The 113,022-nt window shown below is 68.9% G+C and carries 102 protein-coding genes, 1 tRNA gene and 1 riboswitch (1 of these 104 only partly in view); of the genes, 63 read left to right on the plus strand and 40 right to left on the minus strand.

Going from position 1 to position 113,022, the window contains the following annotated elements; translation table 11 throughout:
- From AC2YHJ_RS12615 to serS, 9 genes are all read left to right on the plus strand, one after another.
- On the plus strand, positions 1–267 hold a 267-nt coding region (locus tag AC2YHJ_RS12615), incomplete at its 5' end, for an SPOR domain-containing protein (RefSeq protein WP_487396412.1).
- A gap of 1 nt (position 268) precedes the next feature.
- Entirely contained in the window at positions 269–1,309 is a 1,041-nt protein-coding gene (nagZ, locus tag AC2YHJ_RS12620) for a beta-N-acetylhexosaminidase (RefSeq protein WP_487396413.1), read from the plus strand.
- On the plus strand, positions 1,309–2,016 hold the full coding sequence (locus tag AC2YHJ_RS12625; RefSeq protein ID WP_487396414.1) for a site-2 protease family protein: 708 nt from the start codon (positions 1,309–1,311) through the stop codon (positions 2,014–2,016). The genes nagZ and AC2YHJ_RS12625 overlap by 1 nt, the downstream gene beginning before the upstream one ends.
- A complete protein-coding gene (locus AC2YHJ_RS12630; RefSeq protein WP_487396415.1) occupies positions 2,013–2,771 on the plus strand; it encodes a segregation and condensation protein A in 759 nt (252 codons plus the stop codon). Before AC2YHJ_RS12625 ends, AC2YHJ_RS12630 begins: the two co-directional genes overlap by 4 nt.
- The gene (gene scpB, locus AC2YHJ_RS12635; RefSeq protein ID WP_487396416.1) at positions 2,755–3,531 is read left to right on the plus strand and encodes an SMC-Scp complex subunit ScpB; all 777 of its coding nucleotides are present in this window, start codon (positions 2,755–2,757) and stop codon (positions 3,529–3,531) included. Before AC2YHJ_RS12630 ends, scpB begins: the two co-directional genes overlap by 17 nt.
- A gap of 115 nt (positions 3,532–3,646) precedes the next feature.
- Positions 3,647–4,726, plus strand: coding sequence for an ABC transporter ATP-binding protein (locus AC2YHJ_RS12640; protein WP_487396417.1), 1,080 nt, complete (start codon positions 3,647–3,649; stop codon positions 4,724–4,726).
- Positions 4,727–4,816: 90 nt separating this feature from the next.
- Positions 4,817–5,332: a Sec-independent protein translocase protein TatB gene (tatB, locus tag AC2YHJ_RS12645; protein WP_487396418.1), complete on the plus strand. Its 516-nt coding sequence runs from the start codon at positions 4,817–4,819 to the stop codon at positions 5,330–5,332.
- Positions 5,333–5,389: 57 nt separating this feature from the next.
- Positions 5,390–6,136 carry a twin-arginine translocase subunit TatC gene (gene tatC / locus AC2YHJ_RS12650; RefSeq protein ID WP_487396583.1) on the plus strand — a complete coding sequence of 249 codons (747 nt, stop codon included), beginning with the start codon at positions 5,390–5,392 and terminating at the stop codon, positions 6,134–6,136.
- Between the two features lie 13 nt (positions 6,137–6,149).
- Complete coding sequence (gene serS / locus AC2YHJ_RS12655) at positions 6,150–7,418, plus strand: serine--tRNA ligase (RefSeq protein ID WP_487396419.1); 1,269 nt, start codon at positions 6,150–6,152, stop codon at positions 7,416–7,418.
- A 12-nt stretch (positions 7,419–7,430) separates the two neighbouring features.
- Here the strand turns inward: serS and AC2YHJ_RS12660 are convergent, their stop codons facing one another.
- The 3 genes from AC2YHJ_RS12660 to AC2YHJ_RS12670 all read right to left on the minus strand — a co-directional run bounded on the left by AC2YHJ_RS12660 (position 7,431) and on the right by AC2YHJ_RS12670 (position 13,377).
- Positions 7,431–11,441: a clostripain-related cysteine peptidase gene (locus tag AC2YHJ_RS12660; RefSeq protein ID WP_487396420.1), complete on the minus strand. Its 4,011-nt coding sequence runs from the start codon at positions 11,439–11,441 to the stop codon at positions 7,431–7,433.
- A gap of 54 nt (positions 11,442–11,495) precedes the next feature.
- Positions 11,496–12,422, minus strand: a complete 927-nt coding sequence (locus AC2YHJ_RS12665; RefSeq protein ID WP_487396421.1) for an MBL fold metallo-hydrolase — start codon at positions 12,420–12,422, stop codon at positions 11,496–11,498.
- Positions 12,423–12,513: 91 nt separating this feature from the next.
- The gene (locus AC2YHJ_RS12670) at positions 12,514–13,377 is read right to left on the minus strand and encodes an ATP-binding protein (protein ID WP_487396422.1); all 864 of its coding nucleotides are present in this window, start codon (positions 13,375–13,377) and stop codon (positions 12,514–12,516) included.
- 206 nt (positions 13,378–13,583) lie between these two features.
- Between AC2YHJ_RS12670 and yajC the strand changes: the two genes are divergently transcribed.
- On the plus strand, positions 13,584–13,946 hold the full coding sequence (gene yajC, locus AC2YHJ_RS12675; RefSeq protein WP_487396423.1) for a preprotein translocase subunit YajC: 363 nt from the start codon (positions 13,584–13,586) through the stop codon (positions 13,944–13,946).
- Positions 13,947–14,029: 83 nt separating this feature from the next.
- Here yajC and AC2YHJ_RS12680 read toward each other — a convergent pair whose 3' ends face one another.
- Entirely contained in the window at positions 14,030–14,671 is a 642-nt protein-coding gene (locus AC2YHJ_RS12680) for a superoxide dismutase (protein ID WP_487396424.1), read from the minus strand.
- 124 nt (positions 14,672–14,795) lie between these two features.
- Between AC2YHJ_RS12680 and AC2YHJ_RS12685 the strand changes: the two genes are divergently transcribed.
- The 3 genes from AC2YHJ_RS12685 (at position 14,796) to AC2YHJ_RS12695 (ending at position 17,118) form a co-directional block, all read left to right on the plus strand.
- Complete coding sequence (locus AC2YHJ_RS12685) at positions 14,796–15,605, plus strand: phytoene/squalene synthase family protein (protein ID WP_487396425.1); 810 nt, start codon at positions 14,796–14,798, stop codon at positions 15,603–15,605.
- Positions 15,606–15,678: 73 nt separating this feature from the next.
- The gene (locus tag AC2YHJ_RS12690; protein ID WP_487396426.1) at positions 15,679–16,302 is read left to right on the plus strand and encodes a hypothetical protein; all 624 of its coding nucleotides are present in this window, start codon (positions 15,679–15,681) and stop codon (positions 16,300–16,302) included.
- Positions 16,303–16,317: 15 nt separating this feature from the next.
- Positions 16,318–17,118: a hypothetical protein gene (locus AC2YHJ_RS12695; RefSeq protein WP_487396427.1), complete on the plus strand. Its 801-nt coding sequence runs from the start codon at positions 16,318–16,320 to the stop codon at positions 17,116–17,118.
- Positions 17,119–17,123: 5 nt separating this feature from the next.
- Here AC2YHJ_RS12695 and uvrA read toward each other — a convergent pair whose 3' ends face one another.
- Complete coding sequence (gene uvrA / locus AC2YHJ_RS12700) at positions 17,124–19,988, minus strand: excinuclease ABC subunit UvrA (protein WP_487396428.1); 2,865 nt, start codon at positions 19,986–19,988, stop codon at positions 17,124–17,126.
- A gap of 231 nt (positions 19,989–20,219) precedes the next feature.
- Here uvrA and ssb point away from each other — a divergent pair, with 231 nt between their 5' ends.
- The 11 genes from ssb (at position 20,220) to AC2YHJ_RS12755 (ending at position 29,976) form a co-directional block, all read left to right on the plus strand.
- Positions 20,220–20,744: a single-stranded DNA-binding protein gene (gene ssb, locus AC2YHJ_RS12705; RefSeq protein WP_487396429.1), complete on the plus strand. Its 525-nt coding sequence runs from the start codon at positions 20,220–20,222 to the stop codon at positions 20,742–20,744.
- A 109-nt stretch (positions 20,745–20,853) separates the two neighbouring features.
- Positions 20,854–23,607 carry a DNA gyrase subunit A gene (gyrA, locus tag AC2YHJ_RS12710; protein WP_487396430.1) on the plus strand — a complete coding sequence of 918 codons (2,754 nt, stop codon included), beginning with the start codon at positions 20,854–20,856 and terminating at the stop codon, positions 23,605–23,607.
- The gene (coaD, locus tag AC2YHJ_RS12715) at positions 23,600–24,109 is read left to right on the plus strand and encodes a pantetheine-phosphate adenylyltransferase (protein WP_487396431.1); all 510 of its coding nucleotides are present in this window, start codon (positions 23,600–23,602) and stop codon (positions 24,107–24,109) included. The genes gyrA and coaD overlap by 8 nt, the downstream gene beginning before the upstream one ends.
- Before the next feature lie 14 nt (positions 24,110–24,123).
- Positions 24,124–24,714, plus strand: coding sequence for a peptidylprolyl isomerase (locus tag AC2YHJ_RS12720; RefSeq protein WP_487396432.1), 591 nt, complete (start codon positions 24,124–24,126; stop codon positions 24,712–24,714).
- 22 nt (positions 24,715–24,736) lie between these two features.
- Complete coding sequence (locus tag AC2YHJ_RS12725; RefSeq protein WP_487396433.1) at positions 24,737–25,240, plus strand: peptidylprolyl isomerase; 504 nt, start codon at positions 24,737–24,739, stop codon at positions 25,238–25,240.
- Between the two features lie 181 nt (positions 25,241–25,421).
- A tRNA-Lys gene (locus tag AC2YHJ_RS12730) sits at positions 25,422–25,494 on the plus strand.
- A gap of 347 nt (positions 25,495–25,841) precedes the next feature.
- Complete coding sequence (locus AC2YHJ_RS12735) at positions 25,842–26,111, plus strand: hypothetical protein (RefSeq protein ID WP_487396434.1); 270 nt, start codon at positions 25,842–25,844, stop codon at positions 26,109–26,111.
- Positions 26,112–26,360: 249 nt separating this feature from the next.
- Positions 26,361–27,095, plus strand: a complete 735-nt coding sequence (locus tag AC2YHJ_RS12740) for a CoA transferase subunit A (protein WP_487396435.1) — start codon at positions 26,361–26,363, stop codon at positions 27,093–27,095.
- A complete protein-coding gene (locus AC2YHJ_RS12745) occupies positions 27,095–27,724 on the plus strand; it encodes a CoA-transferase (protein ID WP_487396436.1) in 630 nt (209 codons plus the stop codon). The genes AC2YHJ_RS12740 and AC2YHJ_RS12745 overlap by 1 nt, the downstream gene beginning before the upstream one ends.
- 5 nt (positions 27,725–27,729) lie before the next feature.
- Positions 27,730–28,329, plus strand: coding sequence for a DsbA family protein (locus AC2YHJ_RS12750; protein WP_487396437.1), 600 nt, complete (start codon positions 27,730–27,732; stop codon positions 28,327–28,329).
- A gap of 45 nt (positions 28,330–28,374) precedes the next feature.
- The gene (locus AC2YHJ_RS12755; protein ID WP_487396438.1) at positions 28,375–29,976 is read left to right on the plus strand and encodes a zinc-binding metallopeptidase family protein; all 1,602 of its coding nucleotides are present in this window, start codon (positions 28,375–28,377) and stop codon (positions 29,974–29,976) included.
- Here the strand turns inward: AC2YHJ_RS12755 and AC2YHJ_RS12760 are convergent.
- The 10 genes from AC2YHJ_RS12760 to AC2YHJ_RS12805 are packed head-to-tail and all read right to left on the minus strand — an operon-like array spanning position 29,973 to position 39,653.
- On the minus strand, positions 29,973–31,154 hold the full coding sequence (locus AC2YHJ_RS12760) for a TIGR03862 family flavoprotein (protein WP_487396584.1): 1,182 nt from the start codon (positions 31,152–31,154) through the stop codon (positions 29,973–29,975). The two genes, AC2YHJ_RS12755 and AC2YHJ_RS12760, sit on opposite strands and share 4 nt — an antisense overlap.
- Before the next feature lie 38 nt (positions 31,155–31,192).
- Entirely contained in the window at positions 31,193–31,564 is a 372-nt protein-coding gene (locus AC2YHJ_RS12765; protein ID WP_487396439.1) for a VOC family protein, read from the minus strand.
- 18 nt (positions 31,565–31,582) lie between these two features.
- Positions 31,583–32,770, minus strand: coding sequence for a CaiB/BaiF CoA transferase family protein (locus AC2YHJ_RS12770; protein WP_487396440.1), 1,188 nt, complete (start codon positions 32,768–32,770; stop codon positions 31,583–31,585).
- The gene (locus AC2YHJ_RS12775) at positions 32,770–33,741 is read right to left on the minus strand and encodes a Bug family tripartite tricarboxylate transporter substrate binding protein (RefSeq protein WP_487396441.1); all 972 of its coding nucleotides are present in this window, start codon (positions 33,739–33,741) and stop codon (positions 32,770–32,772) included. The genes AC2YHJ_RS12770 and AC2YHJ_RS12775 overlap by 1 nt, the downstream gene beginning before the upstream one ends.
- Complete coding sequence (locus tag AC2YHJ_RS12780; RefSeq protein WP_487396442.1) at positions 33,738–34,940, minus strand: CaiB/BaiF CoA transferase family protein; 1,203 nt, start codon at positions 34,938–34,940, stop codon at positions 33,738–33,740. The genes AC2YHJ_RS12775 and AC2YHJ_RS12780 overlap by 4 nt, the downstream gene beginning before the upstream one ends.
- The gene (locus AC2YHJ_RS12785; RefSeq protein WP_487396443.1) at positions 34,937–35,782 is read right to left on the minus strand and encodes an HTD2 family dehydratase; all 846 of its coding nucleotides are present in this window, start codon (positions 35,780–35,782) and stop codon (positions 34,937–34,939) included. Before AC2YHJ_RS12785 ends, AC2YHJ_RS12780 begins: the two co-directional genes overlap by 4 nt.
- Positions 35,779–36,618 carry an amidohydrolase family protein gene (locus AC2YHJ_RS12790; protein WP_487396444.1) on the minus strand — a complete coding sequence of 280 codons (840 nt, stop codon included), beginning with the start codon at positions 36,616–36,618 and terminating at the stop codon, positions 35,779–35,781. Before AC2YHJ_RS12790 ends, AC2YHJ_RS12785 begins: the two co-directional genes overlap by 4 nt.
- A 4-nt stretch (positions 36,619–36,622) precedes the next feature.
- Complete coding sequence (locus AC2YHJ_RS12795; RefSeq protein WP_487396445.1) at positions 36,623–37,474, minus strand: amidohydrolase family protein; 852 nt, start codon at positions 37,472–37,474, stop codon at positions 36,623–36,625.
- On the minus strand, positions 37,471–38,454 hold the full coding sequence (locus AC2YHJ_RS12800; RefSeq protein WP_487396446.1) for a Bug family tripartite tricarboxylate transporter substrate binding protein: 984 nt from the start codon (positions 38,452–38,454) through the stop codon (positions 37,471–37,473). The genes AC2YHJ_RS12795 and AC2YHJ_RS12800 overlap by 4 nt, the downstream gene beginning before the upstream one ends.
- 59 nt (positions 38,455–38,513) lie before the next feature.
- On the minus strand, positions 38,514–39,653 hold the full coding sequence (locus tag AC2YHJ_RS12805; RefSeq protein WP_487396447.1) for a PrpF domain-containing protein: 1,140 nt from the start codon (positions 39,651–39,653) through the stop codon (positions 38,514–38,516).
- Positions 39,654–39,715: 62 nt separating this feature from the next.
- Between AC2YHJ_RS12805 and AC2YHJ_RS12810 the strand changes: the two genes are divergently transcribed.
- Entirely contained in the window at positions 39,716–40,639 is a 924-nt protein-coding gene (locus AC2YHJ_RS12810; RefSeq protein ID WP_487396448.1) for a dihydrodipicolinate synthase family protein, read from the plus strand.
- Positions 40,639–40,908, plus strand: a complete 270-nt coding sequence (locus AC2YHJ_RS12815) for a hypothetical protein (protein WP_487396449.1) — start codon at positions 40,639–40,641, stop codon at positions 40,906–40,908. Before AC2YHJ_RS12810 ends, AC2YHJ_RS12815 begins: the two co-directional genes overlap by 1 nt.
- Here AC2YHJ_RS12815 and AC2YHJ_RS12820 read toward each other — a convergent pair.
- Positions 40,905–41,357, minus strand: coding sequence for an Lrp/AsnC family transcriptional regulator (locus AC2YHJ_RS12820; RefSeq protein WP_487396450.1), 453 nt, complete (start codon positions 41,355–41,357; stop codon positions 40,905–40,907). The genes AC2YHJ_RS12815 and AC2YHJ_RS12820 overlap by 4 nt on opposite strands.
- Positions 41,358–41,494: 137 nt before the next feature.
- Here AC2YHJ_RS12820 and AC2YHJ_RS12825 point away from each other — a divergent pair, with 137 nt between their 5' ends.
- Positions 41,495–42,754, plus strand: coding sequence for a D-amino acid dehydrogenase (locus tag AC2YHJ_RS12825; protein WP_487396451.1), 1,260 nt, complete (start codon positions 41,495–41,497; stop codon positions 42,752–42,754).
- Between the two features lie 2 nt (positions 42,755–42,756).
- On the opposite strand, the gene add is transcribed toward AC2YHJ_RS12825, so the two are convergent.
- Both add and AC2YHJ_RS12835 read right to left on the minus strand, forming a co-directional pair.
- Positions 42,757–43,845 carry an adenosine deaminase gene (gene add / locus AC2YHJ_RS12830; RefSeq protein ID WP_487396452.1) on the minus strand — a complete coding sequence of 363 codons (1,089 nt, stop codon included), beginning with the start codon at positions 43,843–43,845 and terminating at the stop codon, positions 42,757–42,759.
- A 4-nt stretch (positions 43,846–43,849) separates the two neighbouring features.
- On the minus strand, positions 43,850–45,415 hold the full coding sequence (locus AC2YHJ_RS12835; protein WP_487396453.1) for an ABC transporter substrate-binding protein: 1,566 nt from the start codon (positions 45,413–45,415) through the stop codon (positions 43,850–43,852).
- A gap of 144 nt (positions 45,416–45,559) precedes the next feature.
- Between AC2YHJ_RS12835 and AC2YHJ_RS12840 the strand changes: the two genes are divergently transcribed.
- Positions 45,560–45,862: a putative quinol monooxygenase gene (locus AC2YHJ_RS12840; RefSeq protein WP_487396454.1), complete on the plus strand. Its 303-nt coding sequence runs from the start codon at positions 45,560–45,562 to the stop codon at positions 45,860–45,862.
- 34 nt (positions 45,863–45,896) lie between these two features.
- Here the strand turns inward: AC2YHJ_RS12840 and AC2YHJ_RS12845 are convergent, their stop codons facing one another.
- Entirely contained in the window at positions 45,897–46,562 is a 666-nt protein-coding gene (locus tag AC2YHJ_RS12845; RefSeq protein ID WP_487396455.1) for a cyclic nucleotide-binding domain-containing protein, read from the minus strand.
- Between the two features lie 224 nt (positions 46,563–46,786).
- On the opposite strand from AC2YHJ_RS12845, the gene AC2YHJ_RS12850 reads away from it, so the two are divergent.
- The 6 genes from AC2YHJ_RS12850 to AC2YHJ_RS12875 are packed head-to-tail and all read left to right on the plus strand — an operon-like array spanning position 46,787 to position 57,101.
- Positions 46,787–49,522: a nitrate/nitrite transporter gene (locus tag AC2YHJ_RS12850; RefSeq protein ID WP_487396456.1), complete on the plus strand. Its 2,736-nt coding sequence runs from the start codon at positions 46,787–46,789 to the stop codon at positions 49,520–49,522.
- A gap of 19 nt (positions 49,523–49,541) precedes the next feature.
- Positions 49,542–53,276 (plus strand): nitrate reductase subunit alpha, encoded by a 3,735-nt coding sequence (locus AC2YHJ_RS12855; protein WP_487396457.1) that lies wholly within the window; start codon positions 49,542–49,544, stop codon positions 53,274–53,276.
- 5 nt (positions 53,277–53,281) lie between these two features.
- Positions 53,282–54,844 (plus strand): nitrate reductase subunit beta, encoded by a 1,563-nt coding sequence (gene narH, locus AC2YHJ_RS12860; protein WP_487396458.1) that lies wholly within the window; start codon positions 53,282–53,284, stop codon positions 54,842–54,844.
- Complete coding sequence (narJ, locus tag AC2YHJ_RS12865) at positions 54,841–55,548, plus strand: nitrate reductase molybdenum cofactor assembly chaperone (protein ID WP_487396459.1); 708 nt, start codon at positions 54,841–54,843, stop codon at positions 55,546–55,548. The genes narH and narJ overlap by 4 nt, the downstream gene beginning before the upstream one ends.
- A gap of 12 nt (positions 55,549–55,560) precedes the next feature.
- Complete coding sequence (narI, locus tag AC2YHJ_RS12870; RefSeq protein WP_487396460.1) at positions 55,561–56,313, plus strand: respiratory nitrate reductase subunit gamma; 753 nt, start codon at positions 55,561–55,563, stop codon at positions 56,311–56,313.
- 2 nt (positions 56,314–56,315) lie between these two features.
- Entirely contained in the window at positions 56,316–57,101 is a 786-nt protein-coding gene (locus AC2YHJ_RS12875; protein WP_487396461.1) for a peptidylprolyl isomerase, read from the plus strand.
- 12 nt (positions 57,102–57,113) lie between these two features.
- Here the strand turns inward: AC2YHJ_RS12875 and AC2YHJ_RS12880 are convergent, their stop codons facing one another.
- The 3 genes from AC2YHJ_RS12880 to AC2YHJ_RS12890 are packed head-to-tail and all read right to left on the minus strand — an operon-like array spanning position 57,114 to position 59,696.
- The gene (locus AC2YHJ_RS12880) at positions 57,114–57,983 is read right to left on the minus strand and encodes an HpcH/HpaI aldolase/citrate lyase family protein (RefSeq protein WP_487396462.1); all 870 of its coding nucleotides are present in this window, start codon (positions 57,981–57,983) and stop codon (positions 57,114–57,116) included.
- The gene (locus AC2YHJ_RS12885) at positions 57,980–58,852 is read right to left on the minus strand and encodes an HTD2 family dehydratase (RefSeq protein WP_487396463.1); all 873 of its coding nucleotides are present in this window, start codon (positions 58,850–58,852) and stop codon (positions 57,980–57,982) included. The genes AC2YHJ_RS12880 and AC2YHJ_RS12885 overlap by 4 nt, the downstream gene beginning before the upstream one ends.
- Before the next feature lies 1 nt (position 58,853).
- A complete protein-coding gene (locus AC2YHJ_RS12890) occupies positions 58,854–59,696 on the minus strand; it encodes a serine hydrolase (RefSeq protein ID WP_487396464.1) in 843 nt (280 codons plus the stop codon).
- Positions 59,697–59,799: 103 nt separating this feature from the next.
- On the opposite strand from AC2YHJ_RS12890, the gene AC2YHJ_RS12895 reads away from it, so the two are divergent.
- Positions 59,800–60,753 carry a 3-hydroxyacyl-CoA dehydrogenase NAD-binding domain-containing protein gene (locus AC2YHJ_RS12895; protein WP_487396465.1) on the plus strand — a complete coding sequence of 318 codons (954 nt, stop codon included), beginning with the start codon at positions 59,800–59,802 and terminating at the stop codon, positions 60,751–60,753.
- On the opposite strand, the gene AC2YHJ_RS12900 is transcribed toward AC2YHJ_RS12895, so the two are convergent.
- The 4 genes from AC2YHJ_RS12900 to AC2YHJ_RS12915 form a co-directional block, all read right to left on the minus strand.
- The gene (locus AC2YHJ_RS12900) at positions 60,735–60,995 is read right to left on the minus strand and encodes a hypothetical protein (RefSeq protein ID WP_487396466.1); all 261 of its coding nucleotides are present in this window, start codon (positions 60,993–60,995) and stop codon (positions 60,735–60,737) included. The genes AC2YHJ_RS12895 and AC2YHJ_RS12900 overlap by 19 nt on opposite strands.
- A 142-nt stretch (positions 60,996–61,137) precedes the next feature.
- A complete protein-coding gene (locus AC2YHJ_RS12905) occupies positions 61,138–62,079 on the minus strand; it encodes a TAXI family TRAP transporter solute-binding subunit (RefSeq protein WP_487396467.1) in 942 nt (313 codons plus the stop codon).
- The gene (locus AC2YHJ_RS12910; protein ID WP_487396468.1) at positions 62,076–63,425 is read right to left on the minus strand and encodes a dicarboxylate/amino acid:cation symporter; all 1,350 of its coding nucleotides are present in this window, start codon (positions 63,423–63,425) and stop codon (positions 62,076–62,078) included. The genes AC2YHJ_RS12905 and AC2YHJ_RS12910 overlap by 4 nt, the downstream gene beginning before the upstream one ends.
- 164 nt (positions 63,426–63,589) lie before the next feature.
- Positions 63,590–65,296 carry an N-acyl-D-amino-acid deacylase family protein gene (locus AC2YHJ_RS12915; protein WP_487396469.1) on the minus strand — a complete coding sequence of 569 codons (1,707 nt, stop codon included), beginning with the start codon at positions 65,294–65,296 and terminating at the stop codon, positions 63,590–63,592.
- Positions 65,297–65,561: 265 nt separating this feature from the next.
- Between AC2YHJ_RS12915 and AC2YHJ_RS12920 the strand changes: the two genes are divergently transcribed.
- From AC2YHJ_RS12920 to AC2YHJ_RS12980, 13 genes are all read left to right on the plus strand, one after another.
- Complete coding sequence (locus AC2YHJ_RS12920; RefSeq protein ID WP_487396470.1) at positions 65,562–68,939, plus strand: transglutaminase family protein; 3,378 nt, start codon at positions 65,562–65,564, stop codon at positions 68,937–68,939.
- A complete protein-coding gene (locus AC2YHJ_RS12925; protein WP_487396471.1) occupies positions 68,932–71,403 on the plus strand; it encodes a circularly permuted type 2 ATP-grasp protein in 2,472 nt (823 codons plus the stop codon). Before AC2YHJ_RS12920 ends, AC2YHJ_RS12925 begins: the two co-directional genes overlap by 8 nt.
- Positions 71,400–72,275: a transglutaminase family protein gene (locus AC2YHJ_RS12930; protein ID WP_487396472.1), complete on the plus strand. Its 876-nt coding sequence runs from the start codon at positions 71,400–71,402 to the stop codon at positions 72,273–72,275. Before AC2YHJ_RS12925 ends, AC2YHJ_RS12930 begins: the two co-directional genes overlap by 4 nt.
- Before the next feature lie 137 nt (positions 72,276–72,412).
- Positions 72,413–73,189 (plus strand): class II aldolase/adducin family protein, encoded by a 777-nt coding sequence (locus tag AC2YHJ_RS12935; RefSeq protein WP_487396473.1) that lies wholly within the window; start codon positions 72,413–72,415, stop codon positions 73,187–73,189.
- Positions 73,186–74,823 (plus strand): amidohydrolase, encoded by a 1,638-nt coding sequence (locus tag AC2YHJ_RS12940; protein WP_487396474.1) that lies wholly within the window; start codon positions 73,186–73,188, stop codon positions 74,821–74,823. Before AC2YHJ_RS12935 ends, AC2YHJ_RS12940 begins: the two co-directional genes overlap by 4 nt.
- 7 nt (positions 74,824–74,830) lie before the next feature.
- On the plus strand, positions 74,831–75,772 hold the full coding sequence (locus AC2YHJ_RS12945; protein ID WP_487396475.1) for an ABC transporter permease: 942 nt from the start codon (positions 74,831–74,833) through the stop codon (positions 75,770–75,772).
- Entirely contained in the window at positions 75,769–76,644 is an 876-nt protein-coding gene (locus tag AC2YHJ_RS12950) for an ABC transporter permease (RefSeq protein WP_487396476.1), read from the plus strand. The genes AC2YHJ_RS12945 and AC2YHJ_RS12950 overlap by 4 nt, the downstream gene beginning before the upstream one ends.
- 17 nt (positions 76,645–76,661) lie before the next feature.
- The gene (locus tag AC2YHJ_RS12955; RefSeq protein WP_487396477.1) at positions 76,662–78,260 is read left to right on the plus strand and encodes an ABC transporter substrate-binding protein; all 1,599 of its coding nucleotides are present in this window, start codon (positions 76,662–76,664) and stop codon (positions 78,258–78,260) included.
- A 16-nt stretch (positions 78,261–78,276) separates the two neighbouring features.
- Complete coding sequence (locus tag AC2YHJ_RS12960; protein WP_487396478.1) at positions 78,277–79,710, plus strand: amidohydrolase family protein; 1,434 nt, start codon at positions 78,277–78,279, stop codon at positions 79,708–79,710.
- Complete coding sequence (locus AC2YHJ_RS12965) at positions 79,710–80,696, plus strand: ABC transporter ATP-binding protein (RefSeq protein ID WP_487396479.1); 987 nt, start codon at positions 79,710–79,712, stop codon at positions 80,694–80,696. Before AC2YHJ_RS12960 ends, AC2YHJ_RS12965 begins: the two co-directional genes overlap by 1 nt.
- The gene (locus AC2YHJ_RS12970; protein ID WP_487396480.1) at positions 80,693–81,754 is read left to right on the plus strand and encodes an ABC transporter ATP-binding protein; all 1,062 of its coding nucleotides are present in this window, start codon (positions 80,693–80,695) and stop codon (positions 81,752–81,754) included. Before AC2YHJ_RS12965 ends, AC2YHJ_RS12970 begins: the two co-directional genes overlap by 4 nt.
- A gap of 63 nt (positions 81,755–81,817) precedes the next feature.
- Positions 81,818–82,705 carry a 3-hydroxyisobutyrate dehydrogenase gene (gene mmsB, locus AC2YHJ_RS12975; protein ID WP_487396481.1) on the plus strand — a complete coding sequence of 296 codons (888 nt, stop codon included), beginning with the start codon at positions 81,818–81,820 and terminating at the stop codon, positions 82,703–82,705.
- Positions 82,702–83,871: an iron-containing alcohol dehydrogenase gene (locus AC2YHJ_RS12980; RefSeq protein ID WP_487396482.1), complete on the plus strand. Its 1,170-nt coding sequence runs from the start codon at positions 82,702–82,704 to the stop codon at positions 83,869–83,871. The genes mmsB and AC2YHJ_RS12980 overlap by 4 nt, the downstream gene beginning before the upstream one ends.
- Before the next feature lie 75 nt (positions 83,872–83,946).
- Here the strand turns inward: AC2YHJ_RS12980 and secD are convergent, their stop codons facing one another.
- On the minus strand, positions 83,947–86,514 hold the full coding sequence (gene secD / locus AC2YHJ_RS12985) for a protein translocase subunit SecD (protein ID WP_487396483.1): 2,568 nt from the start codon (positions 86,512–86,514) through the stop codon (positions 83,947–83,949).
- A gap of 268 nt (positions 86,515–86,782) precedes the next feature.
- Between secD and AC2YHJ_RS12990 the strand changes: the two genes are divergently transcribed.
- From AC2YHJ_RS12990 to AC2YHJ_RS13010, 5 genes are all read left to right on the plus strand, one after another.
- Positions 86,783–87,394, plus strand: coding sequence for a hypothetical protein (locus AC2YHJ_RS12990; protein WP_487396484.1), 612 nt, complete (start codon positions 86,783–86,785; stop codon positions 87,392–87,394).
- A 47-nt stretch (positions 87,395–87,441) separates the two neighbouring features.
- Positions 87,442–88,395: a Gfo/Idh/MocA family oxidoreductase gene (locus AC2YHJ_RS12995; RefSeq protein ID WP_487396485.1), complete on the plus strand. Its 954-nt coding sequence runs from the start codon at positions 87,442–87,444 to the stop codon at positions 88,393–88,395.
- Between the two features lie 15 nt (positions 88,396–88,410).
- Positions 88,411–89,478, plus strand: coding sequence for a ketopantoate reductase family protein (locus tag AC2YHJ_RS13000; RefSeq protein WP_487396486.1), 1,068 nt, complete (start codon positions 88,411–88,413; stop codon positions 89,476–89,478).
- A gap of 3 nt (positions 89,479–89,481) precedes the next feature.
- Positions 89,482–90,396, plus strand: coding sequence for a ketopantoate reductase family protein (locus tag AC2YHJ_RS13005; RefSeq protein WP_487396487.1), 915 nt, complete (start codon positions 89,482–89,484; stop codon positions 90,394–90,396).
- Positions 90,397–90,494: 98 nt separating this feature from the next.
- Positions 90,495–91,268, plus strand: a complete 774-nt coding sequence (locus AC2YHJ_RS13010; protein ID WP_487396488.1) for an SDR family NAD(P)-dependent oxidoreductase — start codon at positions 90,495–90,497, stop codon at positions 91,266–91,268.
- A gap of 83 nt (positions 91,269–91,351) precedes the next feature.
- Here AC2YHJ_RS13010 and AC2YHJ_RS13015 read toward each other — a convergent pair whose 3' ends face one another.
- A complete protein-coding gene (locus AC2YHJ_RS13015; protein ID WP_487396489.1) occupies positions 91,352–92,797 on the minus strand; it encodes a DUF1254 domain-containing protein in 1,446 nt (481 codons plus the stop codon).
- Between the two features lie 224 nt (positions 92,798–93,021).
- A riboswitch (cobalamin riboswitch) is annotated at positions 93,022–93,243 on the plus strand.
- Between the two features lie 66 nt (positions 93,244–93,309).
- Here AC2YHJ_RS13015 and metE point away from each other — a divergent pair.
- A complete protein-coding gene (gene metE / locus AC2YHJ_RS13020; protein ID WP_487396490.1) occupies positions 93,310–95,625 on the plus strand; it encodes a 5-methyltetrahydropteroyltriglutamate--homocysteine S-methyltransferase in 2,316 nt (771 codons plus the stop codon).
- A gap of 84 nt (positions 95,626–95,709) precedes the next feature.
- Here the strand turns inward: metE and lpxB are convergent, their stop codons facing one another.
- From lpxB to hisI, 6 genes are all read right to left on the minus strand, one after another.
- On the minus strand, positions 95,710–96,861 hold the full coding sequence (gene lpxB, locus AC2YHJ_RS13025) for a lipid-A-disaccharide synthase (protein WP_487396491.1): 1,152 nt from the start codon (positions 96,859–96,861) through the stop codon (positions 95,710–95,712).
- On the minus strand, positions 96,858–97,745 hold the full coding sequence (locus AC2YHJ_RS13030; protein WP_487396492.1) for a carbon-nitrogen hydrolase family protein: 888 nt from the start codon (positions 97,743–97,745) through the stop codon (positions 96,858–96,860). The genes lpxB and AC2YHJ_RS13030 overlap by 4 nt, the downstream gene beginning before the upstream one ends.
- Complete coding sequence (locus AC2YHJ_RS13035) at positions 97,742–98,341, minus strand: GNAT family N-acetyltransferase (protein WP_487396493.1); 600 nt, start codon at positions 98,339–98,341, stop codon at positions 97,742–97,744. Before AC2YHJ_RS13035 ends, AC2YHJ_RS13030 begins: the two co-directional genes overlap by 4 nt.
- A 40-nt stretch (positions 98,342–98,381) precedes the next feature.
- Complete coding sequence (locus AC2YHJ_RS13040; protein WP_487396494.1) at positions 98,382–99,329, minus strand: formylglycine-generating enzyme family protein; 948 nt, start codon at positions 99,327–99,329, stop codon at positions 98,382–98,384.
- A 66-nt stretch (positions 99,330–99,395) separates the two neighbouring features.
- Positions 99,396–100,439, minus strand: coding sequence for a CobW family GTP-binding protein (locus AC2YHJ_RS13045; protein ID WP_487396495.1), 1,044 nt, complete (start codon positions 100,437–100,439; stop codon positions 99,396–99,398).
- Entirely contained in the window at positions 100,436–100,843 is a 408-nt protein-coding gene (gene hisI, locus AC2YHJ_RS13050; RefSeq protein WP_487396496.1) for a phosphoribosyl-AMP cyclohydrolase, read from the minus strand. The genes AC2YHJ_RS13045 and hisI overlap by 4 nt, the downstream gene beginning before the upstream one ends.
- A 46-nt stretch (positions 100,844–100,889) precedes the next feature.
- Here hisI and AC2YHJ_RS13055 point away from each other — a divergent pair, with 46 nt between their 5' ends.
- From AC2YHJ_RS13055 to AC2YHJ_RS13075, 5 genes are all read left to right on the plus strand, one after another.
- On the plus strand, positions 100,890–101,357 hold the full coding sequence (locus AC2YHJ_RS13055) for a Fur family transcriptional regulator (protein WP_487396497.1): 468 nt from the start codon (positions 100,890–100,892) through the stop codon (positions 101,355–101,357).
- Between the two features lie 162 nt (positions 101,358–101,519).
- Entirely contained in the window at positions 101,520–101,960 is a 441-nt protein-coding gene (locus AC2YHJ_RS13060; protein ID WP_487396498.1) for a Rap1a/Tai family immunity protein, read from the plus strand.
- 16 nt (positions 101,961–101,976) lie between these two features.
- Positions 101,977–102,210 carry a YMGG-like glycine zipper-containing protein gene (locus AC2YHJ_RS13065; RefSeq protein WP_487396499.1) on the plus strand — a complete coding sequence of 78 codons (234 nt, stop codon included), beginning with the start codon at positions 101,977–101,979 and terminating at the stop codon, positions 102,208–102,210.
- A 225-nt stretch (positions 102,211–102,435) separates the two neighbouring features.
- Positions 102,436–102,849: a Rap1a/Tai family immunity protein gene (locus AC2YHJ_RS13070; RefSeq protein WP_487396500.1), complete on the plus strand. Its 414-nt coding sequence runs from the start codon at positions 102,436–102,438 to the stop codon at positions 102,847–102,849.
- Positions 102,850–102,873: 24 nt separating this feature from the next.
- A complete protein-coding gene (locus tag AC2YHJ_RS13075) occupies positions 102,874–103,185 on the plus strand; it encodes a glycine zipper domain-containing protein (RefSeq protein WP_487396501.1) in 312 nt (103 codons plus the stop codon).
- A 167-nt stretch (positions 103,186–103,352) separates the two neighbouring features.
- Here the strand turns inward: AC2YHJ_RS13075 and metC are convergent, their stop codons facing one another.
- Genes metC through AC2YHJ_RS13095 form a run of 4 tightly spaced genes read right to left on the minus strand, consistent with a single transcriptional unit; the run spans position 103,353 to position 106,770 of the window.
- On the minus strand, positions 103,353–104,555 hold the full coding sequence (gene metC, locus AC2YHJ_RS13080; protein WP_487396502.1) for a cystathionine beta-lyase: 1,203 nt from the start codon (positions 104,553–104,555) through the stop codon (positions 103,353–103,355).
- Positions 104,556–104,557: 2 nt separating this feature from the next.
- Positions 104,558–105,400: a sulfurtransferase gene (locus AC2YHJ_RS13085; protein ID WP_487396503.1), complete on the minus strand. Its 843-nt coding sequence runs from the start codon at positions 105,398–105,400 to the stop codon at positions 104,558–104,560.
- A 5-nt stretch (positions 105,401–105,405) separates the two neighbouring features.
- Entirely contained in the window at positions 105,406–106,128 is a 723-nt protein-coding gene (locus AC2YHJ_RS13090) for an alanyl-tRNA editing protein (RefSeq protein ID WP_487396504.1), read from the minus strand.
- Complete coding sequence (locus AC2YHJ_RS13095) at positions 106,129–106,770, minus strand: NUDIX domain-containing protein (protein ID WP_487396505.1); 642 nt, start codon at positions 106,768–106,770, stop codon at positions 106,129–106,131.
- 74 nt (positions 106,771–106,844) lie between these two features.
- Here AC2YHJ_RS13095 and AC2YHJ_RS13100 point away from each other — a divergent pair, with 74 nt between their 5' ends.
- Complete coding sequence (locus tag AC2YHJ_RS13100) at positions 106,845–107,789, plus strand: DMT family transporter (protein ID WP_487396506.1); 945 nt, start codon at positions 106,845–106,847, stop codon at positions 107,787–107,789.
- A 12-nt stretch (positions 107,790–107,801) separates the two neighbouring features.
- On the opposite strand, the gene AC2YHJ_RS13105 is transcribed toward AC2YHJ_RS13100, so the two are convergent.
- Positions 107,802–108,239, minus strand: a complete 438-nt coding sequence (locus AC2YHJ_RS13105; RefSeq protein ID WP_487396507.1) for a GNAT family N-acetyltransferase — start codon at positions 108,237–108,239, stop codon at positions 107,802–107,804.
- 299 nt (positions 108,240–108,538) lie between these two features.
- Complete coding sequence (gene parA / locus AC2YHJ_RS13110) at positions 108,539–109,171, minus strand: ParA family partition ATPase (RefSeq protein ID WP_487396508.1); 633 nt, start codon at positions 109,169–109,171, stop codon at positions 108,539–108,541.
- A 98-nt stretch (positions 109,172–109,269) separates the two neighbouring features.
- Here parA and AC2YHJ_RS13115 point away from each other — a divergent pair, with 98 nt between their 5' ends.
- From AC2YHJ_RS13115 to AC2YHJ_RS13125, 3 genes are all read left to right on the plus strand, one after another.
- Entirely contained in the window at positions 109,270–110,718 is a 1,449-nt protein-coding gene (locus AC2YHJ_RS13115) for an NAD(P)H-hydrate dehydratase (protein WP_487396509.1), read from the plus strand.
- A 211-nt stretch (positions 110,719–110,929) separates the two neighbouring features.
- A complete protein-coding gene (locus AC2YHJ_RS13120) occupies positions 110,930–111,436 on the plus strand; it encodes a hypothetical protein (RefSeq protein WP_487396510.1) in 507 nt (168 codons plus the stop codon).
- Positions 111,437–111,607: 171 nt separating this feature from the next.
- Positions 111,608–113,022, plus strand: the 5' portion of a protein-coding gene (locus AC2YHJ_RS13125) for a malonyl-CoA decarboxylase (protein ID WP_487396511.1). It continues 1 nt past the right edge of the window; only the first 1,415 of its 1,416 coding nucleotides appear in the window; it begins with the start codon at positions 111,608–111,610; the stop codon is cut by the window's right edge — 2 of its three bases fall inside, at positions 113,021–113,022.

A 113,022-nucleotide genomic window follows, 5' to 3' on the forward strand; every position in this document is an offset into this window, starting at 1 on the left:
CGGCTCGCGCCGGCGCCGAATGGCCGGATCCGCGTTCAGCTCGGCGCCCTGACGTCCGAGGAGGCGGCGACGCAGGAATGGGACCGGCTGGCCCGGCGCAATGCCGACCTGCTCGGCGCCTTCCGCCCGCAGGTCGTGAAGTTCGAGCGGGACGGGCAGGCAACGCTGTACCGGCTGCGGACCGGTGGCTTCGCCGATGTCGCCGCCGCCCAGTCCTTCTGCGAGCAGGCCCGCGCCAAGCAGATGCCCTGCGCCGTCATCCGCTGACGTGACCCCGCTTGCTGCGATCATCGGCCTGTCGGGGCCACGCCTGACGGCCGAGGAGGCCGCGCTTTTGCGCGACCGGCGCCCGGCCGGCATCATCCTGTTCGCCCGCAACGTCGCCGACCCGGAGCAGCTGCGCGCCCTGACGGCCGACATCCGCGACATCCTCGGTGCCGAGGCACCGATCCTGGTCGACCAGGAAGGCGGCCGCGTCGCGCGGCTGCGGCCCCCGCATTGGGAGGCGTTCCCGCGCGCCGCAGCCTTCCAGCACCTGCCCGAACCGGCATTGCGGGCCAATGCGGCGCTGCTCGGCCAGACCTGCGTCGCCGTGGGGCTCGACGTGGTCTGCGCGCCGGTGCTCGATCTCCGGCTGCCCGGGGCCCATGGCGTGATCGGTGACCGGGCCTTCGCCGAGGACCCGGCCGAGGTCGCGCGCCTCGGCACCGCTTTCGTCGCGGGCCTCCAGGCGGCGGGCGCCATTCCCGTGATCAAGCATATTCCGGGGCATGGACGGGCGACCGCCGACAGCCATGTCGAACTGCCACGCGTCACCGCGCCGAAATCGGTCATGGCGGCCGATATCGAACCATTCCGGGCGCTCGCGGGGTCCGGGGCCTGGGCAATGACCGCCCACGTGCTCTACGAAGCCTGGGACAGCGTGCGGCCGGCGACGCTTTCGCCCACCATCGTGGGCCAGGTCATCCGCAGCGCGATCGGATTCGATGGAGTGCTGGTGACGGACGACCTGGCCATGGGTGCCCTCAAGGGGACGTCGAACGACCTCGCGGCGGCATCGCTGGACGCCGGCTGCGACCTTGTCCTGCATTGCACCGGGCGGATCGAGGAAAGCGCCGCGTTGCTCGCGAGCTGTTCGGCGCTGAGCGACCGTGGGGCGGAACGCATGGCGGCGGCGCGCGCCACCCGCGACGCGTTCCGCGACCGCAGCCCGGCGGCGCTGCGCACCCTGCGCGACGGGATCATGGGCAGCTACGCCGCAGCCGCGGCCGCCGCCTCCGGCGACGACCCGACCGCGCGGCCGACCTGATGCCCGCTTGGCTGCCGGAAGTGGCGGCGGCGGTGCTCGCCGCCGTCCTCGCCATCACCTTGCACGAAGCCGCGCATGGCTATGCCGCGCTGTGGCTGGGCGACGACACCGCCAAGCGCGCCGGGCGGATCAGCATCAATCCGCTGCGCCACGTCGATCCTGTCGGCACGCTGATCCTGCCGGGCGTCATGGTCGTGGGGCAGTTGCTCACGATCGGGCAGGTGCAGGGCGTCTTCGGCTGGGCGAAGCCGGTGCCGGTGAACATCTGGCAACTGCGCAACCCGCGCTGGGGGATGGTGCTGGTTGCCGCGGCCGGGCCGGCGATCAATGCGGTGCTGGCCTTCACGGCCGCGCTGCTGGCCCATGCCGTGATCGCGGGACAGGAGATGCTGGGGCCGGATGCGACGCAGTTCCTGCTGCGCTTCGCCGTGCTGTCGATCCTGTCCAACCTGGTGCTCGGCCTGTTCAACCTGCTGCCGCTGCCGCCGCTTGATGGCGGGCGGATCATGGTGGGCATCCTGCCGCGCGGCCCGGCCATCGCGCTGTCGCGCGTCGAGCCTTATGGCATCATGATCGTGCTGCTGTTCCTGTTCATCCTGCCGATGGCGATGCCGTCCTGGGACCCGATGGCGCTATTCATCCGCAACATCGTGGCACCGGCCTTCGATTTCGTGCTCTGGCTCGCCGGGCATGGGAGCGGACGATGAGCGAATCGCTGCATCTGCGCCTGGAGGGCTTCGAGGGGCCGCTCGACCTGCTGCTGGAATTGGCGCGGTCGCAGAAGGTGGACATTGCGCGGATCTCGATCGTCGCGCTGGTGGACCAGTACCTCGCGGTGATCGAGGGCGCGCGCCGCGTGCGGCTGGAACTCGCCGCCGACTGGCTGGTGATGGCGGCCTGGCTCGCCTGGCTGAAATCCCGCCTGCTGATCCCGCCCGAGGAGGCCGAGGGCGAGGACGCCGAGGCGCTGGCCGAGCAACTCGCCGACCGGCTGGTGGAACTGGAACGCATGCGCGCGGCAGCCCTCTGGCTGAACCGGCGACCCTGGCTCGGCCATGACGTCTTCGCCCGCGGCGCGCCGGAGAGCCTGCGGGTCGAGGACCGGTCGGGGCTGCATGCCGACCTGCCTTCGCTGCTGCAGGCCTACGTCGCGGCGCGGCGCCGGGCTCTGGCGCGGCGGCCCTATCGGCCCAAGCCGCGCAAATTGTTCTCGGTGCAGGAGGCGCTGGAGCGGCTGACCCGGCTGGTCGGCGCGCTGCCGTCCTGGTCGGTGCTGCAGGGGTTCCTGCCCGATACCATCCTCGACCCGCTGGAACGCCGCGCGGCCCTTGCCAGCACGCTCGTGGCAGGGTTGGAGATGGCGCGCGGCGGCGGGATCGAGATCCGCCAGGAGGAGGCCTTTGGCCCAATCCTGGTGCGCCGCCGGACCGAGGAGGGTGCCGCGGATGACCAACCAGGCTGAGGAGCCACGGCCGGAGGCGCCCCAGGACCCCGCGCCGTCCGAGGACACCATGGCGGCCGCTCCGACGGCGGAGACAGACGGGTCGGCGCCCCTCGACGCCGCTGCGGAGGACGCCCCGCCCGACCCCGGCCTGCTGGCCGCTGCCGTGCGGCTGGCCGAGGCGCTGGTCTATGCCTCCGACCGGCCTGTCACCCCTGCCATGCTGGGCGCGATTCTGCCGGAGGGACTGACCGCCGGCATCGTCATGGCTGCGCTCGCCGAGGCCTGTGAGGGCCGCGGCGTCGTGTTGACCGAGGTCGCTGGCGGCTGGGCCTTCCGCACCGCGCCGGACCTGGCCCAGCGCCTGACGAAAGTGGTCCAGGCGCCGCGCCGCCTGCCGCGCGCAGCGATGGAGGCACTGTCCATCATCGCCTATCACCAGCCCTGCACGCGTGGGGAGATCGAGGAAATCCGTGGCGCCGCGCTGGCGCAGACGACGCTGGAGGCACTGCTGGAACTCGGCCTGGTGGCCCCGCGCGGGCGGCGGGAGGTCCCCGGCCGCCCGACCCTGTGGGGCACCACGCCGAAATTCCTGGAGCAGTTCGGCCTCAGGGCGCTGTCGGACCTGCCGCGCAAGGAAGAACTGGTGACCGCCGAGACCGGCCCGGCCCTGCCGCTGCCGGGCGTGACGACGGAGGAGGAGCCGCCACCGCCGGCAACCGCGTCGGACGATGGCGCGCCACCGGATGTGGAAGCCAACGATACGCCGCCCGCAGCATGAGCGACCCATTCACCATGGCCGGCAGAAAGTTGACTGCGAGCGTACAGCGCGACCGCGCCCATCCCGCCCGCCGCCCTCGGCACACCAGCGCTGGGTCCGAAGGCAAGCGGGCCGGATGGCCCGCGCCCGCCGTCTGAGGGCCAAGCAAATTTCCCTCATCTTTCACGACATCCACCACGCCTATGGCGCCCGCGAGGTGCTGCGCGGCATCGACCTGACCGTCGCGCCGGGCGAGATCGTCTGCCTGCTCGGCGCGTCGGGTTGCGGCAAGACCACGCTGTTGCGCCTCGCGGCCGGGTTGGAGCCGCTGCAATCCGGACGGATCGAACTCGGCGGGCAGGTAATCGCCGAGCCGGGGCGGGACGTGCCGCCGGAACGCCGCGGCGTCGGCTTCGTCTTCCAGGACTACGCGCTGTTCCCGCATCTGACGGTGGCGGAGAACGTCGCTTTCGGCCTGCGCTTTGCCCCGCGGGGCGAACGCGGCTGGCGGGTGATGGATGCGCTGGCCAGGGTCGGCCTCGAGGCCTATCAGGCGTCCTTCCCGCATATGCTCTCCGGCGGGCAGCAACAGCGCGTGGCGCTGGCCCGCGCGCTGGCGCCGCGCCCGGCGGTGCTGCTGCTGGACGAGGCCTTCGCCAGCCTGGACGCCCGGCTGCGCGAACAGGTGCGCGACGACACGCTGCATGTGTTGCAGACCTCCGGCATCGCCACCCTGCTGGTGACCCACGATTCGGAGGAGGCGATGTTCATGGGCGACCGCATCGCCCTGATGCGGGAAGGGCGGATCCTGCAACTCGGCCCGCCCGAGGCGCTCTATTTCGGCCCGGCGGATCGCTATGTCGCGACCTTCCTGGGGGAGGTGAACCGCCTGCCGAGCAGGGTGACGGATGGCCAGGCGGCTACGGCGATCGGTTCGCTGCCCGCGCCGGGCCTTGCCGAGGGAACGTCGGTGGAGGTGCTGGTGCGCCCGGAAGGGCTGCGCCTGGGCGCGGAGGCCGCCCCGTCGGCCGAGGTCGAGGCCTGCCGGCTGCTCGGCGCCACCACCCTGGTGCACCTGTCGCTGCCCGATGGGGCCGGGGGCCTGCTGCACCTGCATGCGCGGTTGCCGCCGGGGCGTCGCCTGTCGCGTGGCGAACGCGTAACGGTTGCGATTGATCCCGAACGGGCCTTCGTCTTTCCGCCCGAGGCTTCCTAGATAACCTTCCGCCGCATTGGCGATAGACCGGCTTCCTGCTAACGGGGCGTCCCCTGCCGGCAGAGACAGACGCCGGGGGACAAGGAGCGCATGTTCGACCTCGCCTGGTCAGAGATCGCCTTGATTGCCGTGGTGGCGCTCGTCGTCATCGGGCCCAAGGACCTGCCCGATGCCATCAAGGGCGCGGCGAAGGGCATCCAGTCCCTGCGCCGCAAGGTGGCCGAGTTCCAGCAGCAGGCGGACGAGCTGGTCCGCGAGGCGAAGCTCGACGACGTGCGCAACCAGATCGCCGATGTGCGCAACACCATCAGCGACATCCGCAACTTCGACATCAAGGGTGAGATCGAGAAGGCCGTTGATTCGGACGGGTCGGTCCGCAAGGCCTTTGAGGATCCGATGATGGGCGGGTCCACCTATACCCCGCCACCGGCCTATGAGCCGCCGCCGGTGCCGGAGAACGCGCCGGCCTTCGTGCCGCCCGACGTGGCCCGCTGGGCCGCGCCACCACTGCCCCTGCCACCGGCGCCGGAACCCGCCGCCGCCCCCGCTTTCGTGCCGCCATCCACCGAGCCGCCCCGGCCGGCCCCCACCACCCCGAGCGTGTAGGCGAGCGGTTCCTTGGCTTCCGAGAACAACGACGACGATCCCATCAACGACAAGCCGATGCCGTTGATGGACCACCTGAAGGAGCTGCGTCAGCGGCTGCTCTGGTCGGTTGGCGCCTTCATCCTGGCCTTTGCCGTCTGCTACTACTTCTCGCAGCAGATCTACGCCTTCCTGGCGCAGCCGCTGGCCAACATCCTGGCGCAGCAATCGGGCGGCGAGCGGCGGATGATCTTCACCGCCCTGTATGAAGCTTTCTTCACCTACCTGAAGGTGGCCTTCTTCGGCGCGGTCTTCTTCAGCTTCCCGATGTGGGCGACGCAGCTTTGGATGTTCATCGCGCCGGGGCTGTACAGGTCCGAGAAGCGGGCGATCTATCCGTTCCTGATCGCATCGCCGTTCCTGTTCATCATGGGGGCGGCGCTCGCCTACTACTTCATCTTCCCGCTGGCCTGGAAATTCTTCATCTCCTTCGAGACACCGCCGGGTTCGGGCGGCATCCCGATCCAGCTGGAGGCGAAGGTCGGCGAGTATCTCTCGCTCGTGATGCACATGATCCTGGCCTTCGGGATCGCCTTCCAGTTGCCGGTGCTGCTGACGCTGCTGGTGAAGGTCGGCATCGTGAATGTCGATACCCTGCGCAAGGGCCGGCGCTATGCGGTGGTGGGGATGTTCGTGGTGGCGGCGGTGATCACGCCACCGGACATCATCAGCCAGATCGGCCTCGCCGTGCCGCTGATCGCGCTGTACGAGATCTCGATCTTTGCGGCGCGCTGGGTGGCGCCCAAGCGCGACGACGACGCCTGAGGGATAGCGGGCCATGCATGATATTCGCGCAGTGCGCGCTGATCCGGCGGCCTTCGATGCGGCCTTGGCGCGGCGCGGGCTGGAGCCGGTCTCCGCCGCCATCCTGGCGCGTGACGAAGCGCGCCGCACCGCCCAGACCGCGCTGCAGGAGAAGCAGGCCCGCCGCAACGCCATCGCCAAGGAGATCGGCATGGCGAAGCGCCAGGGCGGCGACACCGCCGCGCTGGAAGCCGAGGCCGTTGCGCTGCGCGACGAGATGGCCGCGTTGGACGCCACGGCATCCGAGGCCGAGCGCGAGCAGACCGCGCTGCTGGAAGTCCTGCCCAACACCCTGGACCCCGAAGTGCCCGACGGCGCCGATGAGAGCGCCAACGTCGTGCTTCACCAGCACGGCGACATCCCGGCCTATGCCTTCCTGCCGAAGCAGCATTTCGAGCTCGGCGAGGCGCTTGGCCTGATGGATTTCGGCACTGCGGCGAAGATCGCGGGTGCCCGCTTCACCATCCTGAAGGGCGCGCTGGCGCGGCTTGAACGCGCGCTGGGCCAGTGGATGCTGGCCCTGCACACGGAAGCGCATGGCTATGTCGAAGCCTCTGTCCCACTGCTGGTCAACGACGCCGTCGCCTACGGCACCGACAAGCTGCCGAAATTCGCCGACGACCTGTTCCGCACCACCGATGGCCGTTGGCTGATCCCGACCGCCGAGGTGCCGCTGACCGGCTTCGCCATGGAGGAGATCCTCCCCGAGGGCGAGCTGCCGATCCGCCTGACCGCGCTGACCCCCTGCTTCCGGTCCGAGGCCGGCAGCGCCGGGCGCGACACGCGCGGCATGCTGCGCCAGCACCAGTTCTGGAAGGTGGAGATGGTCTCCATCACCACGCCGGAGCAATCCGCCGAGGAGCATGAGCGCATGACGCGCTGCGCCGAGCGGGTGTTGACCGATCTCGGCCTGACCTGGCGGCGGGTGTTCCTGTGTGCCGGGGACACAGGCTTCGGCGCCGCGCGGACCTATGACCTCGAGGTCTGGTTGCCGGGGCAGCAGGCGTGGCGGGAAGTCTCCTCCTGCTCCAACACGCGGGACTTCCAGGCACGGCGCATGAATGGCCGTTTCAAGCCGAAGGAAGGCAAGGGAAACGTCTTCCTGCACACGCTGAATGGGTCGGGTGTGGCGGTCGGCCGCGCGCTGATCGCGGTGATGGAGACCTACCAGCAGGAGGACGGCAGCATCACCGTCCCCGATGTGCTGCTGCCCTTCATGGGTGGGCTCGGCCGCATCGGCTGAGCCCCGGCCCGGTTAGACGATCGCCAGGAAATCGTCCCAGGCGACGCTGTTCAGGAAGCTGTAGTTCGCGGGCGTGTAGTCCGCTTGCACCGGCGTCGCGCCAACCGGCAGGTTGATGCTGAGGCCTTCGGCTTCCGGCACCGTGCTGGCGATGGCGATCACCGCATCGCGTACGGCATCGATCACCGCGGCCGAAGCGTTGTCCAGTGCGACCGTTGCGGTGCGCGACATGATGTTCTCCATGAAGTCCACCAGGTCGCGCCAGGGGGCGGTGTCGCCGGAGGGGAAGCGGTGCGCGGCCTGCGCGGCCTCGGCGATCTTCGTCCGGTCGGCGGCGCTGGCGGCGAGCGCCGTCGTCACGAAACCGTCCAGCGCCGTGTCGAGCGCCGACAGCTTCGCCGTGGACAGGGCGGACAGCGTGATATCGTTCTGCCCAGCGAATTCGGCGCCATAGGCCGCGACGATCGACTGGGCGAGCTGCACATCCGTCATGTTCGGGTTGAGCTTCAGCGCCGTGAGGAAGGTGTCGTAGGCCCAGCCGTCGCCGGGCTCGTTCTCCTCCGACCCGATGAAGACGTCGGTCAGGTCGCGCAGGGCGAAGGCGACCTCGGCCATTGCCATCTGGCAGCAGTCGAAGCCGATGATGTCGAACTTCGCGACGGTGGAGGCATCGACCGCCGAGCGGATCTCGTTGACCCGCAGGTTGTCGCCGGCGCTCGCGTCGTCCCAGGCCGCGCCGGCGAGGCCGCCGCCATGGTCCCAGATCACCAGGCCATAGTTCTGCGCAGGCGCATTGGTCTTCGCCCAGTCGATGAAGTTGGTGAGGTTGGCGCCGTCGCCCATGTTGAGTTCGCCGAGCGAGGTCGCCCCATTGCTCAGCGAGGTGACGGTGGCGTTGGCGCCATCGGCGACGATCTGGCCGCGGCGCGTGTCGGTCCAGTTGCCGCTCGCGTTGCTGAAGCCGGCGGCGCGATCCACCATGACCATGATGTTCACGCTGGCCGGCAGGCCAAGCACGGATTCCATCTCGTTGAGGTCGGAGAGCGCGAAGGGCTCGAGGTTGTTGTCCCCCGCCACATAGACCATCAGCGTCCAGGTATCGGATGGCGCGGCGGCGGTGGTGAAGTCGAGCGTGCTGCCGCCGCCGATGCCGGCGAAGGAGTTGCCGACGATGTCCTTCACCGCGCCGGCATCGATGCTGACCTTGTAGGACACGCCGGCGGCGAGATTCGCGGTGGGGTTCACCGTCATGATCTCACCGGCGAAGGTCACCTGCGGACTGCCGATCGGGATGATGATGTCGGCGAAGCCGGTGCGCGCGATGTGGATGTCGCCGCTGCCGGCACGCACCGCCTCATCGAACAGGAATGTCAGGTTGCTGCCGACGCCAACGCTCGACGCATTGTCGAAGGGGCTGGTCGCGACCAGCAGCGGCGCCACCGTGTCCGCGTTGTTCACCGTGTTGACGTCGAGCTTGAAGGTGCCTGTGCCGGAATTGCCGCTGCGCACGGCGATATAGGCATTGCCTGTATAGCCCGACAGGAAATTCGCCTGGCTGTCGAGCGAGCCAGGCACGTCCGGCGTCACCTGCGTCTGCAGCGACACGCCCTGGCCGTCGAAGACGCCGATGATGCGCGCATCGGCCAGCGTGCCGTTGCCGAGTGGCGCGCCCAGCATGTTGGCGACATAGGACACGCCGTAATCGACATGCAGGCGGATCCAGTCCACATCGCCGACGAAGTTGATATTGCCGGAATAGACGGCCCCATCCGCAACGATATTGGCGGTGGTGGTGTAGTTCGCCGCGACATCGGTGGTGGGCGCCGTGGTCTCGACCGACAGGCGATAAGTCCCTGCATCGCTGCCATAGCCGCCGGCGGCGATGAAATAGGTGCCGGTGGCGGTCGGGCGGAAAATGGTTTGGGCATCAAGCGTGCCCGGCGCGTCGTCGTTCGGCGTGCCGGGCAGCAGCGTGCCGACGCTGTTGTAGATGCCGACGATGCGCGGGTCGATCAACGTGCCGTTGCCGCTCGCTTCGCCGCGCAGGTTGATGGCATAGGTCGTGCCGGCGACCAGGTTGACCGCGAACCAGTCCTCGTCGAACGCCGAGTTGATCGTGTTGGTGACGTTGCCGCCGACCGCGACCAGGCCGGCCGTCGCAATGGTGTCGGTGATGGCATCGACGACGTTGCTGACCAGGCTGACCGAGAGCAGGTAGTCGCCGATAGCATCGCCATAGGCGGCCGCGCCGATGTAGTGGTTGCCGGTATAGCCCGCGGTGAAGGTCACGCGGCTGTCGAAGGATTCGCCGTAATCATCATTGCCGCTGTTCGGCAGCAGGGCGCCGAGCGTGTTGTAGATGCCGGTGATCACCGTGTCCGGCAGCGCGACCGGGCTGTTGCCGTCGCTTTTCAGTTCGATGGTGTAGACCTGCCCGGCCGTTAGCGACACGCGGAACCAATCCTGGTCGCCGGCGCTGTCGATCCGGCTGGACACCAGCCCGCCCACCGCGATGACGCCGGTGGTGGCGGTGGTGGCGGCGCGGTCGGGCGGCGTCACATCCACGACGCTCAGCTTGTAGTTGCCGGTGCCGGTGCCGTAGCCGCCCGCGGCAATGAAGACGGTCCCGCCAGGGGAGGTGAAGGTGACGCGCGAATTCGCCCCCGTGCCGAAATCGTCATTCGCGGTACCTTCGATCAGCGTGCCGTCGCCGTAGTACAGGCCGCGTAGGAAGGGGTCGGCGAGTGCGGCGCCATCACTCGCATCGCCTTGAAGGTCGATCCGGTAGGTGCGCCCCGGCAGCAGTGCGGCGCGGAACCAATCGATATCATTGGCGGCATCGACGCGCCCGACGACATTTCCGCCCACCACGGCCGTCGCGGTGGTGTTCAGCGTTGCCGCGACATCAAGCGGCGTGGCGCCGGTGCGCACCGCGACGCGATAGGATCCGAGGCCCTCCAGCGCGTCCTGCACCTCGATGTAGTAGGTGCCGGTCGAACCCGGCGTGAAGGCCAGGCGGCTGTTGAAGCCAAGGCCGCTGTCGTCGTCGGTGGCACCCGCGACGATGGTGCCCGCCGCATTGCGGATGCTGGCGATGAGCGGATCGTCCAGCGTGCCATGTCCGGTGGCGAGGCCAAGCGCTTCGATCGTGTAAAGCTGCCCGCCGGTCAGCGTGACCTTGATCCAGTCGGAATCGGTCCCGCTTTCGATCCGCCCGACGGTGCCCGCGCCATTCACCACGACCGAGGTGGTCGATGCCGTGCTGGCGGCGACGTCGGCCGGGGTGATGTCACGGACCCGCAGGTTGAAGGTGCCGGTCAGCCCCGCATAGGCGGCGACGTCGATGGTGTGGACGCCAGTCGTCTCGGCCAGGAATTCCACGCGGGAATCGAAGGTCCCGGGCGCATCGTCGTTGCCGGTGAAGGGCTGCAGGCCCCCGGTCGTGTCGCGGATGCCGCGGATGACGGTGTCGGGCAGGGTGCCGTTGCCGCTGTCGAAGCCGCGCATCTCCACGCGATAGAGATGCCCGGCCGTGAGCGTGACCTTGTACCAGTCCGCATCCCCGGGCAGGGCGATGCGCCCCTGCACGCCGGACAGGCCAATGGGCACCGTGGCCACGGTCGCAGCGCTCGCCGGAATGTCCAGGGCCGTCAGGTCGGTGACGGCGAGGGCGTAGGTCCCCAGCGAGATGTCATCGGCATTGGCCGCGTTGATGTAGTAGGCGCCCGTGGTCGTCGGCGTGAACAGCAACTGGTCGTCGAGATTCGTGCCGGGTTCGATGTCGCCCGAGACGGTGCCCGGAATGAAATTGCCGCTGCTGTTGAAAATGCCAAAGATCAAGGGGTTGGACAGCGTGCCGGATCCGCTCGACAGGCCCAGGAGGTCGATCTGGTAGGTGCGCCCCGCTACCAGCGTGACGCGAAACCAGTCCTCGTCCAGCGTGCTGTCCACCGCGGAGAACACGAGGCCATTGACGCGCAGCGCCCCGGTCGTGGAGGTGTTGGCGGTTTGCTGGTCAGCCATGGCGAAGCCTCCGGCCCGATCATGGGCGGGGGAGGCTGCGCCGCACGCATTACGTTAGTCAAGCGGATCGTTCTTCGCTCGTGACGTGGTGTGATCCGGATCAATCCTGGTGGCGCAGGGCAGGGTGATGGTCTCGCCGAAGGCGGGGATGCGGAAGTCGGTATCGCCCCGCAGCGCGGCCAGCCGGGCGGCGGGTTCGCCGATCGCTTCGCGCGTCAGCTTGAAGACGCCGAAATGCATGGCGATGGAGGTCCGTGCCCGCAGCGCGTGATGGGCACGCAGCGCTTCCCCCGGGTCCATGTGGACGCTGCTCATGAACCAGCGGGGGTCATAGGCGCCGATCGGCACCAGAGCGACGTCGAAGGGGCCGAGACGTTCGCCGATCTGTTCCAGATGCGGCCCCCAGGCGGTGTCGCCACAGAAGAACAGCCTTGCGCCGGTGGCGGTCTCGATGGCGAAGCCACCCCACAGGGCGCGGCAGCGGTCGCGCAGGTTGCGCGCGGATCCATGGCGCATCGGCAGGTAGGTGACGCGATGCCCGCCCGGCAGCTCGTGCCCCTGCCACCAATCCAGTTCCGTCACGTCCCGCAGCCCCGAACGGCGCACCAGCGGAGCGTTGCCGAGCCCGGTCAGCACCGGCGGCGCGCCCATACGCGCCAGCCGCCGCAGCGTGGCGAGATCGCAATGGTCGTAGTGGTTGTGGGAGACCAGCACGGCGTCGGGCCGCGGCAGCGCTTCGAGCGGCTGCCCCGGCGGCCGGGCACGGCGCGGCCCGATGAAGGTGAAGGGGCTGGCGCGGGGGCTCCACACCGGGTCGGTCAGCAGCACTGGGCCGTCGGCAAAGGCGATGCAGAAGCTGGCATGGCCGATGGCGGTGACCGCGACATGGCCGGGCGGTGGCGGCACGGGCGGCGGCTGCGGCAGGTCGCGCTGGCGGCGCGGCCAACGCTTGCCGTCGCCGCCGAACATCAGGCGCAGCACCTCCCCCAGCCGCTTCCCGCCGGAGGAGCCGTCCGGGTTCAGGAAGCGGCCATCGGGGCCACGCCTGGCGCCGGTCGCGATGCCGGCCGCGTCAGGGATCGATCTTCACTCCCAGCCGGCCCGCCAGGTCCTGGATGAACTGCCAGGCGACGCGGCCTGACCGCCCGCCGCGCGTCACCGACCATTCGATCGCCTGGGCGTGCAGGTCTTCGGTACTGATCGGCAGAGCGAAATGGGCGGCGTAGCCCTCGATCATCGCGAAGAAGGTGGGCTGGTCGGCGTTGTGGAAGCCGATCCACAGGCCGAAGCGGTCCGATAGCGAGACCTTCTCCTCCACCGCCTCGCCGGGGTTGATGGCGGTGCTGCGCTCATTTTCGATCATATCGCGCGACATCAGGTGGCGGCGGTTCGAGGTCGCGTAGAACAGCACGTTGGGTGGGCGGCCCTCGATGCCGCCGTCGAGGACTGATTTCAACGCCTTGTAGTCGGCGTCGTCCTTCTCGAAGGACAGGTCGTCGCAGAAGACGATGCAGCGGCGGGGTTGCAGGCGCAGTTTGGCGAGCAGGTCCGGCAGGGTGCGGATGTCCTCGCGATGGATCTCGATCAGTGCCAGCGAACCAGGGATCTCGGCATTGGCGGCAGCATGGGCCGCCTTGGTCAGCGAGGACTTGCCGGTGCCGCGCGCACCCCAGAGCATGGCGTTGTTGGCGGAGAACCCACCGGCGAAGCGCATGGTGTTGTCCACCAGCAGGGCCTTCTGCGCCTCGATCCCCTGCAGCAGGCTGATCGGCACGGCCGCCACCTTGGGCACCGGGGCCAGATGCGGGCGGGGCTCGGGGTGCCAGACGAAGGCATCGGCGGCGGTCAGGTCCAGCCCCGAGGCCGGGGGCGGGGCCAGGCGCTCGAGCGCCTCGGCGATGCGGGTCAGGGCGGGCAGCAGGGCAGGGTCATCCATGGCCCAAGCGGCATAGGACGGGTTGCTATTGACGGGAAGGGGCGGGCCGTTAGGTTCCGCGCCTCTGAGCCTGTCCCGGAACCCTGGCGGGTCGGTCGCAGCGGTCTGTTCTGCGCCGCCTTCGTGCCGGCACGAAATGTCCCAGCCGCGCCCCCAGCCGCCAAGGTTCCGAGACAGGCTATCACGCCGGGAGACGGAACAAGCCCATGTGGAACCCCTTCGCGATCTCGGTCGCGCACGCCCAGGACGCCGCCGGCGGTGCCGCTGGCATCGTCATGCAGGTCATGCCGCTCGTGCTGATCTTCGTCGTCTTCTACTTCCTGCTCATCCGCCCGCAGCAGAAGAAGATGAAGGAACACCGGGAGATGCTGACGCAGCTCAAGCGCAATGACCGCGTGGTCACCGCGGGCGGCATCGTCGCGACCATCACCAAGGTGAAGGAAGGCTCGGACGAGGTCGAGGCGGAGATTGCCCCCAATGTGCGCGTCAGCCTCGTGCGCGGCACCATCACCAGCGTCATCCGCCCGCAGGCCGCGAACGACCAGGGCTCGGCCGCCAAGTCGAGCTGACGCGCCGAACGCTTCGGCCACGAAAAAGGGCGCCGGGGTGATCCCCCGGCGCCCTTCGCGTTTCCGCCTTGCGGCGGTTCGGATCAGGCCGACTGGCCGGCGGTGAAGCCGCCCTTGCCCAGCAAACCGGCGACCACGTCCCAGTTCACCAGCTTGTCCAGGAAGTTGGCGAGATAGTTCGGCCGCACATTGCGGAAGTCGAGGTAGTAGGCGTGCTCCCACACGTCGCAGCCGAGGATCGGCTGGCCTTCGCCGGTGGACAGCGGGTTGGCACCATTCGGCGTCTTGGTCACCTTCAGCTTGCCGTCGGCGCCGATCACCAGCCACGCCCAGCCCGAGCCGAACTGCGTCGCGCCAGCGGCCTTGAAGGCGTCCTTGAAGGCGGCGAGGCCGCCGAGGTCGCTGTCGATCTTCGCGGCGAGCGCGGCCGGGACGCTGTCGCCATGCGCGCCGCCCGGCGCCATCACCTGCCAGAACAGGCAGTGGTTCCAATGCTGGCCGGCCTGGTTCAGCACTGGCAGGCCATCGGCGCCGGCCTTGCCGGCCTCGGCGCAGATCGTCTCCAGCGACTTGCCGGCGAGACCCTTGCTCTCCACCAGGCCGTTCAGCGCGGTGACATAGGCGTTGTGATGCTTGCCGTGATGGAGCTCGAGCGTCTCCTGGCACATGCCGGTCGCGGCGAGGGCGCCGGTCGCGTAGGGCAGCGGGGGAAGGCTGAAGGCCATGGGGTCTCTCTCCCGATCAACGGACGAAGCGCGGGCCGCGCCACAAGGGCGAGGTAAGCGGGGGTGTAACGCCCGTCAACCGCATGGGGTTCCACGCGGCGGCCGCGGCGCGCATATCGGGGCGGTGAGCCTGTCCCCGATCGGCGCCTTCGCGCGCACCCATGACCCGGATCGCTTCCTCTGTGCCCTCTTCGCGCCGGCGGAGCGGCGGGAAGCGATCTTCGCCCTGATCGCCTTCAACCACGAACTTGCGCGCGCGCGCGAGGCGGCGACCAACCCGATGGCCGCGCTGATCCGCCTGCAATGGTGGCGCGATGCGATCGAGGAAGCCCGCGCCGGTCACCCGGCACGCAGGCATGAAGTCGCCGAGCCACTGCATCTCGCCGTGACCACCGGCGTGCTCGACCCCGATGCGCTGATCGAACTGGCCGATGCGCGGGAGGCCGAAACCGAGGAAGGCGGCTTTGTCACCGAGCAGGACTTCGTGACCTGGTTGCGCGGTACCGCCGGCGGCTGGTCGGCGGTGGCCGGCCGTGCGCTGGGCACGGATGCCGACGCAGCGGAGGTCCTGCGCGCGCTGGGCGCTGCCTATGGCCTGGCCGGCGTGCTGCGTTCCGTCGGCGCGCATGCGGCCCAGGGGCGATGCCTGCTGCCGCGCGACCGGCTCGCGGCGGCGGGGCTGCGGCCGGAGGAGGTGATCGCGGATCCAGGACATGCGGGGCTCGGCGCGATGCTGCGTGCGATGGCGACGGATGGACAGGAGGCGCTGGCCGCGGCGCGGCGCGACCTGCCGCGCGGTGCCATCGCCGCCGCGCTGCCGGCCGTGCTGGCGCGGCGCGACCTGCGGCGCATCGCGCGCGGGCGTGTGGCATTGGCTCGTGGCCTCGGCGATCGGCTCGCGGTTTCGTGCGCCGGCTTGCGGCATCGCGTGTGATTCACTTCGTGGCCTGATCCACGTCGCGGCGATAGCAGTCTGCCGCAACGCACAACGATTGGAGCCGTGGATCATGCCAGCGAACGACGCCGAATTCGGCGGAACGACCGGGGATCGCAACCTCGCCTTCGCGCAGGGGTGGAATCCTTCGTCGAAATCCGCCCGCGGCGGCATTTCCTTCCCGCAGCAGGTGAAGGTGCGCGCGGGGGAAATCCTGATCCGCATCGGCCATTCGGTGGACAATGCCGGCAATCCGATTCCGGACTGGGTGAACCTGACCTCCCCCTGGTGGATGACGAGCAGCACCTTCCACGAGATCACCGGCCGCAGCGAGGATTCCGGGACCGAGATCAGCCACATGGTGCGCATGAAGCTGGCGCTGACGCCGGATTTCGGCGTCGCCGACACGCTGTTCTGGGTGATCGTGCGGCAGACCCTGCGCGCCTGGAACGGTCGTGGCTTCCCGGTGATGGAGGATCCCGATCCGGCGGTGCGGGAGAAGCAGGGCGTGCCGCTCGCCTGGCATGGCGGCTACGAGATCTCGCAGAACTTCATCCCCGGCCTTCGCGACTTCGCGGCCTGGAAGCCATCCCCGATTGCGCTTGCCAGTTTCGACGTGCTGCCGAAGATGCCGCTGACGGCCTGGGGGTCGCTGCGCGATGGCGGATTCGCGCCGATCCCCTTCCCAGTGCCCTGAGACGGAGCGCGCCCGATGACCCCCGTCCTTGCCGCTTTCCCGCAGCGCCCGATGAAACTCCGGCCCGGGCGCGGTTCGCTCGGCGGATGGATGATGGCCCTGTTGGGGATACTGCTGTTCGGTGCCTTCATCGCCATGCTGGCGATAGATATCGGTCCCGCCATCCGCGACGACTTCGCGGTGCGGAACGAGGCGCGGCCCGCATCCTTCGCCCGCGTCAGTGAGGGGCGCTGCCGGTCGCGCCTGTTCCTGTTCCAGACCTGCGACCTGACGCTGGCCTGGCGGGACAAGGATGGCAGCCACACGCGCAAGGTCAGCTACATGTTCGTGGAGCCGCACATGGGCTCCTGGACGGCCAATGCGATGATGGATCCGCAGCGGCCGGCGCTGGTGACGACGGATCTCGGGCTCGACCGGCTATGGAACCGCGTGGCGACGGCCGCCGGTGGCGGGATCTTCGCATTGCTGCTGATCGGCGGGCTGCTCCTCGGCGCGCGCAAGGCGCAGGCCAAGAAGGGCGAGGTGAAGGCGCTGTCCGGCCGTGCGCTGCGCGCCGTGCCGGTGGCTTTCGACGGCTGGGGGGAGGGACCCACCTGGCGCGTGCGGGATGAGGGCGGGGCGACCTTTGAATGGCCGGTGCGCAAATCCGACAAGCCCTTCGTGCTGGACCCGCAGCAGGGTCTGGTACTGGCGCTGCGCGCGCCGGAAGGCGGGCCGGCCTTTCCGCTGGACGACAAGCTGCGCTTCGTGACGCTTACGAGTGAAGAACGCGCGCGGATCGAGGCTGCGCGCTGGTCGGCCGCCCCGGCGCCCTGATCAGATCACGCGCGCTTGCGCTTCGCCGCCGGCCGGGCTTCCACGCGCGCCAGCAGCGGTGCCAGGAAGCGTCCGGTATGGCTTTCCGGCACGGCGGCGACATCCTCCGGCGTGCCCTCGGCGATCATCCGCCCGCCGCCCTCGCCACCCTCGGGACCGAGGTCGAGCACCCAGTCGGCGGTCTTGATGACCTCGAGGTTGTGCTCGATCACCACGACCGTGTTGCCCTGGTCCACCAGTGCGTGCAGCACTTCGAGCAGCTTGCGCACATCCTCGAAATGCAGGCCCGTGGTGGGTTCGTCGAGGATGTACAGCGTGCGGCCCGTCGCGCGGCGCGACAGTTCCTTCGACAGTTTGATGCGCTGCGCCTCGCCGCCCGACAGCGTCGTGGCCTGCTGCCCGAGATGGATGTAGCCGAGCCCGACATCGCGCAGCACCGACAATTTGTCGCGGATGGACGGCACGGCGGAGAAGAACTCCACGCCCTCATCCACCGTCATGTCGAGCACATCGGCGATCGACTTGCCGCGGAACTTCACCTCCAGCGTCTCGCGGTTGTAGCGCTTGCCCTTGCAGGTGTCGCAGGTGACGTAGACGTCAGGCAGGAAGTGCATCTCGATCTTGATGAGGCCGTCGCCCTGGCAGGCCTCGCAACGGCCGCCCTTCACGTTGAAGGAGAAGCGGCCGGCCTTGTAGCCGCGTGCACGGGATTCCGGCATCTCCGAGAACCAGTCGCGGATCGGCGCGAATAGCCCGGTATAGGTCGCGGGGTTGGATCGCGGCGTGCGGCCGATCGGCGACTGGTCAATGTCGATGATCTTGTCGAGGTGTTCCAGCCCCTCGATCCGGTCATGCGGGGCGGGGACCTCGGCGGCACCCATCAGGCGGCGGGACGCAGCCTTGTAGAGCGTTTCGATCACCAGCGTGGACTTGCCGCCACCGGACACGCCCGTGATGCAGGTGAAAGTGCCGAGCGGGATCGATGCGGTCAGGTTCTTCAGGTTGTTGCCGGTGGCACCGACGACGCGGAGTTGTTTCTTCCTGTCCGTCTTGCGGCGCGTGGCCGGCACCTCGATCCGGCGGCTGCCGGAGAGATACTGGCCGGTCAGGCTGGCAGGATTGGCCGCGACCTCGGCCGGCGTGCCCTGCGCGATGACCTGCCCGCCGCCCTTGCCGGCAGCGGGACCGATATCGACGAGGTGGTCGGCCTGGCGGATCGCGTCCTCGTCATGCTCGACGACCAGCACGGTGTTGCCGAGGTCGCGCAGCCGCCGCAACGTGGTCAGCAGCCGTTCATTGTCGCGCTGGTGCAGGCCGATCGACGGTTCGTCCAACACGTACAGCACGCCGGTCAGCCCCGAGCCGATCTGCGATGCCAGCCGGATACGCTGCGATTCGCCACCCGACAGCGTGGCGGAGGACCGGCCGAGGCTCAGGTAGTCCAGGCCGACATCGACCAGGAACTGCAACCGTTCCTCGATCTCGCGCAGGATGCGCCGGGCGATCTCCTGACGCTGCGGGGTCAGCGTTTCCATCACCGTGGCGAACCAGTCGCGCGCGCGGCGGATCGACAGGTCGCTGACCTCGCCGATGTGCTTCGTCGCGATCTTCACCGACAGCGCCTGCGGCTTGAGGCGATAGCCGTTGCAGACCTGGCAGGGCTTCTGCGCCTGGTAGCGGGACAGGTCCTCTCGCACCCAGGGATTGTCGGTTTCCTTGAAGCGGCGTTCGAGGTTGGGGATGATGCCCTCGAAGGGCTTCTTCACCTCATAGGCGCGCAGCCCGTCCTTGTAGCGCAGCGTGACGACCTCATCGCCGGTGCCGTGCAGGATCTGCTGACGCACCGCGGCCGGGATGTCCTGCCAGGGCATCGTCATCGCGAACTTAAAGTGCTTCGCCAAGCTTTCCAGCGTCTGGGTGTAGTAGGGCGATTGCGCGCCGGTCCAGGGCATGACCGCCCCGTCCTTCAGCGACACATCGTCCTGCGGCACCACGAGCATCGGGTCGAAGAAGGTCTCGGTGCCGAGGCCGTCGCAGGACGGGCAGGCGCCATGCGGGGAGTTGAAGGAGAAGAGCCGCGGCTCGACTTCCTCGATGGTGAAGCCGGAGACCGGGCAGGCGAATTTCGCGCTGAACACGGTGCGGTCCTGCGTATCCGCATTCTCGGCGTAAGCGATGCCGTCGGAGAGCGAGAGCGCGGTCTCGAAGGAATCGGCGAGGCGCTGGGCGATCCCTTCGCGCACCACGATTCGGTCCACCACCGCCTCGATGTCGTGCTTCAGCTTCTTGTCCAGCTTCGGCGCTTCGGCGATCAGGTGCAGCGCGCCGTTGATCTTCACGCGTTCGAAGCCGCGGCGCTGCAGCTCGGCCAGCTCCTTCTTGAATTCGCCCTTCTTGCCGCGCGCGATGGGGGCGAGCAGCAGCAGCCTCGTGCCTTCCTCCATCGCCATGACGCGATCGACCATCTGGGAGACGGTCTGCGCCTCGATCGGCAGGCCCGTCGCTGGGGAGTACGGCACGCCGGCCCGTGCCCAGAGCAGGCGCATGTAGTCGTGGATCTCAGTGACCGTGCCGACGGTGGACCGCGGATTGTGGCTGGTGGTCTTCTGCTCGATGGAGATGGCCGGCGACAGGCCCTCGATCGAATCGACATCGGGCTTCTGCATCAGTTGCAGGAACTGCCGCGCATAGGCGGAGAGCGACTCGACGTAGCGTCGTTGCCCCTCCGCATAGATGGTGTCGAAGGCGAGCGAGGACTTGCCCGACCCCGACAGGCCGGTGACGACCGTCAGACGGTCGCGCGGGATGTCGAGGTCCACGTCCTTCAGGTTGTGTTGCCTGGCGCCGCGGATACGGATCTGGCCGGTCATGCGATGGGGGCTCCGCGCGGCGCGGCGGAGCCGGCCGGTGATGTTCCGGTGATGTTCTCTTTACTATATGATCCGGGACGCGCCGGAAGGGAAGGGGATGTTGCGATGCGGCAGCGTCGTGGCAGGGTCCGCCGGGCGTCGGGGCGGCACTGCCCCTGGGCAGGCGGGAGACTGGCCGCCGCTGCCCGGAAAGGCTAGTATGTCCGGCCGAATTTCCAGAGAGCAGCAGGTATGGCAGGCGTCAACAAGGCGATCATTCTCGGGCGGCTCGGCCGCGATCCGGAAGTCCGCAACTTCCAGAACGGCGGCAAGGTCGTGAACCTGCGAATCGCAACGTCCGAGCGATACAAGGACCGCGAGGGCAACCAGCAGGAGCGGACCGAGTGGCACGCCGTGGCGATCTTCAATGAACGCCTGGGCGAGGTGGCCGAGAAGTACCTGCGCAAGGGCAGCGAGGTCTACATCGAGGGCCAGATCGAAACCCGCAAATGGCAGGACCAGGCTGGGCAGGAGCGTTACACGACCGAGATCGTGCTGCGCCAGTTCCGCGGCGAATTGCAGCTCGTGGGCGGGCGCGGCTCGGGCGGTGGTGCCTCGGATGACGGCGGCTATGCGGAACGGCCAGCGAGTGGTGGCGGTGGCGCGTCGCGCGGCGGCTACGAAGGCGGCAGTGGCGGACGGTCCGCCGGTGGGTCGCGTGGCGGTGGCGGCTGGGATTCGAAGAAGACCGACCTCGACGACGAAATCCCGTTCTGAACCGGCCCCGGCGCGGCGGTTGACTGCGGCCGCCGCGCGGTGCCTATGACGCCCGAAACCCGCGCGCGGCAGCGCCGCGCCGCCCCATGACCGGATCGAGCCCAGCCGAGTGAGCGACCCCAGCACCCCTGGCGACACCCCCATCGACACGCAGCCTGTTGCGCTCGAGGAGGAGATGCGCCGCTCCTATCTCGACTATGCGATGAGCGTGATCGTCGCGCGCGCCCTGCCGGATGTGCGCGACGGGCTGAAGCCGGTGCATCGCCGCATCCTGTTTGCGATGCAGGAGGCCGGCTACACCTCCGACAAGCCGTATCGCAAATCGGCCCGCGTCGTCGGCGACGTCATGGGTAAGTATCACCCGCATGGCGATGCCTCGATCTACGACGCCATGGTACGCATGGCGCAGCCCTTCTCGATGCGCGTGCCGCTGATCGACGGACAGGGCAATTTCGGCTCGGTGGACGGCGATCCGCCGGCGGCGATGCGCTACACCGAAGCGCGCCTCGCGCCGTCAGCGATGGCGCTGCTGGAGGGCATCGACGAGGACACCGTCGATTTCCAGGCGAACTACGACGAAAGCGCGCATGAACCCCGCGTGCTGCCAGCCGCCTTCCCGAATCTGCTGGTCAATGGCGCGGGCGGCATCGCCGTCGGCATGGCGACGAACATCCCGACGCACAACCCGACCGAGGTCATCGACGCGACCCTCGCGCTGGTCGCCGACAATTCGCTGACGCTCGAAGACCTGATGAAGATCATCCCCGGGCCGGACTTCCCGACCGGCGGGTTGATCCTCGGGCGTTCGGGCATTCGCGCGGCCTTCGAGACGGGTCGGGGATCGATCCCGCTGCGCGCGCGCGCCGAGATCGAGGAGATGCGCGGCGGCCGCCAGGCCATCGCCGTCACGGAGATCCCCTATCAGGTCAACAAGGCGACGCTGCTGGAGAAGATCGCCGAACTCGTCCGCGCGAAGGCGATCGAAGGCATCTCCGACCTGCGCGACGAATCCGATCGTTCGGGCATGCGCATCGTCATTGAGCTGAAGCGCGATGCGACGGTCGAGGTGGTGCTGAACCAGCTGTATCGCATGACGTCGCTGCAGACGTCTTTCGCGGTGAATTTCCTCGCCCTGCACAATGGGCGCCCGCAGCAGATGGGGCTGCGCGACGCGCTGCTCGCCTTCATCGCCTTCCGCGAGGATGTGATCCTGCGGCGGTCGCGTTATCGCCTCGCCAAGGCGCGCGAGCGCGGGCACTTGCTGATCGGCCTGGCCATCGCGGTCGCCAACATCGATGAGGTGATCCGCGTGATCCGCGCCAGCAGCGATGCCGCCACGGCGCGCGCCGCGCTGATGGAACGCGACTGGCCGGCCGGCGATGTCGGCGTGCTGCTCGCTCTGGTGGACGACTACCGCAATGTCATCACGCCCGAAGGCACGGTGCGGCTGACCGAGGAACAGGCCCGCGGCATTCTCGACCTGCGCCTGCAGCGCCTGACCGGCCTGGAACGCGAGAAGATCACCGGCGAGCTTGGTGAGGTCGGCGAGCGCATCCGCGATCTGCTCGACATTCTCGGCTCCCGCCCGCGCCGTATGGAGGTGATGACCGAGGAATTGCGCAGGGTGCGCGGCGAGATCGCCTCCCCGCGCATGACGCAGATCGTCGACGGCCTCGCCGATGTGGACGACGAAAGCCTGATCGAGCCCGGCACCATGGTGGTGACGCTGACGCGCGACGGCTACGTCAAGCGCACGCCGCTCGACACCTTCCGCGCCCAGGGGCGCGGCGGGAAGGGGCGCACGGGCGCGGGCACGCGGGAGGATGACGTCGTCATCCGGTCCTTCGTCGCGCATACCCACCAGTTCGTGCTGTTCTTCACCAGCCGCGGCATCGCCTTCCGCGAGAAGGTCTGGCAGTTGCCCGAAGGCGGTGCGACGGGCCGCGGCCGTTCGCTGCGCCAAGTGCTGGCGTTGCAGGAAGGTGAGAGCGTGACGGCTGTGCTGCCGCTGCCGCTCGATGAATCGCTGTGGGACGGGCTGCACCTGGTCTTCGCGACGGTGCAGGGCAATGTCCGGCGCAACCGGCTATCGGACTTCAAGAACGTCCGCTCCTCCGGCTTGATCGCGATGAAGCTGGATGAGGGCGACAGCCTGGTGGGTGTGGCCACCTGCCGGGAGGGCGACGATGTGTTGCTCGCCACGCGGCTGGGCAAGGCGATCCGGTTCCAGGCGGAGCCCGACACGCTGCGCCTGTTCGCCGGGCGCGATTCGACCGGCGTGCGTGGCATTCGGTTGGCCGAGGGCGACAGCGTGATCGCCCTGTCCGTGCTGCGCCACGGCGACGCATCGCCGGAGGAGCGCGCTGCCTATCTGAAGGCCGCAGCTGCCCGGCGCCGTGGGGCTGACGAGGAAGCCGAAGTCGCTCCGATCGAGGACAGCGAGGAAGCGGTCGCTGACGTCGCGCTCAGCCCTGAGCGTTTCGATGCGCTGGCGGAGGCGGAGGAGATGATCCTCGCCGTGACCGATGGCGGCTTCGGCAAGCGCACCTCCTCGCACGAATACCGCGTCACCGGTCGCGGCGGGCAGGGCATCAACGGGATCACGCTGTCCCGTCGTACGGGTCGCGAGGTTGTCGCGACCTTCCCGGTGCGCACCGGCGATCACCTCATGCTGGTCACCGATGGTGGGCAGCTCATCCGCATCGAGGCCGATGCGGTGCGCAGCACCGGCCGCCAGGGCATGGGTGTCACGCTGATGCGGCTGGCCGATGGCGAGCGGGTCATTTCCTGCTTCCCCGTGGCCGATGACGAAGACAGCGGCGAGGCCCCGCCGCCCGAGGAAACGGCAGACAACAATGACTGAACGCGTTGCCCTGTATCCGGGCACCTTCGACCCGGTCACCAACGGGCATCTCGACGTGATCGGCCGCGCCGCGCGGCTGGTCGATCGCCTCGTGGTCGGCGTCGCGATCAACATCGGCAAGGGGCCGTTGTTCGATCTCGAGGAACGGGTCGATCTGGTGCGTGCCGAGGTTGCGCCCATCGCGGAGCGCACCGGCACGGCGATCGAGGTGCGTCCCTTCCAGGGTCTGCTCGTCCAGTATGCGCGCGACATCGGCGCCCGGATGATCGTCCGCGGCCTGCGTGCCGTCGCCGATTTCGACTACGAGTTCCAGATGGTCGGCATGAACCGGCGCCTGGATCAGGAGATCGAGACGGTCTTCCTGATGGCCTCGGAGACCAACCAGTTCATCGCCTCCCGTCTCGTGAAGGAGATCGCGCGGCTGGGGGGCGATATTTCCGGCTTCGTGCCGAAGACGACGCTTGACCGCACCATGGCCAAGCTGCGCGCAACACAAGGCTGAAGGGACACCGACACATGGACCGCAGGACGCTTCTCGGCGGCAGCATCGCCGCGCTTGGCCTCGCCGCCTGTGCGCAGGATGCGCCGGCACAGACCACGCCGGCCCCGGCCGCCGCCGCGCCGGACCCGGAGAACACGCTGATCCTGGAGGTCCCGTCCGGCACCGTGACCATCCAGCTGCTGCCCGACCTGGCGCCGAACCATGTCGCGCGCATCAAGCAGCTGACCCGCCAGGGCTTCTACAACAACACGCCGTTCCATCGCGTGATCGACGGCTTCATGGCCCAGGGCGGCGACCCGACCGGCACCGGCACGGGCGGTTCGCCGCTGCCGAACCTGCGCGCCGAGTTCAGCCCGCCGTCGCGCGCGCGCTTCCTGCGCGGCACGGTCGGCATGGCGCGCACGGCGGACCCCAACAGCGCGAACAGCCAGTTCTTCATCATGTTCGCACCGAACCAGTCGCTCGACGGCCAGTACACCATCTGGGGCCGCGTGATCTCCGGCATGGATGCCGTGGACCGCATCAAGAAGGGTGCGCCGGGTTCCGGCACCGTGACCAACCCCGACCGCATCCGCACCGCGCGCATCGCCGCGGATGCCCGCTGACCTTTCGCTGAGAGCATCGCCAATGACCGATACCCCCGCCGCCGATCCCGAGAACACGCTGATCCTCGATCTCGAGCACGGCACCGTGACGATCGCGCTGCGCCCCGACCTCGCGCCCAAGCATGTCGAGCAGATCAAGACCCTGGCGCGCCAGGGTTTCTATGACGGCGTGCCGTTCCATCGTGTGATCGAGGGCTTCATGGCCCAGGGCGGTGACCCGACCGGCACCGGGACTGGCGGGTCCGACCTGCCGGACATCGAGGCCGAGTTCAGCCAGCCCGGCACGGCGCGCTTCGTGCGCGGCACCTGCGGCATGGCGCGCACCCAGAACCCGCACAGCGCGAACAGCCAGTTCTTCATCATGTTCGCCCCGGCGCCGAGCCTTGATGGCCAGTACACCATCTGGGGCCAGGTGACGGCCGGGATGGAAGCGATCGACAAGATCAAGCGCGGCGCCGGCGGGTCCGGCATGGTCCAGGGCCCGGACAAGATCCGCAGCCTGAAGGTGGCGGCCGACGCCGCCTGACGCTATGTACCCGGCGCCATGACGACCGGGCGCCGGGTCCGGCTTGCCCACAGCCGGCCGGTGGGCCGCGTGTGTGCCATGCACGCGGCTACGGTGAACCTGGGCGTCAAGGATGCAGGAACTCGCCATTGCTGAGGTGGCGCGTTCCGAAGTTTCGACGCGGTGTCGAAGCCGCGTCTGTGAGCCGGTAGCTCAGTCGGTAGAGCATTCGACTTTTAATCGAATGGTCGAGGGTTCGAGTCCCTCCCGGCTCATTTTCTCCCGGGCGTTGCGTGCGCCGGTATCGTCCCCATCCCGCGTTGCGACCGACCGCTCGTTTGCGACGAAGCGGCGATGCGCCACGCGTTGCGGGCGTGGTGGCGGGCCGCGATCTCATGGCGGCGACAGCGCGTAGCGGGCATGAAATGCGCCCGGAACCAATGCGCCTTCTGGTTGCAGGTCGCGGAAAATTGCGACGTCGGCTGAATGGCTTAAGGCCTTGGTTGGGCGCGGATTTGAGTGATCGTTCTCGCACCGGATGCTACCGATGCGTGCATGATTGCCCGCCCGGCCAGGAGCGCAATCGGGTAAAATCCCTCCCATGAATCAGCGGGGGCAACCCATGCAAACCCTATCGATCGAAATCCTGCCCGTTGGGCCCGACGGCGACCTCTTTCAAATCTGCGATGGAGAACTTTACGGCCACCTTGAGATGGTGGGCATGGACATGCCCTGGGACGATCTGCTCGAGCGTGTAGTGCTTCATCCCGACACTGTGGCCTACCTTGCGCATTGGCTGAGCGACCACGGCGCGCTGTTGGGCAGCCCGCACCCGCCGCGCGTCTATTGGGACGAAGTCGTGCGCGCCGTGCCGGTTGCGCGCCTTCTGTAGCGCGCGGGCCGACATCGGCGCGCCCGGCGCGCCTTCGCGGGTGCGGGTGGGTAGGGCGCGCGCAAAGCGTTCTCCACTGCATGCTCCTGGCGTGCTGCCCTATCAGCACCATGGCGAAGCCGCGCGGCACCGCCGTCATCACCGGTGCCGCGCCAGATGCCCCGTAGCGGACACCAGATTCAGCCGCCCCCCTGGACAGCATCGCCCGGGCGCTGGACCATGCGCGCAAAGGAAAAGGAGAACGTGGCGATGGCGCGACGCAGCAAGGTCGTGGCGGATTTTGACGCGGCGGTGGCCGGCATACCGGATGGTGCGACCATTGCCTTTGGCGGCTTCGCCCTGCCGGGTTCGCCCTTCAACCTGACCGCCGCGCTGTTGCGCCAGGGCGCGAAGCGGCTGGTCTGCGTCGGCAACACCACGGGCGGCCCGCGCAAGCCGCGCAATCCCGACATCGGCATGCTGGTGGAAAACGGCCAGGTCGCGAAGGTGATCTGTTCCTTCACCGCGGCGCCACGGGCCTCGGACGTACTGCCCTTCACCCCCTACTACGAACGCGGCGAGGTGGATGCTGAAACCGTCCCGCAAGGCACGCTTGCCGAACGCCTGCGCGCCGCGGGCGCCGGCGTCCCTGCCTTCTTCACGCCGGCCGGCGTCGGCACGGAGCTTGCCGAGGGGCGCGAGACGCGCGTCATCAACGGCCGCGAGTACCTGTTGGAATACGCGTTGCCCTGCGACGTCGCCCTGCTGCGCGCGTATCAGGCGGATGAGGCCGGCAATCTCCGTTTCCGCCGCGCCCAGCGCAACTTCAATCCGATCATGGCCATGGCCTCGAAACTCGTGATCGTCGAGGTCGAGGAACCGATCCTGCCGGCCGGCGCGATCGATCCCGACGACGTCCATACGCCTGGCATCCTGGTGCATCGCCTGGTGCACATCCCGCCGGCGCCGGCGGCAATCTGGCCCAGCCTGAAGGAGACCCGCTGATGCCCTGGTCGCGCACCCAGATCGCCGAGCGCCTGGCGCGTGAACTGCAGGACGGCTGGATCGTGAACCTCGGCGTCGGCATGCCGACGCTGATCACCGACGTGCCGCTCGGTGAGCGCGAGGTCTTCTTCCATGCCGAGAACGGCGTCATCGGCTTCGGCCCGGTCGCAGCCGAGGGGCAGGAGGACATCCATCTGGTGGATGCCAGCCGGCGCTACGTCACGCTGCCGCCCGGCGCTGCCATTGTCGATCACGCTGACAGCTTCGCGCTGATCCGCAGCGGGCGGATCGATGTGACGATCCTCGGCAGTTACGAGGCCGCGGCGAATGGCGACTTTGCCAATTGGAAGGTGAAGGGGGCCAAGGGCGGGGTGATCGGCGGCGCGATGGATCTCGCGGCCTGTGCCAAGAACGTCTTCCTGATGATGGAGCACCGCACGCGGGATGGCTCGCCGCGTCTGCTCGCGACCTGCTCCCTGCCGGTCACCGCGCGCGGCGTGGTCAAGCTGGTGGCGACCGAACTCGGTCTCTTCGCGCCGACGGGCGCTGCCTTCGCGGTGCGCGACCTGGCACCCGGCGTGTCGATCGATGAGGTGCGTGCGGCCACCGCCTGCCCGGTCACGGAGTGAGCGCCATGCATATCGACTACTACGCTTCGTTGAACTCGCCCTGGACCTATCTCGGCGCGGCCCGGATCGAGGCGCTGGCGGCGCAGCACGGCGCGTCCCTCCGCATCTTCCCGGTCGATTTCGGCGCGATCTTCGCCGGCTCTGGCGGCCTGCCGCTGCCCAAGCGGTCCCCACAGCGTCAGGCCTATCGGTTGCAGGAACTGGCCCGCTGGCGTGATGCGCTGGGCATTCCGATCACGACCCATCCGAAGCATTTCCCGCACAATGAGCTGCCCGCCTGCGGCTGTGTCATCGCGTTGCGCGAGACGATGGGCGACGCGCCGGCCATCGCGCTGGCGCATCGCGTGCTGAAGGCGCTGTGGGAGGAGGAGAAGGATCCTGCCGACCCTACGACCCTCGCCGCGCTGATCGGTGATGTGGGCCTGGATGCTGCGAAGGTCATGGCGCTCGGTGCCGAGCCGCGCTGGCTCGAACGCCGCGCCGCGGACACCAAGGCGGCGCTCGATCGCGGCGTATTCGGCGCGCCGTCCTATGTGATCGGGGATGACATCTTCTGGGGCCAGGACCGGCTGGACTTCGTGGCGCGCCGTCTGGCGCGGGGATAGCACCCGGCGCATCATTCCCCGATCCGCACTCCGGGGATTATGCGCATGACCGACCTCGCTGCCCTGCGCCGCACAGCGCTCGATTGGATCACCGCGAATGAGGGCCGCATGTCGGCCTTCAACGAGCGCATCTGGCACTTCGCCGAGCCGGCCTGGCGGGAATACCGTTCGGCGGCCGCCTACGTGGACTTCCTGCGCGCCGAGGGTTTCGAGGTGGAGGCCGGATCGGGCGGCATGCCGACCGCCTTTGTCGCGCGCTGGGGTAAGGGCGGGCCGCTGCTTGCCTCCTTCTCGGAATACGATGCGGTGCCGGGCAATTGCCAGGCGGTGGTGCCGCGCCGGGAACCGCGCGCGGGGATGCACCCCTATGCAGCGGGACATACCGATCCGCATTCCTCGCTGGGCACGGCGGCACTGACATCGGTGCTCGCGGCCAAGGCGGCGTTGCAGGCTACGGGCACGCCAGGGCGGCTGGTACTGTTCGGCGAACCCGCGGAGAAGGTCTGCGGATCGAAGCCCGTGCATGCGGCGAAGGGGTATTATGACGGGCTGGATGCGGCGGTTGTCTATCACCCCCACATGCAGAACACGGTGACCGCGGAAACGCAGTTCGGCGCCTATTGGTCCTGCGTCATCACCTTCACCTGCGAGAGCCCCGAGACCTGGATCGACAAGTCGCTGCTGCCGATCCGCGACGTCGGCCACGCCGCCGCCCGCGCGCCCGGTGCCACCGACGCGCTGTGCCTGATGTACACGACGACGAAATACACCAAGGAGGCGATGTTCCCCCACGCCGGCGCCTGGACGCTGAACGAGTTCATCATGCATGGCGGGGACGCGACCTCGGACAACCTCGCGCCGCGCTTCACGCAGATCCAGTATTCCTGGCGCACGCCGTCGCTGCCGATGGCGCAGCAGATCGGCAATGTGCTGATGGCCAATGCGCGTTCGGCGGCTGCGGCGACGGCCTGTACGGCGCATCTGCGCTGGGTGACCAAGACGCGCGTCGGCTTGGCCAATACCGTGCTGACCGATGCCACCTGGGCGAACCTGCAGGAGGTCGGGCCGCCATCCTATGGCGAGGCCGCGAAGTCCTTCGCGCGCGAGATCCAGTCCGGGCTCGGCCTGGCGCCGATGGACGATCCCTTCGCTCCCGCCAACACCAAGCTGTCCACACCGGCCGAATTCGAGGCCGGCATGCGCCATTTCCTGCCGCCCTGGCAGATGCATTTGTCCGCTGATGACTATGTCGAGTTCTGCTGGCATTGCCCGACGGTGCGGCTGCTGACCGCGCGGCCGCGGCTGCGCGCGCCGGATGCGGAATTCGACTACCCGACGTGGTCCTACAACGCGCTGGGCGGCCTGCCGGCGGCCATCGACCCGGGCATGTTCGTCGCTGCGAAGACCATGGCGCTGACGCTGGTCGACCTGGTCGCCAAGCCCGGCCTGCTGGAATCCGCGCAAGCGGAATGGCGGGATCGCACCGGCGGCGGCATGGGCGGGTCGAAATGGGTCCCGCCGCTGCTGGATAAGGATTTCGCAGCACCCGTCGATCTGCGCTGGCCGGAATACGCCACAACGGCGCGCGGTGATGAATGGTGCGTGCCGACGCCGCTCGATGGCCTCGGCGCCGGGGAGCGGCTTTAGCGCGCGAAGGCCGCGGCGGCCTGGCCTGCCGCGCGCCCCGTCGCGAAGCAGGCCTGCAGGAGGTAGCCACCCGTCGGCGCCTCCCAGTCCAGCATCTCGCCGCAGGCGAAGATACCGGGATGGCGGCGCAGCATCAGCGCCGCGTCCAGTTCATCCCAGGCCAGTCCTCCGGCCGAGGAGATGGCGCGCTCGATCGGGAAGGGCGCGGTCAGGCGCAGCGGCACGGCCTTGACCAGGGTAGCGAGGTCGTCGCGCGGCGCGCCGGCGTGCAGCGCTTCCTGCACCAGCGCCACGGCGACGGGCGACAATCCCCCGGCGCGGCGCAAATGGTTGGACAGGGACACCGCGCCTGGCCGGCCGCCGAGGCGCCGCACCAGGTCGTCGCGCGACAGGTCCGGCCGCAGGTCGAGAGCCAGGGTGGCGTCCCCGCTGGTCGCGATGGCGTCACGCAGTGGCGCGGATAATGCGTAGACCGCGCCGCCTTCGATGCCCTGGGCGGTGAGCACCGCCTCGCCACGGATTGTGGTGCCGCCGAAGGTCAGCGCAATGCGCTTCAGTGGCGTGCCAGCGAAGCGCACGCGCAGGTGATCCGACCATGCGATGGCGAAGCCCATGTTGGATGGCCGCAGCGGCGCGATCGCGCAGCCCGGCAGCAGCGACACCCAGCCTCCATCGGACCCGAGCCGCGGCCAGGAGGCGCCGCCGAGTGCGAGGACCGTCGCGGCAGGGCGTTCGATCCGTTCACCCTCCGCCGTTGCGAAGCGCAATCCGCCGTCCTCGGTGACGCCTGTCCAGCGATGGCGCGGGCGCAGCGTGACGCCAAGCGAGGCGAGCCGGGCCAGCCAGGCGCGCAGCAGCGGTGACGCCTTCATCGCCCTTGGGAAGACGCGCCCCGAACTGCCCACGAAGGTTTCCTGACCCAGCCCCTCGCACCAGGCGATCAGGCCTTCGGGCGGGAAGGCGCGGATGAAGGGCTCAAGGCGCCCTCGTGCGGTGCCGTAGCGGCCAAGGAACGCATCGAGTGGTTCGGAATGCGTGACGTTCAACCCACCCCGTCCGGCAATAAGCAGCTTCCGCGCGGGGGAGGGCATGTGGTCGAAGACGGTGACGGCCGCCCCGGATGCGGCCGCTGCCTCGGCCGCCATCAGCCCCGCGGGGCCGGCGCCGAGGATGGCGATGCCGTAACGCGCCTCCGCGCTCCGGTCGTTGGACGCGATCAGGCCGCGCTCCGCTCAAGCAGCTCGATCGAGATGTTCTCTGGCCCACGCAGGAAGGCGATGCGTACGCCGGGGCGGACCGTGTTCGGCTCCATCGTGAAGGTCACGCCCTTCGCCTTCAGTTCGGCGACCACGGCATCGATGTTCTTCACCGCCAGACCGATATGCTCCAGCCCGCGATAGGGCGCGGAAGGTGCCTCGCCGGTGGTGGGTTCGGTGATCGGGGAGACGAAGATTGGCTGGCCACCGAGGTTGAAGTCGATGCGTTGCGGGCTGCGCTTCAGTTCGACACCAAAGACACGCTCATAGAAGGCGGCCGTCGCCTCGATGTCCGGGCTGCGCAGGTGGATGTGGTCGAAGGTGAAGGTCATGGCGGGCTCCGGGTCGGGTCAGACGGCGTGGCTGTGACGCAGCACCGCGCGTGCGGCGTCGTCGTAGCCGAGTTCTGCGAGGATGGCATCCGTATCCGCACCGAGCGGGCGCGGGGCGGCATCGACGCGCGGCCCGCCATGGGCGAAGCCGAAGGCCGCGACCGGCACGGCGAAGGGGCCGGCGACGCCGTCCGTCGCCTCGAAGCGATGCGTCAGGCCACGTGCGGCGAGGTGCGGGTCGGCAAGTGCCTCATCCATCCGGCGCACACGGCCGGCGGGGACGTGGCGGGATTGCAGGAATTCCTCCCATTCGTCAGCCGTGCGCGTCAGCATGATCTCGCGCAGCGCGGCGGCTTCCCCGGCGCGATCGGCGATGCGAGCCTCGTTCGTCGCCTTGGCCATGTCCGGCCGGCCCAGTGCCGCCCAGAGCCGCTTCTGCTGGCGGAGATTCGATGCGCCCAGCATCACCATTCCGTCCTTCGTCGGGTAGGCGGAATTGGTCGCGTATTCATGGTCGTTCCCGCGTGGTCGCGCGGGCTTGCCGGTCCGTGAATGCGCGGTGACGTGGGATGCCATCATCATCATCGCAACATCCAGCATGGCGAGGTCGATGCGCTGGCCGCGCCCGGTCCTCTCCCGCTGGAACAGCGCGGCCGACAGGGCGAATGCGCCCATGGTGCCGGTGGCGTAGTCGATCGCCGGGGCGCCCAGCTTCAGCGGGCTCACGTCCGTGGTGCCGGTGCAGGCCATGATGCCGGAGGTCGCCTGGATGACGTGGTCATAGGCCGTCTGCCCGCCGCGAGGCCCCGACTGGCCGAAGGCAGAGATCGAGCAGTAGATCAGTCGCGGGTTCAGCTTCGCCAGGTCATCATATCCAAGGCCAAGCGCCTCGAAGGCGCCGGGGCGGTAGTTCTCCACCAGTACGTCGGCCTGCGCGACGAGCTTGCGGAACACCTCCCGCGCCGCCTCCTGCTTCAGGTCGAGCGTCAGCGACCGCTTGTTCGACCCCTGCGTGAGGAAATAGGTGCCCATCCCGGCACGGTTGAGATCCCAGTCGGGTCCTGAGCCACGGCTCTGGTCCGGGTCATCGGGATCCTCGACCTTGATCACGTCGGCGCCGAGCAGCGCGAGCTGGTAAGCCGCGAAGGGCCCCGCCAGCACATGCGTCGCGTCGATGATGCGGATGCCGTCGAAGGGGCGCGACATCAGCCGAGGCTCACATTGTTGCGGCGGATCAAGGCACCCCAGCGTTCGCGTTCGCGCGCGATGTACTCACCGAACTGGGCTGGGGACATGGGCTGCGCGACCGCGCCTTCGGTCTCCAGCCGCTGCGCGAAGGTCGCTTCGCCCAGGATGCGGTTGCAGGCCTCGTTCAGCCGGGCGACGAGCGCCGCCGGCGTGCCGGGGGGGGCGACGATGCCGTACCATTGCAGCGCCTCGAACCCCGCCACGCCCTGTTCCGCGACGGTCGGGATGTCGTTCGCCGCGGGCAGCCTTTGCAGGGAGGAGATGCCGAGCGCGCGCAACTGCCCCGCGCGCACCGGCGGCAGCGCCGGCGGGCCGCCGGTCATGGTCAGCTGAATAGTGCCGCTGATCAGGTCCGTCATCATCGGGCCGGTGCCGCGATAGGGGACATGGGTCATCTCGGTGCCAGTCGCCTCGTTGAAGGCGACCATGGCGATGTGCGCCGCGCTACCATTGCCGCCGCTGCCATAGGTCAGGTCGCCGGGCCTGGCTTTCGCCAGCGCGACCAGCGAGGGCACGTCGCGCGCTGCGAGCCCGTTGGTGACGACGAGGAAATTCGCGACGTTCGCGACCAGCGCCACCGGCACGAACTGCGCGGTGTCGAAGGCGAGGTTGCGATACAGCGCCGGGTTGCAGGCCAGCGTACCGATATGGCCCATCATCAGCGTGTGGCCATCAGGCGCGGAGCGGAACACCTGCTCCGACCCCAGCGTGCCGCCCGCGCCGGGGCGGTTGTCGATGATGAAGGGCTGGTTGAACATCTCGCCCAGGCGCTGGCCCATGGCGCGGGCGAGGATGTCGGTCGATCCGCCGGGGGTGAAGGGCACCACCAGGCGCACCGGCTTGTCGGGCCAGGGCGCTTGCGCGCGGGCGATGGCGAAGGGCGCGAGCGTGGCGCCGGCGATGGCGGCGCGGCGGGTCAGGCGGGTCATGGCATTCCCTCGATCAGCACGCCGTCCTTGCGCAGCGCGTCTATCTCCTCCGGCGAGAGGCCGGCCTCGGCGAGCACCGCCGCACCATCGGCGCCGAGGCGCGGGGCTGGCGGGCGCGGCGGCGTCGTGCCGCCGGAAAACCGGTTCGGCGCGCCGATCGCCCAGGTCGCGCCTTCGGTCGGGTGGTCTTCCTCCCGCACCATGCCGACCGCGCGCAGATGCGGGTCGTCGATCAGCGAGCCAATGGTGTTGTACGGCGATGCGGGCACGTCGGCGCGATCGAATATCTCCAGCCATTCCGCCGTGGTGCGGCCACCGAGCGAGGTGGCGCGAATGTGGAAGTATTCCTTGGTGTGCTGCACGCGCTGCGCGACCTTGGCGAAGCGCGGATCTGTCTTGAGTTCCGGTCGCCCGATCGCATCGAAGAAGCCATGCGCCTGCGCGTCGGTGTTGGCCGAGACGCAGATGAAGCCGTCCTTGGTCGGCAACGGCTTGCCGTCCGGGCTCAGCACGCGGTGGTCGCCGGGCGGGCCGAGCGGCGGGCGGAAGGAGGCCGCGCCGAGATGTTCCTGCATGATGTAGGCGGCCATGTTCTCGAACATCGGCACCTCGATCGCCTCGCCGAGGCCGGTCTTCTCGCGCCGGTACAGCGCGAAGCCGATCATCTGCGCGGCGATTAGCCCAACGGTGTGGTCGGCGACCAGGAACGGCACGTAGCGCGGGTCGCCGGTCGAGGCCTCGAAGGTGCCGGCGACGCCGGACACGCCCTGGATCACCGTGTCGTAGGCCGGGCGGCCGGCATAGGGACCGCCAGTGCCGAAGCCGGTGATGGAACAATGGATCAGGCGCGGTGCCGCGTCACGCAGCGCCTCCGCATCGACGCCAAGCCGTGCCTGCGCATCCGGGCGAATATTGGTGACGAAGATATCGACGCTTGCGGCCAGTCGACGAAGCGCGGCGATGCCGGCCGGGTGCTTCAGGTCGATGGCGATCGACTTCTTGCCGCGGTTGAAGTTGAGGAACTTGCCGTTCATCCCCGCGCTGCGGCCCTTGCCGGCGAGGTGCCGCAGCAGGTCGCCGGTCGGCGCCTCGACCTTGATGACCTCGGCACCCTGTTCACACAGCACATGGGTGCAGATCGGACCGACCACCACGGCGGAAAGGTCGAGGACGCGAATGCCGTCGAGTGGTCCGGTCATGAAATGCTCGTCTGGATGCGGACGGCCATGGCGCCGTCTTCCTTTTCGACCCAAAGGGCGCGCTTGCCTTCGGCATCCGGCGCACCGCCGCAGAGGAAGGCCGGGCGATCGCAGAAGACGGGCTGCATGGTGCGGGCCTCATAGGAATGGATCTGCGCACCACGGGCGCGGCGCAGCAGGGCCTCGAACAGGAACAGCGTGCTGACGCTGCCATTCACCACCAGCGCCGGATAACCCTCGACGTCGCGGGCATAGTCCGCGTCGTAGTGGATGCGGTGGCCGTTGAAGGCCAGGGCCGAGAAGCGGAAAAGAACCACTGGGTCGGGTTTCCAGGCGTCGCGCCATTCGGCTGTCGGCACCAGGACCGGTTTCTCGGCCGGCGCGGGCGCGTTGCGCTTGGCCTCCAGATAGACGGTGTCCTGTTCCTCCACCGCCACCAGGCCGTTCGGCCCGGTGATGGTATGGCGCAGCATGACGAGGATCATCGCGCCGGACCGCCCGACCTTGGGCGTGATGGAGGCGATGGCCGTCTCACGTTCCAGCGTGTCGCCGACATGGACCGGCGCGTGATAGGTCAGGCGGCGCCCGCCCAGCATGCGGCGGGGCAGGGGGACCGGCGGCAGGAAGTCGCCCTTCGCCGGATGCCCGTCCGGCCCGAGCTGCGATTGTGGCTGCGCGTCGTCGAACAGGATCGAAAGCCAATGGTTCGGCACCGGCGCGCCGCGGTCGAGCGCGATGTCGTTGCGATCGGTCAGCGCGGCCATGCGGCGGACCAGCGGCGTCGCCATCTCATCCGCCACGCGGCGGGTGCGGCCGATCCAGGACTGCAGCGTGTCGGTCATGGGAAGCCGTAGAGCCGCGCGGGGTTGTCAACCAGCACACGCTGCAACGCCGCGGCGTCGCCGAAGGCGGGCAGCAGGTCGACCAGATCCGCCTCATCCGGTTCCCAGCGCACATTCGGATGCGGCCAGTCGGTGCCCCACAGCGTGCGGTCGGGGGCGACCTCCATCAGCTTCCGCGCGAAGGGGATGGCATCGCGGAAGGGCGGGCCTTCGGCCGAGATGCGTTCGGACCCAGAGACCTTCACCCACCAGTTCGGCGTCTTCAGCAGGTCGAGCAGGATGCGGAAGGGCGCCTGGCCCAACCCGTCCTGCGCCGGCGGGCGGCCCATATGGTCCACGACCACGGGCAGGTGGAAGGAGCGGAACAGCGTCTCGAATTCCGGGATGTTCGCGGCGTCGAGGTGGAGCACCAGGTGCCAGCCCATCCCGGCGATGCGATCGGCCGTGCGCCTCACGAGATCCAGATCCGGGATGCCGCCGAGATGCTTCACGAAGCCGAAGCGCACGCCACGCACGCCGCCATCGTGCAGCGCCTTGTATTCGGCGTCGCCGAAACTCTCATCGATCAGCGCGACGCCGCGATAGGCGCCCTTGCTGTCCGCGATGGCATCCAGCATCGCCCGGTTGTCGGATTTGTAGACCGTGGTCTGCACGATGACGGCGCGTTCCACGCCGAGCCGCGCATGCAGCGCGACCAGATCGTGCTTGTTGCGCTCCGGGGGCGTGTAGGGCGCGCCCTTGGCGACCGGGAAACGGTCGAAGGGTCCCCAGATATGCACATGCGTATCGCAGGTGCCGGACGGCAGCTTGAAGGTCGGGTGTCGTTCGGAGGCCATGGCGTTACACCGCTGGGAAATCGTAAAGCCGCGCCGGCGTGTCCGTCAGGACCTTCCGCCGCAGCACGGGATCGGTCGTCCAATCGAGGAAGACCTCAAGCAGCCGCCTCGCATCCGGCCGTCCGCCATCGGGTCGCGGATGCGGCCAATCGGTGCCCCAGACCAGCGCGTCCGGGTTGGCGGCGACCAGCGCATCATGGAACGGCTTGGCCTCCAGATAATCCGGCTTCACCGCGCCGAGCCGGTAGGTGCCGGACAGCTTCGCCATGTAGCGCCCGTCGCCGATGCCACGGACCAGCGCCTGGAAGCCTGGATCATTCGTGCCATGGCTGTGGTGCATGCGGCCCATGTGATCGACCACGATCGGCACCGGCACCTTGGCGAGCCGCGGTTCCAGCTGGGGCAGATGCCGCGCGTCGATCCACAACTGCAGATGCCAGCCGAGTTCTTCCATCACCGGGAAGAAGGGCTCGATCTCCTCGAGCCGCACGCCGCCGTGATAGGCAGCCTGGCCGTCACGCCGGTATTCATTGGCGCGCAGGCCGCGGATGCCGTCGCGGTGCATCGCGCGCAACGTGTCCGCCGTCGCCTCGCGCCCCACCACAGCGACGCCGCGCAGCCGGTCGGGCGCGCGGCGCAGGGCATCCAGCGTGCAGGCGTTGTCGCGGTCATAGGCCGAAGGCTGCACGATGACGCCGCGATCGAGGTCCAGCCGGTCGAGCAGCGCGATGTAGTCCTCGAGCGTCTCGTCTTCCGGCGTGTAGGACCGGGGCTCAGCATAGGGGAACTTCGCGGCCGGCCCGAAGATATGGCAGTGGCAGTCGGTGGCCCCCGGGGGCGTCTGGCGCGCGCTCATTCCGGCTTGATGTCCGCGGCGCGGGCGGCGGCACGGGACCGGGTCAGATCCTCGGCGATGAAGGTCGCGAAGCCTGCCGGCGTCGCCAGCACGCCGCCGGCGGCCTCGCCGCCCATGCCCTGCATGCGGGCGCGGAAGTCCGGCTCCTGGACGATCGCGGCCATGGCGACGCCGAGCGCGCGCATCGCCTCCGGCGGCGTGCCGCTCGGCGCCAGAAGCCCGACATAGGACCCGGCGGTGAAGCCCGTCACACCCTGTTCGATCATGGTGGGCACATCCGGCAGCGCCGGCAGCCGCGCGGCCGCGGCCACGGCGATGACGCGCGCCTTACCGTCGCGATGCAGCGGGATGGCGGTCGAGAATTCGGTGAACAGCATCGGCAGGTTGCCGGCGAGGAAATCCGGCACCGCCGCGCCGCCGCCGCGATAAGGCACATGCAGCAGCCTCGCGCCGGTCTGTGCCTTGAAGGCCTCCAACGAAAGGTGTGTGGCACTCGCCACCCCGGCCGTGCCGATGCCGATGCCCTCGCCAGGTGCGGCGCGCGACGCGGCCACGACATCCGCGACGCCGCGATAGGGTGCGTTGGGCTGCGCGACGAGGCAATGCGGCACCTGCATCGCCATGGCGATGGGCGCGAAATCCTTCGCGGCGTCATAAGGCAGCCGGGCCTGCACTACCGGGTTCACGGACAGTGGCCCGTTCGACCCGATCAGCAAGGTGTAGCCATCCGGCCGTGCGCGCGCGACGGCCTCGGCGCCGACGGAGCCGCCCGCGCCGGGGCGATTCTCCACCACCACGGGCTGGCCGAGCTTCTCCTGCAGCCGCGGCTGCAGCACGCGGGCGATGACATCGGCATTGCCGCCGGCGGCGAAGGGAACGATCACGCGGATCGGGCGGTCAGGCCAGGCCGCTTGCGCGCGGGCCTCGCCGGCGGCGAGAAGCGCGGCACCTGCGGCCAACCCCTGGCGGCGGCTGAGCATCGGAAGTTCCCTCCGGCATTCCTTGGACATGCGCAGGTATCGCATGCCCGCGAGGGTCGTCAAAACAGCCGGGTCGGCACCGCCACGGCGCCCTGCATGAGGCAGCGCGCGGAACGGAACACGACGGCGCTGTCCGCCACCCAACCGGACTCGGATCGCCGCACTTCCGCACCCACCGCCAGGATGCCGGAGGGGTTGGCGAGCCGCACCTCATCGCCGCGCGGAGCCAGCGCGATGGTCTGCGGCAGCGACCCCGCGATCCGGCAGGCGACGCCGAGTGCCATGCCGCCGGTCAGCGGCACGGCGCGGTGCGCGCGTTCCATCGAGATCATGCGTACGGCGATGTCATGCGTGTCCGCACCGATGGTCGCGCCGTCCAAGGCGCGATAGGCGGCCGGGGCCGAGACGACGGCGACCTTGGGGATGGCGAGCGGCGCGGCCGCCGGCGTTGCCGAGAGCCGCATGCGCACCGCCGCCTGGCGCCGAAGCGCGTCGAGCAGCGCCATGGTGGCGGGATTCGCCTCGATCGCATCGGGACTTTCCGTACCTGTCAGGCCGACTTCCCTGGCGTCGAGGAAGACGCATGCATTGGCGGCATCGATCAACGTCGCGCGGTACTGCCGGCCATCATGTTCCAGAACGTCCATCGCATCGCCGGTCGGCAGCAACCGCCCCGTGGCGCCGCCGCCCGGGGAGAGGAAGTCGAGCCGGATGCGCGCAGCGGTGCCGGACACGCCGGCCATGGCGAAATCGCCCTCGGTCGCCGCGCGCCCTCCGCGCACCAGGAAGCGTGCGTGGATGATGCGCTTCGTGTTGACCTGGTGGATGCGCACCAGCGCCTCGCCGTCAGAGGCACGCACCAGCCCCTCATCCACGGCGAAGGGACCGACGGCGGAGGAGAGGTTGCCGCAATTGCTCGACCAGTCCACCAGTGGCCGGTCCACCGCAACCTGAGCGAAGGTGTAATCCACATCGGCATCGGGATGCGTCGGCGGACCGATGATGACGGCCTTGGACAGGGAGGAGATGCCGCCGCCCATCCCGTCCAACTGCCGGCCATAAGGGTCGGGGCTGCCGAGCACGGACAGGAAGATCGCATCCTGCTTCGCGCGATCTCGCGGCAGGTCCTTGGCATGGAAAAACACGCCCTTGGACGAACCGCCGCGGAGGAAGACAGCCGGGATGAAGGCCTGGTCCATGTGACGGTTCCTCGCGGCGGGGGTATGGTGGGTCAGTATCGCCAGCCGCAGAGGGAATGCCCATGCTCGACCGATCCGCCAAGGGCGTATTCGTCATCGCCCCGACGCCGTTCCTGCCGGACGGGGCGCTCGACTTCGACAGCACCGACCGGATGACGGACGCCTTCATCGGCGCCGGGGCGTCGGGCATGACCATCCTTGGCGTGATGGGCGAAGCCCCGAAACTGACCGAGGCCGAGAGCCTGACTTTCGTCGGCCGCGTGCTGAAGCGCGTGAACGGGCGCATCCCGGTGGTGGTCGGCGCGTCGGCGCCGGGCTTCGCGCAGATGAAGGCGATCGCTCGTGGCTCGATGGATCTCGGCGCGGCAGGGATCATGGTCTCGCCGGCGTCAGGGCTGAAGGGTGACGAGGCCGTGGTCTCCTACATCGCCCAGGCCATGGACGTGGTCGATGCGCCCTTCGTGCTGCAGGATTATCCGCAGCTGACCGGCATCACCATGACGGCCGCGATGATCGCGCGCATGGCGCAGGACCAGCGCATGGTGATGCTGAAGGCGGAGGATTGGCCCGGTCTCGACAAGTTGACCGCGGTACGGAAGCTGGAAGCGGAGGGGAAGATGCCGCGCGTGTCGATCCTCGGCGGCGTCGGCGGGCAGTTCCTGCCGGAGGAACTGGCGCGCGGTGCCGATGGCATCATGACGGGGTATGCCTTCCCGGAGATGCTGGCGAAGGTGTGTTCCCTGATGGCGGCGGGCCAGCGCGATGCCGCGCAGGACCTGTTCGACCTGCACCTCCCGCTGATCCGCACCGAGGTGCAGCCGGGCCTTGGCCTCGCGATCCGGAAGTATGTGCTGAAGCGGCGCGGCATCATCGCGCATGACACGCTGCGCGCCCCGGGGCCGAAGATGTCGAAGGAGACGGCGGGGGAGGTGGGCTACCTGCTGGCGCGCCTGTCGCGCACGCAGCCGCTGGCGGCCGCCGCCTGATGGATGCGGCTGCGCTGCGGGAGCGGGAGACAGCCGATGGGTTGTCCCCACTGCCTGCCGCGCTGTGGTGGGATGCGCGCGGGGACTGGGTCCGCGCGCATGAGATCGCGCAGTCGGTCGAGACAGCCGAAGGGTCCTGGGTGCATGCCTATCTGCACCGGAAGGAGGGCGATCTCGGCAATGCCGACTATTGGTATCGCCGCGCGGGCCGCCGCCGGCCGGCGATGACGCTCGACGAGGAATGGGCGGAGCTCGCCGCGGCGTTCTAACCCCGGCTGCCGATCACGCGCCGGATCGCAAAGGACGACTGGATCCGCGCCACCCCCGGCAACCGCGACAACTGCTCCTTGTGGATGCGCTCGTAGTCCGCCGCATCGCGCACCTCGACGCGCAGCAGATAGTCGGACATGCCCGTCATCAGGTAGCACTCGCGCACTTCCGGCAGTCGGCGCACCGAGGTCTCGAAGCGCGACAGATGCTCCTCGGTCTGCCGGTCGAGCGTGATCTGCACGATCACCGTCACCGTCTCCCGCGCATCCGGCTCATCGATGATGGCGGTATAGCCGCGGATCACCCCGCTGCGTTCCAGCAGCCGCAATCGGCGCAGGCAGGCTGATTGCGACAGCCCTACCGCCTCGGCCAGCGCGGCATTGGTCATGCGCCCATCTTGGCGGAGGGCGCGGAGTATCCTCAAATCGGCATCATCGAGACTTGGCATGATCTGCGACAACTTCGCAGAATATGCCGTGCGATGCCAGGGCTATGGCGAATCCTGCGCCTTATCCGCAGCACTTGCGACACCAAACCGTCACACCATTGCCGTATCGAAGCATTCATCCGGCAGAGGGTGTCCCCATGCGCGTCATCGTCCTTGGCAGCGGCGTCGTCGGCGTCACAAGCGCCTGGTACCTGGCCCGCGCGGGGCATGAGGTGACGGTGCTCGAGCGCCAGTCGGCGGCGGGGATGGAGACCTCCTTCGCCAATGCCGGGCAGCTCTCCTACGGCTATTCCGCCCCTTGGGCCGGGCCGGGGATCCCGGTGAAGGCGCTGAAGTGGATGATGATGCGCCACCGCCCGCTGGTGATGTGGCCGCGCGCGGATCGCCGCCTCTACACTTGGCTCGCGCAGATGCTGGCCAACTGCACCGAGGCCGCCTACCGCATCAACAAGACGCGCATGGTCCGCCTGGCGGAATACTCCCGCGACTGCCTCGGCGACCTGCGTCGCGAGACGGGCATTGCCTATGACGGGCGCAGCAAGGGCACGCTGCAGCTCTTCCGCACCCAGAAGCAGCTCGACCATGTCGGCGACGACACCGCCGTGCTCGACACCTTCAAGGTGCCGTACGAGGTCCTGGACCCCGCCGCCTGCATTGCAGCCGAGCCGGCGCTGAAGCATGTCGCCGGCAAGTTCGTCGGCGGCCTGCGCCTGCCGGGCGACGAGACGGGCGACGCCCACATCTTCACCCAGCGCCTCGCCGCCATGGCCGAGGCGATCGGCGTGAAGTTCCGCTACGGCGTGACGATCCGCGGCCTGGACACCGAAGGCGACCGCATCACCGGCGTCGTCACCGATACCGGCACCGAGACGGCCGACAGCTACGTCATCGCGCTCGGCAGCTTCACGCCGGAACTGCTCGCGCCGCTGGGCGTGCGTGTGCCGGTCTATCCGGTGAAGGGCTACTCCCTGACCATCCCGATCCGCGAGGAAGCGGGCGCGCCGGTCTCCACCGTGATGGACGAGACCTTCAAGGTCGCCATCACCCGCCTCGGCGACCGCATCCGCGTCGGCGGCACGGCCGAACTGGCCGGCTTCTCCCTGCAACTGCGCAAGCCGCGCCGGGAGACGCTCGAGCATTCCGTTACCGACCTGTTCCCGCGCGGCGGCAACGTGGCCGAGGCATCCTTCTGGACCGGCCTGCGTCCGATGACGCCGGACGGCACACCGGTGGTGGGCCCGACGCGCTTCCGCAACATGCATCTCAACACCGGCCACGGCACGCTGGGCTGGACCATGGCCTGCGGGTCGGGCCGGGTGCTGGCGGACCTCGTCACCGGCAGGAAGCCGGAGATCGAGACGTCGGACCTGGCGCTGGCCCGCTACGCCGCCGCCTGAGGTCAGGCGGCCGGAAGCGGCCGTTCGATCGCGAGATCCAGGCTTCGATCCGCCGGGTCGAGCCTGGGTTCCAGCGCATCCAGCACGGCGGTGAATTCGGCCCGTAGCGTGGCCTTGCGCCCGGCCGGCAGCCAGGACGCCTCGACGCCGGCGAGGCTGAGCTTCCGCGCGTCCGCCACGCCCCATCCCGTGTGGTTGAACACGACGCGCCAGCCATGGCCGATGGTGGTCGCGAACATGGTCGGGTCGTCGGTGCCGAGCACGATGTTCAGCCCGGCCTCCCCCATGCGCTTGATGCGTTCCAGCCGCGGCACGCGGTTTGGCAGAATCGAGGACCAGCAAGCCATGGTGAAGGGCGTGCCATCCGCCACCATGCGCGCCACCAGGTCCGGATCGGCCAGCATGTTGTAGCCGTGGTCGAGCCGGTCACAGCCGAGCGCATGGCGGCAGTTGATCACATGGCTCGGCGGGCCTTCGGACAGCGTCTGGTTGTCCTCGCAAACATGGGCGGTGCGGAACAGGCCCATGCGTCCGGCGCGGCGCCAGGCCTCCAGCCAGACCAGCGGCGGCCCGCCACGCTCCGCACCGTCGAGGCCGACGCCGACCACGCGCGGATGCGGATGTGTGGCGACCCAGTCGAGCATCTGAAGCGCCTCGGAGGGCAGGCAGACGGATCGGTCGATGCAGGCGATCATCAGCGACGACACGCCGAAGTCCCGTTCCGCGCGTTCGAGCCCGGCGGCCAGGCCCTCGACCATCAGCGGGTAGGTCGCGCCATTGGGTGTGTAGTAATGCGGGTTGAAGAAGATCTCGACATGCCGCGCATTGCCGTGGCGATGCATGTCCTCGATGCATTCATAGGCGACGCGCTCGAAATCCTTGCGCCGCTTCACGGCCAGCGCGCCGAGGCGCAGCACTTCGAGGAAGCCGTAGAAATCCTGCCACTGGTACAGGGTCTCCGCCGGGCGCGGGAGCGACACGCCGTTGGCGGCGGCGATCTCGTGCAGTGTCGTCGCGCGCATCGCGCCGGCGATGTGGCAGTGCAATTCGACCTTCGGCACCAGGTCGAGGAAATCGGACCAGGACAGCATCGCCTCAGCGTCCCCGCGTGATGTTCCATAGGAACATCGCCGGGCCGGTCGGCACGTCGGTGAGTTCGGACCGCCAGGCCGACGGGCCGACGAACTGGCCCAGCGGCATGTAGAAGCCGTCCTCGGCGGCGCGGCGATGCACCGTATCGGCGGCGGCGCGGCGCCCGGCTTCATCCGTGGCGGCGGCGAAGGCGGCGCGCGCGACCTCCACCTCGGCGTCCTTGGGCCAGCCGACGAAGCCGCCGGGTTGGCCCGCACCGTTGAGGAACGCGTTCTGCAATGGCGTCTGCATGTCCGGCACGGTGTTGGTGGTGTGGAAGATATTCCAGCCTTCCGGCCGCGCACGACGGCCGAAGAAGGTGTTCAGGTCCATCGTCTGCAGGTCAACGCGGAAGCCGAGCCGCGATAGCAGGTCCTGGGTGATCAGCCCAAGTGCGGCGATGCCCGGCGCGTCGGCCGGATGCAGGATGACCACCGGCCGCGACAGATCCGCCCCAGCCTCCCGCAAGGCGCGCTGCGCAGCGGCGAAATCCGTGGCGGCGGGCATGCCAGCGGTCGTCTCATAGGGCGTGCCGCAGCCGAGCATGCTGCGGCAGTCCCGCGCGAATTCGGGCCGTCCCGATACGGCCGCCATGTAGTCCGCTTGGTTCACCGCCAGCATTACGGCACGGCGCACCCGGACATCGTCGAAGGGCGGCAGCAGGTGGTTGAAGCGCAGGATGCCCTGGTAGCCGAGGGGTGAGACAACCTGGGCGTGGACCGCGCGGTTGCGCTCCAGTACCGGCAGCACATCGGCGGGCACGCGTTCTAGGTAGTCGACCTCTCCGGTCGAAAGCGCGCTCACCTGGCTCGATACGTCAGGCATGGCGATCAGCTCGATACGCTCGAAGGTCGGGCGCTTGGCGCCGGAGGCCCAGACCGCGGCTTCGCTCCGTGGCACATAGGCAGTGTTGCGCGTGAGGACGATGCGTTCGCCGGCCCGGTACTCGGCTGCGACGAAGCGGTAGGGTCCGGAGCCGATCGGTTCCGTCACCGGTCGCGATGGTGGCGTTTCGGCCAGGCGCTTCGGCATGACCATCGGCACCATGGCGCCGGGCTTGGCGAGCGCCTGCAGCACCAGGCCGAAGGGCCGCGACAGGCGCAGGCGGAAGTTGCGCGCATCGGTCGGCTCCAGCGTGTCGGTCGCAGCGATCAGGAAGGCGCCGAGCGAATCCCGCGCGCCCCAGCGGCGGATGCTGGCGGTGCAGTCCTCGGCGGTGACAGGGCTGCCGTCATGGAATGCGAGACCCTCCCGCAGCGTGAAGGTCCAGTCCCGGCCGTCCGGGCTCTGCGTCCAGCGTTCGACCATCTGGGGCTGCGGTTCCCAGCGGTCGTTCACCGCGAACAGCGTGTCATAGACGAGGTACGCGAAATCCCGCGTCGTGAAGCTCGTGGTGAAATGCGGGTCGAAGAGGGTGGTCAGCGTCTCCGGCACCACGCGCAGGGTGGTGGCGCGGGTGCCTTGCGCGCCGGCGCCGCCGGGCAGCAGGGCCGGGGTGGCGAGGGTCGCGAGAAGGGAGCGGCGGCGCATGGAAAGCCTCGCGGCGATATGGAAGGGAAGTCCGGATGGTCGTGCGATTCATCGCGCCGTTCAAGTCGCAGCCGGCGCCTCGCGGGGGTTGGAAGGGCAGGCGATCCGCGCCACCCTGCGCCATCCGCAATGGGAGAGAACGCCATGCCCAAGATCGCCATCCACGTTGAGTTCCGTCCGCATCCCGGCAGCCACGCCGCCTTCGACGCGCTGATCCGCGAGCACGCGCGGCTGACCCAGGCCGAGGAGCCGGGCTGCGAGCGCTTCGAAGTGCTGCAGCCGCTCAACGCCGATGGCAGCAAGGATGAAGGCCGCATCATGCTGGTCGAGGTCTATACCGACCGCGCCGCGGTGAAGGCGCACACCCAGAACCCACGCATGCCGCTGGTGCGCGAGGCCTATACGCCGCTGATTGCCGAACGCATCCTGACCATGTGCGAGCTGTAGGACCGTGCTGGCGGGGGAGGGACGTCTCCCCCGCTCAACATTCGGCCCGCCGCCCAGCCATCGGCGTCGAGGCGGCCGGTCCGCGTGACAGCTTTCCCTTCTTTTCGAGCGCCGTCAGGGTGCGCGACAGCGTCTCGGGCGTCATGCCGAGGCGCGCGGCGATCGCGATGCGTGGCTCCGGCAGGTCGGGGCCACCTTCGCCGGCGTCCTTCGGGGCGCGGCGCTCGAGGAAGCGGGTGACCCGCGTTTCCGCGTCATGGACCTTGAGGTCCACCACCTGGTCCACCATCAGGCGCCAATGCCTCGCGAGGAGTTCCGCGGTGGCGCGGCATAGCGGCAGGCTGCGGCCGTAGGCCTCGCGGAACGCCTCCGCCGGCACCATGAGGACGCGCACCTCGGTCAGGGCAGCGGCTGAGGCGAGGTAAGGCAGATTCAACATCACCGCGGGGGCGAGGAAGACCTCTCCGGCACCGAGTATCTCGACCAGGGTCGGTTCGCCGCGCTGGCCTTGCGCCTGCAGGCCGATGCTGCCGGCCAGCAGGATGTGCAGGAACTCGGGCTCGTCGCCCTGTTCGAACAGCACCGTGCCTTTGGGCAACAGATGCGTGAAGCTGATGCGCAGCAATTCGTTCATCGCTGCACTTCCGGCCGTCTGGAAGAACGGCGATCGTTCGAGCAGAGCGCCGTTGGCGACCTTCATAGACTCCTCCCGACCGTCTCCATGCAGGCCGAACCACACACCTTTTGCTGGGTCGTGGTCTTGATCTGCATCAAGGGCCCATCTGATCCAGCTTCACTGCCAGATTGATCGACTTCGTCCATCCGCGAATTCCCCCGGATGCGCCGCCGCAATCTTGATCCGCATCAACCGTCCGGAGCCGTGCGCGGCGCATCGCGGCATCACCGGATTTGGCGGAGGACGGCATGGCGCCGCATGACACCGAAGTTGATCGAAGCGCACAGTCTCGGGCGCTATGGCTCTCGACCCTCGCCTTCACGATCTGCTTCGCGGCCTGGACGATCTTCTCGATCATCGGGCTCCAGATCAAACGTGACCTCGGCCTGTCGGAATTCCAGTTCGGCCTGCTGGTCGGCACGCCGATCCTCACGGGCAGCCTGATCCGCCTCGTCCTCGGCGTATGGACCGACCAGCGTGGCGGGCGGACCGTCTTCACGGCGGTGATGGTATCGGCCGCGGTCGCGACGGCGCTGCTGTCCCTGGCCTATGACTATACGACCTTCCTCCTCGCGGCACTCGGCGTGGGCATCGCCGGCGGTTCCTTCGCAGTCGGCGTCGCCTACGTCTCGAAGTGGTATCCGAAGGAGAAGCAGGGCACCGCGCTCGGCATCTTCGGCGCCGGCAATGTCGGCGCGGCGGTGACCAAGTTCCTCGCGCCCATGATCATGGTCGCCTTCGGCTGGAAGACCGTGGCGCTGGTCTGGGCCGGCGCGCTGCTGCTGATGGCTGTCGTCTTCTTTGCCATGACCAAGGATGACCCGGAGTTGGAGGCGCGGCGGCGCGCCGGCGCGAAGCCCGAGAGCTTCGCGGCGATGATGGAACCGTTGAAGAACGTCCAGGTCTGGCGCTTCAGCCTCTATTACTTCTTCGTCTTTGGCGCCTTCGTCGCGCTGGCGCTGTGGCTGCCGCGCTACATCATCGAGGTCTACGGCTTCTCGATCACCACCGCCGGCATGATCGGGGCGGCCTACTCGGTGCCGGCGAGCATCTTCCGCGCCTATGGCGGCCTGCTGTCCGATCGCTACGGTGCGCGGCGCGTCATGTACTGGACGCTGGGCGTATCGGTGGCGGTGAGCTTCCTGCTCTCCTATCCGCCGACTGACTTCACGGTGCATGGCATCAAGGGGCCGATCGCATTCCACATCGGCGTCGGTGTCGTTCCCTTCATCGTGCTGGTCTTCGTCCTCGGCTTCTTCATGAGCCTCGGCAAGGCCGCGGTGTTCAAGCACATCCCAGTCTACTACCCGAACCGGGTCGGGTCGGTGGGCGGCGTGGTCGGTCTGATCGGTGGCCTCGGCGGCTTCATCCTGCCGATGGCCTTCGGGCTGATGAACGACCTGACCGGAATCGCGCAGTCCTGCTTCATGCTGCTCTTCCTCATCAGCGCCGTGGCGCTGGTCTGGATGCACGTCTCCATCCTGGGCATGGAGCGCGAGGCGGCTGCTCCGATCCTGGCGACCCTGCCAGCGCTGCCCGAGATGCAGCCCATCCACGGTGCCGCCCAGTCCGGCGCACTGCGTGGCAGTGCCATCGAGGATTGGCGGCCGGAGGACCCGGCCTTCTGGGACGCGACCGGCCGGGCCATCGCGCGGCGTAACCTGTGGGTGTCGATCGCCTGCCTGCTGCTGTCCTTCGCTGTGTGGATGGTGTGGTCGGTGGTGGTGGCGAAGCTGCCTGCGGTGGGCTTCCGCTTCACCACGGATCAACTGTTCTGGCTGGCGGCGCTTCCGGGCCTGTCGGGTGCGACCTTCCGGATCTTCTACACCTTCATGCCGCCGATCTTCGGCGGGCGGCTGTGGACCACATTGTCGACCTGGTCGCTGATGCTGCCAGCGCTCGGTATAGGCTTCGCGGTGCGGGATCCGGCGACGCCCTATTGGGTGTTCCTGTTGCTGGCGCTGCTCTGCGGCTTCGGCGGCGGCAACTTCGCCTCCTCGATGGCCAACATCTCCTTCTTCTTTCCGAAGCGGGAGAAGGGCAATGCGCTTGCGCTCAATGCCGGCCTCGGAAATCTCGGCGTGAGCGTGGTGCAGTTCGTGGTGCCGCTGGCGATTACCACCGGCGTGTTCGGCTGGCTCGGCGGGGATCCACAGAGCCTGCGCAACGGCGACGCGCTCTGGCTGCAGAATGCCGGCTTCGTCTGGGTGCCCTTCATCGCGGCGGCAGCCTTCGCGGCTTGGTTCCGCATGGATGACCTCGCGACCATGAAGTCGTCCTTCGCGGACCAGGCGGTAATCTTCCAGCGCAAGCACAACTGGATCATGTGTCTCCTCTACACCGGCACCTTCGGATCCTTCATCGGCTACTCGGCGGGCTTCCCGCTGCTGACGGGCACCCAGTTCCCCGAGGTCAATGCGCTGCACTTCGCCTTCCTCGGCCCGCTGCTGGGTGCGCTGTCGCGGTCGCTGACCGGATGGGTCTCGGATCGCTGGGGCGGCGGACGCGTGACGGTGCTGGTGTTCATCGCCATGGCTGTCGGTGTCTACGGCGTCATCCACTTCATAGGCATCAAGGATCAGCCGGGCGCCTTCTGGGGCTTCTTCGCGAGCTTCATGTTTCTCTTCATCGCGAGTGGCGTCGGCAATTCCTCCACCTTCCAGATGATCCCCGCCATCATGGGCAAGGACATGGTTCGGCTGATGCCGCAGGCCGATCCGGCCGAACGGCGCCAGCAGGCGGAGAAGGAGAGCGCAGCCATCATCGGCTTCACTTCCGCCATCGCAGCCTATGGCGCCTTCTTCATCCCCAAGAGCTACGGCAGCTCGATCGCCATGACCGGCAGTCCGGTCGCGGCGTTGTGGGGCTTCTTCATCTTCTACCTGCTGTGCATCGCCGTGACCTGGGGCGTCTACACGCGCCGGGGCGGCGTGCTGCACGACATCGAGCGCGGCGGCACCTCCGCCCCGCCCGCGACCGCCTGACCAGGAAGGACACGACAGAATGAGCCACTTCCTCGATCGCCTGACCTACTTCCGGAAGTATGCCGGCACCTTCTCTGGCGGCCACGGCGAGACCACGACGGAGAGCCGCGCCTGGGAGGACGCCTACCGGTCGCGCTGGGCGCACGACAAGATCGTGCGTTCCACCCACGGCGCGAACTGCACCGGGTCCTGTTCCTGGAAAATCTACGTCAAGGGCGGGATCGTCACCTGGGAGACGCAGCAGACCGACTATCCGCGCACGCGCCCGGGCCTGCCGAACCATGAACCGCGTGGCTGTTCGCGTGGTGCGTCCTACTCCTGGTATCTCTACAGCGCGAACCGGGTGAAGTACCCGATGATCCGCAAGCGCCTGCTGCGGTTGTGGCGTGAGGCGCGGGCGCGCCACGCCGACCCCGTGCAGGCCTGGCGCGAGATCCAATCCGATCCCGCGAAGCGCCATGAGTACCAGGCGGCTCGTGGCGCCGGCGGCTTCGTCCGCGCGCGCTGGGAGGAAGCGGAGGAGATCATCGCCGCCGCCAATGTCCACACCGTCAAGGCGCATGGTCCGGACCGCATCATCGGCTTCTCGCCCATCCCGGCAATGTCGATGGTCAGCTACGCCGCGGGCAGCCGATACCTGTCGCTGATCGGTGGCGTCTGCATGTCCTTCTACGACTGGTATTGCGACCTGCCTCCGTCATCGCCGCAGACCTGGGGCGAGCAGACCGACGTTCCTGAATCCGCGGACTGGTACAATGCCGGCTTCATCATGATGTGGGGGTCGAACGTGCCGCAGACGCGCACGCCCGACGCGCACTTCATGGCCGAGGCGCGCTACCGCGGCACCAAGGTGGTGACCGTCACGCCGGATTATTCCGAGGCCTCCAAATTCGCCGATCTCTGGCTGCACCCGAAGCAGGGCACGGACTCCGCGCTGGCGCTGGCGATGGGCCATGTGATCCTGAGCGAATGGCACGCGAAGGGAAGGGGTGACTACTTCCTCGACTACTGCCGCCGCTACTCCGATATGCCCATGTTGGTCATGCTGAGCGAGAAGGACGGGCGCCTGGTGCCCGACCGCCAGCTCCGCGCCAGCGACCTGGTGGACAACGCCGCCGAGGCGAACAATCCCGACTGGAAGACCATCGCGATCGACGATGCGACCGGCGCGCCCTATGTGCCGACCGGTTCGATCGGCTTCCGCTGGGGTGAGCAAGGGAAGTGGAACCTCGAAGGCCGCGACGCACGCGATGGTGAGGTGCGCACACCCCGCCTGAGTCTGTCCGGCGGCGAGACCGCGGCGGTGACCTTCCCCTACTTCGGGGATGGCGCCACGGCGTTCTTCAATCCGACCAACCTTGGCGACACGGTCACGCATCAGTTGTCCGTCATGTCGGTGCCGCTGAAGGATGGCAGCGTTGCGCGCGTCGCCACCGTCTATGACCTGTTCCTCGCGAACTACGGCGTGAAGCGCGACGGCGCAGCGGACTACGATGCCAACGCGCCCTACACCCCGGCCTGGGCCGAGGCGGTTTGCGGCGTGCCGCGCAAGCAGATCATCACTGTCGCTCGCGAATTCGCCGACACGGCGGAGAAGACGCGCGGCAAGTCGATGGTGATCCTCGGGGCCGCGGTGAACCATTGGTATCACTCGGACATGACCTATCGCGGCATCATCAATCTGCTGGTGATGTGCGGCTGCATCGGCCAGTCCGGCGGCGGCTGGGCGCATTATGTCGGGCAGGAGAAGCTGCGCCCGCAATCGGGCTGGATCCCGCTGGCCTTCGCGACTGATTGGGGCCGGCCGTCGCGCCAGCAGAACGCGACATCCTTCTGGTATGCTCATACGGACCAGTGGCGCTACGAGACGCTGCAGGTGAAGGATATCCTCTCACCCACCGCGCCGCAGCCCATGTCCGGTGCGATGATCGACTTCAACATCCGCGCGGAGCGGATGGGCTGGCTGCCTTCCGCGCCGCAACTCGTGCGCAATCCGCTGACCATCGCGGCGGAGGCGGAGCAGGCAGGCGTTCCCGTGCCGCAGTATGTGGCGCAGTCCCTCAAGGATGGCACACTCGAGATGTCGTGCCAGGACCCCGACCATCCCGCGAACTGGCCGCGCAACCTGTTCGTGTGGCGGTCGAACCTGCTGGGGTCCTCGGGCAAGGGGCATGAGTATTTCCTCAAGCACCTGCTCGGCACGCAGCATGGCGTGCAGGGGAAGGATCTCGGGGAACAGGGCGCGGCGAAGCCCGAGGAAGTCGCCTGGCATGACGAGGCGCCGAAGGGCAAGCTGGACCTGCTGGTGACGCTCGACTTCCGCATGAGCACCACCTGCATGTACTCCGACATCGTGCTGCCCACGGCCACCTGGTACGAGAAGCACGACCTCAATACCTCAGACATGCATCCCTTCATCCATCCGCTGTCGGCCGCGGTGGACCCGGCCTGGGAGAGCCGCACCGACTGGGCGATCTTCCGCGGCATCGCGGAGCGTTTCTCGGCGATGTCGAAGGGGCATCTCGGCGTCGAGAAGGACGTGGTGCTCACGCCGCTGATGCATGACAGCCCGGGCGAACTCGGCCAGTCGCACCTGATCCGCGACTGGAAGAAGGGTGAGGTCGATCCGATCCCCGGCAAGACCATGCCGGCGGTGACGGTGGTGGAACGCGACTACCCCAATACCCATGCGCGCTTCACGTCCCTCGGGCCGTTGATGGACAGGCTCGGCAACAACGGCAAGGGCATGACATGGAAGACCGGTGACGAGGTCGGCTTCCTGCGCCACCTGAACGGGGAGACCCAGGTGGAGGGCGTGGAAGGACCGCTCGCGCGCATCGAGACCGACATCGATGCCTGCGAGGTCATCATGCACCTTGCGCCGGAGACCAACGGGCATGTCGCGGTGAAAGCGTGGGAGTCGCTCGGCAGATTCACTGGGCGTGATCACACCCACCTCGCCATCCCGAAGGAGCATGAGGCGATCCGCTTCCGCGACATCCAGGCACAGCCGCGCAAGATCATCTCCTCCCCCGTCTGGTCCGGGCTGGAGAGCGAGGAGGTCTGCTACAACGCCGGCTACACCAACGTGCATGAGCTGATCCCCTGGCGGACACTGTCCGGGCGGCAGCAGCTCTACCAGGATCATCCCTGGATGCTCGCCTTCGGGGAGGGGTTCTGCGTCTATCGCCCGCCGGTGGACCTGCGGACCACCGGGCCGATGCACGGCGTGAAGCCGAACGGCAACAAGGAGATCGCGCTTAACTTCATCACGCCGCACCAGAAATGGGGCATCCACAGCGTCTACACGGACAACCTGATCATGCTGACGCTGTCGCGCGGCGGCCCGATCGTGTGGCTGTCCGAGATCGACGCCGAGGTCATCGGCGTCGAGGACAATGACTGGATCGAGGCGTTCAATACCAACGGCGCGCTGTGCGCGCGCGCCGTCGTTTCCCAGCGCGTGCCGAAGGGCATGGTCATGATGTACCACGCGCAGGAGAAGATCGTGAACGTGCCGGGCAGCGAGATCACCCATGCCCGGGGCGGCATCCACAATTCCGTCACGCGCACCACGATCAAGCCGACGCACATGATCGGCGGCTACGCGCAGTTGGCCTACGGCTTCAACTACTACGGCACGATTGGCACCAACCGCGACGAGTTCGTGCTGGTGCGCAAGATGGCCAAGGTGGAATGGCTGGATGGCCCGCGTGTGACACCCCAGGCAGCAGACCTCAAGGCGGCGGAGTAACGGCGATGAAGATCCGCGCACAGATCGCGATGGTGCTGAACCTCGACAAGTGCATCGGCTGTCATACCTGCTCAGTCACCTGCAAGCAGGTGTGGACCAGCCGCGAAGGCGTCGAGTACGCCTGGTTCAACAACGTCGAGACGAAGCCCGGCATCGGCTATCCCAAGGATTGGGAGAACCAGGACAAGTGGAAGGGCGGCTGGAAGCGCAAGCGCAACGGCGCCCTGCAGCCGAGGATCGGGCCGAAGTGGCGCATCCTCGCCAACATCTTCGCCAATCCGGACCTGCCGGAGATCGACGACTACTACGAGCCGTTCACGTTCGACTACACGCATCTGCAGACGGCGCCGGAAAGCGAGGCGATGCCCGTCGCGCGCCCCGTCAGCTTGCTGACCGGGGAGCGGATGGAGATCAAATGGGGCCCGAACTGGGAGGAGATCCTGGGTACGGAGTTCCGCAAGCGCTCCCGCGATCGCAACTTCGAAGGCATCCAGAAGGAGATCTACGGGCAGTTCGAAAAGACTTTCATGTTCTACCTGCCGAGGCTGTGCGAACACTGCCTCAACCCGTCCTGCGTCGCTGCCTGCCCATCCGGGTCGATCTACAAGCGGGAGGAGGACGGCATCGTCCTGATCGACCAGGACAAGTGCCGCGGCTGGCGCATGTGCGTCTCCGCCTGCCCCTACAAGAAGATCTATTACAACTGGCAGTCGGGTAAGGCTGAGAAGTGCATCTTCTGCTACCCGCGCATCGAGGCGGGTGAACCGACGGTATGTTCGGAAACCTGCGTCGGGCGCATCCGCTACCTCGGCGTGCTGCTCTATGATGCCGACCGGATCTCGGAAGCCGCCGCGACCGAGAACGAGCAGCAGCTCTACCGCTCGCAGCTCGACATCTTCCTCGACCCGCACGACCCTGCGGTGATCGAGCAGGCGCGCAAGGATGGCGTGCCGGAGGCCTGGCTGGACGCCGCGCGCAACAGCCCGACTTACAAGATGTGCATCGACTGGCAGATCGCCTTCCCGCTGCACCCCGAGTACCGCACGCTCCCGATGGTCTGGTACGTGCCGCCGCTTTCCCCGGTGCAATCGGCCGCCGAGGCCGGGCATGTCGGCTGGAAGGACGGGCTCCCGGACGTCGAGAGCCTCCGCATTCCCGTGAAGTACCTGGCCAACCTGCTGACGGCCGGTGCGGAGACGCCCATCGTCAGCGCGCTGCAGCGCCTGATGGCGATGCGCATGCACATGCGCGCGCGCACCGTCGAAGGGCGCGAGGATCTCGCCATCCTTGAGAAGGTCGGCCTGACCGCGGCGCAGGTGGAGGACATGTACCAGACGCTGGCCATCGCGAACTACGAGGATCGCTACGTCATCCCGACCACCCATCGCGAGTATGCCGAGAACGCCTTCGACCTGAAATCGTCCTGCGGGTTCAGCTTCGGCCATGGCTGCAGCGACGGGCGCAGCGCGGGCAACCTGTTCAGCGCGAGCGGCCCGACGGCGGGCCGCATGGCGCCGCCGAGGATTCGCGAAGCCGAGGAAGCCCGCCGGCGGGAGAGCGCGGAATGAACATCCGTCTCGCCATCCTCTCGCGCCTGTTGCGCTACCCGGATGCGGAACTCCGTGGGGAACTGGCGTCCATCCGCGACGCCATTCCCGAGGCTGGCTTCACCAAGGCGCTTGTGCCCCGTCTTTCCGCGCTGACCTTGCGGCTCGCGGCCGGCGACGGTCTGGATCGGGAGGAGGAGTATGTTCGCCTTTTCGATCGCGGCCGCGGCAGCAGTCTGCACCTGTTCGAACATGTCCACGGCGACACTCGCAACCGCGGCCCGGCCATGATCGAACTGGCTGCGGTCTATGACGAGGCCGGCTTCGCCATGACCGGCGGTGAGTTGCCGGACTACCTGCCGCTGTTCATGGAATTCTGCGCCGCCGCACCTGAGGAGGTCGCGAGCAACCTCATCCGGCAGGCGGCGCCGATCATCGATGCGATCCATGCGCGATTGATGGGGCGCAGCAATGCGGAGGCACGCGCCTACGCCGCCGTGCTCGCCGGCTTGCTGGCGGAGGTGGGCGCGCGCCCGCAGGCCGAGCCGACGCGAGAACAGGAGATGAGCGACGCCGAGGAACTCGCCGCCCTCGACGCTGCCTATGAGGATGAGCCCGTCGTCTTCGGTCCTGAATCGGACCCGGACAAGCAGGGTGCGCGCGCCAAGGTCGGCGCCATGATCGATCGGCTGCGCAAGCTGCGCGCCAACTCCGCCATTCGCTGAAGGAGAGACGCGATGAGCGCCCTTTGGAACGGTTTCACTGACTACCTCCACACCTTCCTGTTCGGCATCTACCCCTATATCTGCTTCGGGGTCTTCACGATCGGCTCGCTGATCCGCTTCGACCGGGACCAGTACACCTGGCGCTCGGGCTCATCGCAGATGCTGCGTTCGCGGCAATTGCGCTGGGGCTCGAACCTCTTCCATGTCGGCGTGCTGTTCCTGTTTTTCGGCCATTTCGTCGGACTGCTGACTCCGCACGTGCTCTACGAATGGGCGATCTCACCCTCGCAGAAGCAGATGCTCGCGATCGTCAGCGGTGGCATCGCCGGGACGATCTGCTTCATCGGCCTGACGCTGCTGCTGCATCGCCGGCTGTTCGACGACCGGATCCGGCGCACCAGCACGGGCATCGACATCGCGATCCTGGCGCTGCTGTGGGTGCAGCTCAGCCTCGGCCTGCTGACGCTGCCTTTCTCTGTGATGCACAGCGACGGCAGCGTGATGCTCCAGCTCTCGGCCTGGGCGCAGGGGATCGTCACCTTCCAGGGTGGCGCGGCGGACCACATCCGTGGCATCGCCTTCCCCTACCTGGCGCATCTCGTGCTCGGCATGACGCTGTTCCTCCTGACGCCCTTCTCGCGCCTGGTGCATATCTTCTCCGCGCCGATCTGGTACCTGTTCCGCTCCTGGCAGATCGTCCGCACACGCGGCGGCACGAAGCGGCCGGGCCCGGTCGCGCGTCCCGGCGTGAGCCCGGCGGAGTGACGATGATGGAAGAGCTCGACATCGTCGTGAACGGCACCGCCATTCCCGCGCGGGATGTGGCGGCCGAGATGCAGCATCATCCATCCGACAACGCCGATGCGGCCTGGTCGGCTGCAGCGCGCGCCCTGGTGGTGCGGCGCCTGCTACTGGACGCAGCGGCGGAGGCCGGCATTCCCATCAACGACGAGGACGACGCGATCGACGCGCTGCTGCAGCGCGACGTCGTCGTGCCCGCACCGGACGAGGTCGCCTGCCGTCGTTGGCTGGCGGCCCATCCGGAGCGCTTCGGCTCTCCCGAATACTGGGATGCCAGCCATATCCTGGTTGCCGCCGATCCGGAGGATGCCGGCGCACGCGTCGAGGCCAAAGCCCGTGCCGAAGGCCTGCTCGCGCAGGTCCTGGCGACACCGGGCTGCCTGCCGGACCTCGCGCGCGCGCATTCCGATTGTCCGTCGCGCGAGCAGGGCGGGCATCTCGGGCGGATCGAACGCGGCTCCACCGTGCCGGAATTCGAGACCTTCCTGCACGGCACTGAACCAGGCCAGGTCTGCCCGGTGGTGGTCGCCACGCGTTACGGCATGCATGTGCTGCATCTGCACCGGCACACACCCGGCCAAACCGTCACCTTCGAGGATGCGCGCGACCGGATCCATCGCGACCTGCAGCACGCCGCCTGGCAGGCGGCGGTGCGGCAATACATTGCCGTGCTGGCGGCGCGCGCTGATATCCAGGGCTTCTCCCTGGGCGAGGATGGCGAGGCGCGCGCCGATGGCCCGCTGGTGAACTGACGGCGCCGGCGGTCAGCGCGCGCGGGTCAGCAATCGCCGCGCGCGCTCGACCACGGGCAGGTCGATCATCTGGCCTTCGAAGGCGACCGCGCCCTTGCCCTCGGCGAGCGCCGCATCGAAGGCCGCGATCAGCAGACGGGCGCGCTCCACCTCGGCGGGGGAGGGGCCGTATTCCTCGTTGATGATCGGCACCTGCGCGGGATGAATGCAGGCCTGGCAGGCGAAGCCCAGCGCACGTGACCGCTTCAGCGAGGCGCGATAGCCCGCGAGATCGGAGAAATCGGCGAAGGGCCCGACGGAGCCGAGTGGCTGGATCCGCGCCGCCCGTGCCGCCGCGACCACCATCATGCCGAAGTGATACAGCAGGTCGGCACCGGGAATGGCTTCCAACTCGGTGGACAGATCCTCCGCGCCAACGCCCAGCGCCACGACGCGCGGATCGGCGGTGGCGATCGCACCGAGCAGCGGCAACGCGTCGGGCGTCTCCACGATCGCTGCAAAGCGGGTATGGCCGATCGTCATGCCCTGCGCGGCCTCCCGCGCCGCGACGACCTCCGACAACAGCCGGATGTGTTCCGGCCCCATGACCTTCGGCAGCATCAGCGTGCCGACAGTAGGCATCACGGCTGCCGCGATATCAGGCACGGCAAGGTCGAGTGCGCGGTTGATGCGCACTGCAACCTCCGCCCCCGCCTGGCCGACCATGGCAGCGGCGGCGGGCAGCGCTGCGCGGGCAGCGGGCTTGTCGCCGGGCGGGATGGAATCCTCGAGGTCGAGGATCACCACATCCGCCCCGCGGGTATGCGCCTTGGCGACGAACTTCTCGCCCGTCGCGGGGACAAACATCAGCGAGCGCCAGGTGGCCGGCGATGCGCGCGTCATGCGAAGGCGACCTCCATCTTCGCGCAGAGATACCCGTCCTTGTCAGCCGCCCAGCATTCCATCTTGCCGTCCGCAGGTGCCGCGCCGCACAGCGTGACGGTATCCCCAACCCAGAGTGGGCGGGCGAGCCGCGCCGTGAAGCCGGTGATCCGCCCCGGCGCGCGCTTCAGCGCGGCATCCAGCATCAACTGCATCGTCAGCCCGCCGTTCTGCACGGTCGCCGGATAGCCTTCCTCGTCCCGTGCATAGTCCGCGTCGTAGTGGATGCGGTGCGCGTTCCAGGTCACCGACGAATAGCGGAACACCAGTGGCGAGGAGAGCAGCTTCTTGTCCATCCACGTCGCGCCATCAGGGGCTGCGACCGGTGGCGTGGCAGCGGTTGGCTGCCCAGGCGGCGGCGCCTCGCGGTACATCGCATCGAACTCGTCCACCGCGACGGTGCGGCCCTCGCACTCGATGACATGGCGCATGGTCAGGATCGCCATGCGGCCCGTGCGGCCGACTTTCGGCAGCACCTGTGCGACAACAGCGCGCTTGATGGCCGGCGTGCCGATGCGTAGGCTTTCGTTGATCGTCACGCGGCGCCCCGCGCCCATGCGGCGCGGGAGCGGTATCGGCGGCAGGAAAACGCCCTTGTTGGGGTGGCCGTCCGGGCCGATGTCGCTCTGCTTCGCGATGTCGGGAAAGAACATGGTGAACCAGTGCGGCGGCAGCACGTCACCCTGCTTCAGCGTTGCCGGATCGATGTCCAGCATCCCCGCGATGCGCCGGGCGGAGGCGAGGCCGATCTCGTCCTCCACAACGCGCTCGCGGCCCACCCAGTCCTGCAGGCCGGCGATCGCGGCCTCGAATTCGGCATCCGTCGTCATGTCAGTTCATCGCATCCCAGCAGGCCCGGGTCAGGCGCCCGGCGGTGGCATAGGCTGCGGTGTAGCCGGGCAGCCCGTCCGGCAAGGTGTCAGGCACCCGGTCCGTGTAGACGGAGATGACGAAGCGCGGCTTGTCGTTTTTGTAAACGACGCCGGCATCCATGCGGCCGCGCGGTCCGCGGCCGGTCTTGTTCGCGACCTTCGCCTTCTGCGGCAGCAGCGACGGGATCAGGTTGCGCAGCCGCTGCCAGGACAGGATGTCGAGCCCCAGCGCACAGAGTTCCGGCGTGGCGCCAAGTGCTGCCGCTTCCGCAACGCCGGCGGCACCCTTCACCATGCGGTCAAGCAGCACGCCCTGGTCGCGCGCCGTGGTGCTCGCCACCGCGTCGATCGGGTGGTCCCAGGGCAGCCCGGGCGGGGGGAAGTTCACGCGATGCGTCGTGCCAGTCATGCCGATGCGGCGGCACCAGGCGTTCAGCTCGTCGCGGTCCAACCGCTCCAGCACGATCTGCGTGCAGACATTGTCGCTCGTGATGATCATATTCACAAAGGCATCGCGCAGCGGAATCACGCAGCCGGGTGTCATGTACTGGTAGGTGCCGCTGTCCACGCCTTCCTGGAGGCGCTTCTCGATGGTGCAGGGCTCGTCGAGCCGCAGCTTGCCTTCATGCACCTTCGACAGCGCATGCATCAGGATCGATGTCTTGCGCGTGCTGGCGGAGGGAACCACGGTGTCGCCGCCGCGATCGGCCTCCCAGCCGGTCTGAAGATCCTTCACATACCAGGTGGTGTTGAAGGGCTGGGCGTCGCAGATGGCGTTGAGCCTGCCAACAAGGTCCTGCATGGGCGTCCTCCGGTCTTGCCGCCGGACGCTAGACCCGCATGGCGCGCGTGGCCAGAGAGCCGCCCCGGCGGTAGGATCACTCCATCACAAGGGAGGATGCGCGATGCGCGGAGCGGCAGGCACGGTGAAACGCGTGGCGGTGATCGGCGCGGGCACGATCGGCGCGTCCTGGGCGGCCTATTTCCTCAGCCGCGGCCTGCCGGTGACGGTCAGCGACCCGTCGCCGGGCGCGCCCGACCTGTTGCGGCGGATGATCGAGGGCGCCTGGCCGATCCTGATGCGCCTCGGCGGGCAGGCGGATGCCGATCCGAAGGCCTGGACCTTCGACGCGGATCCGGTGGCGGCGCTGGACGGCGCCGATTTCGTGCAGGAAAGCGCGCCCGAACGCATCGAGATCAAGCAAGACCTGCTCGCGCGCATCGATGCCGCGCTGCCGGCCGATGTGGTCATCGCATCCTCGACCTCGGGCCTGCTTGCCTCCCGTCTGTCGGAACGCTGCGCGCATCCGGAGCGGGTCGTGATCGGCCATCCGTTCAACCCGCCGCACCTGATCCCGCTGGTGGAAGTGGTGGGCGGTGCGAAGGGCAGTCCGGAAGCCGTCGCCGCCGCCATGGCCTTCTATCGCGCCATCGGCAAGCACCCGATCGAGATCCGCAAGGAAGTGCCCGGCCACCTCGCCAACCGCCTGCAGGCCGCACTATGGCGGGAGGCGGTGCATCTGGTGGCTGAGGGCGTTGCCAGTGTCGCTGATGTCGATGCTGCGATCAGTGAGGGCCCGGGCCTGCGCTGGGCGCTGATGGGCCCGCATACCACCTTCCATCTGGCGGGCGGTGAGGGCGGCATGGAGCACTTCCTGCACCATCTGATGCCGGCAGTGACGTCCTGGTGGCAGGATCTCGGCGACCCCAAGGTGGATGCCGCCGTGCAGCAGACGCTGGTGGAAGGAGTCGCGGAGGCGACCAGCGGGGCGAGTACGACCGAACTCGCCCGCCGCCGCGACGACGCGCTGGTACGCATCCTGGAGGCGCGCGCCGCAGCTCAGCAGGCGCGCACGTAGTATCCGTCGCCGTCGTGGTAGGCGACCGCGCTGAAGCCGCGGCGCCGTGCCTCGGCCGCGACCTCATTGGCGCGACGCATTGTCGCATAGGGGCCGGCCACCTGGCAGCCGGCCTGGGCGGGCAGGACCAGCGAGACCGTGCTGGCGTTGCCCACGATCCTCGCCGGTGGGTCGATGGCGATGAACATCGCCATCAGGGCGGTGCTTGCGAGCGTGACGGAATGCAGTCGGGCATGGGGCATGCTGACCTCCGTGCGGCGCGAAGCCCCGCAAGACGATGGCCGCTGCTGCCAGCAGCCGCTCGCGAAACTGTGCCGCCATTGGGCAGGATGCCTGCCGGGGCGGCGGCCGTCTGTGAAATGCCGCACAGTCCGTGCGCTGGTCTCAGTCGCCGCGCAGCACCCCGGTCACCGTGCGGCTGCCGTAGTACCGCATGGCCCCGGGATGCCAGGGCAGGACGGTGTTGTGGATGAAGTTCGCCGGCACCGTCGCAGCCGCCGCGGCGTGCGCCTCCATCATCTCGGCATGGTTCTCGAAGACCGTGCGGACGATCTCGAAGGCAAGGCTCGGCGGCATGCTCCGATGCGCGACGGCGAGGTTGTACAGACCGACCGTCTCATACGGCGTCAGTAGCGAGGGATAGGTGCCTGCCGGTATCCGCGCGGCACCCAGCTCCGGGGCCACCAGGCGCAGCCGCGTCACCTGCTCCCGTGACAGGGGCAGGTAGCGGATGGCGTGCCGTGCCTCCAGCGCGGCGATGGCGGGGAAGGGCGCCCCGGCGGCGACCGCGATCGCATCGAACTCCCCGGCCGCGAAACGGGTGGCAAGGTCCTCCCAACTGCCGAAGACGGGGCGAATCTCGGCCCCAAGTGCGGCGAGCAGCCGTGGTTCATAGGTCGCGCCGGTGCCACCTTCCGGGCCGACCGCGACACTCCGTCCCGTCAGTTCGGCGAAGGACCGGATCGGTGAATCGCGGCGCAGCACGAAGTGGAAGGGTGTGTCGTACATGGCGAACAGTGCCTGCGCGGCCGTGCCACGCGCGGCCAGTGCCGCGCCCGTGGTGACGAAGGCGATCTGCGCCGTGCCGTTGTCCAGCATGCGCAGGTTCTCGGCCGGTCCGCTGCTCTCCCTGATCGAGACGGCAAGGCCGAGTTCGCGCGTCAGCACGCGCGCGAGCCCGATCCCATAGACATGGTATGTCCCACCAGGCGAGGCGGTGGCGATGCTGACCGCCGCCGGCCAGTCGGGTTCGGCCGCCCGCGCGGCGCGACCTGCAGGCAGCGCCGCTCCGATCGCGGCGGCAAGGACAGCCCGGCGGGGCGTCATCCGGCCTGCCTTTCCTCGGCGCCGACCAGTACCTGTTCGGGGGTGTCGGCCTCCGCCTCGGTCTCACCGGACAGCACGCGGTTCATCCGTGCGACGTCCAGCGCGCCTTCCCATTTTGCTACCACCACGGTGGCGACGCCATTGCCGACCAGGTTGGTCAGCGCGCGTGCCTCGGACATGAAGCGGTCGACGCCGAGGATCAGCGCAATGCTTGCCACCGGCACGGTGCCGAGGGAGGACAGCGTCGCCGCCAGCACGATGAAGCCAGATCCGGTGACGCCCGCCGCGCCCTTGGAGGTCAGCAGCAGGATGCCGATCAGCCCGATCTCCTGCCCCAGCGACAGTGGCGTATTGGTCGCCTGTGCCAAGAAGATCGCCGCCATGGTGAGGTAGATGCAGGTGCCGTCGAGGTTGAAGGAATAGCCGGTCGGAATCACCAGCCCGACGACGGATTTCTCGCAGCCGAGATTCTCCATCTTGGCCAGCATGCGCGGCAGCACCGTCTCGGAGGAGCTGGTGCCGAGCACGATCAGCAGCTCCTCCTTGATGTAGGCGATGAAACGCAGGATCGAGAAGCCGCACAGCGCGCAGACGATGCCGAGCACGCCGAGCACGAAGAGCAGGCAGGTGACGTAGAACCCCGCCATCAGCGAACCGAGCTGGACCAGCGTGCTGACGCCGTAGCGGCCGATGGTGAAGGCCATGGCCCCGAAGGCGCCGAGCCAGGCCACCTTCATGATCATGCCGACGATCCTGAAGAAGACATGGGCGACGGTGTCGATCAGGTGCAGCACCGGCTTGCCGTGTGTTCCCAGGGCCTGCAGCGCGAAGGCGAACAGGACGGCGATCAGCAGCACCTGCAGGATCTCGCCCTCCGCGAAGGCGCCCACCACGGTGTTGGGGATGATGTGCATCAGGAATTCGACGGTGGATTGCTGCCCGGCGCGCGCCGTGTAGGTCGCGATGGCGCGCGTATCGAGTGCCGCGGGATCGACGTTCATCCCCGCGCCCGGCTTCCAAAGGTTGACCACGACCAACCCGATGATGAGGGCGATGGTCGTCATCACCTCGAAGTAGATCAGCGCCTTCACGCCGACCCGGCCGACCTTCTTCATGTCCTCCATGCTGGCGATGCCGTGCACCACCGTGCAGAAGATGATCGGCGCGATCAGCATCTTGATCAGCTTGATGAAGCCATCCCCGAACGGCTTCATCTGCACCGCGATGTCGGGCCAGAAATGCCCGAGCACCACGCCGACGACGATGGCCGCAAGCACCTGCGCGTAAAGATGCCGCCACCAGGGGTGATGTGACTGTGATGCCGACGCGACGACCGGAATCGCCATGGCTCGCTTGCTCCCCATCGCCGCGGCGGCCCGTCGGGCGGCCGGATCGGGATGGAAGACGGGCGGTCGTCAGCGCTTGCCGCGCCGGCGCTTCCTTCCCGGAACGATCGCAGCACGGATCGGGCGCGGACGGGAAGCCGAAGTTGATGGTCTCGGCGGGAGCCTCAGCGGCCGGCCCGCACCAGCCGCCCCGGCAGCGCGCCGGTCGCTTCTCCGTCGCGATAGGTCACGGTGCCGGCGACCACCGTCGCGGCATAGCCTCGCGCCCGTTGCAGCAGCCGTCGCCCGCCAGCCGGCAGGTCGGCGACCATGCGCGGCGCCTCGAGCGACAGCCCGGCCAGGTCGAACACGTTCACATCCGCGCGCAGTCCCGGCTTCAAGACGCCGCGATCAGCGAGCCCCGCCACCCGTGCGGTGTCGGAGGTCAGCCGCCGCACGATCTCCGGCAGCGCGAAGACCTGTTCCTTCGCGTCACGCGCCCAATAGGCAAGCAGGAAGGTCGGGAAGGATCCGTCCGAGATGAAGCCGACATGCGCCCCGCCATCCGATAGCCCCGCGATGGCATTCGGATGCCGCAGGCATTCCGCGCTGGCGGACAGCGTGTAGTCGGCGAAGTTCGTCAGTGGCGCGAAGATGAAGCCGGCTCCGTCATCGGCCGTCAGCAGGTCATAGGCGACCTCCTCGGCGCTGCGCCCCTCCCGCGCCGCGATGGCGGCGATCGAGGCATCCTTTGGCGGCGCGTAGTCGGGCGGGTCGCCGAAGGGGAACATGCGTTCGAAGGACAGGCGGGTTATCAGCGGGAAGTTCGATCCGGCGACGCGGTCTTCCGACAGGATGCGGGCGCGCAGCGCGGCATCGCGCATCGCCGCGGCGCGGACCGAAGCGGGCAGATGCGCGATCTCCTTGTAGGACGCGCAGCCGGAGAAGGGATTCTGGCTGCCCTGCAACCCCAGCAGGATGCCGATCGGCCGCGGCGGGAAGACCGGGCGGATCGGCAGCCCCTCGGCGGCCGCGGCATCGGACAGGGCGAGCAGTTCCTTCCACGCCTCCGTCCGGTCATGGCGCGCGGTCAGGGAGAACACCGCGGGCTGGCCGGTCGCGGCCACCACGCGGCGGACGATGGCGAATTCGGTCGCCGGGTCGGGCGTGTTCCAGTCGGACACCAGCTCCAGCAGCCCCCCGCCGCCATCACGCAGGCCGAGCGCGAGGCCGTGCAATTCCTCCTCCTGCGCGCGCAGGGTCGGGGTCGGGTCGCCCTTCAGGGTCTTGTGGCTGATGGTGCGGGAGGTGGAGACACCGAAGGCGCCGGCGCGCACCGCTTCGGCCGTCATGGCGCGCATCGCGGCGATGTCGGCCTGGTTGGCGTTCTCCAGTGCCAGGGCGCGTTCGCCCATCACATGCACGCGCAGGGCGCCGTGGGGCAGCAGGGCGCAGATGTCGATGTCGCGCGGCCTGGCGTCCAGCGCGTCGAGGTATTCGGGGAAGGTCTCCCAGCGCCAGTCCAGCCCCTCATGGAGGATGGGGCCGGGGATGTCCTCCACCCCCTCCATCAGTTCGATCAGCTTGTCGCGGTCGGCGGCGCGGCAGGGGGCGAAGCCGACGCCACAATTGCCCATCACCGCCGTGGTCACGCCATGCCAGGCGGAAGGCGCCAGATGGGAATCCCACACCGCCTGCCCGTCGTAATGGGTGTGGATGTCGACGAAGCCGGGGGTGACGATGCGACCCTGGGCGTTGATCTCCTCCCGTCCGCGGGCGGTGACCCGGCCAATCTCGGCGATGCGGCCGCCCTCGATGGCGATGTCGGCCTCGATCGGCGCCGCCCCCGTACCGTCCACCACCATGCCGCCGCGGATCACCAGATCGGCCATGCTTGCTGTTCCCTTCCCGGACTGTCCGGGAGCCTAGGCCCCGCCGCCCAGGCGCTCAACCGGCCGGGGCAGGGAGCGGTCTGCATACGAATCGTGCAATGCCGGGACGCGGCCAGGGAGGCGGAACGCGCCGCGGCCGGGCCCTGCATGGCCCGAATGCTCCACACTGCCGCAAAATTGTGCCGCGGTCCCCAAGGGTTGGACCGCGGATTGCATCCAGCGCCGTATCCATGGGAAGCATCCCTCACTCCGGCCAGGCAGCACCATGTCCATCCACGTCGCCCTGACGCATCGTACGACCTATCGCTACGAACGGCCTGCCTCGCTGGGCCCGCAGACGATCCGGCTGCGACCGGCGCCGCATAGCCGGACGCCGGTGCTTTCCTACGCGCTGAAGGTCGAGCCGAAGCCCCATTTCCTGAACTGGCAGCAGGACCCGCAGGGCAATTTCCTCGCCCGGGTCGTGTTCCCGGAGCGGGTGACGCATTTCGACGTGACCGTGGACCTCGTCGCCGACATGGCGACCATCAATCCCTTCGACTTCTTCCTGGAACCCGAAGCCGAAACCTGGCCCTTCGCTTATGACCCGGCGCTGGAGCAGGAACTGGCCCCGTTCCGCCGCATCGATCCCTCGGGCGGGCCGCTGCTGGACGGGCTGCTGGCCGCGGTCCCGCGGGTCGAACAGCGCACCGTCGATATGCTGGTCGCCATCAACCAGATGGTCCAGTCACGGATCGCCTACGTCGTGCGCATGGAGCCCGGCGTATGGTCACCCGACAAGACCCTGGCCGAGGGCAAGGGGTCCTGCCGCGACAGCGCCTGGCTGCTGGTCCAGCTGCTGCGCCGCCTGGGATATGCCGCGCGCTTCGTCTCGGGCTACCTGATCCAGCTGGTTGCCGACCAGAAGCCGTTGGAAGGCCCGGAGGGGCCGACCGCCGACTTCACCGACCTGCATGCCTGGGCCGAGGTCTACCTGCCCGGCGCCGGCTGGATCGGCCTTGACGCGACCTCCGGCCTGATGACCGGGGAGGGGCACATTCCCCTTGCCGCGACGCCGGAACCGCAATCGGCCGCCCCAATCTCGGGCGGGCTGGAGAAGGTCGAGACCGAATTCTTCTTCGAGATGTCGGTCCGCCGCATCCTCGAAACGCCGCGCGTCACCAAGCCCTACGCGCCCGCCCAGTGGGAGGCGATCCGCACGGCCGGGGAGGCGGTGGACCGTAAGCTCAAGGCCCAGGGCATGCGCCTGACCATGGGTGGCGAGCCGACCTTCGTCGCGGCATCCGACCGCGACGCGGCGGAATGGAACACCGACGCGCTGGGGCCGACCAAGCGCGCCTATGCCGGGCGCCTGCTGCGCCGGCTGGTCAATCTGTGGTCGCCTGGTTCCGCGCTGACCTACAACATGGGCAAGCATTATCCGGGCGAGCAGTTGCCGCGCTGGGCGCTCTATTCCCATTGGCGCGCGGATGGGGAGCCGGTGTGGCGGGACGCCTCGCTGCTGGCCTCGGATGACGACCGGGACAATGCGACGGCAGCAGATGCCGCCCGCTTCGGCCGGCTGCTGGCCGAGCGCCTGCAGGTCGATCCCGACCTGGTGCAGGGCGCGCATGAGGACATCCACTACTACCTGTGGAAGGAACAGCGGCTGCCCGCCAATGTGGTGGTCGAGGACGCGAAGCTCACCGACGAGCTGGAGCGCAAGCGCCTTGCCCGCGTCTTCGGCCAGGGGCTGTCGGCCGAGGTCGGGGCGGTGTTGCCGATCCGCCGCGTCATCCAGGACGGTGTGCGGCGCTGGCAGTCCGGCCGGTGGTTCTTCCGCGGCGAGCATATGTTCCTGATCCCCGGCGACAGCCCGATCGGGCTGCGCCTGCCGCTGGCCTCGCTGCCCTGGATGTCGCCAGAGGACGCGCGGCGTGTGCAGGAGCATGACGCCGACCCCTTCGCTTGGCGCGAGGACCTGCCCCCGCATGCCGCGCTGATGGCGCAGCGCGCGATGCGCGCCCAGCAGGAACGCGAGGCCCTGCCGCAGCGCGCTGTCCATGCGCCGCGCCCCGGCGAGGGCACCGCCTCCAGCATCGAGGATTTCCGGCCGCAGCCGCAGGACATCCCGGTGGTGGGGCAATCCGACCCCGCCGTGGTGCGCACCGCGCTGACGGTCGAAGCCCGCGATGGCAAGCTGCACATCTTCTTCCCGCCGCTCTTCGCCGCCGAGGACTGGCTCGACATGGTTGCTGCGGTCGAGGCGACGGCGGCCGAGATGGGCCGCAAGGTCGTGCTCGAAGGCTACCTGCCGCCATCCGATCCGCGCCTGCTGCATTTCTCCGTCACCCCCGATCCCGGCGTGATCGAGGTGAACATTCACCCCGCCACCCATTGGGGCGAGGTGGTCGGCCGCACGGAACAGCTCTACGAGGAAGCACGCCAGGAAGGGCTCGCGGCCGAGAAGTTCATGACCGATGGCCGCCATGTCGGCACCGGCGGCGGCAACCATGTGGTGATGGGCGGGGAGACGGTGGCCGAAAGCCCCTTCCTGCGCCGGCCGGATCTGCTGAAGTCGCTGGTCGGCTTCTGGCACAACCATCCTTCGCTGTCCTACCTGTTCAGCGGGCTGTTCATCGGCCCGACCAGCCAGCATCCGCGCATCGACGAGGCGCGGATGGATGCGATCCACGAATTGGAGATCGCCTTCTCCAAGGTCCACGCCTGGCAGGAGGTGCCGCCCTGGCTGACCGACCGGCTGTTCCGCAACCTACTCGCGGACATGACCGGCAACACCCACCGGACCGAATTCTGCATCGACAAGATGTACGACCCGGGCAGCAGCAGCGGCCGGCGCGGGCTGGTGGAGTTCCGCGGCTTCGAGATGCCGCCGCATGCCGAGATGTCCACGGTGCAGATGCTGCTGATGCGCGCAGCGCTGGCCGCCTTCTGGGAACGTCCCTACGAGCGGCGCCTGGTGCGTTGGGGCACGCGGCTGAACGACCAGTTCATGCTGCCCCATTACTGCGAGCAGGATTTCCGCGACGCCATCGACGAACTGCGCAACCTCGGCGCGCCGATCGACCCGGATTGGTTCGCGCCGCACATGGCCTTCCGCTTCCCCCTGATTGGCGACGTGATGGTTCGCGATGTCGGGCTGGAACTGCGGCATGCGCTGGAACCCTGGCATGTGCTGGCGGAGGACCAGGTGGCCGGCGGCACCGCGCGCTACGTGGACAGCAGTGCGGAGCGCGTCCAGGCACGCGTGACCAATTGGGTCGCGGATCGCCACCTGCTCGCGGTCAACGGCGTCGCCGTGCCGCTGCGCGCGACGGAGCGTGGCGGCGAATACCTCGCCGGCATCCGCTTCAAGGCGTGGAATCCACCATCATCCCTGCATCCGACGATCCGGCCGCAGACGCCGCTGATCCTCGATGTCTTCGACCGCTGGACCGGGCGCAGCCTGGGCGGGCTGACCTATCACGTCGCGCATCCGGGCGGGCGCAGCTACGACCGCTATCCGGTCAATGCCAATGAGGCGGAGGCGCGACGTCGTGCCCGCTTCTTCCCCTTCGGCCACACCCCCGGCCCTATGGCGCCGCCCGAGCCGCTGCCCGGCCTCGAACTACCCTTCACCCTAGACCTCAGACGCCATGGCTGACTTCGGAGTAGTGCCGCCCATCGACGAGATGGTCGATGGGCGCGGCGGGGTTCGCGCCCATTGGCGCCCGTTGCTCGGCATGATGGGCGGCATGGGGGAGGGGGCGCTCGCCGAGCGGGCGCGACGGCTCGACCGCGCCTTCGAGGATGAGGGCATCGCGGGCATGCTGCCCGGCGCCAAGCGCGACGCGACCTGGCGCTGCGACCCGTTGCCGATGCTGCTGCCGGCCACGGAATTTGCGGTACTCGAGGCCGGCATCGTGCAGCGCGCCCGGTTGCTGGAAGCCGTCCTCGCCGATCTCTACGGCCCGCAATCGCTGCTGGCCGAAGGGCTGGTGCCGCCCGGACTGGTCTTCGCCAATCCCGGTTTCCTGCGCAGTTGCCGCAGTGAGGGCGGGATGCCGCCGGGCCCCTTGCTGCATCTCTATGCCGTGGATCTGCTGCGCGGACCGGATGGGCAGTGGCGCGTGCTGGCCGACCGTACCTCCACCCCGGCGGGGCCGGGTATGGCGCGGGAGAACCGGCGCCTGCTCGGCCGCGTGATGCCGGAGGCGTTCCGTGGCGCACAGGTGCGCTCCATGCGGCCCTTCTTCGACCTTTGGCAGGATGCGTTGCAGCGCCTCGCACCACGCGAGGTCGGTGACCCCGCGGTCGCGCTGCTGACCCGCGGCACCCAGGCACCGCGCTGGTTCGAGGACATGATGCTGTCGCGCGAACTCTCCTGCGCGCTCGTCGAATGCGGCGACCTGACGGTGCGCGGCGGGGTGCTGCACCTCAAGACACTGCAGGGGTTGCAACGGGTCGATGTGCTGCTGTCGCGCTTCGATGGCGCGCGGCTCGATCCACTGGAATCGAGCGCGGCCGGCACCGCAGGCGTCCCAGGCCTGCTGGATGTGGCGCGCAACGGCGCGGTGCGCATCCTGAACGCGCCGGGTGCGGCGCTGGCCGAGGCCCCGGCGCTCGCCGCCTTCCTGCCGGCCCTGGCCCAGCGGCTGCTCGGCGAGGCGCTCGCACTGCCTTCGGTCGAGACCATGTGGCTTGGTGCCGAAGGTGCCACGGCGCGGGTCGGGCGTGAGGAAGGCTGGCTGTTGCGCCGCGCGACGGACGGATCGATGCCCGCCGCTGCGCAGGCCGAGGCCATCGCGCAGCAGGCCGCGACCACCCCTGCCGCCTTCGCTGCGGTGCGCGTTCCCCCGCCCTCCCTGGTGCCATGCGTGACAACCGGCGGATTGGAACCACGCCCGCTGGTGCTGCGCATGTTCGCCATCTTCGACGGAAACGACTGGCGGGTGATGCCCGGTGGCCTCGCGCGTATCGGGCAGGCCGGCGCGCTGGGCGGCGCGCTGCCTCCGCAGGGGTTGTCGAAGGATGTCTGGGTGATCGCGGATGAGGGCAGCGACATCATCGGCCCCGCACCCGCGCATCTGCCGCCGCTGCCGATCCGGCGCATGCATGGCGCGCTGCCCTCGCGCGTCGCGGACAACCTGTTCTGGCTCGGCCGGTACACCGAAAGGCTGGAACGCGCTGCAAGGCTGGTGCGCGCGACCCAGGCGCGCATCTCCCGCGGTGTGGTGCTGCCGCGCGAGGCCGCCGAGGTCTCTGCCCTGGCGCGCTGCCTCGCCCATGCCGGCTTCACGGGGGCCGAGGAAGTCACCGGTTCCGCCGCGGCCCAGGGGTTGCCAAGCGTGATCGCCGCCGCGCTGCGCGAGCAAGGCGCGGTGACGCAGCTTGCGGACCGTATCGCCGCGCTGACCGCGATGGTGCGCGACCGGCTGACAGCAGACATGTATGCCACCTTCACCCTGACGCTACGCACGGCGCGGGCCGAGATCCAGCAGGCGGGCGACAACCTCGAGGCCATCAGCCGCGCGATGATCGCCGTGCTGCGCTTCGCCACCGCCGTCGCGGGCGTGGCGGCCGAGAGCATGGTGCGCGGCGGCGCCTGGCTGTTCCTTGATCTCGGGCGGCGCGTCGAGCGTGCGCAGGCGATCGCCTCCGAGGTCGGCTTCGCGCTCGACCAGCCGCCGGCGCGGATCGAAGGTGGGCTGCGGCTGATCCTCGAGCTCTGCGACAGCGTCATCACCTATCGCAGCCGCTATCTCACCGTGCTTCAGCCGGCGCCGGCGCTCGATCTGGTGCTGGCAGATCCGTCCAATCCGCGGGCGCTCGCCTTCCAGCTCGAAGCCATCAGCCGCAACCTGTCGGAGGTCGCGACGGCCGAGGATGGCGCACTGCCGGATGAAGCGGCGTCGCTGCTCGCCGAAGCGGAGGCGATGGTCACGCAACTCGTCGGCGCGCCGGACCAGGCGATCGCCGCCGCCGCGATGCCGCCGCGGCTGGAGGCGCTGGCCGACCGCATCGCGGCGCTATCGGACGCGGTGACGCGGCGATATTTCGCCCTGCTGCCGGCGACGCAGACCCTGGGGCTGGAAGGCGCCGAGCCGGCACTGCGCGGTGCCGCGTGATCTATCGCCTTCGCCATGTCACAACCTATGCCTACGCCCATGCGGTCGATCTCGCGGCGCATCTGCTCCTGCTGACGCCGCGTGCGCTGCCCCGCCAGCACGTCGTGCGCAGCACGCTGGTGGTCACGCCGACGCCGTCGCATCTGACGGAGGCGCCCGACCATTTCGGCAATCGCGCGACGCGCGTCTTCATCGACGTGCCGCATGAGCGGTTCGAGGTGATCGCCGAGGCGCTGGTCGAGGTTCGGTTCCCCGACCCGCCGGCACCAACCCTGACACCACCTTGGGAGAATGTGGCCGCCGGGGCGTTGCGCGAGCAGGCTGCCGAATTCGTCTTCCCGAGCCCGCTTGCACCGCATGTCGCCGCTGCGACGGGCTACGCCGCGGCATCCTTCCCGACCGGGCGGCCGGTCCTGGCCGGGCTGCTGGAACTGATGGCCCGTATCCGCCAGGATTTTACCTACAAGCCCGGCGTCACCGGCACCAACACCCAGGTCGCCGAGGTGCTGGCGAGCCGCACCGGCGTGTGCCAGGACTTCGCGCATGTGATGATCGCGGCCTTGCGAGGCCTTGGCCTGCCGGCGCGTTATGTCTCGGGCTATGTCCGCACGCGCCCCCCACCCGGCGGGGCCGCCCGGCGCGGCGCCGACCAGTCCCATGCCTGGGTCGAGGCCTGGATGGGGGAGGGGTTTGGCTGGGTCGGGCTCGATCCCACCAACGACATCGTGGTGCGCGATGAGCATGTGGTGCTCGCCTGGGGGCGCGACTTCGGCGATGTCAGCCCGCTGAGCGGCGTGATCCTTGGCGGCGGCGAGCACGGGCTGTGGGTGGCCGTGGATCTCGAAGAAGCGGAAGGCCCGGTGCCCGTCTGAAACGATGCCCGCGCCGGCGGCATGCCTGCCACGCCGCTGCGCAACGCCGTCGCGAGGACGGCGATCCATGCCGCGGGACAGGTTGACGGGACGGGCGCGCAATATGACTGTTCGGCAACCCCGCGCGGAGACCAGCCATGAACGTCGTCAGCCCGCCCGCCGCTCTGCGCGGCGTCTCCGAGGAAGAATGGCGGATCCGCTGCGACCTCGCCGCGCTGTACCGCCTGGTGGCGCATTTCCGCATGACGGACTTCATCTACACCCACATCAGCGCGCGCCTGCCGGGACCGGATCACCATTTCCTGATCAACAAATACGGCGTGCTGTTCCATGAGATGCGCGCCTCCGACCTCGTGAAGATCGACCTCGACGGCAACGTGATCGAGGGCGGGGCGGAATCGAAGCCGGTGAATGCCGCGGGCTTCACCATCCATTCCGCCATTCACATGGCGCGCGAGGATGCCGCCGTTGTCATCCATACCCATACGGAAGCCGGCATAGCGGTATCCGCGCAGCGCCAGGGGCTGCTGCCGATCAGCCAGCACGCGCTGAAGTTCTACGGGCACCTCGCCTACCATGACTACGAAGGCATCGCGCTTGACCTCGATGAGCGCGAGCGGCTGGTGAAGGATCTCGGAACGCACAATGCGATGATTCTGCGCAATCACGGCCTGCTGGTCTGCGGGCGGCATGCGCCGGAAGCGTTCCTCAACATCTATTACCTGGAGCGCGCCTGCCAGGCGCAGATCTCCGCCACGGCGGGCGGCGCCGAACTGGTGCTGCCGCCCGAGGCCGTGCGGCAGCATACCGCCGCGCAGTTCAACCGGCCGCGGGACGGGGAGGGTGCCTATTCCATGGCCTGGAACGCCGCGCTGCGGCTCATCGAGGACGGAAAGCCGGATTACCGCTCGTGAGTGCTGATCTGCTGATCGCCGGAGGGCGCGTCTTCCGCGGCCTCGCGCAGGGTTTCACCGACGCCGTGGCGGTGAAGGACGGACATGTGGTGGCGCTCGGCGCGGATGCGCTGGCGGCGGCCGGGGCAGGGACGCGCCGCATCGATCTCGGCGGGCGCGTCGCCATTCCCGCGCTGAACGAAGCGCATATGCATCTGCTGCCCTACGGCCTCGGCCTGTCGCAGGTGAACCTGCGCGCGGAGGAGGTGCGCACGCTGGACGAGGTGCTGCGCCGCATCCGCGTGGCGGCGCAGGCCGCGCCGAAGGGCAGCTGGGTGCTGGGCCGTGGCTACGACCATGGCGAACTGGACGTGCAACGCCAGCCGACGGCCCTGGAATTGGATTCCGCCGCGCCGGACAATCCGGTCTTCATCGTGCGGACCTGCGGGCATGTGGGCGTGGCGAATACCGCCGCCATGAAGCTGGCGGGCGTCGGCCACAACACGCCGAATCCGGAAGGCGGCGTGATCGTGCGCAAGAACGGCGCGCTGACCGGCGAGTTCCAGGAACGCGCTATGCGCTTGGTGCGCGATGTGATGCCGGCGCCGGACCAGGCACGCATGGTCGATGCCATCGGCGCGGCCTGCGGCCATCTGGCCTCACTCGGCTTTGCCTCCGCGACCGACATGAATGTCGGCATGACGGCGGGGATGGCCGAGGTCGCGGCCTATGACGCCGCGCGCGCGGCCGGGCGGCTGCCGCTGCGCATGTGGCAGGTGCTGGCCGGCAACCCCGAAGGCATCGCGCAGCAGGCCTGGGAAGCCGGGATGCGGCCCATGCAGGGCGATGATTCCCTGCGCTGGGGTGCGGTGAAGGTCTTCGCCGATGGCTCGGCGGGTGGGCTGACCGCCGCCTTCTTCGACCCCTATGTGGAGGCCGTCGGCGGCGGCACCGGCGTCTTCACTTTCCCGGGCGAGAAGATCCACGCGCTGCTGAAGCTGTATCACGAGCAGGGTTGGCAGCTCGACATCCACGCCATCGGTGATGCGGCGATCGAGCAGGTGCTGGTCGGCATGGAGAACGCCGACAGCGCGGCGCATCCCTTTGCCGGCCGGCGCCATCGCATCGAACATTGCGGCTTCCTCACCCGCGACCAGCGGCGGCGGATGAAGGCGCGCGGCATCCTGCCCGTGCCGCAGCCGACCTTCATGTATGAGTTCGGCGACCTCTACGTGCGCAACCTGGGGCATGAACGGTCCGACCGCGCCTATCCGATGAAGACCTGGCTGGATGAGGGGCATCATCCGGCGGCGTCCTCGGACTGCCCGGTCTGCACCGTCGATCCCTTCATCAACCTGTTCACCATGGTCACGCGCGCGACCAACAAGGGCACGGTGCTGGGTCCCGAAGAACGGCTGACGCCCGAGGAAGCCGTGCATTGCTACACTTGGTGCGGCGCCTACACGCAATTCGCCGAGGACCGGCGCGGCACGCTGGAAGTGGGCATGCAGGCGGACATCGCAGTGCTCTCGGCCGACATTTTCTCGATCGAGCCGGACGCAATCCTGAAGACGCAAGCCGACATCACGCTGCGCGACGGCCTGCCCATCTTCGACCGCCAGGGCGAGTTGGCGGCCGCCGCCGCGGCGCAGTGACCGTCCGATGCTGAGACACGCCCTGCACCGCGTGGTGCTTGCCGTGCCCGTGATGTTCGGCGTGCTGCTGATCGGCTTCCTGCTGATGCAGGTGGTGCCGACCGACCCGGCCACGGTGCGCGCCGGGCCGACCGCGACGCCGGATGTGATCGCGGCGATCCGCGCCGATCTCGGCCTCGACCAGCCGCTCTATGTGCAGTTCGGCCTTTATGTGTGGCGACTGCTGCATGGCGACCTCGGCGCGTCGATCATCAACAACGTGCCGGTCGCGCAGGAACTGGGCGGCACCATCGGCCCGACGCTGGAACTGATGTTCGCGAGCCTGTTCTGGTCGATCCCGCTCGGCATCCTGTTCGGCACGCTGGCGGGGTACTGGCGCGGATCGTTGATCGACCGCGCGATCATGGCGGTGTCGGTGGCCGGCGTGTCGGTGCCGGTGTTCTTCCTGGGCCTGGTGCTGATCTGGTTTGTCGGCTTCCAGTGGCAGTGGCTGCCCTTCACGGGGCGCGGCGGGCCGCTGTGGACGATGGACGGCATTCTGTCGATCATCCTGCCGGCGGTCACGCTGGGCGGCGTCTTCGTCGGGCCTGTCGCGCGCATGACGCGCACGGCGGTGCTGGACGTTCTGTCGGCCGACCATGTGCGCACGGCGCGAGCCAAGGGGCTGACGGAACGCATCGTCGTGATGCGCCATGCGCTGCGCAACGCGATGGTGCCGGTGGTGACGCTGATCGGGTTGCAGATCGGCTTCCTGCTGGGTGGGGCGGTGGTGACGGAGACGGTGTTCTCCTGGCCTGGCGTCGGGCGGCTTGCGGTCGGCGCCATCCTGTCCTCCGACTTCCCCATGGCGCAGGGAACCATCATCGTGCTGTCGATGGGCTTCATCGTAGTCAACCTGATCGTGGACGTGCTCTACGCCGCGCTCGATCCGCGGGTGCGCGGGGCATGAGCGCTGCGACCGACACCTCCGAACCCATCGCGCCGAAGCGCCCGGGCGTGCTGTTCCGATTGCTCCGCGAACCGGGTGCGGCGATCGCGCTGATCCTGGCAGTCCTGCTGGTGGCCGCGGCGGTCTTCGCGCCGCTGCTCGCACCGACCGATCCCTATGACAACGATCTGTCGCTCGCGATGCAGCCGCCGGGCAGTGAGGGGCTGCCGCTGGGCGCCGATGCGCAGGGGCGGGACATGATTACGCGCCTGCTGTTCGGCCTGCGCGTCTCGCTGCTGATGGGCTTCGCTGCGGTTGTGCTCGGCGGCGGGCTGGGTGCGCTGCTCGGCTTCCTTGCCGCGTTCTACCACCGCTGGCTGGACGGCCCGATCATGCGGCTGGTGGACATCCTGCTATCCTTTCCCGCGATCCTGGTCGGGCTGGCCATCGCGGCGATCTTCGGGCCCGGGATCTTCTCGGTGATCCTCGCGCTGTCGGTCGCGACCGTGCCGCTGATGGCGCGCATCGTGCGCGGGTCGGCGATGGTGGTGATGCGGCTCGACTACATCGAGGCCGCCCGCGCGACGGGGATGTCCGATGCGCGGCTGATCTGGCGGCACCTCGCGCCCAATTGCCTGTCGGCGATCTTCGTCTTCGCGACACTGCGCTTCGGGCAGGTAATCCTGCTGGGTTCGGCGCTGTCCTTCCTTGGCCTCGGCGCGCAGCCGCCGGTGCCGGAACTGGGTGCGATGGCCTCCGAAGGGCGTAACTTCCTGTTCTTCGCACCGCACATCGCCGTGGTGCCCTGCGTCGTGATCTTCGTCGTCGTGCTCGCATTCAACGTTCTCGGGGACGCCTTGCGGGATGCGCTCGACCCCAGGCTTCGCGTTTGATCGGGAGAGATGGAACCATGAAGAAGACCCTCGGCGCCGCGCTGCTCGCGCTGGCCGCGGCGATGCCGGTGGGCGATGCCCTCGCCCAGGCAGCCAACCCGCGCAACACTCTCGTCGTGTTGCGGGAGATCGACGCGGATAATTACGATCCACCGCGTTCCACGGCGCGCGGCGCTGGCGAGGTCGTCTACATGATGACCGACACGCTGGTCGCGCTCGACTTCGACATGCAGACGGTCCGCCCGCTGCTTGCCGAACGCTGGGAGATCAGCCCGGACGGCAAGACCTATACCTTCCATCTGCGCCGCGACGTCACCTTCTGCGATGGGCGTCCCTTCACGGCCGATGACGTGGTGTATTCCATCAATCGCTGGATCGATCCCGCGACGCGCAGCCCGGTGCGCTGGCGCGCCGGCCCGGTGAAGGAGGTTCGCGCCCGCGACCAGTTCACCGTTGAATACGAGCTGAACGAGCCCTTCGGCGAGCTGCTGTACCAGCTGACGCTGTTCTTCGCCTCAATCGTCGATCGCAATTCGGTCGAGCGGCTCGGCCAGAACTTCGGCGTGCAGGGCTTCAACGGCACCGGCCCTTATTGCTGGGTGTCGTGGACGCCGCGGCAGGACCTGGTGCTGCAGCGTCACCCGAACTACCGCTGGGGCCCGGCGGGCGTGTACCAGAACCCGTCCCCACAGGTGGAGCGCGTGATCTGGCGCGTGACGCCGGAGAGCCAGACCCGCCTCGCCGCGCTGCAGACCGGCCAGGGCGACGTGACGCAGTACATCCCCGCCATCGCCGTACAGCAGCTGCAGCGCGCGCCGAATGTGCGGATGTCCCAGCAGGCAAACTACTTCTGGGACCACTTCATGGGCTTCAAGGTGGACAAGCCCGTGGTGAACGACCCCGCCGTGCGGCGCGCCATCAACATGGCGGTGAACCGTGACGCCATGGTGCGCGCGACCTGGTTCGGCACGGCCACGCCGGCTGATGCCTATCTCAACCCCGCCGTCACCGGCTTCGATGCGGAGGCCGCACGGATGGTGCCGCGCTTCGACCAGGATGGCGCCCGCCGCGTGCTGGATGAGGCCGGCTGGCGCTTGGGTTCCGATGGCGTGCGCATGAAGGACGGCCAGCGCGCCTCCTTCCTCGTCTACGGCCTGCAGACCCAGGCGGCGCAGCAGTACCTCCAGGCGATGCAGGCGGATCTGCGGCGCGTGGGCATCGAGATGCGCATCCAGATGTGGGATGCGACGGTCGGCTGGGGGCGCCTCGCCACGCAGGAGTTCGACGCCTTCGTGATGTCCTACCCCTATGTGACGGCGACGGATGCCTTCTCGCTGTACTTCAACAGCGCCAACCGGCCGACGCCGAACCGCATGAACTGGAACGATCCGACGACCGATGCCGCGCTGCGTGAGGCGCAGACGGCGGTAGACCCGGCGGTGCGCGCCGCGGCGATCGCCCGCGCCCAGCGCATCATCACCGAGAACAACGTCTGGGTGCCGGTGGCCCGGGAACAGCTGTGGCTCGCGGCTTCCGCGCGGACGGAAGGCGTGCGTGCGCATGGCATCTACGGTGTCGGGCTGTACAAGGGCCTCGACATTCGGCTGACGCGATAAGTTGGGGGAAAGCGGCATGACCACAACGCTGATCAAGGCGGCGGAGCTCGCCGTCGCCTGGGATAGCTCGGCGAAGGCGCATACCTACGCGCCGGACACCGATATCGCCTTCACCGATGGCACGCTGACCTTCGTCGGCCGCGGCTATGAAGGTGCGGCGGATACGGTGATCGACGGGCGTGGCCTGATGGTCATGCCGGGCCTCGTGAACATCCATTCCCACCCGTCGAGCGAGCCGCTGAACAAGGGTTTCCTCGATGAGATCGGCTCGCCCGGCCTCTACAATTCATCGCTGTATGAATACATGCCGATCTTCCGCGCCGATGCGGATGCGGTACCGCATTGCGTACGCGTGGCACTGTCGGAACTGCTGCTGTCCGGCGTGACGACACTAGCCGACCTGTCCATGGCGCATCCGGGCTGGCTCGACCTGCTGGCCGAGGCCGGGATGCGCGTCTGCATCGCGCCGATGTTCCGCTCGGCGCGGTGGTTCACCAAGAACGGCCATGTTGTCGAATATGAGTGGGACGAGAAGGCTGGCGAGAAGGCGATGGAGGAAGCCCTTCGCCTGATCGAGCGCGCGGAGCAGCATGAATCCGGCCGCCTGTTCGGCATGGTGGTGCCTGCGCAGATCGACACCTGCTCGGCCGGCCTGCTGAAGGACAGCCACGCCGAGGCGAAGGCCCGCGGCGTGTCCTGGCAGATTCATGCCGCGCAGTCCGTCGTGGAGTTCCACGAGATCACACGCCGGCATGGCGTGACGCCAATCGGCTGGCTCGATTCCATGGGGCTGCTCGGCGAGCGCTCCATCATCGGGCACGGCATCTTTCTGGACGACCATCCCTCGACGCGCTGGCATAGCGAGACGGACCTGGAGCGTCTGGCGGAGACCGGCACCACCGTCGCGCATTGCCCGACGGTTTTCGCGCGGCGCGGTATCGCGATGAAGGATCTCGGGCGCTACATCCGCCGCGGCGTGAACATGGGGATCGGCACCGATACCTATCCGCACAACATGCTGGATGAGATGCGGCTCGCCGCGCACATCGCGCGCACCCAGGCGGGCAATCCGCGCACCATGACGACGACCGACCTGTTCAATGCCGCCACCATTGGCGGGGCGCGGGCACTCGGTCGCGACGACATCGGCAGGATTGCGGTTGGCTGCAAGGCCGATTTCTCGCTGGTGGACATCACTCATCCGATGATCCGCCCGGCCTATGATCCCGTCCGCAGCCTGATCTACGCCGCCGGCGACCGCGCCCTGAAGGCCGTCTATGTGGATGGCAACAAGGTGGTCGAGGATGGCGAGGTGCTGACCATGGACTACCGTCAGGCAGCCGAGCACCTGCATGAGGCGCAGCAGCGCATCGTCGGCCGCGTGCCGCAGCAGGACTGGGCGCATCGCAGCGCGGAGAAGATCGCCCCGCCGACCTTCCACTGGTCCTGATGTCGGAACCGCTGCTTCGCATCGAGGGTCTGCGCACGGTCTTCCGCACCCATGGCGGCGAGATCGCCGCCGTGGATGGCGTGGACCTTTCAGTCCCGCGCGGCCGCACGCTCGGCATCGTCGGCGAATCCGGCTGCGGCAAGTCGGTGCTGTCGCTGTCGGTGATGCGTCTGGTCGCGCATCCCGGCCGTGTCGCGGCGGGGCGGGTGATGCTGGACGGGCGAGACCTGCTCGGCCTGTCCACAGCCGAGATGCGCGACGTGCGTGGCAGCCAGGTCGCGATGATCTTCCAGGAGCCGATGACCAGCCTGAACCCGGTCCATACCGTCGGTTTCCAGATCATCGAGGCGATGCGCGCCCATGATACGCGCGCCTCGAAGGCCGAACTGCGCGACCGCGCGATCGAGGCGCTGAAGCGCGTGCGCATTCCGGCACCCGAGCGTCGCTTCGACGAATACCCGCACCAGCTCTCCGGCGGCATGCGCCAGCGCGTGATGATTGCGATGGCTCTAGCTTGCAGCCCGAAGCTACTGATCGCGGATGAGCCGACCACCGCGCTGGACGTAACGGTGCAGGCGCAGATCCTCGATCTGCTGCGCGACCTGCAGCAGGAAACAGGAATGTCGATCATCCTGATCACCCACGACCTCGGCGTGGTGGCGGAGATGGCCGATGAGGTCGCCGTGATGTATGCCGGCCGCGTGGTCGAGCGCGCCCCCGCCGCCGCGCTGTTCGCGGACCCGATGCATCCCTACACGCTCGGCCTGCTTGGCTCCGTGCCTCGCCTCGATGAGGAACGCGAGACCCTGCTCGCCATCGAAGGCAGCGTGCCGCCGCCCTTCGCCCTGCCCAAGGGTTGCCGCTTCCATCCGCGTTGTCCCTTCGCCGCGCCCGAATGCAAGTCGGACCAGCCGCCGCTGCGCGCCGTTGCCGACGGCCATCAGGCCGCCTGCCTGCGTGCCCCCGTCGAGGCTTTCGCCGCATGAGTGAGACGCTGCTGGAAGTGACCGGCCTCGCCAAGCACTACCCGGTGCGGGAAGGGCTGATCCTGGCGAAGCAGGTGGGTGTGGTACGCGCCGTCGATGGTGTGTCATTCACCGTGAGGCGCGGGGAGACGCTGGCGCTGGTCGGTGAATCCGGCTGCGGCAAGTCCACCACGGCGCGGTTGGTGCTGCGGCTGATCGAACCTTCCGCCGGCACCATCAACTTCGAAGGCGTGGACGTCACCGGCATCACCGGTGCTGCGCAGCGCGCGATGCGCCGGCGCATGCAGATCGTTTTCCAGGACCCCTATGCCAGCCTCAACCCGCGGCTGACGGTGGCGGATGCCATCGCCGAGCCGATGGTCGTGCATGGCATCGGCGACGCCGCATCGCGCCGTAAGCGGGTCGAGGAGCTGCTGAACCTCGTCGGGCTGCGCGCCTTCCATGCGCAGCGCTATCCGCATGAATTCTCCGGCGGTCAGCGCCAGCGCATCGGTATCGCGCGGGCGCTGTCGGTGCAGCCGGACCTTGTGGTGTGCGACGAGCCGGTCAGCGCGCTCGACGTGTCGATCCAGGCGCAGGTGGTGAACCTGTTGAAGGATCTGCAGAGGCGCTTCGGTCTCGCCTATCTGTTCATCGCGCATGACCTGGCCGTGGTGAAACACGTCGCCGACCGCGTCGCCGTGATGTACCTCGGCCAGATCGTCGAGACGGCAGCGAAGGGCGATCTCTTCGCCTCGCCGCGCCATCCCTATACGCGCGCGCTGCTGGCCGCGATCCCGCATCCGGACCCGCAGCGACGGGGGCAGGTGAAGCCGCTCGGCGGCGATGTGCCGAGCCCGATGAACCCGCCCCCCGGTTGCCGCTTCCACACGCGCTGCCCCTTCGCCCAGGATCGCTGCCGGACAGAGGCGCCGCTGCTGCGCCGCATGGCCGATGGCCATGAGGCGGCCTGCCATTTCGCCGAGACGCTGCCCCCGGCCGGCCTCGATTTCAGCGGCGGGCTGTCCGAGGCGGCATCGAAGCGTCTCGCGCTCTACGCCCGCGCGCGGGCGGCCTGAGAGCGGGGTTTTCTCACTCCGCCGCTGCGCCTAACGTCCACCCCGCGATTGCGGGAGGAAGACATGGCGCGCATCGGATTTGTGGGACTCGGCAGGATGGGTGCGCCCATGGCGCGCAACCTGCTCAAGGCCGGGCATCAGGTGGTGGTCTTCGACATCGTCCAGCCGGCCGTGGATTCCCTGGTCGCGGCGGGTGCCGTGGCCGGCTTCTCGGCGGCGGCCGCCGCGAAGGATGCGGATGTCGTCATCACCATGCTGCCGGCCGGGGAGCAGGTGCGCGATGCCTGGCTGGGGCAGGGCGGTCTGTCCAAGGCCTCGCGCGCGGACGCCCTGCTGATGGATTGCTCGACCATCGACGTCGCGACGGCGCGGGAGGTCGCGGCCGCGGCCGGGCGGCCCTTCCTGGACGCGCCGGTGTCAGGTGGCGTCATGGGCGCGGAAGCCGGCACGCTGACCTTCATGGTCGGTGGCGCCGAGGACGCGGTCGCGCGTGCGAGGCCGATCCTGGAAGCCATGGGCAAGACCATCGTGCATTGCGGTGATGCCGGCGCGGGCCAGGTCGCCAAGCTGTGCAACAACATGATGCTTGCCGCGACGATGGCCGTGACGTCGGAAGCCTTCGTGATGGCCGAACGGCTCGGCCTGCCGGCCCAGGCGCTCTACGACGTCTGCTCGAAATCCACGGCGATGTCCTGGGCGCTGAATTCCTATTGCCCCGTGCCTGGGCCGGTGCCCGCCAGTCCGGCCAATCGCGACTTCGCGCCGGGCTTCACCGCGGCGTTGATGCGCAAGGATCTCGGGCTCGCGCAGCAGGCGGCGAAGGATGCGGGGCTCAACGCGCCGGTCGGCGCGTTGGCGCTGTCGCTTTACGAGCGCTTCGTCGAAGGCGGCGGTGCGGCCAAGGATTTCTCCGGCATCATCACCATGATCCGCGAGGGGAAGGCGGAATGACCACGAGTTTCGTCTCGCCGCGCCTGCTGATGATCGGCGGCGGCGCTGTTGGCAAGTTGGCGGAGGTGCTCGGCCAGTTGGGCCTGTCGAAGCCCCTGGTCGTGACCGACCCCTGGATGGTGTCCTCCGGCACGGTGGACAAGGCGCTCGCGCCGCTGCGCGCTGCCGGCATCACGGCAGGCGTGTTCAGCGACACGGTGCCCGACCCGACCGACACGGTGATCGAGGCCGGCGTCGCCGCCATGAAGGCCGGTGACTATGATTGCCTGGTCGGCTTCGGGGGCGGCAGCCCGATGGATACGGCGAAGGCGATGGCGATTCTCGGCGCGGCCGCGCCCGGGGCGAAGATGCGCGACTTCAAGGTGCCGGCGCAGGCCAATCGCGGTGCGCTGCCGGTCATCTGCATTCCGACCACGGCGGGCACAGGCAGCGAGGCGACGCGCTTCACCGTCATCACCGACACCGAGCGCGACGAGAAGATGCTGATCGCGGGCCTCGGCGCGCTGCCGCTCGCCGCCGTGGTGGATTACGAACTGACCTTCAGCGTGCCGCCGCGCACCACGGCCGATACCGGCATCGACAGCCTGACCCATGCGCTGGAGGCCTTCGTGTCCAAGCGCGCCAATGACGAAGCAGACGAGTATGCGCTGCGGGCGATGCGGCTGATCGCGCCCAATCTGCGCACCGTCTATCGCGAACCGTCCAATGCCACTGCGCGGGCGGCGATGATGAAGGGTGCGACCTTGGCGGGGATCGCCTTCAGCAATTCGTCGGTGGCGTTGGTGCATGGCATGTCGCGTCCGATCGGGGCGCATTTCCATGTGCCGCATGGGCTGTCAAACGCGATGCTGCTGCCGGCGGTGACGGAATACAGCCTGAACGCCGCGCTCCCGCGCTATGCGGAGGCTGCGCGGGCGATGGGTATTGCCTCGGCGGCGGAAGGCGATCAGTCAGCGGGCGCGAAGCTGCTGCAGGAACTGCGAGACCTGAACCGCGACCTCGCCGTACCGACGCCCGTGGCCTATGGCATCGACCCTGGCAAGTGGGACGGCCTTCTGCCGACCATGGCCGCGCAGGCGCTGGCCAGCGGTTCCCCCGCCAACAACCCGGCGGTTCCCTCGGCCGAGGAAATCATCGCCCTCTACCACCGCGCCTGGATGGGCTGACCCGTTGCGCTGGGCGCCGCCTGGCTGACAGACAAAGGAAGGAGGGGGTCCCGGGGGAGTTCTCTCCCCCGGGTCTTACGACTTGGCTGCCTTCGCACCGGTCGGCGCGGCGGCGTCATCCCGCCGCATCCTGTTCCGCCCCGTGAACAGCACGATCGGCGCCGCGATGAACACCGACGACCCCGCCGAGATCACGATGCCGACCACCATCACCCACGCGAAGCCCGACAGCGTGTCGCCGCCGAACAGCGCGAGCGGCACCGCCGAGAGCAGCAACGTCATCGAGGTGCCGAGCGAGCGGTTCATCGTCTCGTTGATCGATAGGTCCACAAGCTGATCCAGCGGCATGGTCTTGAACTTGCGCAGGTTCTCTCGCATGCGGTCGAACACCACGACCTTGTCGTTCGCGCTGAAGCCGATGACGGTCAGGATGCCTGCGATGGTCGTCAGGTTGAACTCAACCTGGAACAGAACCATGAAGCCGATGGTCTTGGTGGCATCGAGGATCAGCGTGGTGATCGCCGCGAGGCCGAACTGCCATTCGAAGCGCACCCAGATGTAGAGCAGCATGGCAACGAAGGACAGGCCGAGCGCCATGAGCCCGCCGATGAACAACTCGTTCGAGACGCGGTTGCCCACGGCCTCGACGCGCAGGATGCGCGTGCCTGGGGCTACCTGTTCCAGCGCATCGCGCACCTTGTTCACCGAGGCCTGCACGGCACCCTCGTCGCCCTGGGCAGGCAGGCGGATGGCGAAGGTGGAGGCGTCGCCGAACTGCAGGATGGTGGCATCGCCAAGGTTCAGCGCGCCGACCGCGCCGCGCAGCGCGCCGATCTCGCCGGCCTGGGGCGTGCGCACCTCCATCTCGATGCCGCCCTTGAAGTCGATGCCTTTCTCCAGCCCCGGATAGAAGGCGATGGCGACCGAGGCGGTGGACAGGACCGCCGAGACGATCAACCCCATGCGCGCCGCCCGCATGAACGGGATGCGCGTATCGTCCGGGAAGATGCGGAACAGCGGCCGGCGCAGCCGTTCATAGAGCGACAGGCCCGGGCGCTGGAACACCGGCAGTTCCTTGGGCCGGGTCGCACGATACCACCAGGAGGTGAACAGGCGGGTCAGCACCGTCGCGGTCCACATCTGCACTATGGTGCCGATCGCCACCGTGACCGCGAAGCCCTTCACCGTGCCCGAGCCGAAGCCGTAGAGGCAGGCCATGGCGATCAGGTTCGTCAGGTTCGAATCCATGATGGTGCCCGACGCCTTGGTGTAGCCGGCCTCGAGCGCGCTGATCGGTGTTCGTCCGTTGCGCACTTCCTCGCGTATGCGCTCATTGATCAGGATATTGGCGTCGAGCGCAGTGCCCAGCGTCAGCACGATGCCGGCAATGCCCGGCAGCGTCAGCGTCGCTTCCAGCAGCGTCATGCCGGCGATGACGAGCAGGATGTTGAAGGCCAGCGCGATATTGGCGAACCAGCCGAGCAGGCCGTAGGCGAAGCCCATGTAGAGGAAGACGAAGATGGTGCCCGCGCCGAGCGCATAGGCGCCCGCACGGATCGCGTCCGCGCCGAGTTCGGGGCCGACGGTGCGTTCCTCGACCACCGTCAGCGGCGCGGGCAGGGCGCCCGCGCGCAGCAGCACGGCGAGGTCGTTCGCGGAGCGGGCGGTGAAGGAGCCGCTGATCTGGCCCTGGCCGCCGGTGATGGGTTCGCGGATGACGGGCGCGGTGATGACCTTTTCGTCCAGCACCACGGCGAAGGGCCGGCCGACATTCTCGCGCGTGATCTGGGCGAAGCGACGGGTGCCGACGGAATCGAACTGGAAGTTCACGACCCATTCGCCGGTGCGGCTGTCCTGGCCGGCGCGGGCATTGGTCAGGTTGGCGCCATCCACCTCGACACGGCGGCGCACGGCGACGCGCTCGCCCTGGCGCTCGCTGGGCAGGAACATCACGCCCGGCGGGGGTGTCGCAGCGAGGCCGGCGTTCTCGTCCACCAGGTGGAAGGTCATGCGGGCGGTGCGGCCCAGCAGGTCCTTGATGCGGTTGGGATCCTCGACGCCGGGCAGGGTGACGAGGATACGCGACTGGCCCTGGCGGGCGATCAGCGCCTCGGCCACACCGGTCTCGTCGATGCGACGGCGGACGATCTCGATGGACTGTTCGACGGCGCTGGTTGCCTTGGCGCGCAGCCCGGCTTCGGTCAGCGTGGCCCAGACTTGGCCGTCCGGGGCGCTGGTCACCTCGATGTCCGGAACGTTCTGGCCGGTCGACATCTGCACCGGATTGGCAAGCTCGCGCAGCGCCGTCATGGCCGCGGGCAGTTGCGCGGCATCCAGCACGCGCAGCCCCATCCGCCGGTTCGCCGGATCGGCCGAGAGGTTCACGTAGCGCACATTGCCGGCGCGCAGGCGCGTCCGCGCGCCCTCGATCATGCCGTCCAGCCGTTCGCGCACCACGGTGTTGAGATCGACCTCGAGCAGCAGGTAGGACCCGCCGCGCAGATCGAGCCCCAGGCTGACCTGCCGGGCCGGGAACCACCCCGGAAAGGCCGAGCGCGGCGCCAGGTTCATCATGGCGATCAGCGTCCCGACCAGGCAGACCGCCAGGATCACGGCGGTCTTCCAGCGCGCGAAATGTAGCATGGGCAGCAGAAACCCCAGGTTTTCAGGCGGCGGACAATGGCGAGGGGGTGCAGGGGATGCAACCCCGCCGCCGACATGGCATCGAACGGCGCATCACATCGTGCCCAGGCCCTGATTTCGCAAGGCATTTCCGAGAATTCGGCCGCCGGCGACGTCCTGTTGGACCGTGGACGACAGGGCCATGACGCAATTCATCCCCTGGCGCAAGCCCGCCGGCGATCCAAGTCAGCGAAACGGATGACCCACGCCGAGAATTGGAGGCTTCACCATGCCCAACCTGTCCCGCCGCAGCATTCTGCCGCTTGGCCTTGTGGTCCTGCCGATCGGCCGTGTCGCGGCGCAGGGTGCCGGCCTCGTGCGCATCCGCGGCACCATTTCGGAGCTGGAGGGAAATGCGCTGGGCGTCACCACCCGGGCCGGTGAGCGCGTGGTGGTCAACCTTCCTGACAACGCGACCGTGGCGGCTCTGCGCCGCGTCGCACTTGCCGACATCACGCCCGGCACGGCGGTCGGCGTCGTTGCCGAACCGGGCCCGGACGGCGAACTCCGCGCGACGGCGATCACCGTCCTGCCGCCAGGCATGCGGATCACCGAGTTGCAGAACGCCTGGGACACCGCCCCCAACGCCACGATGAACAATGGCCCGGTCGAGGCGGCGGTGGACAGCGGCACGGGGCGCGACCTCACGCTCAGCATCCTCGGCCGCCGGGTGTTGGTGCGCGTGCCTGCCGAGACGCCGCTGCTCATGCCCATCGCGGCCGCGCGCTCGGATCTCGTGCCCGGCGCCACGGTCTTCATCAGCGCGATGCGGGACGGGGAAGGCCGGATCTCGGCCAGCCGGGTGACCGTCAGCAAGGATGGCGTGGCACCGGTCATCTGACGGCCTGGGCGATTCCGTCCGGCCGGGATCTGCTCTAAAGCGGGCGGATGAACGCCAGCGACACACGCCTCTCCCTCGCCATCCTCGGCGTCGGTCATTTCGGCCGCTTCCATGCCCTGAAGGCCGCCGCCAATCCGCGTGTGCGCCTGGTCGGCCTCGCCGATGCCGACGCGGCCCGCGCCGCGACCGTCGCCGCCGAGACCGGCACCGAGGTCCTGACGCCGGCAGCCGCCATCGCCGGGGCCGATGCGTTGATCATCGCCGCGCCGACGCGCTTCCATCACGGCCTCGCCATGGATGCGCTCGCGGCAGGACGGCACGTCTTCATCGAAAAGCCGATCGCTGCGACGCTCGCCGAAGCCGATGCGCTGATCGGCGCCGCGGCCACGCGCGGGCGGGTGCTGCAGGTCGGTCACATCGAACGCTTCTCCGCCGCCTTCCGCGCGGTGGTGGGGGCGAAATCCGGCGGGCGGGCGCTGTCCTGGGACGCGATCCGCGTCGCACCCTTCCGGCCGCGCAGCCTGGATGTGTCGGTGGTGCTGGACCTGATGATCCATGACATCGACCTCATCATCGAACTCGCGGGTGGCGAGCCGGAGGCGGTCGAGGCGGTGGGTTCCGCCGTCGCCTCCGACCTGCCGGACTTCGCCGTGGCGCGGCTGCGCTTTCCCGGCGGGCGCGCGGCGGTGATCACCGCGTCGCGTGTCTCGCTCGCGATGGAACGGCGCCTGCGCGTGCTCGGCACCGAAGGCGAGATGAGCGTGAACTTCTTAGAACGCTCACTCGCGGTGCTGCGCCGCGGCGGGGCGGAAGCGGTCGCGACCATGCCGGGCTCGGGCATCGACCGCGCGACCTGGACCGACCATGACAGCCTGGAGGCCGAGCAGGCCGCCTTCGTGGCCGCCTGTCTGGACGGCGCGCCGGTTGTGGTGGACGGTGCGGCCGGGCGGCGGGCGCTGAAGGTGGCGCTCGCGGTGGAGGCCGCGATCCGCGGCGCGTAAGAGGAAACGTATCGAATGGACAAGCCACGCATCGCCATCGTCGGCGCCGGCGCGGTCGGGGGTTACGCGGGGTCCTACATGGCCCAGGCGGGCCACGACGTGACCTTCATCGACCCGTGGCCCGAGCATGTCGAGGCGATGCGCTCGCGTGGCCTGACCATCCAGCACCTGAAGGACGTGCCCGAGTTCACCGTGCCGGTGAAGGCGATCCACCTGACGGAGTTGCAGTCCTTCGCCAAGCAGAAGCCGGTGGACATCGCCTTCGTCTGCATGAAGTCCTACGACACCGCCTGGGCGACGGCGATGATCGCGCAGTATCTCTCACCGGGCGGCTACGTCGTCTCCCTGCAGAACTGCATCAATGAGGAAGTGATCGCGGGCATCGTCGGTTGGGGCCGCGTGCTGGGTGCGATCGCCTCGCTGATCACGGTGGAATTGTCCGCACCTGGCCTCGTGAAGCGGGCGGCCGGCAAGTCGGGTGCGTCGCACACCGTCTATCGCGTGGGCGAGCCGCATGGTCGGGTCTCGCCTCGTTCAGAATACATCACCTCCCTGGTCGCGCTGTCGGATTCCGCGCTGACCACGACCAACCTGTGGGGCGAGCGCTGGTCGAAGCTGGTGGCGAACGTCATGGGCAACGGCATCGCGGCGGCAACCGGTCTTCTGGCCAAGGAAGCGACGGCCGATGACGCCATCCGCGCCTTCGCCGCGCGGCTGGGGTCGGAGGCGATCCGCGTCGGCCAGGCGCTCGGCTACGACCTGGAGGAGATACTGCACCTCGACGCCGAGATCATCGCCAAGGCCGGCGAGGGCGACGACGCCGCGCGGAAGGCCTACGACGCGCAGCGCCTCGCCGATACGCAGAAGCCGGGCGGCGGGGCGCATCGCGCCTCGATGGGCCAGGACATGGTCAAGGGCAGGCGCACCGAGATCGAATACCTCAATGGCTTCGTCGTCGCGCGCGGTGCCGAGATCGGCATCGCAGCCCCCGCCAACGCCGCGCTGACCGAGATCGTCAAGCGCGTCGAGCGCGGCGATGCCGCCCCATCGCCGGACCTGATTCGCGGCCTGCGGCTGAACTGACCGATGGGCGCGCCGGTCATGAAGATCGCCGTGATGGGTGCCGGCTCGGTCGGCTGCTATTACGGTGGCATGCTCGCCCGGGCGGGTGCGCCGGTCACGCTGGTCGGGCGCCGGCAGCATGTCGATGCGGTGAGTGAGCGCGGCCTTCTGCTGGAGATCGGCGAGGACCGCATAGCCGTGCCGATGGCCGCCACCACCGAGCCCAGCGGCGTGGCCGAGGCTGACATCGTGCTGTTCTGCGTGAAGTCGGGCGACACGGAAGCGGTGGGGCGCCAGATCGCGCCGTATCTGCGTCCGGACGTCACGATCCTCAACCTGCAGAACGGCGTGGACAATGCCGACAGGCTGCGGCCCGTCGTGGGAAGGACCGTCGTGCCGGTCGCCGTCTATGTCGCGACCGCGATGGCCGGGCCGGGCCATGTGAAGCACCACGGCCGCGGCGAACTGGTGATGGGCCCTTGTGCGATGGGCGAACGGATCGTCGCGCAGTTCAGCGCCGCCGGCATCCCGACACGCATCTCCGACAACGCGGTCGATGCGCTCTGGGCGAAGCTGATCGTGAACTGCGCCTACAATGCGCTCTCGGCACTGACGCAGCTTCCCTATGGCCGCCTGCTGCCCATGGAGGGCGTCCAGGAGGTCATGACCGATGTCGTTGCCGAATGCGTCGCGGTGGCGAACGCATCCGGCGTGACGGTCGCCCCGGACGTCCTGGCGGGCGTCCTCGGTCTCGCCGCCAGCATGCCGGGGCAGCGATCTTCGACGGCGCAGGACCTGGCCCAGGGCAAGCCGACCGAGATCGACCACCTCAACGGCTTCGTCATCCGGCGCGGCGCGGCGCTCGGCATTCCGACACCGGCGAACCGGGTATTGCACACGCTGGTGAAGGCGGCAGAGGCCACGGCGCGGGGCGCCTGACAGGATCAGGGCCCGACCGATCGGTCGGGTGCCCTTGCCAGCGCCCGGCCGCCGCGCGACCCTTTCCTTAACGACACCTGAGGGGAAGGAAACAGACCATGCGCAATCCGATGGAACTGACGGGCCGCACCGTCATCGTCACCGGCACCGGCCAGGGGATCGGCCGGGCCATCTCCGAACTCGTGCTCGATCTCGGCGGCAACCTTGTCATGGTCGAACGCAACCCGCAGACCTTCGCCGATGTTTCCGCCGCGCTGGGCGGGGACCGCACGCTGGCGGTGCGGGGCGACGTGTCGGACGAAGCGTTCTGCGCCTCGGTCGTCGATCAGGCGGTGGCGCGCTTCGGCGCGGTGCATGGCCTAGTGAACAATGCCGGCATCACCCGCCCCGCGATGATCGAGAAGATGACCCTGCCGCAATGGCAGGCGGTGCTTGAGGTGAACCTGACCGCCGTGCACCTGATGCAGCAGGCCGTCGGCCGCCACATGATCGCCCGCGCGCGCGCCGGCGAGACCAGCCCGGGCGCGATCGTCAACATCTCCTCCACTGCCGGTAAGCGCGGTTCCATTGGGCAGGTGAACTATGCCGCGGCGAAATCGGGCGTCTTCGGCATCACCATGACCGGCGCGCTGGAATGGGCGCGCTATGGCGTCCGGGTGAACAGCGTCGGTTTCGGCACGGTCGAGACGCCGATGACCGAGACCGTGCGCTCCGAACGGTTCCGCGAACGGACGCTGGCGCGCATCCCGCTCGGCCGCATCGCGCTGCCGGCCGAAGTCGCGCCGCTGATCTGCTTCCTGCTGTCGGACGCCGCCTCCTTCATCACCGGCCAGAACTGGATCGAGGATGGCGGCAGCATCATGCACGCGTAGGTTGCGGGCACTTTAGGCTTTTAGGTTTTTATCCCTTTTATCGCTTTATCGGGGGTGGCGCGCGGGCCACCCCCGATCGCGTTTCAGCCGACCTTCAGGACCCGCGGCGGTGTCCAGGTGCCGTTGAGGATCGAAGGTGCGTCCGCCTTGGGCCAATACATCCGCAGCATCGGGATGAAATCCCCGGCCGGGGCCGGCAGCCAGTTGCTCTCCAGCTCCGCACCGGGTGATTCGCGCTGGAAATACAGCGTCGTCGAACCGTCGGCATTGGCCTTGAGGTTGTTGCGCGGGCTGACAGTGAACTTGTTCAGCCGGTTGGGCACGAACCACCAGCCCTGGTCGATCTCATACATGGTGATCGACCAGAAGCCGTTGACCGGCGGCGTCTGCCCCGCCGGGAAGGTCAGGGTGTAGCGGTTCGCCCCGTTCAGCGTCCGTCCCTCGCTGTCCACGGTCGTGTAGGGATAGACCGCGTCGTCCTCGAGATTGGCCGGCCAGCCGAAGGCCGCGACCAGCGCGCGCTTCATGTAGTCGGTGCCATAGCGCCCGAGGCCCTTGGTGATGATCCAGCCATTGACCATCGTGCCCATCGCGACGCGATTGGCCTCGATGGCCCGCAAGGCACGCTGCGGCAGGTCGCGCAGGCTCTCGCGCGCGGCGGCGGGCAGCTTCGACGCATCGAAGGGCTGGCCCGGCACGATGCCGACCTGCGCCATGCGGGCGAGCATCGGCGCATCCTCCGGTGCCGGCGGAGCGGCCCCGCCCATCAGCCGCGCCATGCGGGTGAAGTAGTCCTCGGCGGACAAGCCGAGGATCACCGATTGCGGCTTGTCGGTCATGCTGAAGCCGGGGTTCGGGTCCACCGGCGGGGCACGGAAGGTGTAGTTGCTGCCGAAGGCCGAGAGCGGCGTCAGCTTGTACTGGGCCTGCAAGGCGTTGACCGCGGCGTAGTCGGCGTCCGTGCCATCCGCGAAGGTACGCCCCAGGATGACGAGGTAGCGGGTCGGCGAACTGATCCGCGTCATCCCCGCCGGCACCTGCCCCGACCAGCCCGGCCCGGTGATCAGGAAATTCGCCGCCTTTCCGCCCGTGGTGCGGGTGCCGGGCGATTCCACGACCGGCATCCACAGGCTGTACATGGGGAACAGAAAGAAGCGGTTGCCCATGTCGGGATGCGAGAAGACCATCGGTTCCGCGCCGAGGTCGAGCCAGGCGAGCGAATACAGGGTGTCGGCATTCGGCGCCGAGACACCCCGGTAGTCCGCCGGTGGGTAGCGGGGCACATTGATGAACTGCCCCATCGGGGCTTGCAGCCCACGCATTTCGGGCACGTTCGACATCTGCACCCGCGTCACCTCGGTGGTGATCAGCGAGTAGCCGTAGATATAGGCATCCATCAGCACCTGCGCCGCATCGCTGGTGTGGGCGGCTGGCATCTCGGATGGCTGCGCCCCGGCCCGACCGGCAGCGAGCAGCGGAGCCGCAAGCGTGGACGCCGCGACGACGCCGCGCCTGGTAACGATGGACATGCGTGATCTCTCCTGCAGCGGCATCGTGGTGGCGGGCCGCCTGGCGCGCCTGGTCCCGCGATGCGGTGTCGCAATGGATGTTACCCGCGCATCGGGCCGGCGTCCGAATGAAAGGCTATCCAGATTCGGCGCGAAGACACGACCCTGCAGCGATGAGACAGCATAATAGGAATTATATCCGATCGCCAGCGCAAATTCGGCGCTTGCATCAGAAAGACATACAGATATCCTTATGAGGCGTTGGTCCTGCGCGAGCGGGCGTAAGAGGGAACGCCGTATGCGGGGATCGCCCCCGTCAGTCGGCGGCTGCCCCAGCAACTGTCGGCGGTGAGCCGCCGGCCCTTCCGCAGTGCCACTGCGGGCCACTGCACGGTCCACCGTGCGGGAAGGCGGGCCGGTGGTGGCGACCCGCAAGCCAGGAAACCTGCCGGCGCCGCCGACCCGCCTTCATCCGCGGGCAGCGCCACCCTTTGGCCGCCGGGCTGGGTGCACCGGGGGCGGAGACGCACGCGATGACCATCGCAGCCACCCTCGGCTACCCCCGCATCGGCCCACGCCGCGAATGGAAGGCCGCGCTTGAGGCCCATTGGACCGGCACGCTCGATGAGGGCGGCCTGCACGCCGTCGGTGCCGTGCTGCGTGGCAATGCGCGGGCCACGCAGCGCGGTGCGGGCATCGGCCATGTCGCCTCGGCTGATTTCGCGCTCTACGACCATGTGCTGGAAACCGCGCTCGCCTTCGGCGCCATCCCGCAGGGCTACGGCTGGGGCGGGCAGGGGCCGGCGAGCCTCACGACGCTGTTCGCCCTGGCGCGCGGGGCGCGTGGCAACGCGGCGGAGCGTGAGGCCGGCGTCGCGCCGGACGCCCCGGCGCTTGAGATGACCAAGTGGTTCGACACCAACTACCACTACCTGGTGCCGCGCCTGTCGGCCGCCACGCGCTTCCGCCTGCTGCACAACCGCTGGGCCGAGGCCGTCGTCGAGGGTCTGGCCGGGAATTGCCGCACGCGCCCCGTGCTGCTCGGCCCCGTCTCCTTCCTGCTGCTGTCCAAGACCGAGGATGGCGTCGCACCGCTCTCGCTGCTGCCCGCCCTGCTGCCGGCCTATGAGGCCGCGCTGCGCGGCATCGCGGAGGCCGGCGCATCCTGGGTGCAGATCGACGAGCCCTGCCTGGTGACGGACCTGCCGGCCGACGCGGCGGAGGCCTATGCGGCGGCCTTCCGGCGCTTGGCGGATGCCGCGCCGGGGCTGCGGCTGCTGCTCGCGACCTATTTCGGCGGGCTGCGCGACAATCTGCCGATTGCCGCCGGGTTGCCGGTGCATGGGCTGCATCTGGACCTGACGCGCGGGCGCGATGGGCTGGACGCGGCGCTCGATGCGCTGCCGGCGGATCGCTGGCTGTCGCTCGGCGTCGTCGATGGCCGCAATGTGTGGCGGACGGATCTGCGCGCGGCGCTCGCGACGCTGCGCGGCGTCGCCGGGCGGCGCGGCACGCGGCAATTGCTGGTCGCGCCGAGCTGCTCGCTGCTTCACGTGCCGCACACGCTGGCACGGGAGGATGCGCTCGATCCCAAGCTGAAGCGCCGCCTCGCCTTCGCGGAGGAGAAGCTTGCGGAGATCGCGGCACTGGCCCGTGGCCTCGATGAGGGTGAGGGCGTCATCGCCGCCGCGCTGGCGGACTCCGACCGTGCCCTGGCCGAATGGCGCGCCGATCCGCGCGTCCATGACGCAGGCGTCGCCGCGGCGGTCGCTGCCGTGACGCCGCGCATGGCGCAGCGTGTCTCGGCCTATCCGCAGCGTGCGGCCGCGCAGCAGCACCGCCTGAACCTGCCGCCCTTCCCGGTGACGAGCATCGGATCGTTCCCGCAGACCGCCGAGATCCGCAGGGCGCGCGCCGACCACGCGCGCGGTGTGCTGGGCAGCGCCGACTACACCGCGCGGATGGAAGCACTGACCGCGGAGGCGATCGCCTGGCAGGAGGCGGAGGGCGTGGATGTCCTCGTCCATGGCGAGTTCGAGCGCAACGACATGGTCAAGTATTTCGGGGAGCAGTTGCAGGGCTACGCCTTCACCAGGCATGGCTGGGTGCAGTCCTATGGCAGCCGCTGCGTCGCGCCGCCGATCATCTGGGGCGATGTCTCCCGCCCCGAGCCGATGACGCTGCACTGGGCACGCCATGCGCAGTCGCTCACCGATCGTCCGGTGAAGGGCATGCTCACCGGGCCGGTGACGATGCTGTTCTGGGCCTTCGTGCGAGAGGACATTCCCCGCCGCGAGGTCTGCACGCAGATCGCACTCGCGTTGCGGGAGGAGGTGCGCGACCTGGAAGACGCCGGCATCGCCATCATCCAGATCGACGAGCCCGCCTTCCGCGAGGGCCTGCCGCTGCGCCGCGCCGACCAGGCGGCCTATCTCGACTGGGCGGCCTTCTGCTTCCGGCTCAGCGCCAGCGCCGTGGGCGATGCGACGCAGATCCACACCCACATGTGCTACGCCGAGTTCAACGGCATCATCGGTGCCATCGCCGCGATGGATGCGGATGTGATCTCGGTGGAGACGGCGCGCAGCCGGATGGAGTTGCTGCGCGCCTTTGTCGACTTCGATTACCCCAACGCGATCGGGCCGGGGGTGTGGGACATCCACAGCCCGCGCGTGCCGGGTGCCGAGGAGATGGTCGCACTGCTGCGCCAGGCCGCGCGCCACCTGCCGCGCGAAAGGCTGTGGGTGAACCCCGATTGCGGCTGCAAGACGCGCGGCTGGGCGGAGGTGAAGCCGGCCATGGCGAATCTGGTCGCGGCGGCGCGCCGGCTGCGGGCGGAGGCGGCATAGCCCGCGCATTGTGCCAATTGACGGCATTCCAAAGGCCACTGGCCTTTGGTGGGGTGGTCTGGAGGGGCGACGCCCCTCCAGCCTTCAACCCAGCATGCCGAGTACGGCCACCGCCGCAGCCTCGGAGGGCAGGCCCTCCGGCGCGCGCAGATGCGCCAGCGCCTCGGCGAAGCCTTCACGTTGCGCAGCGGCCACGGCGGGGTCGAGCATCGGGCGCAGCAGCGCCTCGGCGAGCGATTCCGGCGTGCAGGGCCCCTGGATGCGTTCCGGCACGACTTCGCGTTCCGCCAGCAGGTTCACCAGCGAGGCATGCGGCACCTTCACCAGCCGCCGCGCGATCTCGGCGGTGATCGGGTTGAGCCGGTAGGCGACGACATGCGGGATGCCGGCGACCGCCATCTCCAGCGAGGAGGTGCCGGACTTGATCAGCCCCGCGCCGCCGGATTGCGCGACGGCGGCGAAGGCATCGTGCTTGGCGTCGTTGCCCTCGATCAGGATGGGCGTGGCCGGCCAGTCGGCGGCGGCGTTGCGCACCGCCTCGGCGACGATGGGTGCGACGGGCAGCACCGGGCGCAAGCTGGGCAGGCGTTGCGCCGCGAGCCGCAACGCGCCGCCGAAGACCGGCAGCAGGCGGGACGCTTCCATCCGCCGGCTGCCGGGCATGACGATGACGGGGCGATCGGCCTCCGTCAGGTCGTGCGCCGCGCGGAAGCGCGCCGCGTCGCCGCGGTCCGCGCCGCTTTCCAACACGGGATGACCGACGAAGGTGACGGGAATGCCTGCATTCTCGAAGAAGATCGGTTCGAAGGGCAGCAGGCAGAGGATGCGGTCCACCTTGTGCTTCAGTTCGGCCACGCGCCCCGGCCGCCAGGCCCAGACCTGCGGCGCGACGTAGTGCACCACCGGGACGCCGAGCGGCTTCACGCGTTCCGCCAGCCGCAGCGTGAAGCCGGGGCTGTCGATCGTCACCAGCACATCCGGCCGGCGCGATGCGACATCGGCCACGGCATCGGCCAGCAACCGCTTCAGCCGGAAAATCTTGGGCAGCACCTCCAGCAGGCCCATCAGGGCGAGTTCGCGATAGTCGAACAGGCTCGGCACGCCCTGTTCGGCCATGCGCGGCCCACCGATGCCGGAGAATTCCAGATCGGGCCGCCGCGCCCGCAGGGCCGCGATCAGCCGCGCGCCGAGCACGTCGCCGGAGGCCTCTCCGGCCACCACATGGATGCGCGTCATGCGAAGACCGCTGGGGCAGGGGCGTCGAAGGGGCGCCTCGGCCAGTCCCGGTGGTTACGGACCTGGCCATCCTCCCGCACCGCGGCGATGCGGGCAGGGTCGAGCGTGCAGAACACCCATTGATCCTGGTCGAGCGCCCCGCGCGCCAGCACGCCATCCTCGGGGAAGCCGCGATCGACCGGGCCGAACACCGCCGCGTGACCGCGATTCACGTCGAGCGCCGCGGACCATGGTGCCGCGCCCACCGTCGGGGTGATGGCGACGTAGCACTGGTTCTCCATCGCGCGTGCCGCCGCGCCGATACGCACGCGGTTGAAGCCGTGCATCGTGTCCGTGCAGGACGGTGCGAGGATCAGCCAGGCGCCTGCTTCGACCTGCGTGCGGACATGCTTGGGGAATTCCACGTCGTAGCAGACCGAGATGCCGATGCGGCCCCAGGGCGTATCGAACACATTCGGGTCGGCACCCTGCGTCACGCCCCAGCGTTCGGTCTCGAAGCGCGTCATCGCCCGCTTCTCCTGCACCGCCATGCGGCCATCAGGCGCGATCAGCGGTGCGCGGTTGACGATGCGGCCGTCAGCCCGCCGCAACGGCAGCGTGCCTGGCAGCAGCCAGACGCCGAGCCGCCGCGCGACATCGCGCATCGCGGCCAGGATGTCCGGCCCCGCGGCAACCATCGCGGCGAGTTCGGTGGCCTCATCCGCCGCATTACCGCCGGCAAGCGCCGCACCCAGTTCGACGCAGGCATATTCCGGCAGCACCAGCAGGTCGGCCTGCGCACGCCCTTGTTCCAGCCGCGCTTCCAGCGCGCGGGCGAAAGCGGCGACCGATGCGGGCTGCCCGACGCCGTATTGCAGCAGCCCCAGCCGCAGCGGCGCGCTCACAGCGGGTCCTTCACCCAGAAGCCGAGGGCATGCGGCGTGTCGCGATCGTCGTCGACCTCCTTCCACTCGAAGATGACGGAGATGTCGGCGCGGCGCGTGTAGCCGCGCTTGCCCCAGAAGGCATCGAGCGGGACGTAGTCCTTCGGCCTGCGCGGGTCGTTGTCGTTGCGCGTCACGGCGCAGAAGGCGGCCGCCTGCAGGCCGAGCGAGCGTGTATGCGCTTCCCGCATCTCGAAGAAGCGCACGCCGGCACCGCGGCCGCGATACTCAGGCAGCAGCACGCTCTCGCCGAAATAGCAGAAGCGCGCGGGGTCGAGGCCGCGCCCGCTGAAGGCCGCCTGCACCGGCGCCGTCGCTTCCAGCATCGGCTGGCAGGTGGCGCAACCAACCGCGCGATCCCCGTCGATCGCGGCGATCACCGCGGCGCCGGGGCTGTCGGCATAGGCGGCGAGGTAGGTTTCCTCGTAGCCGGCCGTGCCGTCGTAGAGATACGGCCAGTCACGGAACACCGCGGTGCGCAGCCCCGCGAGGCGCGGCAGCCAGGCGCGCAGCGCGTCGCCGCTCAGGGTCTCGAAGCGAAGGGGTGGGGCACTCATGCCCGATGCATAGGGGCCGGGCCGGCGGCGGGGAAGGGGGCTACCTGTCGCGCACCACGCGGATGCCGGCGAAATTGTAGCGGTCCGCGGCCGTGCCGCGCACGCGGTTGCCCGCGCGCACATACCAGGGCAGATGCGCCCAGGACCCGCCGCGCATCGACCGGCTGTCGCAATCCCCGGTCAGGCGCGGCGAACCATCCGCCGGCTGGCCGTCCAGCGTCGGGTTCACGCAGTCGCTCATCCACTGCCAGACATTGCCGAGCATGTCGTACAGGCCGAAGGCATTCGGCTGGAAGCTGCCGACCGGCGCGGTGAAGACATGGCGGTCACTGCAGCGGAAAGCGAATTGCGGCCGGCGATCCAGGTTCTGCGCCGTGGCCAGCGACAGGTCGAGCACATTGCCATAGGTGCAGGCAGCCGCCGGCGAATCCCCCCAGAAGCGGGCGGTGGCGGTGCCGGCGCGCGCGGCGAATTCCCATTCCGCCTCGCTTGGCAGCCGGTATTGCTTGCCCGTGGTCTGGCTGAGCCAGCGCACATAGGCCTGCGCATCCAGCCAGCTCACGCAGACGACCGGATGGTCCTCCTTCTGCGGGAATCCGGGGTTGCGCCAGTCGTATCTCGGGTTCTCCTGGTATTCGTAGGTCGTGCCGGTGTTCACGAAGGCCCAGCAGCCCGAGCCGGGGGAATGCCCGGTCGCGGTGACGAAGGCAGCGAATTCGCCGAGCGTGACCGCGTTGCGCGACATGGCGAGGCCCGAGGGGATGGTGACGCGCCGCTGCGGTTCCGACCGGCCGCGCGATGCGACCGGCACGCCCTCGCGTTCCTCCTCCCCGCGCGGCACGCCCATGGTGAAGGTGCCGCCGGGCAACGGCACCATCTCCGGGCAGTTGGAACAATCGCGGAAAGTCTGCGGCCGCGTCTGGGCCTGGCCGTCGCCGACGCACATTGCCATGACGACAATCGCCGCCAGGAAAGACACCTTCACCATTCACCGCTCCGACTTCGGCGGCAGCGTAACGCAGTCGCCCCACGCGCCGATATACTGGAGCAGCGGTCAATCCGTGCGAATTTGCATCGATTCCCGTGCCGCGGTGACGAAGGCAGCGAGACCTTCCTCGACCACCGCTCGCGGCAAGTTGCGCAGCACGAGCGTCAGCCGTGACCTGCGGTCGTGCCCGTCCGGCCAGGCCGCAAGCCGCAGTGGCGGGTGGAAGACATGCTGCACGCCATGCACGACCACGGGCCGCTCCTCGCCTGCGATGTTCAACAGCCCCTTCACACGCAAAATTGAATTGCCGCGCGTCAAGGCCAGTATCTCGAGCCAGGTGGCCACCCCGTCCCAGGGCAGCGGGGCGTCGAATTCGAGGCTGATCGCCTCGATTCCCGCATCGTGGCGGTTGGGGTCGTGGTGGTGGTGATGGTCGTGGTGGTGCCCGGCCTCAGCAGCCAGCCAGCGCGCGACATCGGGGATTCGCCCCGCCGTGTCGAAGCCGCCGGCATCCAGCAGTGCGGCGGGGTCGATCGCGCCCTGTTCGGCGCGCAGCAGCGGCGCGACCGGATTCAGCGCCGCGAGCCGCGCGGCCAGTGCCGTCACCGCCTCGGGCGGGGCGATATCCGCCTTGGTCAGCACCAGCCGGTCGGCCATCGCCGCCTGCTTCACCGCCTCGACCTGCGTGTCGAGCGTGGCCATCCCCACGACGGCATCGACCAGAGTGACCACGCCATCCAGCCGAAAGGCCGACAGCACCACCGGATCGGTCATCAGCGTCTGCAGGATCGGCGCGGGGTCGGCGAGACCGGTCGTCTCGACCACCACGCGGCGGATTTCCTGCCCGGCCTCGGCCCGCGACGCGAGGTCGCGCAGCACCCGCACCAGATCCCCGCGCACGGTGCAGCACAGGCAGCCGGCATTGAGCAGCACGACATCGTCGTCCAGCCGCTCGACCAGCAGGTGATCGAGGCCGATCTCGCCGAATTCGTTGATCAGCACGGCGGTCGCGGCCATCTCCGGCGCCTTGAGCAGCCGGTTCAGCAGCGTCGTCTTGCCGGCGCCGAGGAAGCCGGTCAGCACCGTGACGGGGATCTTGTCCCGCTTCATGCGCCGTAGAGCGTCTTCGGATCGACCAGCGGCGCGGCGATCTCGGTGACCTCGCCATCGCGCAGGGCATGGAAGAAGCAGTTGCGCCGGCCGGTGTGGCAGGCGACGCCATCCTGGTCCACCAGCGCCAGCAGCGTGTCGCCGTCGCAATCGACCCGCAGATCCACCAGCCGCTGCTGCTGCCCTGAGGTCTCCCCCTTGCGCCACAGCGCCTGGCGCGAGCGTGACCAGTAGCAGACGCGCCCGGTGGTCAGCGTCTCGGCGACCGCCTCGGCATTCATCCAGGCCATCATCAGCACCTCCCCGCTGTCATGTTGCTGGGCGATGCAGGGCACGAGGCCATTGGCGTCGAAGCGGATGCCCGCGATCAATCGGGCGGCGGCGTCGGGGGCGGTGGTGGTCATCAGCCGATGATATAATATCCGCTGATGCCGGAAGCGAGGTGGTGACATGGCCGAGGCCGCGATGCGCGAGACTGCCCTGCGGGAAGCCGAGGCCGCCTGCCTGCGCCGTGGCGCGACGCTGACCCCGCTGCGCCGACAGGTGCTGGAACTGGTGCTGGAGGCCGACGCCCCGGTTGGCGCCTATGCGCTGCTCGACCGGCTGAAGGTCTCCCGCCCCGGTGCCGCGCCGCCCACGGTCTATCGCGCGCTCGACTTCCTGCTGGAACATGGGCTGATCCACAAGCTGGAGCGGCTGAACGCCTATATCGGCTGCGCCGATGCCGGGCATGGGCATGCGCATGACCACCACCATCCGCACCAGTTCCTGATCTGCCGGACCTGCGGCGCGACGGTGGAGATCACGGACCACGGCGTGGCCCATGCGATCGAGGCCGCCGCCCGGCGCGCCGGGTTCCACCTGGCCGAGGCGACGGTCGAGATCGAGGGCACCTGCGTGCGCTGCGCGGCGGCGTGAAGCCGCGCGCGGCACTTTGCCCTGCGTCCCGCTGCTGCCGCCTCCGTCCCGCCGGCTTGCGCTGCGTCATTGTGCAGGTCCTGCTTGCCAGTAACCATGCCGTGGCACGACCCTGACAGTCCGAGGGCCATCCCGGCCTCGGCAAGGAGGACGACAGTCACCATGCTCTCCCTCACACCCATTCGGATGCTGCGGCGCGGAGGCATCGCCCTGGCGCTGGCTGGCGCGCTCGCCGCCACGCCCGCCCTTGCCCAGGGCCAGGCCGCCGGTGGCGCGCCAGCCACGTTCACCACGGCCGATCTCGCCAGGCTGTGCGGCCCGGCGGCGGACAATGCCAATGCCGTGGCACTGCGCCCGGCGTGCTACGCGGCCCTCGTCACGATCGGACAGGTGCATTCGATCTACACCAGCGGTCCGCGTGCCCAGCGCCCGGTCTTCTGCATGCCCGAGCAAGCCCCGACGCTCGATCGCGTGGCCTCGGAGTTCGTCTCCTGGGCTGCGGCCAACCAGCAGTATTCCGGCACACGCGCCGCCGAAGGCGTGCTGCGCTTCGCCGCCAACACCTATCCCTGCCCGGCGGCACCCGCCGCGCGGCGCCGCTGAGCGGGAGGAGAACGCCATGATGACGAAGAAGCCTGTCCGCATCGCGGCCGTGCTGCTGCTCGGCGTCGGCCTCACCGGCTGCGCGGGCATGACCGAGAATCAGCGATCGACGGCCACGGGCGCGGGCATCGGCGCGCTCGGTGGTGCCGCGCTCGGCTCCCTGTCGGGCAATGCCGGCTGGGGCGCGCTGATCGGCGCGGGTGTCGGCGGCGCGAGCGGCTACGCGATCAGCAGCAGCCGGCAGCGCTGATCGCCGTGATCGATGGGACCGTCGCGGCGATGCCGCGGCGGTGACACGCGGGGAGGGACCTCGTCCCTCTCCGGCACAGGCCGGCGGCCGCGCCGCGTCGCCTTGGCGGGCCAGATCCTTCTGCCCCGTTGCCGTCCGCTTCCGACCCGTTGGACACTGCGTCGGCGTTCCGATTCCCTGCTTCGGGGCGGTACGCCAATCGCGCGACGGAAGGACAGGACCGACATGCGCCTCAAGACTCTACTCACGGCAGCGGCGCTACTCGCCGCGGCGCCGGCCATGGCCCAGACGCCACAAGCCGCGCGTGGTTCGAACACCGCGACCGTCGCTGAACTCGCCGCGCTGTGCGCCACGCCCTCGATCGCGGCGAACTTCGCCGAGGCGAATGGCCTGTGCCGCGGCTTCATCGGTGGCTTCGCGCAGTACCACGCGGCGATGACACAGCCCGGCACGCGCCATCGCCCGCTGTTCTGCGTGCCCAACCCCGCACCGACCGGGGCGCAGGCGGCCACCGCCTTCGCGGCGTGGTCGCAGGCCAACCCGCAGCATGCGAACGAGCTGGCCGTGGATGGCCTCGCCCGCTGGTTCATCGCCACCTATCCCTGCCCGCAGGCGCCCGCGCGCCGCGGTGCGCGCTGAGACGGAGTGCCCAGGATGCGCAAGATGGTCCTTCTTCCCGCGGCGCTGGCCCTCGGCCTTGGCGGCTGCTCGGGTGATTCGATGACGCCGGGCGGGCGCGACGTGTTGCTTGGCGGCGCCGGCGGTGCGCTGGCCGGCGCGGCGATCGGGTCCTTCACCGCGAATGCCGGCGTCGGCGCGCTGATCGGCGCGGGTGTCGGCGTGGTTGGCGGGTATCTGTGGAACCAGCATCAGGTCGCCGAACGCCAGGCGGCGGAACGGCGGCAGCAGCAGCTGGACGCGGCGTATCAGCGCGGCGTGCAGTCGGGTGAGCGGCAGGCGCGCGGTTCGAACTGACGCCGGAGGGGCGTCGCCCCTCCAGACCACCCCACCAGGGGGCAGTGCCCCTTGGAACGCCGTCACCTGGCGCTGCACCTGCCAGGCACGGTGCCAATGGATGGCATTCCAAAGTGAACTGCACTTTGGCGGGGAGGCTTGGAGGGGCAGGGCCCCTCCAATCTTCCTTACTTCGGTAGCGTCGCCAGCGCCTGGTCCAGATCGGCGATCAGGTCGTTGACATCCTCGAGCCCGATATGGATGCGCACCGTGAACCCGCCGAGGTCGGGGCTGGTCGCCGTGCGCGTGACGAAGCCCGTGGTCGGCAGCGCGAGGCTTTCGAACCCACCCCAGGACGCGCCGATGCCGAACAGCGCCAGGCTGTCGATGAAGCGGAAGATCTCCGCTTCCGTGTAGCGCGGCTGGAACACCACGCCGAACAGCGAGCACGACCCGGTGAAGTCCCGCTTGAACAGCGCATGCTGCGGGTGGGAGGCGAGGCCCGGATGCAGGACGCGCTGCACTTCCGGGCGCTTCTCGAACCAGTGGGCGACGGCAAGGCCGCTCTGTTCCTGGTGCTTCAGGCGCACCGGCATGGTGCGCGCGCCGCGCAGCGCCAGCCAGCAATCGTCGGGTGCGGCGAAATGGCCCATCTGTCCGGCCGCCGTGCGCACGATCACGTAGTCTTCCTCGGTGTTCGTGGTGATCGAGCCGAGCAGCACGTCCGAATGCCCGCCGACATACTTGGTCAGCGCCTGGATCGACACGTCCACGCCGTGCTTGAACGGCATGAAGTTGTGGATGCCCCAGGTGTTGTCCATCAGCACCTTCGCACCGCCGGCATGCGCGGCGCGCGCGATGGCGGGGATGTCCTGCAGCTCGAAGGTGTGGGAGCCGGGGCTCTCGGTGTAGACGACCTTGGTGTTCGGCCGCATGAGCGCGGCCACGCCGGCCTCGTCGATGGTCGGGTCGTAGAAGGTCGTCTCGATACCATAGGCGGTCATCAGGCCATTGGCGATGTTGCGCCCGGGGCCATAGACGCTGTCGGGCATCAGGCAGTGATCGCCGGTCTTGAGATACGCCATCAGCGGCACGGTGACGGCGGCAAGGCCGGTGCCGACGAGGACGCAGCGCGTGCCGCCCTCGATCTCGCAGATCACGTCCTCAAGCGCGTAGTGCGTCGGACCGCCGGCGGTGCCGTAGGTCATCACGCGATTGAAGCGGTCCTTGGAGAAAGCGCGGCGGCTTTCGGCATCCGGGTGCAGCACGGTCGAACCGCGATGCACGGCGGGGTTCACGAAGCCATGGACATGGGTGCCGGCGCGGCCGGCATGGGACATACGGGTGGCGAAACCCTGGGTGCGGTGCGCCTTGGCGAGGTCGTCTGGCATGGTCAGGACGTCTTTTCCTTGGTGGTTTCCGGGCGGGACGCCCATTCGGTCCAGGAGCCGTCATAGACGGCAGGTTCGGGCAGGCCGGCGCGCACCATTCCGAAGGCGAGCACGCAGGCGGTGACGCCCGAGCCGCAGGAGGTGACGACAGGCTTGCCGCCCGTCGCGCCCGCCGCGGCAAACAGCGCGCGCAGCGCGGCCGGGTCCTTCGCACGGCCGTCGGGGCCGGCGATCTCGCTGACCGGAACATTGGCCGCGCCCGGCATGTGGCCGGATGGCAGGCCCGCGCGCGGTTCCGGCGCGTTGCCGTCGAAACGGCCCTTGGCGCGGGCATCGATGATCAGCGCCGAGCCATCGGCGACGATCCGCTTCACATCGCCGATGCCCTTCAGCATGCCGGCGCGGAAATCGGGAACGAAGGTCGCGGGCGCGGGCGGAGTTGCCTCGCCGGTCGCGATCGTGCGGCCTTCCTTCTTCCAGGCCGGCAGCCCGCCATCCAGCACGGCGACCTTGTCGTGTCCGAACAGGCGCATCATCCACCAGCCGCGCGGCGAACCGCGCAGCCCGTGCTGGTCGTAGAACACCACGCGCTTGTCGTTGGACACGCCGAGCGCGCCCACCATCCGCGCGAACTTCGCCGGCGTCGGCACCATGTGCGGCAGGTCGGTCTCGTCATCGGCGATCTTGTCGATGTCGAACAGCAGCGCGCCAGGGATATGCGCGTCGCGGAACGCGTCCTTCTTGTTGCCCGGTTCACCCGGCAGGAAGGTCGAGCAGTCGAACACCACCAGATCCGGCTTGCCGAGTTCCCCGGCCAGCCATTCGGTGGAAACCAACATATCCATGCGTTTCACTCCCCGGCGAGAACCAGCGTCACGCGCCTGTTCGCCTTGCCCTTGTTCTCGATCTTGATGACGTCGATGCGCCCAATCTCCCCGGTGGCGCGCACATGGGTGCCGCCGCAGGGCTGCAGGTCAACGGGCGTGTCCTCTGGCCCGATGCGCACCAGCCGCACGCGGCCCGACCCGCGCGGCGGCTGCACGGACAGCGTGCGCACCAGCGAGGGATTGGCATCCAGTTCCGCATCACTGATCCAGCGTTCCGTCACGGCGTGGTCGGCCGCGATCAGCGCGTTGATCCGCTCGGTCAGGCTTTCCTTGGTCGGCGGTTCCGGCAGGTCGAAGTCGAGCCGCGCCTTCTCCACCGCGATCTGCCCGCCGGTGACGCCGGCACCTGGGATGAGGCTGCACAGAAGGTGCATCGCGGTGTGCAGGCGCATGAAGGTGTGGCGACGATCCCAGTCGAGCCGCGCCGTCACCTCGGCACCCGGTTCCGGCAGCGCCGCGCCGGTGGCGGGTACATGCAGCACCGTGTCGTCGGGACCCTTCAGCGCCTCGCCGACCGCCATTTCCCCGCCCGCCCAGCGCAGCATTCCGGCATCGCCCGGCTGGCCGCCGGCGCGGGCATAGAAGACGGTACGATCTAGCACGACGCCCTCGGGCGAGGCGGCGACGACGCGCGCCGTGATCTCCCGCGCATAGGCATCGTCGCGATAGGCGAGTTCGGTCGGCATTCAGTCCTTCCAATCCTTCAGCAGCGCCGCACGACGGCGGGCGAACTGCGCGAGGCACAGCGCACCGGTCGCATTGGCGATGCGGTTGTCGTCCAGCATGGCGATGGCCTGCTCGGCGTCCAGCACCAGCACGCGAATGTCCTCATGCTCGCTATGCAGGCCGTGGTGTCCGGCGTGACCCGGTTCTGGCAGGCGGGTGCGGGCGAGGAACAGCGTGATCACCTCGTCGCAGCCGCCCTGGCTGAGGATGAAGCGCCCGAGCGGCTCCATCCGGTCGGCGGCGAGACCCGTTTCCTCAGCGAGTTCGCGGCGCGCGGCATCGATCGGGTCCTCGCCATCTTCCAGCAACCCGGCGGCGCATTCGGCCATCACGGGGTCGAGCCCGGCGGCCAGCGCGGGCAGGCGGAACTGTTCGATCAGCGCGACACGGTCGGACCAGGGGTCCCAGGGCAGGATCGCCACCGCCCCGCCGCGGCGCCACAGCTCCCAGGTCTGCAGCCCGCCTTCCGTGCCGTCGAAGCGGCGGCGGCGAAAGCGGACGCGCTGCAGCGGAAAGCGTCCGTCCCAGACTACCTCGTCCGAGAGAACCGTCAGGCCGGGATGGGCGGGAATGGGCTTCGCCTTGGGAGGTCTGGCGCTCATGCGGCGCGAAACCTACCCTTGGCCGCCCGGCCCGTCCATGCACCGGGGGCGGCGGGAAGGGAGCGTCAGGCAGGATGGTTCAGGGCGGCAGCGCGGCGCGGCTTGGCGCCGAAGGCGAGGGGTCGCCCGATCAGCAGGCGCGCGCACGGGCGCGGCGGCGCGGCATCATCGTGCTGCTCGGCGCCTGCCTGGCCTTCGCGCTTTCCGCTGCCTGCGCCAAGGCGATCGGTGGCCGCATCCCCGTCGCGGAAGTGATCCTGTTCCGCAACGCCTTCGCGCTGCCCGCGCTGCTGCCGGTGGTGCTGGCGAGCGGCGGTATCGCCGCGCTCGCCACGCGCAACCCGATGAGCCATGCGGCGCGCACGGTGTTCGGCATGATGGGGATGATCGGCGCCTTCTACGGATACGTTCACCTGCCGATCGCGACGGTCACGGCGCTCGGCTTCACCATGCCGCTGTTCCTCACGGTGCTGTCGGTGCCCCTGCTGAACGAGCGTGTGGGCTGGCGCCGCGGCCTTGCGGTGCTGGTCGGTTTCCTCGGCGTCGTGCTGATGGTCCGCCCGGGCGGCGAGGGAATGCGCGGGGAGGGGCTGGCGGTCACGCTCTGCCTGCTCGGCGCCGTCGGCTGGGCGCTGGCGATGATCACCATCCGCCGGATGGGCGAGGCAGGCGAAAGTTCCGTCGCCATCGTCTTCTGGTTCGCCGTAGGGGCCGCGGTGCTGGCGGGGATCGCGGCGGTGCCGGTCTGGGTCTGGCCCACGCCGGTGGAATGGGTGCTGCTGGCGGGGATCGGGCTGATCTCGGCGCTGGCGCAGGTGCTGATGACCAGCGCCTACCGCACCGGGGAGACGACGCTGCTCGCGCCCTTCGAGTATTCGGGCATCGTCTGGACCACCGCGCTTGGCGCCTTCATCTGGGCGGAACTGCCCGATGCGTGGGACTTCCTGGGCATGGCGGTGCTGGTGGCGGCGGGGATCTATATCTGGCACCGGGAGGTGGCGCTGGGGGTCAAGCGGTGACCCCCTTCGCGGTCACAGGGCCTTCCTGAACCACACCCGGGCATGCCCCGCTGGCATGCCGTCCAGCCGGCCGAATTCCGCATACCCGTTGCTCTCCCAGAAATGCGGCGCCTGGAAGGAGAAGGTGTCGGTATAGGCGTTGGTGCAGCCGCGATCCCGCGCGATCGCCTCGGCGCGCTTCAGCAATTCGCCGCCGTAGCCCTGGCTGCGCATCTCCTGGCTCAACCACAGCCAGTCGATGAACAGCCAGCCCCAGAAGGTCAGGCCGAGCAACCCGCCGAGCGTCTTGCCCTCGGCATCCTGGACCAGCAGCGTCACCGGCTCGCGGTCATAGGGGCCGCCCATCGCCTGGTTGAACTGATGCAGGCCCCGTTGGATCGCGCCCACCGCCTCGAATTCCGGTGCGGCGTCCTCGACGATGGCGATGCCTTCGCGCAGTGCCGTGCTCATGCGTCGAAGCGCCCGCAGGTGGCGACGGTCGCCGTCGCCAATCCAATAGCCAAGTTCACCGAGACACCTTTCCGTATCATGTCGAGCACCGCCGCTGCCGGGCGGCCGCCGGCACGGTACCAATCCAACGCCAGGGCAGCGGCGCGACGACGGCGATATGGTGGCCATCGCAAGGCCGGCCCCTTGCAGCCGATGCACGTAGCAGATGCCGCCGCCGAAGCCCCGGTGTCGGCCGAACAGCATCGGCCACCCGGACCGCGGCGTCTGGCACGTGGGTTACATTGGATAGCGTGGCCATCTCAGCCCCGCTGTTTCGCCGCGAGGGCAGCGGCGAGCGCCCGCGCCTCGGCCGCCGCGGGGCCTTTCGGCGCCGCTTCCACCGCGCCGAGCCCCGCCATGAAGGCCTGCGCGAAAGCGGTCCGGTTGCCCAGCGTGGGGTCGAGCAGCGGCAGGCCGCGTTCCTGAATCATCGCGGTGACCTGTTCACGCAGCTTGCCCGCCGCAGGCACCCGGTTGAGCACCAGCGCCACCGGCCGCCCTTCCTTCCTGGCGAGGTCGAGCGTGCCATCCATCGACCACACATCGGCGGCCGAAGGCTGCAGCGGCACGAGCACGAGGTCGGCCGAGCGGATCGCCACGCGCGCATCCGTGTCGTCATGCGGCGCGGTGTCCAGCAGCACGACATCCTGGTCGCGGCGCAGCCGGTCCAGCACGGCGGGGACACGCCAGCCGGACGGGGCCTCGAAATGCAGCGGGCGCGCCTTGGGGGAATTGCCGCGCAGCGCGTCCCAGCGTTGCAGCGAATGCTGCGGATCGATGTCGAGCAACGCCACGCGCCGGCCTTCCTCGGCGAAGGCGGTGGCGAGATTGGCGGCGATGGTGGATTTCCCCGCACCGCCCTTGCGCTGCGCGACGGCTATGACGAAGGCCATGCGCGACTCCTGATGTTGCACGAAGCATAGCAGGTCGGGCCTTGCCGCCATCGGGCAGATGCCTTGTTTCGCGGCAGGCGCGCGGGGATGCTCGCCCGATGGAACCTGATGCCGGCCCGCTCGCGCTGCTGACACCCGAGGAAATGGGCCGCGCCGATGCCGCGGCGATCGCCCGTGGCATACCCGGCGAGGGGCTGATGGAGGCGGCCGGGCGCGCCGTCACGCGCGCCGCGATGCGCCGCTTCCGGCCCTGCCGGACGCTCGTGCTGGCCGGGCCGGGCAACAATGGCGGGGATGGCTATGTCGCCGCGCGCCTGCTGGAACAGGCGGGCTGGCCGGTGGCCGTCGCGGCGCTGGCACCGCCGCGGGCGGGCAGCGATGCCGCGGCGGTCGCGGGGCGCTGGCGCGGGCCCATGCTGCCCTTCGCGCCGGCCGAGGCGGCCCGCGCGGGGCTGGTCATCGATGCCGTGTTCGGTGCCGGCCTCGCGCGGCCGGTCGAGGGGCTGGTGGCGGAGACCCTTGCCGCCGCCGGCGGGCCGGTGCTGGCGGTCGATGTGCCCTCCGGCCTCGACGGCGCGACCGGGCAGGTGCGGGGCTATGCGCCGCAGGCGGCGCTGACGGTCACCTTCTTCCGCCTGAAGCCGGGGCACCTGCTGATGCCGGGCCGTGACTTGTGCGGGGAGTTGCTGCTCGCCGATATCGGCCTGCCGGCCGCCGTGCTGGGCGACATCGGCCCGCGCTGCTGGGAAGACGCGCCCGGCCTGTGGCGGCTGCCCCTGCATGGCGCCTCGGCGCACAAATACAGCCGGGGCCACGTCACCATCCTGGCCGGGGCGGGCATGACCGGCGCGGCGCGCCTGGCGGCGGCCGGCGCGCGACGCGGCGGGGCAGGGCTGGTGACGCTGCTCGCGCCGGATCGCGCGACCGGCGACGTGCTGCGCGGCGGCGATCCCGGCGTCATCGTCAGCGAGGCGCCGATCGCGGCGCTGCTGGACGATCCGCGGCGCGCGGTTTGGGTGATCGGACCGGGGCTGCCCGTGGATGATGCGGCGCTCGATGCGCTGGCCACGGCGCTGGCGGCGGGGCGTCAGGTGGTGGCCGATGCCGGGGTGCTGGCCGCCGCGGCGGGCCGGCCGGAGCGCCTGCGCGGCAGCGCGGTGTTGACCCCGCATGAGGGGGAGTTCGCGCGCCTGTTCGGCACGCCGGGCGGCGACCGGCTGGGGGCGGCGCGACGCGCCGCGGCGCTGACCCGGGCGGTGGTGCTGCTGAAGGGACCGGACACCGTCATCGCCGCCCCGGACGGGCGCGTGGCGATCAACCGGCACGCACCAGCCTGGCTCGCGACCGGCGGGACGGGGGACGTGCTGGCGGGACTCGTGGCGGCGCTGCTCGCCGGCGGCATGCCGCCATTCGAGGCCGCGGCCGCCGCGGCCTGGTTGCATGGCGATGCCGGTTTTCGCTGTGGATACGGGCTATTGGCGGAAGATCTTCCAGCGCAACTTCCATTATCGCTTGCAAGTGCCGTGTCGCGGCGACCACAGGGTTGAACGCGATGCGTGTATGTGGCGGCGCGGGCTTGCGCCATGCGGGTCACGAATGCGTGAATCAACTAAACGCGACAAGATATGGGTGGTAACGCAACCGTGTGCCTACAAGATGCTGCGTTAGCGCGAATTGGGCGATAAAAACGGACAGAGCGTTGAATTTTCTAATTCTTTAGAGGTAGGCTGGAGGCATCCAGGGGATGGCGAGGGTATCATGAGCAACAGCCTTGTTTCCGTGCTCCACCATGAGGAGCGGTCGATCGTCGCGGAGCTTCGCGCGTCGAAGCCGTTCCAGCGGCTCGAGGCCATTCGGCGGCTGCTTGCGCTGTATGATGTGCAGCCTTCGGTTGCGGCCGGGCTGGACATGCCCGTGACCGGCGAACCGGACCGCGCGGGCGGCGAGGTGATCCATTTCGCCACCGCCCCGGCCCCTGCTCCGGCCCCGGTCTATACGCCGCCCCCGATGGCCGCCCCGGCGTCGGCAGCGGCGCAGCCCGCCCCGGTCGCCTCCGCCATTCCGCTGCCCGGCCCCGCGGCCGCGGCCGCGCCGGCCGGTGCCACCCAGGTTGCCGCCATCGCGGAGGCCGCCGTGGCCGATGTGGTGATGCGCAGCCCGGCGACGGCGGCTTCCGCCCAGGTCGTGGCCTCGGGTGTGGAGACCGAGGCGTCCAGCGTGGTGTCGAGCGTCCGCGCCGCGCTGCTGGGCATCGGCAAGGCCTGACCGGTCGATTGCGACGGCCGGGCCACCGGCCGGGATCTGCAAGAGGGGGCGTTGTCGCGGCCGCGGCAGCGCCCTTCATCGTTCCGGCATGGCGACTACGGCCCATGCCACGCCACTGGATTTTCAACTTGTGTTTCCGTAGGTTTCAATCCGTCGCGAACGGGGTGAGGCATGTCGGAAGTCGCTGTCCAGGCCGGATTGCTTGATCGGGCGTTGCGCCGTGTCTCATCGCTGTGGCGCGACGTGGCCTCGGTGGTCGGTGCGAATGGGGAAGCGGGGGATGTTGCCGCCCGCCTGCGCGATGCGCTTGGCGCCCGTGGTGGCGAGGTTTCGGCGCGCAACCGCGCGGCCAGCCTGGCCGAGGCCTATCGCACCCTCGATGAGGCGGGGCGGCTCGATTTCCTGAGGGCACTCGCCGCCTTCGATTCCGACCCGGCCGCCGTCGCCCGCGCCATGGAGGCAGTGGGCGCCGCCGCCGATCCGGCCGAGCGCGCCGTCGCCACCGCGCGGCTGCGCCGTGCGCTGGAACCGCCGCGCATCCAGTTGCTGACGGCCTTCGCCGCCATCCCTGACGGGGTGAAGTTCCTGGTGGACATGCGCGCCGAGCTCATCGCCCGGCGCGACGGCGACAAGCTGCTGCAGGCGCTGGAGACGGATCTCAAGGCTCTGCTCGCCGGCTGGTTCGACGTCGGCTTCCTCGAATTGCGGCGAATGGACTGGCGGTCCCCGGCGGTGCAGCTCGAACGGCTCGTGGAATATGAGGCGGTGCACCGCATCCGCGGCTGGCGTGACCTCAAGAACCGGCTGGAATCCGACCGGCGCTGCTATGCCTTCTTCCATCCGCGCATGCCAGACGAACCGCTGATCTTCGTCGAGGTGGCGCTGGTGCAGGGCATGGCCGACAGCGTGCAACGGCTGCTCGACCAGAAGGCGCCGGTGCTCGACACGGCCAAGGCGGATACCGCCGTCTTCTATTCGATCAACAACTGCCAGCGCGGGCTGGATGGGATCTCCTTCGGCAATTTCCTGATCAAGCGCGTGGTCGGGCTGCTGGCTGACGAGTTCCGCAACATCAAGGCGTTCTGCACGCTGTCGCCCATCCCGGGGTTCCGGCGCTGGCTTGATACCGTGCTGGCGGGTGACGACAGCCCGCTGACCGAGGAGGAACGCAAGACGCTGCGCGGCATCGCCGAATTGCTGCCTGAGACGGTGCCGGCCGAGGCATCGGAGGAGGCGATCCTACGTGCCCTGATCGCCCGGCGCGGCGTGCTGCGCGTTGAGGAAGCGCAGCGGGCGCTGGAACCGATCCTGGCACGGCTGTGCGCCCGCTATCTGGTGCGGGAGGATGCGCCGGGCCGGGCCGGCCGTGCGCGCGACCCGGTGGCGCATTTCCACCTATCCAACGGGGCGCGGACCGAACGGCTCAACTGGCGGGCCGATACGTCGGAGAACGGGCACCGGCAGTCGGTCGGGATGATGGTGAACTACCTCTACGATCCCGAGCGGATCGAGGAGAACCACGAGCTCTATGTGGGCGAGGGGCGACGCGCCGTCTCGACCACGCTGCGCAAGCTGGCGCGGGGGTA

The organism is Roseomonas sp. SRI_022 (assembly GCF_057586215.1).

Coding starts and splice junctions, on each gene's coding strand:
- AC2YHJ_RS12625 (WP_487396414.1), top strand. CDS start 1,309: ATGCCCGCTTGGCTGCCGGAAGTGGCGGCGGCGGTGCTCGCCGCCGTC.
- AC2YHJ_RS12630 (WP_487396415.1), top strand. CDS start 2,013: ATGAGCGAATCGCTGCATCTGCGCCTGGAGGGCTTCGAGGGGCCGCTC.
- scpB (WP_487396416.1), top strand. CDS start 2,755: ATGACCAACCAGGCTGAGGAGCCACGGCCGGAGGCGCCCCAGGACCCC.
- AC2YHJ_RS12640 (WP_487396417.1), top strand. CDS start 3,647: ATGGCCCGCGCCCGCCGTCTGAGGGCCAAGCAAATTTCCCTCATCTTT.
- tatB (WP_487396418.1), top strand. CDS start 4,817: ATGTTCGACCTCGCCTGGTCAGAGATCGCCTTGATTGCCGTGGTGGCG.
- tatC (WP_487396583.1), top strand. CDS start 5,390: ATGCCGTTGATGGACCACCTGAAGGAGCTGCGTCAGCGGCTGCTCTGG.
- serS (WP_487396419.1), top strand. CDS start 6,150: ATGCATGATATTCGCGCAGTGCGCGCTGATCCGGCGGCCTTCGATGCG.
- AC2YHJ_RS12660 (WP_487396420.1), bottom strand. CDS start 11,441: ATGGCTGACCAGCAAACCGCCAACACCTCCACGACCGGGGCGCTGCGC.
- AC2YHJ_RS12670 (WP_487396422.1), bottom strand. CDS start 13,377: ATGGATGACCCTGCCCTGCTGCCCGCCCTGACCCGCATCGCCGAGGCG.
- yajC (WP_487396423.1), top strand. CDS start 13,584: ATGTGGAACCCCTTCGCGATCTCGGTCGCGCACGCCCAGGACGCCGCC.
- AC2YHJ_RS12680 (WP_487396424.1), bottom strand. CDS start 14,671: ATGGCCTTCAGCCTTCCCCCGCTGCCCTACGCGACCGGCGCCCTCGCC.
- AC2YHJ_RS12690 (WP_487396426.1), top strand. CDS start 15,679: ATGCCAGCGAACGACGCCGAATTCGGCGGAACGACCGGGGATCGCAAC.
- AC2YHJ_RS12695 (WP_487396427.1), top strand. CDS start 16,318: ATGACCCCCGTCCTTGCCGCTTTCCCGCAGCGCCCGATGAAACTCCGG.
- uvrA (WP_487396428.1), bottom strand. CDS start 19,988: ATGACCGGCCAGATCCGTATCCGCGGCGCCAGGCAACACAACCTGAAG.
- ssb (WP_487396429.1), top strand. CDS start 20,220: ATGGCAGGCGTCAACAAGGCGATCATTCTCGGGCGGCTCGGCCGCGAT.
- coaD (WP_487396431.1), top strand. CDS start 23,600: ATGACTGAACGCGTTGCCCTGTATCCGGGCACCTTCGACCCGGTCACC.
- AC2YHJ_RS12720 (WP_487396432.1), top strand. CDS start 24,124: ATGGACCGCAGGACGCTTCTCGGCGGCAGCATCGCCGCGCTTGGCCTC.
- AC2YHJ_RS12725 (WP_487396433.1), top strand. CDS start 24,737: ATGACCGATACCCCCGCCGCCGATCCCGAGAACACGCTGATCCTCGAT.
- AC2YHJ_RS12735 (WP_487396434.1), top strand. CDS start 25,842: ATGCAAACCCTATCGATCGAAATCCTGCCCGTTGGGCCCGACGGCGAC.
- AC2YHJ_RS12740 (WP_487396435.1), top strand. CDS start 26,361: ATGGCGCGACGCAGCAAGGTCGTGGCGGATTTTGACGCGGCGGTGGCC.
- AC2YHJ_RS12745 (WP_487396436.1), top strand. CDS start 27,095: ATGCCCTGGTCGCGCACCCAGATCGCCGAGCGCCTGGCGCGTGAACTG.
- AC2YHJ_RS12750 (WP_487396437.1), top strand. CDS start 27,730: ATGCATATCGACTACTACGCTTCGTTGAACTCGCCCTGGACCTATCTC.
- AC2YHJ_RS12755 (WP_487396438.1), top strand. CDS start 28,375: ATGACCGACCTCGCTGCCCTGCGCCGCACAGCGCTCGATTGGATCACC.
- AC2YHJ_RS12765 (WP_487396439.1), bottom strand. CDS start 31,564: ATGACCTTCACCTTCGACCACATCCACCTGCGCAGCCCGGACATCGAG.
- AC2YHJ_RS12770 (WP_487396440.1), bottom strand. CDS start 32,770: ATGTCGCGCCCCTTCGACGGCATCCGCATCATCGACGCGACGCATGTG.
- AC2YHJ_RS12775 (WP_487396441.1), bottom strand. CDS start 33,741: ATGACCCGCCTGACCCGCCGCGCCGCCATCGCCGGCGCCACGCTCGCG.
- AC2YHJ_RS12780 (WP_487396442.1), bottom strand. CDS start 34,940: ATGACCGGACCACTCGACGGCATTCGCGTCCTCGACCTTTCCGCCGTG.
- AC2YHJ_RS12785 (WP_487396443.1), bottom strand. CDS start 35,782: ATGACCGACACGCTGCAGTCCTGGATCGGCCGCACCCGCCGCGTGGCG.
- AC2YHJ_RS12790 (WP_487396444.1), bottom strand. CDS start 36,618: ATGGCCTCCGAACGACACCCGACCTTCAAGCTGCCGTCCGGCACCTGC.
- AC2YHJ_RS12795 (WP_487396445.1), bottom strand. CDS start 37,474: ATGAGCGCGCGCCAGACGCCCCCGGGGGCCACCGACTGCCACTGCCAT.
- AC2YHJ_RS12800 (WP_487396446.1), bottom strand. CDS start 38,454: ATGCTCAGCCGCCGCCAGGGGTTGGCCGCAGGTGCCGCGCTTCTCGCC.
- AC2YHJ_RS12805 (WP_487396447.1), bottom strand. CDS start 39,653: ATGGACCAGGCCTTCATCCCGGCTGTCTTCCTCCGCGGCGGTTCGTCC.
- AC2YHJ_RS12810 (WP_487396448.1), top strand. CDS start 39,716: ATGCTCGACCGATCCGCCAAGGGCGTATTCGTCATCGCCCCGACGCCG.
- AC2YHJ_RS12815 (WP_487396449.1), top strand. CDS start 40,639: ATGGATGCGGCTGCGCTGCGGGAGCGGGAGACAGCCGATGGGTTGTCC.
- AC2YHJ_RS12820 (WP_487396450.1), bottom strand. CDS start 41,357: ATGCCAAGTCTCGATGATGCCGATTTGAGGATACTCCGCGCCCTCCGC.
- AC2YHJ_RS12825 (WP_487396451.1), top strand. CDS start 41,495: ATGCGCGTCATCGTCCTTGGCAGCGGCGTCGTCGGCGTCACAAGCGCC.
- add (WP_487396452.1), bottom strand. CDS start 43,845: ATGCTGTCCTGGTCCGATTTCCTCGACCTGGTGCCGAAGGTCGAATTG.
- AC2YHJ_RS12835 (WP_487396453.1), bottom strand. CDS start 45,415: ATGCGCCGCCGCTCCCTTCTCGCGACCCTCGCCACCCCGGCCCTGCTG.
- AC2YHJ_RS12840 (WP_487396454.1), top strand. CDS start 45,560: ATGCCCAAGATCGCCATCCACGTTGAGTTCCGTCCGCATCCCGGCAGC.
- AC2YHJ_RS12845 (WP_487396455.1), bottom strand. CDS start 46,562: ATGAAGGTCGCCAACGGCGCTCTGCTCGAACGATCGCCGTTCTTCCAG.
- AC2YHJ_RS12850 (WP_487396456.1), top strand. CDS start 46,787: ATGGCGCCGCATGACACCGAAGTTGATCGAAGCGCACAGTCTCGGGCG.
- AC2YHJ_RS12855 (WP_487396457.1), top strand. CDS start 49,542: ATGAGCCACTTCCTCGATCGCCTGACCTACTTCCGGAAGTATGCCGGC.
- narH (WP_487396458.1), top strand. CDS start 53,282: ATGAAGATCCGCGCACAGATCGCGATGGTGCTGAACCTCGACAAGTGC.
- narJ (WP_487396459.1), top strand. CDS start 54,841: ATGAACATCCGTCTCGCCATCCTCTCGCGCCTGTTGCGCTACCCGGAT.
- narI (WP_487396460.1), top strand. CDS start 55,561: ATGAGCGCCCTTTGGAACGGTTTCACTGACTACCTCCACACCTTCCTG.
- AC2YHJ_RS12875 (WP_487396461.1), top strand. CDS start 56,316: ATGATGGAAGAGCTCGACATCGTCGTGAACGGCACCGCCATTCCCGCG.
- AC2YHJ_RS12880 (WP_487396462.1), bottom strand. CDS start 57,983: ATGACGCGCGCATCGCCGGCCACCTGGCGCTCGCTGATGTTTGTCCCC.
- AC2YHJ_RS12885 (WP_487396463.1), bottom strand. CDS start 58,852: ATGACGACGGATGCCGAATTCGAGGCCGCGATCGCCGGCCTGCAGGAC.
- AC2YHJ_RS12890 (WP_487396464.1), bottom strand. CDS start 59,696: ATGCAGGACCTTGTTGGCAGGCTCAACGCCATCTGCGACGCCCAGCCC.
- AC2YHJ_RS12895 (WP_487396465.1), top strand. CDS start 59,800: ATGCGCGGAGCGGCAGGCACGGTGAAACGCGTGGCGGTGATCGGCGCG.
- AC2YHJ_RS12900 (WP_487396466.1), bottom strand. CDS start 60,995: ATGCCCCATGCCCGACTGCATTCCGTCACGCTCGCAAGCACCGCCCTG.
- AC2YHJ_RS12905 (WP_487396467.1), bottom strand. CDS start 62,079: ATGACGCCCCGCCGGGCTGTCCTTGCCGCCGCGATCGGAGCGGCGCTG.
- AC2YHJ_RS12910 (WP_487396468.1), bottom strand. CDS start 63,425: ATGGCGATTCCGGTCGTCGCGTCGGCATCACAGTCACATCACCCCTGG.
- AC2YHJ_RS12915 (WP_487396469.1), bottom strand. CDS start 65,296: ATGGCCGATCTGGTGATCCGCGGCGGCATGGTGGTGGACGGTACGGGG.
- AC2YHJ_RS12920 (WP_487396470.1), top strand. CDS start 65,562: ATGTCCATCCACGTCGCCCTGACGCATCGTACGACCTATCGCTACGAA.
- AC2YHJ_RS12925 (WP_487396471.1), top strand. CDS start 68,932: ATGGCTGACTTCGGAGTAGTGCCGCCCATCGACGAGATGGTCGATGGG.
- AC2YHJ_RS12935 (WP_487396473.1), top strand. CDS start 72,413: ATGAACGTCGTCAGCCCGCCCGCCGCTCTGCGCGGCGTCTCCGAGGAA.
- AC2YHJ_RS12945 (WP_487396475.1), top strand. CDS start 74,831: ATGCTGAGACACGCCCTGCACCGCGTGGTGCTTGCCGTGCCCGTGATG.
- AC2YHJ_RS12950 (WP_487396476.1), top strand. CDS start 75,769: ATGAGCGCTGCGACCGACACCTCCGAACCCATCGCGCCGAAGCGCCCG.
- AC2YHJ_RS12955 (WP_487396477.1), top strand. CDS start 76,662: ATGAAGAAGACCCTCGGCGCCGCGCTGCTCGCGCTGGCCGCGGCGATG.
- AC2YHJ_RS12960 (WP_487396478.1), top strand. CDS start 78,277: ATGACCACAACGCTGATCAAGGCGGCGGAGCTCGCCGTCGCCTGGGAT.
- AC2YHJ_RS12965 (WP_487396479.1), top strand. CDS start 79,710: ATGTCGGAACCGCTGCTTCGCATCGAGGGTCTGCGCACGGTCTTCCGC.
- AC2YHJ_RS12970 (WP_487396480.1), top strand. CDS start 80,693: ATGAGTGAGACGCTGCTGGAAGTGACCGGCCTCGCCAAGCACTACCCG.
- mmsB (WP_487396481.1), top strand. CDS start 81,818: ATGGCGCGCATCGGATTTGTGGGACTCGGCAGGATGGGTGCGCCCATG.
- AC2YHJ_RS12980 (WP_487396482.1), top strand. CDS start 82,702: ATGACCACGAGTTTCGTCTCGCCGCGCCTGCTGATGATCGGCGGCGGC.
- secD (WP_487396483.1), bottom strand. CDS start 86,514: ATGCTACATTTCGCGCGCTGGAAGACCGCCGTGATCCTGGCGGTCTGC.
- AC2YHJ_RS12990 (WP_487396484.1), top strand. CDS start 86,783: ATGCCCAACCTGTCCCGCCGCAGCATTCTGCCGCTTGGCCTTGTGGTC.
- AC2YHJ_RS12995 (WP_487396485.1), top strand. CDS start 87,442: ATGAACGCCAGCGACACACGCCTCTCCCTCGCCATCCTCGGCGTCGGT.
- AC2YHJ_RS13000 (WP_487396486.1), top strand. CDS start 88,411: ATGGACAAGCCACGCATCGCCATCGTCGGCGCCGGCGCGGTCGGGGGT.
- AC2YHJ_RS13005 (WP_487396487.1), top strand. CDS start 89,482: ATGGGCGCGCCGGTCATGAAGATCGCCGTGATGGGTGCCGGCTCGGTC.
- AC2YHJ_RS13010 (WP_487396488.1), top strand. CDS start 90,495: ATGCGCAATCCGATGGAACTGACGGGCCGCACCGTCATCGTCACCGGC.
- AC2YHJ_RS13015 (WP_487396489.1), bottom strand. CDS start 92,797: ATGTCCATCGTTACCAGGCGCGGCGTCGTCGCGGCGTCCACGCTTGCG.
- metE (WP_487396490.1), top strand. CDS start 93,310: ATGACCATCGCAGCCACCCTCGGCTACCCCCGCATCGGCCCACGCCGC.
- lpxB (WP_487396491.1), bottom strand. CDS start 96,861: ATGACGCGCATCCATGTGGTGGCCGGAGAGGCCTCCGGCGACGTGCTC.
- AC2YHJ_RS13035 (WP_487396493.1), bottom strand. CDS start 98,341: ATGAGTGCCCCACCCCTTCGCTTCGAGACCCTGAGCGGCGACGCGCTG.
- AC2YHJ_RS13040 (WP_487396494.1), bottom strand. CDS start 99,329: ATGGTGAAGGTGTCTTTCCTGGCGGCGATTGTCGTCATGGCAATGTGC.
- AC2YHJ_RS13045 (WP_487396495.1), bottom strand. CDS start 100,439: ATGAAGCGGGACAAGATCCCCGTCACGGTGCTGACCGGCTTCCTCGGC.
- hisI (WP_487396496.1), bottom strand. CDS start 100,843: ATGACCACCACCGCCCCCGACGCCGCCGCCCGATTGATCGCGGGCATC.
- AC2YHJ_RS13055 (WP_487396497.1), top strand. CDS start 100,890: ATGGCCGAGGCCGCGATGCGCGAGACTGCCCTGCGGGAAGCCGAGGCC.
- AC2YHJ_RS13060 (WP_487396498.1), top strand. CDS start 101,520: ATGCTCTCCCTCACACCCATTCGGATGCTGCGGCGCGGAGGCATCGCC.
- AC2YHJ_RS13065 (WP_487396499.1), top strand. CDS start 101,977: ATGATGACGAAGAAGCCTGTCCGCATCGCGGCCGTGCTGCTGCTCGGC.
- AC2YHJ_RS13070 (WP_487396500.1), top strand. CDS start 102,436: ATGCGCCTCAAGACTCTACTCACGGCAGCGGCGCTACTCGCCGCGGCG.
- AC2YHJ_RS13075 (WP_487396501.1), top strand. CDS start 102,874: ATGGTCCTTCTTCCCGCGGCGCTGGCCCTCGGCCTTGGCGGCTGCTCG.
- metC (WP_487396502.1), bottom strand. CDS start 104,555: ATGCCAGACGACCTCGCCAAGGCGCACCGCACCCAGGGTTTCGCCACC.
- AC2YHJ_RS13085 (WP_487396503.1), bottom strand. CDS start 105,400: ATGGATATGTTGGTTTCCACCGAATGGCTGGCCGGGGAACTCGGCAAG.
- AC2YHJ_RS13090 (WP_487396504.1), bottom strand. CDS start 106,128: ATGCCGACCGAACTCGCCTATCGCGACGATGCCTATGCGCGGGAGATC.
- AC2YHJ_RS13095 (WP_487396505.1), bottom strand. CDS start 106,770: ATGAGCGCCAGACCTCCCAAGGCGAAGCCCATTCCCGCCCATCCCGGC.
- AC2YHJ_RS13100 (WP_487396506.1), top strand. CDS start 106,845: ATGGTTCAGGGCGGCAGCGCGGCGCGGCTTGGCGCCGAAGGCGAGGGG.
- AC2YHJ_RS13105 (WP_487396507.1), bottom strand. CDS start 108,239: ATGAGCACGGCACTGCGCGAAGGCATCGCCATCGTCGAGGACGCCGCA.
- parA (WP_487396508.1), bottom strand. CDS start 109,171: ATGGCCTTCGTCATAGCCGTCGCGCAGCGCAAGGGCGGTGCGGGGAAA.
- AC2YHJ_RS13115 (WP_487396509.1), top strand. CDS start 109,270: ATGGAACCTGATGCCGGCCCGCTCGCGCTGCTGACACCCGAGGAAATG.
- AC2YHJ_RS13120 (WP_487396510.1), top strand. CDS start 110,930: ATGAGCAACAGCCTTGTTTCCGTGCTCCACCATGAGGAGCGGTCGATC.